General features: G+C 59.5%; 75 protein-coding genes (1 of these 75 running past the window's edge). 61 read left to right on the top strand and 14 right to left on the bottom strand.

The window, feature by feature from the left end; translation table 11 throughout:
* Positions 1 to 52 carry the beginning of a LacI family DNA-binding transcriptional regulator gene (locus ACFOTD_RS23455; RefSeq protein ID WP_378122363.1) on the bottom strand. 1,019 nt of this gene lie to the left of the window's left edge, so the window shows 52 of its 1,071 coding nt (coding positions 1-52); it begins with the start codon at positions 50 to 52; its stop codon lies off the left edge, out of view.
* A 372-nt stretch (positions 53 to 424) separates the two neighbouring features.
* Here ACFOTD_RS23455 and ACFOTD_RS23450 point away from each other — a divergent pair, with 372 nt between their 5' ends.
* From ACFOTD_RS23450 to ACFOTD_RS23425, 6 genes are all read left to right on the top strand, one after another.
* On the top strand, positions 425 to 2,053 hold the full coding sequence (locus ACFOTD_RS23450) for an ABC transporter substrate-binding protein (RefSeq protein WP_378122362.1): 1,629 nt from the start codon (positions 425 to 427) through the stop codon (positions 2,051 to 2,053).
* Positions 2,054 to 2,140: 87 nt separating this feature from the next.
* Positions 2,141 to 3,019, top strand: a complete 879-nt coding sequence (locus ACFOTD_RS23445; protein ID WP_378122361.1) for a carbohydrate ABC transporter permease — start codon at positions 2,141 to 2,143, stop codon at positions 3,017 to 3,019.
* 11 nt (positions 3,020 to 3,030) lie between these two features.
* Entirely contained in the window at positions 3,031 to 3,846 is an 816-nt protein-coding gene (locus ACFOTD_RS23440; RefSeq protein ID WP_378122359.1) for a carbohydrate ABC transporter permease, read from the top strand.
* 37 nt (positions 3,847 to 3,883) lie between these two features.
* Complete coding sequence (locus ACFOTD_RS23435; RefSeq protein WP_378122358.1) at positions 3,884 to 6,094, top strand: alpha-L-rhamnosidase C-terminal domain-containing protein; 2,211 nt, start codon at positions 3,884 to 3,886, stop codon at positions 6,092 to 6,094.
* Entirely contained in the window at positions 6,091 to 9,333 is a 3,243-nt protein-coding gene (locus ACFOTD_RS23430) for a glycosyl hydrolase (RefSeq protein WP_378122357.1), read from the top strand. Before ACFOTD_RS23435 ends, ACFOTD_RS23430 begins: the two co-directional genes overlap by 4 nt.
* 18 nt (positions 9,334 to 9,351) lie before the next feature.
* Positions 9,352 to 10,578 (top strand): MFS transporter, encoded by a 1,227-nt coding sequence (locus ACFOTD_RS23425; RefSeq protein ID WP_378122356.1) that lies wholly within the window; start codon positions 9,352 to 9,354, stop codon positions 10,576 to 10,578.
* 805 nt (positions 10,579 to 11,383) lie between these two features.
* On the opposite strand, the gene ACFOTD_RS23420 is transcribed toward ACFOTD_RS23425, so the two are convergent.
* Complete coding sequence (locus tag ACFOTD_RS23420) at positions 11,384 to 12,121, bottom strand: IclR family transcriptional regulator (RefSeq protein WP_378122375.1); 738 nt, start codon at positions 12,119 to 12,121, stop codon at positions 11,384 to 11,386.
* Between the two features lie 284 nt (positions 12,122 to 12,405).
* Here ACFOTD_RS23420 and pxpB point away from each other — a divergent pair, with 284 nt between their 5' ends.
* From pxpB to ACFOTD_RS23365, 11 genes are all read left to right on the top strand, one after another.
* Positions 12,406 to 13,194: a 5-oxoprolinase subunit PxpB gene (gene pxpB / locus ACFOTD_RS23415; protein ID WP_378122355.1), complete on the top strand. Its 789-nt coding sequence runs from the start codon at positions 12,406 to 12,408 to the stop codon at positions 13,192 to 13,194.
* On the top strand, positions 13,191 to 14,219 hold the full coding sequence (locus ACFOTD_RS23410; RefSeq protein ID WP_378122354.1) for a 5-oxoprolinase subunit C family protein: 1,029 nt from the start codon (positions 13,191 to 13,193) through the stop codon (positions 14,217 to 14,219). The genes pxpB and ACFOTD_RS23410 overlap by 4 nt, the downstream gene beginning before the upstream one ends.
* A 4-nt stretch (positions 14,220 to 14,223) precedes the next feature.
* Positions 14,224 to 15,015 (top strand): ABC transporter ATP-binding protein, encoded by a 792-nt coding sequence (locus tag ACFOTD_RS23405; protein ID WP_378122353.1) that lies wholly within the window; start codon positions 14,224 to 14,226, stop codon positions 15,013 to 15,015.
* Complete coding sequence (locus ACFOTD_RS23400) at positions 15,015 to 15,812, top strand: ABC transporter permease (RefSeq protein WP_378122352.1); 798 nt, start codon at positions 15,015 to 15,017, stop codon at positions 15,810 to 15,812. The genes ACFOTD_RS23405 and ACFOTD_RS23400 overlap by 1 nt, the downstream gene beginning before the upstream one ends.
* A gap of 119 nt (positions 15,813 to 15,931) precedes the next feature.
* Positions 15,932 to 16,972: an ABC transporter substrate-binding protein gene (locus ACFOTD_RS23395; protein ID WP_378122351.1), complete on the top strand. Its 1,041-nt coding sequence runs from the start codon at positions 15,932 to 15,934 to the stop codon at positions 16,970 to 16,972.
* 18 nt (positions 16,973 to 16,990) lie between these two features.
* Entirely contained in the window at positions 16,991 to 18,415 is a 1,425-nt protein-coding gene (locus tag ACFOTD_RS23390; RefSeq protein ID WP_378122350.1) for a UbiD family decarboxylase, read from the top strand.
* A 450-nt stretch (positions 18,416 to 18,865) separates the two neighbouring features.
* A complete protein-coding gene (locus tag ACFOTD_RS23385) occupies positions 18,866 to 19,636 on the top strand; it encodes a LamB/YcsF family protein (protein WP_378122349.1) in 771 nt (256 codons plus the stop codon).
* A gap of 49 nt (positions 19,637 to 19,685) precedes the next feature.
* Positions 19,686 to 21,395, top strand: coding sequence for an FAD-binding protein (locus tag ACFOTD_RS23380; RefSeq protein WP_378122348.1), 1,710 nt, complete (start codon positions 19,686 to 19,688; stop codon positions 21,393 to 21,395).
* A 35-nt stretch (positions 21,396 to 21,430) separates the two neighbouring features.
* Positions 21,431 to 21,742: a 2Fe-2S iron-sulfur cluster-binding protein gene (locus ACFOTD_RS23375; RefSeq protein ID WP_282910871.1), complete on the top strand. Its 312-nt coding sequence runs from the start codon at positions 21,431 to 21,433 to the stop codon at positions 21,740 to 21,742.
* 94 nt (positions 21,743 to 21,836) lie between these two features.
* Positions 21,837 to 22,796 carry a substrate-binding domain-containing protein gene (locus ACFOTD_RS23370; protein ID WP_378122347.1) on the top strand — a complete coding sequence of 320 codons (960 nt, stop codon included), beginning with the start codon at positions 21,837 to 21,839 and terminating at the stop codon, positions 22,794 to 22,796.
* Positions 22,797 to 22,832: 36 nt separating this feature from the next.
* A complete protein-coding gene (locus ACFOTD_RS23365) occupies positions 22,833 to 24,026 on the top strand; it encodes an LLM class flavin-dependent oxidoreductase (protein ID WP_378122345.1) in 1,194 nt (397 codons plus the stop codon).
* 431 nt (positions 24,027 to 24,457) lie between these two features.
* On the opposite strand, the gene ACFOTD_RS23360 is transcribed toward ACFOTD_RS23365, so the two are convergent.
* Both ACFOTD_RS23360 and ACFOTD_RS23355 read right to left on the bottom strand, forming a co-directional pair.
* Positions 24,458 to 25,222: an ABC transporter ATP-binding protein gene (locus ACFOTD_RS23360; protein WP_378122344.1), complete on the bottom strand. Its 765-nt coding sequence runs from the start codon at positions 25,220 to 25,222 to the stop codon at positions 24,458 to 24,460.
* A gap of 2 nt (positions 25,223 to 25,224) precedes the next feature.
* Positions 25,225 to 26,331 (bottom strand): FecCD family ABC transporter permease, encoded by a 1,107-nt coding sequence (locus ACFOTD_RS23355; RefSeq protein ID WP_378122343.1) that lies wholly within the window; start codon positions 26,329 to 26,331, stop codon positions 25,225 to 25,227.
* Between the two features lie 167 nt (positions 26,332 to 26,498).
* Here ACFOTD_RS23355 and ACFOTD_RS23350 point away from each other — a divergent pair, with 167 nt between their 5' ends.
* Complete coding sequence (locus tag ACFOTD_RS23350; RefSeq protein WP_378122342.1) at positions 26,499 to 27,602, top strand: ABC transporter substrate-binding protein; 1,104 nt, start codon at positions 26,499 to 26,501, stop codon at positions 27,600 to 27,602.
* Between the two features lie 363 nt (positions 27,603 to 27,965).
* A complete protein-coding gene (locus ACFOTD_RS23345; protein WP_378122341.1) occupies positions 27,966 to 28,106 on the top strand; it encodes a hypothetical protein in 141 nt (46 codons plus the stop codon).
* Here the strand turns inward: ACFOTD_RS23345 and lacZ are convergent.
* The gene (lacZ, locus tag ACFOTD_RS23340) at positions 28,093 to 31,239 is read right to left on the bottom strand and encodes a beta-galactosidase, LacZ type (RefSeq protein ID WP_378122340.1); all 3,147 of its coding nucleotides are present in this window, start codon (positions 31,237 to 31,239) and stop codon (positions 28,093 to 28,095) included. The genes ACFOTD_RS23345 and lacZ overlap by 14 nt on opposite strands.
* A 119-nt stretch (positions 31,240 to 31,358) precedes the next feature.
* Between lacZ and ACFOTD_RS23335 the strand changes: the two genes are divergently transcribed.
* Positions 31,359 to 32,183: an AraC family transcriptional regulator gene (locus tag ACFOTD_RS23335; RefSeq protein ID WP_378122339.1), complete on the top strand. Its 825-nt coding sequence runs from the start codon at positions 31,359 to 31,361 to the stop codon at positions 32,181 to 32,183.
* A gap of 60 nt (positions 32,184 to 32,243) precedes the next feature.
* Here the strand turns inward: ACFOTD_RS23335 and ACFOTD_RS23330 are convergent, their stop codons facing one another.
* Positions 32,244 to 32,879 (bottom strand): TetR/AcrR family transcriptional regulator, encoded by a 636-nt coding sequence (locus ACFOTD_RS23330; protein WP_378122338.1) that lies wholly within the window; start codon positions 32,877 to 32,879, stop codon positions 32,244 to 32,246.
* Between the two features lie 150 nt (positions 32,880 to 33,029).
* Here ACFOTD_RS23330 and ACFOTD_RS23325 point away from each other — a divergent pair, with 150 nt between their 5' ends.
* The 3 genes from ACFOTD_RS23325 (at position 33,030) to ACFOTD_RS23315 (ending at position 40,121) form a co-directional block, all read left to right on the top strand.
* A complete protein-coding gene (locus tag ACFOTD_RS23325; RefSeq protein ID WP_378122337.1) occupies positions 33,030 to 33,992 on the top strand; it encodes an NADP-dependent oxidoreductase in 963 nt (320 codons plus the stop codon).
* A gap of 130 nt (positions 33,993 to 34,122) precedes the next feature.
* Complete coding sequence (locus tag ACFOTD_RS23320; protein ID WP_378122336.1) at positions 34,123 to 35,445, top strand: M20 metallopeptidase family protein; 1,323 nt, start codon at positions 34,123 to 34,125, stop codon at positions 35,443 to 35,445.
* Positions 35,446 to 36,206: 761 nt separating this feature from the next.
* On the top strand, positions 36,207 to 40,121 hold the full coding sequence (locus ACFOTD_RS23315; RefSeq protein WP_378122335.1) for a glycoside hydrolase family 9 protein: 3,915 nt from the start codon (positions 36,207 to 36,209) through the stop codon (positions 40,119 to 40,121).
* Positions 40,122 to 40,606: 485 nt separating this feature from the next.
* Here the strand turns inward: ACFOTD_RS23315 and ACFOTD_RS23310 are convergent, their stop codons facing one another.
* Positions 40,607 to 41,446: an amidohydrolase family protein gene (locus tag ACFOTD_RS23310; protein WP_378122334.1), complete on the bottom strand. Its 840-nt coding sequence runs from the start codon at positions 41,444 to 41,446 to the stop codon at positions 40,607 to 40,609.
* 373 nt (positions 41,447 to 41,819) lie between these two features.
* Here ACFOTD_RS23310 and ACFOTD_RS23305 point away from each other — a divergent pair, with 373 nt between their 5' ends.
* Both ACFOTD_RS23305 and ACFOTD_RS23300 read left to right on the top strand, forming a co-directional pair.
* A complete protein-coding gene (locus tag ACFOTD_RS23305) occupies positions 41,820 to 42,881 on the top strand; it encodes an LLM class flavin-dependent oxidoreductase (RefSeq protein ID WP_378122333.1) in 1,062 nt (353 codons plus the stop codon).
* Positions 42,882 to 43,444: 563 nt separating this feature from the next.
* Complete coding sequence (locus ACFOTD_RS23300) at positions 43,445 to 43,879, top strand: hypothetical protein (protein WP_378122332.1); 435 nt, start codon at positions 43,445 to 43,447, stop codon at positions 43,877 to 43,879.
* A gap of 70 nt (positions 43,880 to 43,949) precedes the next feature.
* Here ACFOTD_RS23300 and ACFOTD_RS23295 read toward each other — a convergent pair whose 3' ends face one another.
* Entirely contained in the window at positions 43,950 to 45,194 is a 1,245-nt protein-coding gene (locus tag ACFOTD_RS23295; RefSeq protein WP_378122331.1) for a sialidase family protein, read from the bottom strand.
* Between the two features lie 176 nt (positions 45,195 to 45,370).
* Here ACFOTD_RS23295 and ACFOTD_RS23290 point away from each other — a divergent pair, with 176 nt between their 5' ends.
* From ACFOTD_RS23290 to ACFOTD_RS23260, 7 genes are all read left to right on the top strand, one after another.
* A complete protein-coding gene (locus ACFOTD_RS23290) occupies positions 45,371 to 45,748 on the top strand; it encodes a hypothetical protein (RefSeq protein ID WP_378122330.1) in 378 nt (125 codons plus the stop codon).
* 144 nt (positions 45,749 to 45,892) lie between these two features.
* Entirely contained in the window at positions 45,893 to 47,095 is a 1,203-nt protein-coding gene (locus tag ACFOTD_RS23285) for a glycosyltransferase family 2 protein (protein WP_378122329.1), read from the top strand.
* A 13-nt stretch (positions 47,096 to 47,108) separates the two neighbouring features.
* Positions 47,109 to 48,182 (top strand): glycosyltransferase family 4 protein, encoded by a 1,074-nt coding sequence (locus ACFOTD_RS23280; protein ID WP_378122328.1) that lies wholly within the window; start codon positions 47,109 to 47,111, stop codon positions 48,180 to 48,182.
* A gap of 341 nt (positions 48,183 to 48,523) precedes the next feature.
* Positions 48,524 to 49,138 carry a DUF47 domain-containing protein gene (locus ACFOTD_RS23275; protein ID WP_378122327.1) on the top strand — a complete coding sequence of 205 codons (615 nt, stop codon included), beginning with the start codon at positions 48,524 to 48,526 and terminating at the stop codon, positions 49,136 to 49,138.
* Positions 49,139 to 49,167: 29 nt separating this feature from the next.
* Complete coding sequence (locus ACFOTD_RS23270; protein WP_378122326.1) at positions 49,168 to 50,163, top strand: inorganic phosphate transporter; 996 nt, start codon at positions 49,168 to 49,170, stop codon at positions 50,161 to 50,163.
* 105 nt (positions 50,164 to 50,268) lie between these two features.
* Positions 50,269 to 51,213, top strand: a complete 945-nt coding sequence (locus ACFOTD_RS23265) for a DUF1861 family protein (RefSeq protein WP_378122374.1) — start codon at positions 50,269 to 50,271, stop codon at positions 51,211 to 51,213.
* A gap of 396 nt (positions 51,214 to 51,609) precedes the next feature.
* Positions 51,610 to 52,014: a VOC family protein gene (locus ACFOTD_RS23260; RefSeq protein WP_378122325.1), complete on the top strand. Its 405-nt coding sequence runs from the start codon at positions 51,610 to 51,612 to the stop codon at positions 52,012 to 52,014.
* 1,047 nt (positions 52,015 to 53,061) lie between these two features.
* On the opposite strand, the gene ACFOTD_RS23255 is transcribed toward ACFOTD_RS23260, so the two are convergent.
* Positions 53,062 to 53,643, bottom strand: coding sequence for an aminotransferase (locus tag ACFOTD_RS23255; RefSeq protein WP_378122324.1), 582 nt, complete (start codon positions 53,641 to 53,643; stop codon positions 53,062 to 53,064).
* 288 nt (positions 53,644 to 53,931) lie between these two features.
* On the opposite strand from ACFOTD_RS23255, the gene ACFOTD_RS23250 reads away from it, so the two are divergent.
* The 17 genes from ACFOTD_RS23250 (at position 53,932) to ACFOTD_RS23170 (ending at position 88,439) form a co-directional block, all read left to right on the top strand.
* Complete coding sequence (locus tag ACFOTD_RS23250; protein ID WP_282910846.1) at positions 53,932 to 54,273, top strand: YerC/YecD family TrpR-related protein; 342 nt, start codon at positions 53,932 to 53,934, stop codon at positions 54,271 to 54,273.
* A 250-nt stretch (positions 54,274 to 54,523) separates the two neighbouring features.
* The gene (locus ACFOTD_RS23245) at positions 54,524 to 56,344 is read left to right on the top strand and encodes a sensor histidine kinase (protein ID WP_378122323.1); all 1,821 of its coding nucleotides are present in this window, start codon (positions 54,524 to 54,526) and stop codon (positions 56,342 to 56,344) included.
* 65 nt (positions 56,345 to 56,409) lie between these two features.
* Positions 56,410 to 58,035, top strand: a complete 1,626-nt coding sequence (locus tag ACFOTD_RS23240; RefSeq protein ID WP_378122322.1) for a response regulator — start codon at positions 56,410 to 56,412, stop codon at positions 58,033 to 58,035.
* A gap of 149 nt (positions 58,036 to 58,184) precedes the next feature.
* Positions 58,185 to 62,393 carry an Ig-like domain-containing protein gene (locus ACFOTD_RS23235; RefSeq protein ID WP_378122321.1) on the top strand — a complete coding sequence of 1,403 codons (4,209 nt, stop codon included), beginning with the start codon at positions 58,185 to 58,187 and terminating at the stop codon, positions 62,391 to 62,393.
* A gap of 46 nt (positions 62,394 to 62,439) precedes the next feature.
* Positions 62,440 to 64,314, top strand: a complete 1,875-nt coding sequence (locus ACFOTD_RS23230) for an S-layer homology domain-containing protein (RefSeq protein ID WP_378122320.1) — start codon at positions 62,440 to 62,442, stop codon at positions 64,312 to 64,314.
* Between the two features lie 225 nt (positions 64,315 to 64,539).
* Positions 64,540 to 66,936 carry a dockerin type I domain-containing protein gene (locus tag ACFOTD_RS23225; RefSeq protein WP_378122319.1) on the top strand — a complete coding sequence of 799 codons (2,397 nt, stop codon included), beginning with the start codon at positions 64,540 to 64,542 and terminating at the stop codon, positions 66,934 to 66,936.
* A 5-nt stretch (positions 66,937 to 66,941) separates the two neighbouring features.
* Positions 66,942 to 69,581, top strand: coding sequence for an S-layer homology domain-containing protein (locus ACFOTD_RS23220; protein WP_378122318.1), 2,640 nt, complete (start codon positions 66,942 to 66,944; stop codon positions 69,579 to 69,581).
* 493 nt (positions 69,582 to 70,074) lie between these two features.
* The gene (locus ACFOTD_RS23215) at positions 70,075 to 71,067 is read left to right on the top strand and encodes an ABC transporter permease (protein ID WP_378122317.1); all 993 of its coding nucleotides are present in this window, start codon (positions 70,075 to 70,077) and stop codon (positions 71,065 to 71,067) included.
* Positions 71,068 to 71,106: 39 nt separating this feature from the next.
* Positions 71,107 to 72,036 (top strand): carbohydrate ABC transporter permease, encoded by a 930-nt coding sequence (locus ACFOTD_RS23210; protein WP_378122316.1) that lies wholly within the window; start codon positions 71,107 to 71,109, stop codon positions 72,034 to 72,036.
* Positions 72,037 to 72,154: 118 nt separating this feature from the next.
* Positions 72,155 to 73,762, top strand: a complete 1,608-nt coding sequence (locus ACFOTD_RS23205) for an ABC transporter substrate-binding protein (protein ID WP_378122315.1) — start codon at positions 72,155 to 72,157, stop codon at positions 73,760 to 73,762.
* 186 nt (positions 73,763 to 73,948) lie between these two features.
* Positions 73,949 to 75,736: a cache domain-containing sensor histidine kinase gene (locus ACFOTD_RS23200; RefSeq protein WP_378122314.1), complete on the top strand. Its 1,788-nt coding sequence runs from the start codon at positions 73,949 to 73,951 to the stop codon at positions 75,734 to 75,736.
* Between the two features lie 68 nt (positions 75,737 to 75,804).
* Positions 75,805 to 77,412, top strand: a complete 1,608-nt coding sequence (locus ACFOTD_RS23195; RefSeq protein ID WP_378122313.1) for a response regulator — start codon at positions 75,805 to 75,807, stop codon at positions 77,410 to 77,412.
* A gap of 507 nt (positions 77,413 to 77,919) precedes the next feature.
* On the top strand, positions 77,920 to 79,299 hold the full coding sequence (locus tag ACFOTD_RS23190; RefSeq protein ID WP_378122312.1) for an ABC transporter substrate-binding protein: 1,380 nt from the start codon (positions 77,920 to 77,922) through the stop codon (positions 79,297 to 79,299).
* 73 nt (positions 79,300 to 79,372) lie between these two features.
* Positions 79,373 to 80,257, top strand: coding sequence for a carbohydrate ABC transporter permease (locus tag ACFOTD_RS23185; protein ID WP_378122311.1), 885 nt, complete (start codon positions 79,373 to 79,375; stop codon positions 80,255 to 80,257).
* 92 nt (positions 80,258 to 80,349) lie between these two features.
* On the top strand, positions 80,350 to 81,087 hold the full coding sequence (locus ACFOTD_RS23180; protein ID WP_378122310.1) for a carbohydrate ABC transporter permease: 738 nt from the start codon (positions 80,350 to 80,352) through the stop codon (positions 81,085 to 81,087).
* Positions 81,088 to 81,544: 457 nt separating this feature from the next.
* Entirely contained in the window at positions 81,545 to 87,364 is a 5,820-nt protein-coding gene (locus ACFOTD_RS23175; protein ID WP_378122309.1) for a X2-like carbohydrate binding domain-containing protein, read from the top strand.
* Positions 87,365 to 87,437: 73 nt separating this feature from the next.
* Positions 87,438 to 88,439 (top strand): S-layer homology domain-containing protein, encoded by a 1,002-nt coding sequence (locus tag ACFOTD_RS23170; RefSeq protein ID WP_378122308.1) that lies wholly within the window; start codon positions 87,438 to 87,440, stop codon positions 88,437 to 88,439.
* A gap of 125 nt (positions 88,440 to 88,564) precedes the next feature.
* On the opposite strand, the gene ACFOTD_RS23165 is transcribed toward ACFOTD_RS23170, so the two are convergent.
* Together ACFOTD_RS23165 and ACFOTD_RS23160 are read right to left on the bottom strand one after the other, a co-directional pair.
* Positions 88,565 to 89,323, bottom strand: coding sequence for a response regulator transcription factor (locus ACFOTD_RS23165; RefSeq protein ID WP_378122307.1), 759 nt, complete (start codon positions 89,321 to 89,323; stop codon positions 88,565 to 88,567).
* A 14-nt stretch (positions 89,324 to 89,337) separates the two neighbouring features.
* Positions 89,338 to 91,185, bottom strand: a complete 1,848-nt coding sequence (locus ACFOTD_RS23160) for a sensor histidine kinase (protein ID WP_378122306.1) — start codon at positions 91,183 to 91,185, stop codon at positions 89,338 to 89,340.
* A gap of 215 nt (positions 91,186 to 91,400) precedes the next feature.
* On the opposite strand from ACFOTD_RS23160, the gene ACFOTD_RS23155 reads away from it, so the two are divergent.
* The 4 genes from ACFOTD_RS23155 (at position 91,401) to ACFOTD_RS23140 (ending at position 97,036) form a co-directional block, all read left to right on the top strand.
* Positions 91,401 to 92,768, top strand: a complete 1,368-nt coding sequence (locus ACFOTD_RS23155) for an ABC transporter substrate-binding protein (protein WP_378122305.1) — start codon at positions 91,401 to 91,403, stop codon at positions 92,766 to 92,768.
* Positions 92,769 to 92,861: 93 nt separating this feature from the next.
* The gene (locus ACFOTD_RS23150) at positions 92,862 to 93,731 is read left to right on the top strand and encodes a carbohydrate ABC transporter permease (RefSeq protein ID WP_378122304.1); all 870 of its coding nucleotides are present in this window, start codon (positions 92,862 to 92,864) and stop codon (positions 93,729 to 93,731) included.
* Between the two features lies 1 nt (position 93,732).
* On the top strand, positions 93,733 to 94,554 hold the full coding sequence (locus ACFOTD_RS23145) for a carbohydrate ABC transporter permease (RefSeq protein WP_378122303.1): 822 nt from the start codon (positions 93,733 to 93,735) through the stop codon (positions 94,552 to 94,554).
* Positions 94,555 to 94,597: 43 nt separating this feature from the next.
* Positions 94,598 to 97,036 carry a glycoside hydrolase family 31 protein gene (locus tag ACFOTD_RS23140; RefSeq protein ID WP_378122302.1) on the top strand — a complete coding sequence of 813 codons (2,439 nt, stop codon included), beginning with the start codon at positions 94,598 to 94,600 and terminating at the stop codon, positions 97,034 to 97,036.
* A 579-nt stretch (positions 97,037 to 97,615) separates the two neighbouring features.
* On the opposite strand, the gene ACFOTD_RS23135 is transcribed toward ACFOTD_RS23140, so the two are convergent.
* The gene (locus tag ACFOTD_RS23135; RefSeq protein ID WP_378122300.1) at positions 97,616 to 98,911 is read right to left on the bottom strand and encodes a glycoside hydrolase family 125 protein; all 1,296 of its coding nucleotides are present in this window, start codon (positions 98,909 to 98,911) and stop codon (positions 97,616 to 97,618) included.
* 458 nt (positions 98,912 to 99,369) lie between these two features.
* Between ACFOTD_RS23135 and ACFOTD_RS23130 the strand changes: the two genes are divergently transcribed.
* From ACFOTD_RS23130 to ACFOTD_RS23110, 5 genes are all read left to right on the top strand, one after another.
* A complete protein-coding gene (locus ACFOTD_RS23130) occupies positions 99,370 to 100,314 on the top strand; it encodes an ABC transporter permease (RefSeq protein WP_378122373.1) in 945 nt (314 codons plus the stop codon).
* 17 nt (positions 100,315 to 100,331) lie between these two features.
* Positions 100,332 to 101,252: a carbohydrate ABC transporter permease gene (locus ACFOTD_RS23125; RefSeq protein WP_378122299.1), complete on the top strand. Its 921-nt coding sequence runs from the start codon at positions 100,332 to 100,334 to the stop codon at positions 101,250 to 101,252.
* Positions 101,253 to 101,372: 120 nt separating this feature from the next.
* Positions 101,373 to 102,974, top strand: coding sequence for an extracellular solute-binding protein (locus ACFOTD_RS23120; RefSeq protein ID WP_378122298.1), 1,602 nt, complete (start codon positions 101,373 to 101,375; stop codon positions 102,972 to 102,974).
* Positions 102,975 to 102,994: 20 nt separating this feature from the next.
* Entirely contained in the window at positions 102,995 to 103,174 is a 180-nt protein-coding gene (locus ACFOTD_RS23115) for a hypothetical protein (RefSeq protein WP_378122297.1), read from the top strand.
* Positions 103,171 to 105,555, top strand: coding sequence for a glycoside hydrolase family 3 N-terminal domain-containing protein (locus tag ACFOTD_RS23110; RefSeq protein WP_378122296.1), 2,385 nt, complete (start codon positions 103,171 to 103,173; stop codon positions 105,553 to 105,555). The genes ACFOTD_RS23115 and ACFOTD_RS23110 overlap by 4 nt, the downstream gene beginning before the upstream one ends.
* A gap of 788 nt (positions 105,556 to 106,343) precedes the next feature.
* On the opposite strand, the gene ACFOTD_RS23105 is transcribed toward ACFOTD_RS23110, so the two are convergent.
* Positions 106,344 to 108,674 carry a helix-turn-helix domain-containing protein gene (locus tag ACFOTD_RS23105; protein WP_378122295.1) on the bottom strand — a complete coding sequence of 777 codons (2,331 nt, stop codon included), beginning with the start codon at positions 108,672 to 108,674 and terminating at the stop codon, positions 106,344 to 106,346.
* 131 nt (positions 108,675 to 108,805) lie between these two features.
* Between ACFOTD_RS23105 and ACFOTD_RS23100 the strand changes: the two genes are divergently transcribed.
* The 3 genes from ACFOTD_RS23100 (at position 108,806) to ACFOTD_RS23090 (ending at position 114,851) form a co-directional block, all read left to right on the top strand.
* On the top strand, positions 108,806 to 112,102 hold the full coding sequence (locus ACFOTD_RS23100) for a beta-galactosidase (protein WP_378122294.1): 3,297 nt from the start codon (positions 108,806 to 108,808) through the stop codon (positions 112,100 to 112,102).
* Between the two features lie 209 nt (positions 112,103 to 112,311).
* Positions 112,312 to 113,667: a hypothetical protein gene (locus ACFOTD_RS23095; RefSeq protein ID WP_378122293.1), complete on the top strand. Its 1,356-nt coding sequence runs from the start codon at positions 112,312 to 112,314 to the stop codon at positions 113,665 to 113,667.
* Positions 113,668 to 113,783: 116 nt separating this feature from the next.
* Positions 113,784 to 114,851 carry a sirohydrochlorin chelatase gene (locus tag ACFOTD_RS23090; protein WP_378122292.1) on the top strand — a complete coding sequence of 356 codons (1,068 nt, stop codon included), beginning with the start codon at positions 113,784 to 113,786 and terminating at the stop codon, positions 114,849 to 114,851.
* Between the two features lie 172 nt (positions 114,852 to 115,023).
* Here ACFOTD_RS23090 and ACFOTD_RS23085 read toward each other — a convergent pair.
* Positions 115,024 to 115,343: IS66 family transposase (locus ACFOTD_RS23085; protein ID WP_378121993.1), on the bottom strand; the 320-nt coding region annotated here is incomplete at its 5' end.

Here is a 115,343-nt window from a genome sequence, read left to right as displayed (position 1 = left end):
CGGTCGAGATGGAGACGCCGGCTTCCCGCGCAATATCTTTGATTGTGACCATCGGCTACAACCTCGCTAAAAACGTTTTTATCAATATAACATAAATCATGCGAATTAAGGCATCGAATTCATCCAAGCATGCCGATTTTGGCGGCGTTTTAATAGTCGTTTTACTCGAAAATCCTTATGCGACGCGGTTTTTTTAAATAATAAAAACGTTTTATTTTAATGTTGAGAACACGTTGCGGAAAATGATATGCTGAATGTGCAAGGAAAAAGAAAGGGCTTACAGCGCGGAAAACGAGCACGGGGGATATCGTCAACGGAGACGAATTCCGTAATCGCAGCATTTTTTCTCGAATTTTAGCGCTGTATGGCACCGGTGTATAAAAACGTTTTATTAAAAACTCATTTGGAAAGGGGAACTTCACAAATGAATGTTCGTCAAAAAACGGCTTTGCTGCTCGCTTCCTCGCTCGCCGTCGCATCACTCTCCGCCTGCTCGGGCTCGAAAGACAACGGCAACGCTTCGCCCTCGGCTTCGGACGCAGGAACGTCGCCATCCGTATCCGCCTCCGGATCGGCCTCCGCTACGGCCGGCGAGCCCAAAGCCAAGAAGACGATCGTGTTCTCCACGATCACCAACTACTATACGGCAGGCCTCCAGCTGGCGGCGGAAGATTACCAGAAGCTTCATCCGGAGACGACCGTCAAGATCGACATCGTGTCCGACAATACGACCTACCAGACTTCCTTCCAGGCCAAAATGGCGGCAGGCGGCGACGATGCGCCGGATATCGTGCACGCCAACCTGCTCGGCGATACGCCTGCCAACAACGTGAAGAAAGGCTACATCCTGAAGCTGAACGATTTCGTGAAGGCGCCCAATGCCTACAACAACGGCACGACGCTTTACGACGGCATCAACGGCGATTACTGGCCGTACGCGTACACTGCAGACGGCGACATCTTCATGCTGCCGTTCGATCTCGTCGGCACGGGCTTCTATTACAACAAAGATTTGTTCGCGAAGGCGGGCATTACCGAGGTGCCGGCAACCTGGGAGGACCTGTTCGCCGACCTGCAGAAGCTCAAGGATCAGAAGATCATTCCGCTCTCGATGTCGCAAGCGACCGGCTCCGACTACGAAGGCTGGATGGTGGGCGCGTTCGAGGACTGGGCGAACCGTTCGCTGATTCCCGACATCCTCGTGCAGCCGGGCGACGCCCGCAACACGCCGGAGGTCGAAGCGATCAACGGCAAAGTCAAATACGATCCGAACGATCCGTTCTTCGACATCGGCGCGGTCGTCGACGCAGAGCGCACGATGGCGCTGTGGAAGTCGGGCAAATACGATCCGGTGGGGCCGGCGGAGCAGAAAATTTGGTCCACGCTTAAGCAGTTGTCCACGTATTTGCAGCCTGGCTACGCGACGATGAAGGACGCCGACGCTTACCAGCTGTTCATCTCGGGCAAGGCGGCCGCTTACTGGAACGGCAGCTGGCAAGTCGGCCAGATCCTCAAGGATCAGCAGGCGCTGGGCGACAAGGGCTTCGAATGGGGCACCTTCAAGTTCCCGGGCTTCAAGGAAGCCGATCCGAACTTCCCGGGCGATCCGCGCGGCATCCTCGTCCCCGGACACCAGATCGCCGTCACCAACAAGAAGGACGCCGACACGGTCGCGCGCGCCGAAGACTTCCTGCAATTCCTGTACTCGCCGGAGGAAGCGCAAAAGGTGTTCACGACGACGATCGACGCCGGCCAGTTCGTGCAGGGACCGAGTCTCGTCAAGGGCGTCACGCTGCCCGATGTCGTCAATTCGTACCTGGACGGCTTTAAGGTCGCAGGCAACATGAACGGTTCGATCGGCCAGATCGCCAACGGCAACCCGGCAGCCGAGCCCAACGCCACGGCCGAAGGGAAGTCGCTCGAGCTGCAATACTACAACGACAAGATTACGCTCGAGCAGTTCCTGCAGAAGAAAGCGGAATACACGAAAAAGACCAACGAGAAGTACATCGCGGACAACAAATTCGACCTCGATCCCAAGACCAACCCCTAAACCCGCGCGCAAGCGGTCCGGCGGGCGCCCGATGGCGCTCCCGGCCGCTTTGGCCGGCGCGAGTCCCGTTTCAAAGGAGCTGATGCCATGAATACGGCGCGATGGAAACGATACGGGCTATCCTATTTATTTCTATTGCCCTCTTTTTTGTTTATCGTCGTCTTCCTTTACTATCCCGTCATCCTCGCGTTTTTCCATTCATTCACCGATTGGAATCTCGTGCAGTCCAAGTGGACCGGCCTGCATAACTTCCGGACCATGTTCAGCGATTCGAGCTTTCGGACAGGCGCCGTCAACCAGGTTATATACACGCTGACGGACGTCGTCAAAGCGATCGTGTTCCCGCTGCTCGCCGCGGAGCTGATCTTCTTGATCGGCGGGCCGAGGATCAAATATACGTTCCGAACCGGCTTCATTTTGCCCATGCTGCTTCCCGGCATCGTGACGATCCTGCTGTGGCAGAACATTTACGACCCGAACAACGGTCTGCTGAACCAGCTACTTACGCTGGCAGGCCTGGAGAGCTGGGTTCACGCATGGCTTGGCGAAGACAGCACCGCGCTATGGGCCATCGTCTTCTACAACTTTCCGTTTATCGCCGGCCTTCCGTTCCTGATCTTCTACGCGGCGATCGGCAACATGAGCCAGGAGCAGATCGAGGCGGCCCGGATCGACGGCGCGAACGGCTGGCAAGTGTTCACCCGGATTCATCTGCCGTTTCTTGTGCCTCAATTCAAGGTGGTGACCATTCTGACGATCATCGGCAGCCTTCAAGACTTCGTCAAGATCATGGTCATGACGGGCGGCGGCCCGGGCGTCGCGACGACCAACCCGGCGATGATCATGTACAACGCCGCGTTCGGCAGCTCGCAGTACGGCTACGGATCCGCGATCGGCGTCTCGTTGTTCCTCGTTATTCTCGCGCTGACGCTATTTAATATGAAGTTTCTCAAAACCGACTACTAGGAGGTCCTGCCATGACCGCGCGCTTGTCGAAATGGGCGGGCTCCGCCGTGCTTGTTGCGCTTCTCGTCGCCACGCTCGTGCCCTTTTTACTGCTGATCTACTTTTCCTTCAAGGACCAAATCGAGATTCTCGTCGATTTCTGGGGTCTGCCGTCCGCGCTCAAATGGGAAAATTATTCGGCCGCCTGGAACGCCGTCAAAGCCAGCATCGGCCATTCGCTATACGTCTGCTTCGTCACCGTACTGGGCGCCGTGCTGCTCGGTTCGCTGTCCGGCTTTGTTTTCGCCCGGCACCGCTTCCCGCTTCGCGGCTTGCTATACCTGATGCTGATCGGCGTCATGATGATTCCCTCGCTGCTCAACATCGTGCCGCTTTACTCGATTATCAATAACCTGGGCTTTACGAACAGCTACCTGGGCCTCATTCTGCCCTACATCGCGGGCACGCAGCTGCTCGGCATCATGCTGTGCCGCACCTTTTACGAGTCGCTGCCTCAGGAGCTGTTCGAGGCGGCACGGATCGACGGAGGCGGCGAGTTCTACGTCTATTCCCGAATCGCGCTGCCGCTTAGCCTGCCGATTCTCGTCACCGTCGCCATCGTCACTTTCCTTTCAGTATACAGCGATTACCTGTGGCCGTTTATCGTGCTGAGCCAGGAGCACCAGACGTTCACGATGGCCGCGGTCGGACTCAACCGGTCGGGACGGACGGACATCGGGCTGTCCTTCGCCGCCTATATCATCGGCAGCGTGCCGACGATCCTGCTCATTCTGTTCGGCATGAAGTACTACATCGAAGGCATGGTCACCGGCGCCGTGAAGGCGTGAGCGCGTACCGAATTGCCCGGAAAGAGGCTGACTGACCTTGGACATCGCAAACAATCGCGCACTTCCCAAGTGGATCTGGCACCCGGAACGCCATCAACAACGCAGCTTGACGCTGACCGCGCATCTGAATGCGGACGCGCCCATCGAGGGCGCCGTATTTCGCGTGGCGCTCACTGGCGAGGCCGTCGTCCGCTGGAACGGCGCCATCGTCGGCCGAGTCGCCGAATCGCCGGCCGCGGCAGCGGCGTTTGCGGGCGTCGCCGGGTTTCCCGCGTCAATCCCGGCGGGCAGGCATACGCTGAGCGTCGAGATCGAGGCGAATGACGTTTATCCGATCGCGGACGTTAACGCCTATCTGCACGCGCGCACGGTCGGTTTTATCGGATTCGTAGAAGGAGCGGGGCTGTGGCTGCCGAGCGGCGAGGACTGGCTCGCGGATGGCGAGCGCGCCGACGTCGTCGCGCTGCTCGGCGAGGAGCCGTTCGGTGACCTCGAATCGTCGCCGGATTGGTTCGTGCGCGGCGGCTACGGCGACATCGTCTCGCTGCCGCTGGAAGATCCGACCGTGCAGGAGCGCTCGGGCGTGGACGCTTCGCCGGCGGGCGATGGCGCATGGCGCTTCGGCGGCACGCTCGCCGGAACCGGCGGGGCGCCGCTCGAAGATCCGGTGCCGGAGCGCCTGGAATGGTTCTACCATCTCCGCAAGCAGAACGAATGGACGCTCCGCCGCGCGGCGCAGCGGCGGCTCGATCTCGCCGCTCTGCCGCAGGCGACCGTCGATCTCGGGCGCGAGCACAATGCGCGGATCCGGCTCGTTAACGAGGGCGCCTCGGCGTTGACCGTGCTCTGGAACGGCGCGGAATCGATGCAGGAGCTGGAGCGTTATGACGGCTGTATCACCGAATGGTTCGGCGCCGGACCGGGGGAGTCGCTTCATACGCTGCCGCAGGGCATGCGCTTCGTGCGCCTGTTTTTCCTCGGCGAGGCGGGAACGGCGTTCGCCGCATCCGTCCGGTTCGAGGCGGTGCAGGTCGCGCTGGAGCAGACCGGCTCGTTCGCGTCCGCCGAGACCCGTTTGCCGCTTATCTACGACGTATCCGCCCATACGAGCCGGATCTGCCATCAGATCGGGCTCTGGGACGGCATCAAGCGCGACCGGCTCAACTGGACGTTCGACCTGTACATGGCGGCGCGCTCGTGCTATTTCCTGTGGGACGACACAGCCGTCATCCGGCGCGCGCTCCGCGAGCTGGGCGAGGGTACGCCGCGGGGCAAATGGATGAACGGCATCTGCGAATACACGCTATGGTGGATTCAGGCCGTAGCCGAATATGTTTTTTATACGGGCGACCGCGAATTTGCGCTGGAGCTGGGCGAGCCGCTGCGGCGTCATGCGGGATGGGTGTTCGAAAACGCGGATGAAACGACGGGCCGTCTGTCGCCGGAGGGCAGCATCCTGATCGAATGGGTGCCGCTCACCGAGGAGGAACGGGCTTCGGGTCTGCAAGCGATTTACGGCATGACGCTCTCCGCGCTAGGCAGGCTGTCGGCGGATCTGCCGGCGCTCGGTCTTGGACGTCTGCCTCCGCAGCCGCTGACGCACGAGGACGAATTCATGCGCCCGGACAATCGGCTGGCGGTCAAGGTACTCGGCATCTCGGCCGGGATGGTGGGCGAGGAGCGTGCGCGGGCGTTTTTATCGAGCTACGAGCTGCGCGATCCGGTGACGCCGCTATCCGCGTACCAGTTTGCCGAATGCTGTTCGCGGTACGGCATGCACGATCGCGCTTACGGCATCATCGAGCGGATCTGGGGCGGCATGCTCGACCGGGGCGCCACGACTTTCTGGGAGACCTACACCGATTCATATGCCGGAGACGATTACCACGACGCGCTGACAACGTACGAATCTTATGGCTCGTATCGGATCAGCCTGTGCCATTCCTGGTCGAGCACGCCGGTCAAGTGGATCTCCGAGACGGTGCTGGGCGTGACGTGCCTGTCGCCCGGGTTCGCTGCGGTTCGCTTCGAGCCGACGGCGGTCGGCGGAATCTCGCGCTGCTCGGGCACGGTGCACACGCCGCGCGGTACGATCGCCGTCTCCTGGCGGCGCGAGACGGGAGGAGAATTGACGGGCGAGATTCATGTTCCGGAAGGCGTGGAGGTCGTCGTCGCAGGCGTCGCGGCGCTGGTCCGCCGGGGCGGAGAAGCGCTGGAGGCGCAGTCGGAGAGGAGCGGATCGAGATGAGCGACTTGCTGCAGCAACAGTTCGAACGTCCGCCTGTGGATTACCGCGGCAAGCCGTTCTGGTCCTGGAACGGCGAGCTGGGACAGGATGAGCTGATCCGGCAGATCGGCGTTCTCAAGGAGATGGGCTTCGGCGGCTTCTTCATGCATTCGCGTACGGGACTGGCGACCGAATATATGGGCGAGGATTGGATGGGGCTGATCAACGCGTGCGCGGACGAGGCCGAGCGGCTTGGCATGGAGGCGTGGCTGTACGACGAGGACCGCTGGCCGAGCGGGACCGCCGGCGGCCTCGTTACGCGGGAGCCCGCTTACCGCCGGAAGTTCATCCGGCTGCGCGTCTGCGGCGCGGAGGAATTCGTCGCGCCGCAAGAGCCGCCGCTGGCATTGTTCGAGTGCGCGCTGGACGGACTGGCAGCGAGCGAGGTGCGGCAGCTTGCGGACGGAGAGCGGCCCGCGCCAGGCCGGCGGGCGCTTTGTTTCACCGTCGAAGAGCAGGCGAGCGAGAGCTTCTATAACGGCTACACATACGTAGACACGATGAACCGCGAGGCCGTGGACCGCTTTATCGAGCTGACCCATGAAGCCTACAAGGGTGCGTGCGGCGACCGGCTGGGTCGCTCCATCAAAGGCATTTTCACCGACGAGCCTCATCGCGGCGCGCTGATGGACGGCTTCGGGCTCGCCAATTCCGACCCGGAATGGCTCGCTCCCTGGACGGCATCGTTGTTCGACCGCTTCCGGGAGCGATTCGGCTACGACTTGGCCCCGCGTCTGCCGGAGCTGTTCCTGCAGGTTGACGGCGCCGTCTCGCAGGTCAAGTGGCATTATGCAGAGCTGCTGACCGAGCTGTTCATGGAAAACTTCGCGAAGCCGATCGGCGACTGGTGCGAGGCGAACGGGATCGCATTGACTGGACACACGCTGCACGAGGACAGCCTGACGGCCCAGACCGCGATGGTCGGCTCGGTCATGCGCTTTTACGAGCATATGAGCCATCCGGGCGTGGACGTGCTGACCGAGGGCAACGTCAACTACTGGATCGTCAAGCAGCTCTCGTCCGCGGCGCGCCAGCTCGGCCGGCCATGGATGATGTCCGAGCTGTACGGCTGCACGGGCTGGCAGATGACGCTGCAAGGACACAAGGCGGTCGGCGACTGGCAGGCACTGCTTGGCATCAACCTCCGCTGCCATCACCTTTCCTGGTATACGATGGCTGGCGAGGCCAAGCGCGACTACCCGGCGAGCATTTTCTACCAGTCCGCCTGGTGGAGGCAGTACGAGACCGTCGAGACGTACTACGCACGGCTCGGATTCTTGCTGTCGCAGGGAGAGCCCGCCTGTGAGCTGCTCGTCGTCCATCCGGTCGAAAGCCTCTGGTGCCAGACATATCCCGGCTGGTCGCGCGGCCTTTTCGCGGTATCGCCGGCGGTCCAGGAGCTCGAGCGCAAGTTCGAGGCGCTGTACCATCTGCTGGCGGGCGAGAGAATCGACTTCGACTACGGCGACGAGGAAATGATGTCAAGGCTGGCATGCGTCGAAACGGGGGAAGACGGCACGCCGCGCCTTCGGGTCGGCCGCGCGGTCTATCGCGCGGTGCTCGTGTCCGGCATGACGACGATCCGGGGCGATACGCTGCGGCTGCTGGAGCAGTTCGCGGCGGCGGGCGGTCGGGTCGTGTTCGCGGGCGAGGCGCCCGTCTACGTGGACGCGCTGCCGAGCGAGAGTTGCGCCGCATTCGCCGCTGGCGGGCTGGCGGTTCGGTGCGAGACGGCGGAGCTGGCGGAGCTGCTTCGCGCAGGTACTGGCTTCGGCGCGATTGTGACCGCGCGGGGCGCGGGCGGCGAACCGCTGCCGGACATTCACGCGCAGGTTCGCCGGATAGACAGCCGGACGGTCGCGGTCTTGATGAACATGGACAGGGTGAATGAGCTGCACAATGTCACGATTCGTCTGCCGGCGCCGGTCGGCGGAGCGGGAGCGAACGACGCGGGCGTCGAGGAGTGGAGCTGCCTTACGGGCGAGCGCTTCGCCGTGGAGGCGGTTCGCGAGGGCGGCGAGCTTGTCGTGACGACGGATTTTACGCCGTCCGGCGAGCGCGTTTTTGTCGTGACCGGCAGGAAGGACGCCTCCGAGGGGGCGCTGCCTGCGGCTGTTCGGCTTGCCGACGCCGCGGAGGTGCCGCTTCAAGGGCCGTTCGCCTATGCGCTGGAGGAGCCTAACGTTTGCGTGCTGGACCGGGCCGAATGGCGCTTGGACGACGGCGAATGGCGTCCGGCCGACGAAGTGCTGCGGATCGACGTCGCAGCGCGCCGCGAGCTCGGACTGCCGCTGCGGGCCGGCGACATGATCCAGCCTTGGTATCGGCGCAAATATATGGCCGAATCCGCGGGGGGGAGCGCACGGCTGTCGCTGCGCTTTGCATTCGAAGTCGAGGTGCCGCCTCAGGGCGAGCTGTATCTGGCGGCGGAGCGGCCCGAGCTGCTTGAGATCAAGCTGAACGGCGTCAGGATCGATACATCGGCAGCGGAAGGATGGTGGATCGATCCTTGCTTCGTCAAGCTGCGCATCGCGCCTGAGCGGCTGCGGCAGGGCGGCAACCTGCTTGAGGTATCGACGGACTTGCACGCCGAGTTCGACCTGGAGAACCTGTACCTGCTCGGCGGCTTCGGCGTCGTCCTGAACGGCACGCAACCGACGCTGACGCGATTGCCGGAGCGGCTTGCAGCGGGAGAAATTGCCGGGCAAGGACTGCCTTTTTACGGCGGGGCAATCACGTACAGGATAGGCCGGGAAGAAGTGGCGAGCGCGACTGCGACGCTCGGAAAGGCGCATGCCGGCGGCGAACTGTACGCCGCGTTCGGCGAAGGCGCAGCCGCGATCGTCGTGCGGGAAGTTGAAGCGGAAACGGAAGCGGTAAGAGAAGCGGAAGCGGTACGAGAGGCGGGCGCTGGCGCGGGCGGCGAGACGGAAGCCGTGTCGCGCACCGTAGTCTGGCATCCGTACGAGGTGCCGGTCTCGGGCGAAAGCGAGCTTGAGGTGAAATGGGTGCTGACCCGGCGCAACACGTTCGGACCGCTCCATCAGCTGCCGATTCTAACGCCATATTATGCGCCTGGCAACTGGCTCACGGAGGGCGAGGCATACAGCGAGGCGTACGCGCTCGTGCCGGCGGGGCTGGCGGCGCCCCGCTTGCGATTGAAACTGCCCGCGCAAGCGCGGACCCCAAGCGGGGCATAGCGGGGAGGGGGAGTCGGCATGAGCGGAGCCGACGAACGAGCGTCCGGCGCGCTTGCGCCTGGCGCGGCGCACGCGCTGCTGCGCAGAAACTGGCGGATCGACATCGCGGCCGCGGTCGTGAACAGCCTTTGCATAGGCATGATTGTCCCTTATCTCGCGGTGATGGCGCTCCGCTTCGGCGGGGGCGCCTGGCATACGGCCGCGATCGCTTCCGCTGCCGCGGCAGCGAATTTGCTGGCGATATTTTGGGGGAAGCTTACGGCGGGATACGGCAAGGTGAGGCTCGTCTTCCTGTTCCACGGAGCGGCCCGGCTTGCGCTGCTGCCGATGGCTTTCGTAAGCGATCCGATGTCGCTGGCCTTGTTGACGCTGCTCTTTTTTTCGCTCCAGGGCGTGGCGACGCCCGCTTATGTGGGTCTCATGCGGTCCATCTACCCGGAAGGTAAGCGGGCGACGTACATGTCCATCGTCCGGGTGTCCGCGGGGCTGGCGACGCTTGCGGGGACCTATGTGTCGGGCAAATGGCTGGCGGACGACTTTCGCACGGCAGCGATCGTCGGATTCGCTCTCGGCGTCGTCGGCATTTGCATGTTCGCGCGCATTCGCGAACCGGAGACGACGCAAGAGGAGAAGGCCGCTTCCGGGGGGACGCGCTGGACGGAGACGCTCTCCGCCCTTCGCGCGGACCGCAGCTTCAAGCTGCTGCTCGCCGGCGTGTTTATATACGAGTTTTTCATGCTGCTGCCGGCATCCGTCTACCCGGTCTATCAGGTTGGGAAAATGAACCTCGACAACGGGCAGATTGGATTAATCAGCATGGCGACGACGGCCGCCGCGCTGTTGTTCAATCCAATCTGGGGGCATGCCATCGACAAGCGCACGGCGATACCAGTCCTGTCCTGGTGCGCGGCGGCGGGCACGCTGCTGCCCCTGGCCTATTGGCTGCTGCCGGGCTTCTGGCCTGCAGCAGCCGGCGCGTTCGCGGTTGGGATCGCTTCATCGGGCATGGACCTGGCGTGGATGAACTATCTGTCCCGCTCGTCGGGGCGCTATCTGTCTTCCTTCAGCGGCATTTATTTGTCGCTGGTCGGCTTCAGGGGCATCGCCGCGCCGCTCATCGGGGCCGCGCTGGCCGAGCAGGCGGGCCTTCCGGTCGTGTTCGCCCTATCTTTCTTTGCGGGCTGGGCGGCGCTTGTGCCGTTCCTGCTGCTGCTCCCGTCCGTACGCGGCAAGGTTGGGAAATAGCTCGAAGGCCAAGTAAAGAGAGCTGTCCTATCAGTCATGAACATGACTGAGGGGCGGCTCCTTTTCTATTTTTGCGGCGATTCGTAAGCGGGAAGATGGGGAGGCGGGAATGCGGGAATGGGGAAATGCTGGTAGGCGGGGAGGTGAGAATGTGGGAATGCGGGAATGCGGGAATGCGGGAATGGGGAAATGCGGGTATGTGGGGAGGTGAGAATGTGGGAATGCGGGAATGGGGAAATGCTGGTAGGCGGGGAGGTGAGAATATGGGAATGTGGAATGCGGTTAGGCGGGGGAGCGCGCACTCGGCATGACGGAGCTTTTCGGACGTGCTGCGGGTCGAAAAACCTGCATTTGTACAGGCATTTTCTTCGGATCAAAGACACGCGATGGAAAAGATGCAAATGTGCAGGTAAATTCAAGGCACAAGCCGGAAATGGGGCTGGGGAAGAAAAAAAGATGTACGTTCGCATGTATTTAGTCAAAAAGGGGCGAGATCGGCGAAAAAAGATGTAGATTTGCAGGCTTTGCGGTGAGACGGTGACGGCGGGGCATCCCGTCCACCGCGGACTGGCGAGGCAGACGGTGGCGGCGGGCATCCCGTCCACCGCGGACTGGCGAGGCAGACGGTGGCGGCGGGCATTCCATCAGCGGCGGACGGGCGAGAGGACCGGTGGCGCTGGGCATTCCATCGGCGGTGGACGGGCGTGCAGATGGCGGCGGGGCATCCCGCCCGCCGCGGACGGGATAGAGGACGATGGCGGCGCGTGCGGGTTTTTGAGCACGCCTCCGGCCGCGATCGCCTCCGCTACAGCGTGATCGGCGGCCCCGCGTAGCCGAGCTTGCGCGAGATGTCGTAGGCCGTCTGCTTGACGGTGCGGATCAGCTCGGGCAGGCGGTCTTCGCCGAACCGGACCTCCGGTCCGGCGATGCTGAGTCCGGCCGCCATCCGTCCTGCGTGATCGAAGATGGGGGCGCACAATTCCGCCGTGTAGTTCTCCAATTCCGAGCGGCTGAAGCTGTACCCCGTTTTTCTGGTCGATGCCAGCGTATCGCGCAGCTTGTCCATGCTGACGATCGTGCCGTCCCCGATTTTCTCGAGCTCGACCTCGCCCAGGTAACGTTCCCGCTCCGCATCCGGCATGAAGGCCAGCAATATTCTCGAGGAGGCGCCGGCGTAGAGCGGCGCCTTTCTGCCGATCTTGGTGAACAGCCGCACGGGATGGTCGGTGTCCAGCTTCTCGACATACATGGAAAAGTCGCCGTCGCGAACGGCGAGATGGACGGCTTCGTCGATGCCGTCCCGCAGCCGCAGCATGTCGGGGGCGGCGACATGGCGAATATCGAGCCGCTCCGCGACCAGGTTGCCGTATTGCAGAAACAGCAGGCCGAGCGAATATAGGCCGTCCTGATCCTTGGTCAGGAAGCCCATATCCGCGAGCGAGCCGATCATGCGGTGGGCGGAGGATTTGGGGACGCCGGACAAGCGAATGATGTCGTTCATGCTGAGTTTGGTATGATTTAAAAATAAATTCAATAGATCCATAGACTTGATAACCGTCTTGTTTTTGCTCTTGTTTTCCACGACTTCCTCCTGATTACCGCTCCGATTCGCGCCCGTCCCGCCGACATTCTTCGGTAAGTATAACCTGAACGGCCAACGCTTGGATATGCGATTGTTGTCGTCCGACGCCAAGATCGTAATTCCTGCTTGCTATTTTCTCATTACCTACTATAATGATCGTATTATATAGATTTGAAATTTGGGATTAACGTCCCGAAATTCGGGATTTTATAACATAGGCTTTATTATACAAGGTGATGATGAAATTGAAAGGGTTGGCCGAAAATTACGGCAAATACGGCGCGATCGAGGCGAAGCTGCTGCCGCTTGGCGATTCGGCGGTCACGGTGCAGCTCGGAGAGACGATCTGCAGGCAGACGCACGACCGGGTTAGGCAGCTAGCCGAGCATCTGGAGCGGCATCGTTTCCCCGGCATGATCGAATACGTGCCCGCCTTCTTGTCCGTGACGGTATACTTCGAGCCGTTCGAAGCGCTCGCGGGTCTCGGCATTCTGACCGATCCGACCGATTCTTCCGATCCATCCGGCAGCGCCGATCCGCTTGGCCTGGTCGCCGGGTGGCTCGGGGATCAGCTGGTCAAGCTGGAGGAAGCCGCGCAGACCACGCCCAGAGTGACGGAAATTCCGGTCTGCTACGGCGGAGAGCTGGGACCGGATCTGCCGGAGGTAGCGGCGGCTCACGGCTTGTCGGAGCAGGAGGTCGTCGAGATTCATGCCTCCGCCGACTATCTCGTCTACATGCTCGGCTTCGCGCCGGGCTTCGCCTACCTGGGCGGGCTGCCGCAGCGCATCGCCACGCCGCGCAGGCAGACGCCGCGACTCTCGATCCCCGCGGGCACCGTCGGCATCGCCGGCGACCAGACCGGCGTGTATCCGATCGCGACGCCGGGCGGCTGGCAGCTGATCGGCAAGACGCCGGAGCCGCTGTTCCTGCCGGACGCTACGCCGCCGACGCTGCTGCGGGCTGGGGATATCGTGCGGTTCAGACCGATCTCCCGAGAAGAATTCGATCGACGGGAGGCGGCGCGGGTATGAGCATGATCATGGTAAAGCCCGGGCTGTTGACGACGGTCCAGGACCTCGGCAGGCACGGCTCCCAGCAGTTCGGCGTGATCGTCGGCGGCGCGATGGACGCGTTCGCGATGCGGATCGCGAACCTGCTGGTCGGCAACGACGAGAACGCGGCGGGGCTGGAGATGACGATGCTCGGGCCGGAGATTTACTTTGCGGCGCCGGCGCTCATCTCCGTCTGCGGCGGCGACCTGTCTCCGCGGCTGAACGACAGGGATTTGCCGCTGTGGAAGACGGTCGTTGCGCCGGAAGGCAGCGTCCTGCGGTTCGGTCCCGCGAGGTTCGGCTGCCGCGCTTATCTGGCGATTGCGGGCGGCGTGGATGCGCCGACGAAGATGAACAGCCGCTCCACCTACCTGCGGGCGGGCATCGGCGGCTGGGAAGGAAGGGCGCTGCAAAAAGGCGACCGGCTTCCGGTCGGATCGCCCGCTCCGGCCAGCCGGGCGCTGGCGGCGCTGCTGGAGGACGAAGCGCTGGCGGACGGCGTCGCCTACAGCCGGTGGTCGGTCGCCCCGGATCTGCTGCCTGCGTATGCGGCGAACCCGGAGGTGCGGGCAGTTGCGGGACAAGAGCTGTCGCTGTTCGACGAGGACAGCGCGGAGCGGTTTTTCGCGGAGGCCTTCAAGGTCCGTACAGATTCGGACAGGATGGGCTACCGGCTGTCCGGCGAAGGAGAAGGCCTGCGGCTGCGGGAGCCGCGGGAGCTTGTCTCCTCGGCGGTGACGTTCGGGACGGTGCAGGTGCCGCCCGACGGCCAGCCGATCGTGCTCATGGCGGACCGGCAGACGACGGGCGGCTATCCGAAGATCGCGCAGGTCGCGTCCGTGGACTGGCCGCTGCTCGCCCAGACCAATCTGGGCGGCACGGTCCGGTTCCGGACCGTCTCCCTCGGCGAAGCGCAGCGACTTTATTTAACGCGGGAAAACGGAATTCGAACGCTGCGCAGCGGGTTGGAACGCATGCAAACCAGCGGGAACGGGAGGGTGTAAAGCCGTGGCAAAGGACAAGGAGCCTAAGCTCTCGATACGGGATCTGGCTGTTGAGTATCAATCGAAAGGGCAGCGGACCGTCGCGCTCCAGGGCGTCAACCTGGATGTGAAAGACGGCGAATTCGTCTCCGTCGTCGGACCGAGCGGCTGCGGGAAGTCGACGCTGCTCAAGGTGGCGGCCGGTCTGCTGCAGCCGGCGGCGGGAGCCGCCTATATCGACGGTCAGCCGATCGTCGACGTTCCCGACGGGGTCGGCATGGTGTTTCAGAACGACGCGTTGCTTCCCTGGAAGACGGTGCTCCACAATGTCCGGCTGCCGCTGGCGATCAAGGGGCTGCCCGACAAGGAGCAGGTCGCGGAAGCGAACCGGCTGCTGAAAATGGTCGGACTGGAGGGCTTCGCGAATTTCTATCCGAAGCAGTTGTCCGGCGGCATGCGCAAGCGGGTCGCGCTCGCGCGCACCTTTGCCTACGATCCGGACATCTACCTGATGGACGAGCCGTTCGGGCCGCTGGACGCCCAGACCCGCGTCAAGATCGGCGAGCAGTTCCTGCATATCTGGGAGTCGGTCGGCAAGAGCGTGCTGTTCATTACGCACGATATCGAGGAAGCGATCGCGCTGTCCGACCGCGTCATCGTCATGACGGACCGTCCCGGACGGATCAAGGCCGAGTTCGATATCCGGCTTGCGCGGCCCCGTCCTTTTTACGACATCCGGTTCGATCCGGTCTTCAAGGAACTGCAGAGGGAAATCTGGACGCAAATGTCCGGCGGCGGCACGGGAGGGATCGGCTGATGGCTGCAACATCGAAGCGCGCGAACCGCTCCGGGTTCCGCGAACGCGAATATTCGAAGACATCCGTATGGCTCGGCCGGATCGTCGTGTTTGTGCTGCTGATCGGCGCATGGGAGCTGCTGTCCGGCCGCGCGTTCAACGCGTTCTGGCTGAGCAAGCCTTCGCTCATCGGCCGCCGGATCGTCGAGATGCTCGGCGACGGGGATCTGTGGTATCACATGAGCGCGACGCTGCAAGAGGCGATCGCGGGGCTTGCGATCGGGATGGTCGGCGGCACGCTGCTCGGCATCGGCCTCGCGTTCAGCGGCATTTTCGAGCGATGGATTTATCCGTATATGATGGCGCTCTACAGCCTGCCTCGCGTATCGCTGGCGCCGCTGTTCATCGTATGGTTCGGTATCGGGCTTTCCTCCAAGATTCTGATGGTCGTGGCGATGGTCATCTTCGTGGCTTTCTACAATGCGTTCGAAGGGATGCGCAACATCGACAAAGACCTCATGGACATGATGAGCACGTACAAAGCCAAGTGGTCGCACAAGCTGCGCTGGGTCGTATTTCCGTCGATAACCGTCTGGATTCTGACCAGCATCCGGCTCAACATCGGCATGGCGCTGATCGGCTCGGTCATCGCGGAGCTGGTGGGCTCCAACCGGGGGCTCGGCTATTACATCACGTATTCCTCGAACATGCTCGATACGACGGGCATTTTCACAGGACTCGTGCTGATCATGCTGATCGCCGTCTTACTCGAGCAGTGCGTGCTGCTGCTGGAGCGCGTGCTGCTCAGGCACCGCTAAGCGGACTGCCGGGCAAGCTTCTCATTTTTACAAGACCCTACATCACGCTGGACCCGACAAACGGAGCGGCTTGATATACATTCCAAAGCAAGCTCTACAATCCAGAGGAGGTCTATTCTATGAAAAAGCAAAAAACATTCGCGCTGCTGCTCCTGTCGCTCATGCTCGTCGTGCTGTCCGCGTGCGGCAACTCCAATTCCAACTCGAACGCCGGCTCCGGCGCTACCGCTTCGGCTTCGCCATCCGCTTCGGGCAGCGGCGAAGCGTCTCCCGCGACGCCGGTCGGCGGCAAGATCCGCCTCGGCCTCGTCGGCGGCGGCATGACGCCGCTGGTCGCCCAGATCGGGATCAACGACGGCTCGTACGCGAATGCCGGCATCGAGATCGAAGAGAAGGACTTCACGGCCGGCTCCGACATGGTGCAGGCGCTCGTCGGCGGCAGCCTCGACGTCGTGCTCGGCTCCTACGAGCACGTGCTCCGTCAGATCCAGAACGGACTCGGCGTCAAGGCGTATGCCGAGATCTTTAACGGCGTCGGCTACTCGCTCGTCGTGAAGAAAGACGCCACGTACCAATCGCTGGCCGATCTGAAGGGCAAGACGCTGGCCGTCACCAAAGTCGGCAGCCTGTCCGATACCGGCTTGCGCGAAGGCTTGAAGGAAGCAGGACTCGATCCGGAAAAAGACGTGAAGCTCATCAACGGCGGCAGCGGCGCCACGATGCTGGCGGCGATCGAGAGCGGCCAGGCGGCCGGCGGCATGGTGTCGGAGCCTACGCTGTCCCAGATGGTCTCAACGGGCAACTACCGCGTCCTCTACGATCCGCCGTTTGAATTTGCGGGTATCGTCATCATGGCCAAGACGGATTGGGTCGCGAAAAACCAAGATCTCATGAAGCAATTCCTGAAAGTAAGCGGCGAGGTTAATGCGCGTGCGCAGCAGGATCCGGAAACCGCGGTCGCGGCCGTGCAGAAGCTGTTCGACAAGGTGCCGGCGGACGTGCTCAAGCAAGCCGTCGCCACCCAACTGACGAAGGTGCCCGAAGGGCTGAAGGTGACCGAGGCCGGCGCGGAATACGTGCAGAAGACGCAGCTTGACCAAGGCATTTTGAAAAAGGAAATTCCGTTCGCCGACGCGACGGATCTGTCTTTACTTCCCTAACGAACAGGAGATGGCAGCATGGCCCAGGATCTGAGGACGTACCTCCGCCAACTGGCGGAATTCGACAAGCGCAGCGTGCGGCTCGTGGACAAGGAGGTCGATCCCCGCTTCGGGATCACCGGCTACGCCGCGGCGCTCGCGGAGAAGGGCGAATATCCGGCGCTTCTCTTTAACCGGGTAAAGGGCGCGGACTTTGCCTGCGTCTCTAATCTGCTCACGGAATACGAGCGCATCGCGCTGTATCTGGGCTGCGAGGTGCAGGACATCCCCCGGGTGTACGGCGAAAAGCTGCAAAAGCCCATCGCGCCGGTCGTCGTCGAGCGGTCGCAGGCGAAGGTCAAGGAGAACGTCATTGCGGAGCAGGACGTCGACCTGGGCAAGCTGCCGATTCCGGTTCACAACGAGATGGACGGCGGCCCTTACCTGTCGGCAGGCGTGATGATCATCCGCGATCCCGACTCCGGTCTCATCAATGCGGGCATTTACCGCCATCAGATCTTTAACGCGACCGACATGGGCGTCTGGTTCCTCGGCGCGCATCACGGCGGCCTGATCTACAAGAAGTACAAAAAGATGGGCAAACCCGCGCCGATCGCGATCGCGCTCGGCCATCACCCGGGCTTCGTCATGGGCTCGGTCTCGCGGGTGCAGGGTATCGGCGGCGAATACGAGGCGGCCGGCGCGCTCATGGGCGAGGCGCTGGAGCTGGTCCAGGCGGAGACGTCCGACCTGCTCGTCCCCGCGCATGCGGAAATCATCCTCGAGGGCGAGATTTTGCCGGACGAGGACCATCCGGAAGGACCGTTCGGCGAGTGGCCGGGTCACTACCTGGGCGGCGGTTCGGTGCCGACGATCCGCATCAAGCGGATCACGCACCGCAACAACGCGATCTTCCAGGATATCGTCGCTTCGAGCCGGGAGCATCTGGTCGTCGGCGGCGTACCGCGCTCGGGCAGCATCTACCAGACCGTCAAGGAGGTCGTGCCGAGCCTCAAGACCGTGCACGTGCCGTTCTACGCACGGATGCATTGCTACATCTCGCTTCATAAGGAGCGGGAGGCCGACGTGAAGAAGGCGGCGTTCGCCGCGCTCAACACGGAGCAGGAGAATCTGCGTCACATCGTCGTGGTGGACGACGACATCGACGTCTTCAACGGCGAGGAAGTGGCGTGGGCGATCGGCACCCGCTTCGATGCGGAGCGGGATCTGCTGGTCATCCCCAAGTGGAACGGACCTGGCGGCCTGCTGCCGACCAACTGGGAATACAGCAAGGAAGGCAAAAACACGCCGCGCATGTCCGCGGCCGCGATCGTCGACGCGACCAAGCCGGCGCCGCCGATCGTGTTCCCGAAGCGCGCCGTCGTGCCGCGCGAGCATATTGATCTGGCCGATCTCGAGGTGCTGACCGAGCCGGGGACGGACGGGCTCGGCAAGTGGCTGTAAGAATAGTTTGAAGCAGTTAACAGTTAAAGCAGCTGACAATTAAAGCAGTTAAAGGTTTCTACTTAGGAACACCCAGTCGTTCCATGCGCAAGGCCGGCTGGATTTGTTCCTATTCAGGAACACAGAGGCGCCCCATACGCAAGGCTGGCCGGATCTGATCCTACTTAGGAACACCGAGGCGCTCCATGCACAAGGCTGGCCGGACTTGTTCCTAAGTAGGAACATTTATAGCATTAAAGCAATTTGAAGCAGCGCCGTCGGTGCCGCGCTCCGGCCTCCAAGGGCTTGGGGCGCGGCCGCCGTACGGCGGCTCTTCGTCTGCGCGCGACGGATTGGTATCGCGCGCGGACGAGGGGCCGCGGACGGGCGGCATTCCATATCCGTCCCGGACGTCCGGCATGCAAGAAAGCGCCGGCCGCGGGGACGCAGCGAAAGGAAGGAACGCGTGCGATGAAAACGGTGGATCTGAATTGCGATCTGGGAGAGAGCTTCGGCGCCTACAAGCTGGGGCGCGACGAAGAGATTCTGAAGTACGTGACCTCGGCCAACATCGCCTGCGGATTCCATGCCGGCGATCCGGCTACGATGCGCCGGACGGTCCGGCTGGCGCTGGACAACGACGTCGCGCTCGGCGCCCATCCGGGGCTGCAGGACCTGATCGGCTTCGGCCGCAGGGACATGGACATCAGCCCCGAGGAAGCCTACGACCTGGTCGTCTACCAGCTCGGCGCGCTGTGGGGCTTCGTGCAGGCGGAGGGAGCGAAGCTGCAGCATGTGAAGGCGCACGGCTCCCTCTACAATATGGCGGCGCGCAACGCCGGACTAGCAAATGCGATCGCCGAGGCGGTATACCGGGTCGATCCGTCGCTCATCCTGTTCGGCCTGGCCGGCAGCGAGCTGATCGAGGCGGGAGAGCGCGTCGGATTGCGTACGGCGAGCGAAGTGTTTTCCGACCGGACCTACCAATCCGACGGCTCGCTTACGTCCAGAAGGCTGCCTGACTCGGTCATCACGGACGAGGATCGCTCGCTCGCGCAGGTGGTCCGGATGGTCGCCGAGGGCAAGGTGCTGACGCAGCAGCAGGTCGACGTCGCCATTCGGGCGGATACGATCTGCGTGCACGGCGACGGCGTTCGCGCCGTCGAGTTCGCAAGCAGAATCAGAAGCAAGCTGTATGAGTCCGGCATCGAGGTGCGGGCGTTCGGCGGGAAGCGGGAATAGGAGAATTACAGGCGTCTAGATAAACGAACGACAGAGAGGAGCGGCGCGCGTGGATGCAATACAGCTGCAAACCGATGTACTGATCGTCGGCTCGGGCGCGGCGGGCATGATGGCCGCCAGAGCGGCGGCGGACGAAGGCGCCGACGTCATCTTGACCGATAAGAGCCTGATCGGCAGGGGCGGCGCCACGATCCTCGCCCAGATGACGGTCGCGGTGGCGCTCGGCGAAGCCGAGGCGGACGACGCGGACGTCCACTTCGAGGATACGATGAAGGGCAGCCGCGGGCTGGCCGACCCGGAGATCGTGCGCGCGATCGTCGATCGCGGCGCGGAGGTCATCCTGGAGGCCGAAGGCTACGGCGTGAAATGGGCGAGAACGCCGGACGGCAAGCGCTCGCAGGCGTTTGCGCCGGGCCACTCGCGGGCGCGCTGCGTCTACGTGGATATTTTGAACACGGGCGGGGCGACGTCGAACGGCCTGAAACGGGCGATCTGGAAGGACGAGAAGATCCGCCGGCTCAAAAACGTCATGATCACGAAAATCGTCGTCGAGAACGGCAAGGCAGTCGGCGCCGTCGGGTTCGAGATGGAAGGCATGCGTCCCGTCGGCATCGCCGCGGGTTCGGTCATCTTGGCGACCGGCGGTCTCACCGAAGTGTTCGAACGCAACAGCGCCTCGACGAATATGACCGGCGACGGCTACGTACTGGCCGCGGAGGCCGGCGCGGAGCTGCGGGACATGGAGATGGTGCAGTTTTTCCCGATCGCCCATCTGTTCCCGCCGCTTGTCGGCATCGACCCGATCATGTGGGATCCGTTCCGCTACAAGCTGGGCGGCCGCCTGCTGAACGGCAATCGCGAGGAGTTCATGAACAAGTACAACGGCGAAGTGGGCGGCAAGTACACCGCGGCGCGCGACCAGACGACGCTCGCCATCTTCCGCGAGGTCGAGGCAGGGCGGGGCACGCCGCACGGCGGCGCCTACCTGGACTTCACCATGGTGCCTGAGGACAAGCTGAAGGAAGCGTTCGGTCCGGTCATCGACATCCTGCGCAATCAGGGCGTAGACCTGACGAAGGACATGGTCGAGGTCGCGCCGATGGCGCACTTCATGCTGGGCGGCGTGCGGGTGGATGCGGACATGCGTACCCGCGTGCCGGGGCTGCTGGCCTCGGGCGAGCTGATCTACGGCATGCACGGCGCGAACCGGCTGTCCGGCAACGCGATCACCGAAGCGCTCGTGACCGGCCGGATCGCCGGGGAGACGGCGGCTCGCGCGCGCGAAGGCCGGGCGGCGGATGCCGAGGCGATCGTCGGCCGCGCGCTGGAAGCGGAGCGTGAGCGGCTTACGGCGTTCTGGCATCCTGCGGCGGTAGAGCGGGACAGCGCCTCGCTGCAAGTGTTCAAACGCAAGCTGCAGCGGATCATGTGGAAGGGCGCGGGACCGCTGCGCACGGAGGAAGGGCTGTCGGCCGCACTGGCCGAAGTCCGGGCGCTGCGGCCGGAGCTGGACGCGATCGCGCTGGCGCAGCCGGGCAAGCTCGCGCTGCCGCCGGTCGAGAAGCTGGAAGCCGACCACATGCTGAAGGTTGCGGAGGCGATCGTCATCGGCGCGCTGCAGCGGAAGGAATCGCGCGGCGCGCACGTGCGGCTCGATTATGAGGAGACGCTGCCCGTCGCGGAGAGCTACAGCCTGTCGCTTGAGGGCGACACGTGCGGCTGGACACTGGCGGAAGCGCAGCCACCGGCGAGCGTCTGATGCGAATGTCCGAAACGGAAGGAGTGGAAGCGAACATGTCCGACATCAAGCTGCAGGTGACGCGCGGAGAAGCGGGCTCGGAGCCGGCCGTCGTCTCGTACGACGTGCCCTACCGGGAAGGGATGAGCCTGCTCGACGCGATCTTCTGGATTCGCGAGCACCGGGATCCGTCCCTGACCGTGCGCTATTCCTGCCGCTCGGCCAACGCCTGCAAGGAATGCTCGGCGCTCGTGGACGGCAAAGCCGGCTTCCTGTGCAGCATTCGCGCCAAGGCCGGCAGCGAAGTCCGCGTCGAGCCGCTCAAGGGGCGCCCGTGGATCAGGGATCTGGCGACGGATCTGGATTAGAGGGATCTGGAATAGAGGAAGCTGGATTAGGCGGATCCGGATTAATAGTAAAGTTGGCAAACTAGAAGCGGAACAAGGAAGGAGCGGACGTACGATGACCCAACCCAAGCTAAGCGTAGCGATGTCGGAGAGCGACCGTACGCTGAAGCTGCTGTCCGGGGCCCGCCGCCCCGCGGGCTTCGAGATCGAAGCCAAGCGGGAAACGGTGGAACAGATTTTTATCAACCAGATATCCGAGGCGACATACGACGTTGCGGAGCTGTCGCTCGCTTCGTATCTGATCGCCAAGGGCGGCGGGGATACTCGCCTGACGGCCATCCCCGTCTTTCTGTCGCGCTCGTTTCGCCATAATGCGCTCTATGTTCGCGCCGACAGCCCGTGGCGCCATCCTTCGGAGCTGAAGGGCAAGCGCTTCGGATTTCCGGAATATCAGATGACGGCGGCCGTGTGGGTGAGAGGCATGTTCCGGGAGGAATGGGCGATCCGCGGCGACGAGATGGCGTGGTTCACGTTCCGTCCGGAGCGGGTGCCCGTAGACATCCCGGCTACGCTCACGGAGGGCGACATCTTCGAAGCGCTGGCCGAAGGACGCGTCGATGCGGTCATGTCGGCGCGCCGTCCGCCGGCCCATCTGTTCCCGGCTTCGGGCGAGGGCGGCGTCATCCGCCGGCTCATCCCGGACGTATGGGACGAAGAGCGCGCTTATTACGGACGCACCGGCATTTTTCCGATCATGCACCTGGTATCGGTGAAGGCGGAGACGGCCGAGCGCTATCCGGAGCTGCCGCGGCAGCTGTTCGATCTGTTGCTCGACATTAAGAACGAGGGTATCGCCGCGCAGCTCGAGACGATCAAGAACAACAGCTCCGACCCTTGGGGCTGGGAGTCGGTCGAGCGTTCGTCGAAGCTGATGAACGACGACATCTGGCCGTACGGCACGGCCGCGAACTGGGAGCAGATCGTCAAGTTCATGGGTTACCTGCGCGAGGACGGCTTGCTGAAGCGCGAGCTGTCGCCGGAGGAGGTCTTCCACCCGTCGGTCTGGAACGTCTGATTTTAACATTATGAAGTGGAATAGGAGAGGGATGCGATGAGCGCCTCCAATCAACTCGATCCGCAGCTCTGGACGCCGGAGGAACCGCAGAATCTGCCGGACAGCCCGCTGTCGCGGGCGTTCTCCCAGCCGCTGATGCTCGGCCTGTTTTTGCCGCTGCAGACGGGAGGCTGGTCCCAATCGACGCTGCCGAGAGGCACGGACTGGTCGTTCGAGTACAATAAGCGGCTGACGCAGCAAGCGGAAAACCTGGGCTTCGACATCGCCTTCGGCCTGTCGCAATGGCTGCCCAAGGGCGGCTTCGGCGGGGAGACCGGCTACCGGGAAAACTTCCTCGACCCGTTCGTGTCCGCGGTCGCGCTCGCGTCCGCGACGCGCCGAATTTTGCTGATGGGCACCATTCATATCCTGTACGGGCCTTGGCATCCGATGCACCTGGCGAAGTTTCTGGCGACCGCCGACCACATCTCGCAGGGCCGCTTCGGCGCGAACATCGTCACTGGCTATGCGGAGAACGAGCCCAAGATGTTCGGCGTAACCCGGGGCGATCACGACCGGCGCTACGCCCAGTCCGCCGAGTTCACGCGCATTTGCAACGCGCTGTGGGCCGGCGTCGACAACCTGACTTACAAAGGCGAGTTCTATAACCTGGAGGAGGCGTACGTTTCTCCGCGTCCGTTGTACGGGCGACCCGTGCTGGCGACGGCTTCGGGCTCTCCCGCGGGCTTCGATTACGCGTCCAAGTATTCCGACGTCGTCTTCGTCTCGAGCCCCGCAGGCGAAAAGCTTGCGGATGCACTGCCCAAGCTGCCGGCGCACGTGGCGACGGTCAAGAACGCCGCTGCCGCGCTCGGGCGCAAGGTGCGGGTGATCATTAATCCGACGATCATCGTGCGTCCGACCCGCGAGGAGGCGTTCGCCTATTACCAGGCGATCATGGATCATGCCGACCTTGGCGCGATCGGCAGCTTCTCGGCGCGCCACAAAGCCGGCGACAGCCAGTCCTGGCTCGAGCATACGGCCAGGGGGCGTGCCGTGGGCGGCCATCTGCACGTCGTCGGCTCGCCCGAGGACGTCGCCGAGCAGCTGGGCCAGCTCCACGCGGCCGGTATCGACGGCATTCAGATTACGTTCTACGACTACGAGCCGGAGCTCGCTTACTTTGGCGAGAGCGTTATTCCGCTGCTCGAGCGGGCCGGTCTGCGGCATGCGGTGCAGCCGGAGGCTTGACTTGGTTGAGGAAATGCGAAAAGGGACGAGCAGGAACAATCCTGTCTCGTCCTTTTGTGCCTTTACTCCCTGCTTGCCGGCGTACAAATTGCGAAGAGGCAGCGCCTGAAGGGCGAGTTTGTTCTCGGTTAGGAACAAACGGCGAGAAGCCTTTGCGTGTCGCGCCAGTTTGTTCTCGGTTAGGAACAATTTGCGAAGAGGCTGTGCGAGCAGTGCGAGTTTGTTCTCGGTTGGGAACAAACTGCGAAGAGTCTGTGCGTGCAGTGCGATTTTGTTCTCGTTTGGGAACAAACTGCGAAGAGTCTGTGCGCGCAGTGCGAGCTTGTTCCCGGTCAGGAACGAGACGCAAATAGCCAGCGCTTGAAGTGCAAGTTTGTTCCTAGTTAGGAACAATTTTGCGAAAATCCGCACACGCCGTACCGACATGCTCGCTAAGACGTCAAATACGCAATCCCCAGCTCCCCGGTCACCGGATTCGTATACGTTTCGCATTCCACCTCGAACACGTCCGCGATGATCCGCCTCGTAATCACCTCTTGCGGCGTGCCTTCCGCCGCGATTCGTCCTTGTTTCACGACATACAAGTAGTCGCAATACTTGGCCGCGAGCGAGAGGTCGTGCAGTGCCGCCAGGACGCCGATGTCGAGCCGCTTAACGATGTTCAGAATCTGCAGCTGATACTTGATGTCCAGATGGTTGGTCGGTTCGTCAAGAACGAGGAACTTGGGCTCCTGGGCGAGCGCCCGCGCCAGGATGACGCGCTGCTTTTCGCCGCCGGACAAGGACAGATAGCTGCGATCCGCGTAGTGCTCCATGCCGACCTGCCGCAGCGCCTGGTCCACGAGCGCCAGATCCGAGGCATTGTCCGCGTCGAGCATGCGTTTGTGCGGCGTTCGGCCCATCAGCACCATCTCGCGAACGGCGAAGTCGAAGCTAAGGTCGTTGAACTGTCCGACGACGCCCATCATTTGCGCGATTTTTTTGGGCGACGACTTGATCAGATCCGTGTCCGCGAGCGTCACCTCGCCTTTATTAGGCTTGATGACCTTGTAAATGCTCTTAAGCAGCGTCGACTTGCCGCAGCCGTTCGGGCCGATGAGACCGACGAACTGCTTGCCGTGCACCTTGAGCGAGAGGTCTCTCACGATGTCGGCGCGTCCGAGCGATACGGACAGGCGCTTCACGTCCAGGTTCATCTCTACTTCCCTCCGAACTCGTAGCCTTTTTTCACAAGCATGTACATAAACAGCGGCGCCCCGATCATGGCGGTGATAATACCGATAGGCAGCTCTGCCTTCGGAATCGCGGTGCGGGCGATGACGTCCGTCCAGACGAGGAAGATGCCGCCGATCAGGATCGAAGTCGGCATCAGACGCCGATGATCGGAGCCGACGAGCCCCCGGACCAGATGCGGGATAATAAGTCCGACAAAGCCGATCGTGCCGCAGCTCGCGACGAGGACGCCGGTGACGACGGCGGTGAGCACCAGATAGATCCGGCGGTAAAAGTAAAGGTTGACGCCGAGCGTTACCGCGGCTTCTTCGCCGAGGAGCATCGTGTTAAGGATGCGGAATTGCAGCAGGAATAGCAGGACGGCGCAGCCCACGACGATGGCGACGAGGGGGAGGCGATCCCAAGAGGCGGGGGCCAGGCTGCCCATCGACCAGAAGGTGACGGAGCGGATGCCCTCCGCGTTGTTAGCGAAGTAGATGATGAAGTCGGTAAAAGCGGTGCACAAGGCGTTGATGACCATCCCGGACAGCACGAGCTTGACCGAGGACATCTTGCCGCCGATGCCGGCCAGCGTCAGGACGAGCATCGAGGCGCCGAACGCGCCGGTGAACGCCCAGAAGGCGAGGCCCGTCTGTCCGAGCAGGCTCGATGCGCCGAAGCCGACCAGGATGGAGAAGGTCGCGCCGAGTGATGCGCCCGACGAGATGCCGAGGATGTAGGGATCGGCGAGCGGGTTTTGCACCGTGGCCTGCATGACCGTGCCGCACATGCTGAGGCCGGCGCCGACGAGCAGCGCTAGCAGCACTCTGGGAAAGCGAATGTTCCAGATAATGCTGACGTTCGACCCCGACGTCAGTTCATGGACGTTGCCGATCCGGATGCCTGTAATGTGGTACAGCAAGATGCGATACGAATCCGCGACCGGAATGTCCACCTGACCAAGCGCCACGGCGACGATGACGGAAATGACGGCGACGATGACGAGACCGAGCTGGAGGAGCAGAAATCCGGTACGGGAGGAAATGGCCGATTGTTGGACGGGGGCATGGGCCGCCGTTTGCGTGCGCGACATAGGAAAACGATCCTTTCGGTGTCTTAAGATCGGATGAAGTCAGCCTAAGAATAGATGAGAGTGATAATCGTTGTCAATTATTTTTACATTATCTGTTGACAAAAACATTTATTTTAATGAATAATGATAATCATTATCAATCGAAACGAAGAGAAAAGGGGTTCATTATGCGCAAGCGTCTACAACCGATTTCCATCCTCGCGCTCGTTCTCGTCACGGCTTTGATGCTGCTGGCGGCAGGCTGCGGGAGCAAAAACAATGAAGGAGGCGCGGTCTCCTCGTCGGCGGCTCCGGCATCTGCAGAAGCATCGCCGTCCGCATCCGCGTCGTCCAGCCCGCAAAGCTCGTCCGCAGCTGCTGGGGCTACCGTTTACCCGCTCGTCGTCGACAACTACACGCTGTCGAACGAAGGCGAGGAACAGAAGGCCAAGCCGCAAACCTTCGACAAGGCCCCCGAGCGTGTCGTCGCGAACACGCAGCCGGTCGCCGAGCTGCTGATTAAGCTGGGACTTGGCGACAAGCTGGTGGGCGTCGCCGCGCTGAACGGCGCCTCCGATCCCGAAGTATCGGCGGAAGAGTTCAAGAAGGTGCCGGTGCTCGCGCAAGGTTACGTTAGCAAGGAGCCGGTCGTCGGCACGAATCCGGATCTGGTCATCGGCCGCGCGGGACTGTTCGCGGATGCGGACTGGGGCAACGGGTCGGTAGACAGCCTGAACGGTTTGGGCATTCATACTTACGTGAACAATGCCAGCCTGCAGGGCGCGACGCTGGACAGCTTGTACCGCGATATCGAAGAGATCGGCAAGATCTTCGATATTCAGGACAAAGCTGCGGCGCATATCGCCAAGCTGAAGGAGCGCGCGGATGCGTTGAAGGCGAAGTACGAGGGCGAGACCGCGCAGAAGTTTGCCATCGTCAACGACACCGGAGACGGCACGCTCAGCGTGGACAGCGGCTCGCACGACTCGTTTCAGCACGACGCCTTGTCCCTGATCAAGCTGAACAACGCGTTCCACGACGTCGACGGGTACGAGGTCAGCATCGAGCAGTTGGTCGCAGAAAAGCCGGACGTACTGCTGCTGTCCTACTACACCGGCGCGCAGGACCCCGAGTCCACGCTCAAAGCGGCGTATGCCAACCCGGCGCTGCAAGACATTCCCGCAATCAAGAACAAGCGGATCTACGTGATCGACTTCAACGCCTTCTGGGGCTACGGCGATCAGATCATGGCAGCCGCCGAGAAGCTGGGGCAGGAAGTATACGGAAAGTAAATCTTGAAGAGGCGCCGCGGGATGTTTGTCCTGACGGTGCCTTTTTTGCATGTGCGTGTGCGGTGCGTGAGCGTTAGTTGTTAAAAGGCAGTTAATTCCGTGCACGGAAGGTAAAGGGGAGCGATAGTTGTTAGAAGGCAGTTAATTGAGCCGATGGGGGGCAATTTAGGTGTTGGGGGCGAAAATAGCTGCCTTTTAATCGTTATTTTTGATTAAAGCGGGATATTGGATGAAATAAACGCCTTTTGACCACTATCTAGCTAGCAGGCAGGGGGAACGTCGGCGTGGATACAGATGCTGAGTAGCGGATAAGGCACGGATGGCAGATAGGGCGGGGCTGGCGAGCGGAGGAGGACCCTATCGGTGGACGAAGCTCTAGCCGGCGTAGGCGCTAATCTTAACGGACGCGGCCTGTCTCCGACGCAGAAAGGCCCGGCGCTCGCGCATGTGCGCATCGCCGGGCCTTATTCGACAGCGGTGAAGCCTTCAATCACACCGGCTTAAACGTAAACCGGAACGCGTACGGCCGGTTCGCCGGGAGCGTGTAGGCTTCGTGCGTGGGCGCGCCCCAGCTGTCGTCGCCGCCGACGCCCATCTGCTTGAAGTTCACGCGCACGATGCTGCCGCGGCTCGGCGGCAGCTTGTAAGCATGGTCGCTCGCCTCGATCTCGGCAGGCGTCCACGGGAGCGCGCTCAGCTCGAACGGCAGCGCACTCTCGAAGCGCAGACCGCGTCCGTCGCCGCCGGTGAGCTCGGCGAAGCGCACGTCCGTTTTGTTGCCGCACTCCTGCGGCTTCAGGTACGGCACGAATTGCTCCGCGACCGTGCCGGCGTACCGGCCGAGGCGTGCGCTCGTGCGGCGGTCCCAGTGATTCTCGTGCGGGCCGCGGCCGTACCAGGACACTGTGTCGAGCGCGCCGTCCAGCTCGAACATCAGGCCGAACGCCGGCAGCTCCGGCAGCGCGTCGCTGCCAGGGCTAAGCTCCTGCGTTGTCTCGACGGCGCCGTCCGGACCGATCTCGTAGCGCAGCGTGACCACGCTCGACGGATCGTCCGCAAGCCGGTAGGCGGCGGTCACGACATGCGACGAGCCTACGGCACGCGAATCCAGTCCGGCGAGTTGCAGCGTGCTGCCCGCGTCGCGCCAGATCGCGCAGCGCGTGCCCATCTTGTTGCCGCGGTCGTTGTCGGTCTCGGGGCGCCAGAAGTTAGGGCGCAGCGGCGCGATGAGCAGCTCGCGGCCGTCAAATGCATAGGAGACCAGCGCGCCGTTCTTGCGGTCGAATCGCAGCGCGAATCGCTCGCCCGTCACCGTCAGCGCATCGCCGGACTCGGCGGCAACGATCGAAGCAGCCGCGCCTTCGCCGGCCGCCGCCAGCGCGCCGGCAGCAGCGCCGGATCCCGTGCAGACAGCCGTTTGCGTCTTCAGCACGAACTGATCCCACGCGACTTCATGGCCCGCCTCAGCCCAAGTCGTATCGGCCTTCAAGGCGAGCGACAGCAGCAGAGTCGCTTCTCCGTCGCCAGGCAGCGCATCCCACGCATAAGGCACGACGATCTCGGCAGCCTCGCCCGGCGCCAGCGCCAGCTCGAGCGCGCCGCTCTCGCGCGTCACGCCGTCGATCGCGATCTCCCAGCGCAGCGCGTACGCCGACAGATCCGTGAACAGGTGCTTGTTGCGGACGCTGAAGCGCCCTTCGCGCAGATCGACTGCAGTCCAAGCAGCGTTCTGATAGCACTTTTTGACCTCGAGCAGCTTGGGAGTGACTGTGCGGTCCGCGAAGAGCAGGCCGTTGCCGCTGAAGTTGCCGTCGTGCGGAGACTCGCCGAAGTCGCCGCCGTAGGCGAGGTACTCGACGCCGTCCGGCGTGCGCGTCCGGATCGCCTGGTCGACCCAGTCCCAGATGAATGCGCCCTGCAGGATGTCGTACTTGTCGAACAGCTCCCAGTACAGGTGCAGTCCGCCGCACGAATTGCCCATCGCGTGGCTGTATTCGCACAGAATATAAGGCTTCTTGGGTTTGTTCAGCGCATAGTGTTCGACGTCCGCCGGCTTGGCGTACATCGTCGACTCGATGTCGGACGCGGCATCGTACGCTCTGTGATGGAACGTGCCCTCGTAGTGCACGAGGCGCGACGGATCGGCTTGCTTCAGGAAATCGTGCATCGCGATAAAGTTCTCGCCGCCGAACGACTCGTTGCCGAGCGACCAGATGACGATGGACGGATGGTTTTTGTCCCGCTGCATCATCGAGTTGGCGCGATCGAGCACGTTGTCCCGCCATTCCGGCTTGCTGCCCGGCACGTTAAATTCCTTTTCTTCCTCCTGCCCGTACTCCCAGCTGCCGTGCGTCTCGAGATTGGTCTCGTCGATGACGTACAGGCCGTATTCGTCGCAAAGGTCGTACCAGACCGGCTGATTCGGATAGTGCGACGTGCGGACGGCATTGACGTTGTGGGTTTTCATGAGCAGGATGTCGCGGACCATGTCCGCCTTGCCTAGCGCGCGTCCGGTATCGCAGGAAAACTCGTGACGGTTGACGCCCTTGAACAGGATACGCTCCCCGTTGATCTTCATGAGCCCGTCCTTGAGCTCGAACGCGCGGAAGCCGACGCGGCAGCCGGTCGCATGCAGCAGCGCGCCTTCGTCGCCATAGAGCGACAGGACCAGCGTGTATAAATGAGGCGTTTCGGCGCTCCACTTGAGCGGTGCCGTCACCGGGGCGGATAGCGTCAGGCCGAGCACTTCCTCGGAAGAGGAGGCGACGGCCAGCGAATGAGGGGCATCCCAGACGGCGCTGCCGGAAGCGTCGTAAAGCTGCAAGTCCAGGCGGCTCGCGTCATAACTGTTGCCGAAGTAATTTTCCAGCTTGACGTCCACGGCCAGCACCGCGTCGCGATAGTCCGCGTCCAGCGTCGGCTTCGCGAAGAAGTCCGACACCCGCAGGGCGGGAGCGGAGTACAGGTATACGTCGCGGAAAATGCCGGACAGCCGCCAGAAGTCCTGGTCCTCCAGCCAGCTCGCGTCGCACCAGCGGTACACTTCGACCGCCAGCTTGTTTTCCCCTTCGACCAGGTAGGCCGTAATGTCGAACTCCGCAGGCGTGAACGTGTCCTCGCTATAACCTGCCAACTCGCCGTTGACCCAGACGTAGAAGGCGGACTCGACGCCTTGGAAGCTTAAAAACACCGGTTGTCCGGCCCACGAAGCGGGCACCTCGAACGAGCGCACGTAGGCGCCGACCGGGTTGTAGGTCGTAGGCGCGAACGGCGCCTTCAGCTCGGGCTCGCGCTCGGACCAAGGGTAGCGGATATTCGTATATTGCGGGTAGTCGTAGCCTTGGAACTGCCAATGCGAGGGGACCGGCATGTCCGCCCAGCCGCTCAGGTCGTAATCCGTCCGGTAAAAATCGGCGGCGCGCTGATCGGGCGTGTCCGCGAGGGAGAATTTCCAAGTGCCGTTCAGGGAAAGAAAGTAAGGCGATGCGGTCGGATCGCCTGCGAGTACGCCTTCGGCGGAAGGAAATGCCATCATATGGGAATGCGCTTCCATCCGGTTCAGCTGGAAGACGTCGGGATTGTTGTTCCATTCGGGATAGCCGTTGGCCGGCGGGGTATATTGCAGTTTCTGACGCACTGGCAGCGCTCCTCTTCTGATGATGTCGTTAATATATTCACATTATAGTCTCTATGATAGAGTGGTTAAATAAAAGGATTTTATTCCGAACTATAAATATATGAAACGAGCGATGCCAGTTGAAAAGCAAGATGCTGTTCAGCCGGACGGACCGGACGTCGCTGCTGCCGGTGTACGTGACTTCGATCGGTTATTGGGAGCATCAGCCCGAGACCGAGCGCGAGGAAGGCTTTCCGGATTATCAGCTGCACCAGACGATTCGGGGGGCCGGCGAGTATACCGTGGAGGGACGGACCGTCCGCGTCGGTCCCGGAGAAGCGTTCGTCCTGTACCCCGGCGTCGTGCATTCGTACCGCCCCGTCTCGAAGCCGTGGGAGATGGCGTGGGTCGCGTTCAACGGGCGGGAGGCGGGAGCGATGCTGCGTTACGCCGGTTGGCGCGCTTCGGGAGGGGCCAGGCTGGCGGAGGGCGGGCTGCTGGGACCGTTCGCGGCGATGCTCGAGGGCGACTCGCTCTCGTACGAGGCGAACCTGGAGCGGTCGCACGGCATATACGCGCTGCTGCTGGAGCTTGGACGCATGCAGACGGCGGGCAACCGGGAGCAGGATATGAACCGGATGAAGCCGATCGTTGCGTACATCGAGGACAACCTGCACCGGGCGCTCTCGCTTGGGGAGCTGGCGGAGGCTGCGGGGGTGTCGCCGCAGTACTTGTGCCGGCTGTTTCAGAAGACCGTCCAGATGCGGCCGCTGCAATACGTCAACCTGCAGCGCGTCGGACGGGCCAAGCAGCTTATGTTCGGCGCGCCGGGCCGGCGGATGCACGAGGTCGCGCGTGACGTCGGGTTCGACAACGCCAGCTACTTCGGCGCGGTGTTCAAGAAGGCGACGGGGTACAGTCCGGAGCAATTCAGGCGGCTGTACGGGCTGCCGGGAAACGATTGAACGAGTCCAATAGACTAGAGAAGCCGTCGTGCACGAGGCGAAAATGGCTGCCGATCTCGATTAATCCGGCAGCCCGCCGGGCGTCAGCGCCGCGGCACCGCCAAACACGACGGCGAGCAAGCGATCGGACATGTCTTCGGCCGACACGGTTTGGTTTTCGCGGGCCCATTCGTTGGCCGCCCCGAAGATCGCCCAGCTGGTCGCGGACGCGACGGTAGCGGCAGGGACTGGCCAAGTTTCGGGAGGCGCGGGCACGGCAGCGAGCCACCGTCCGAACAGGGCGGCCAACTCCTGTTGGACCGCCTGCTCGAACAGCGGATGGAGCGATTCGCGCCGCCGGCAGCCGCCGTACACGTCCGCGAAGTGGTCGAGCGCGGCCACGATTGCGAGCCGCAGGTCGCTGCGGCGCCAGCCCGCGTCCGGCCCGAGCCGGGCACTGAACAGCACCTGCAGCTTTTCGCGGATGACCAGATCAAGCAGGCCGTATTTGTCGGGGAAGTGGGCATAAAAGGTCCCACGATTGACGTCCGCACGCTCGGCGATATCCCGCACCGTCACGGCCTCGAATCCTTTTTCCTCGACCAGCTCGCGGAACGATTGCTTTAACAGCCTGACCGTTCTTCTGGAACGTCTGTCCAGTTGATTCGCAGCTGCGTTATCGCTCGTACCTATGCCCGCATCCATGTCCGTCCTCATGCCCGCGACCTCCGTTTCCCGACAATATCGGGGTAGTGTTCGTTAAAGGCCGAATCGCCGTTATTGTCGATTGAACGCGATGCGTTCGGCACGCTACATTATAAGCGAGCGCGCAGTTGGCGCACAATGGAGCGGAAAGAGGGGAACGAGATGGACGAGTGCAGAACGGCATTGATGAACGCAGTGCGTTTCCATGAATACGGCCCGCCGGATACGCTGCGCTTGGAGCAGGTGACTCGGCCGGTAGCGGGGCCGGGCGAAGTGCTCGTGCGCGTGCGCGCGGCGGGGGTCAATCCCGGAGACTGGCAGATGCGCTCGGGTTGGGCCGCGGTAAAGTTCGGCTTGGCGTTAACGTGGCCGTTCACGCCGGGCTACGATCTGGCTGGCGTCGTCGAAGCGGCAGGGCCGGGAGCTGAGCGATACCGCGCCGGAGACCGCGTCTATGGAATGACGGCGACGGCAGGCGCTTACGCGGAATATGCGGCCGTTCCCGAGTCACGGCTTGCGCCGCTGCCGGGGACGCTCGACGACGAACAAGCCGCGGGCTTGCCGATGTCCGCATTCACCGCATGGACCGCCGTGCATGAGCAGGCGCTGCTCGCACCTGGCCGGACGGCGCTTATTAACGGCGCGTCCGGCGGCGTCGGTCACTTCGCCGTGCAGTTCGCAAAGCTCGCAGGCGCTCGCGTCATCGCCGTGACGTCGGGCCGCAACAACGCATTCGCGGAGTCGCTCGGCGCCGACAGCGTCTTTGACTATACGGCGGACGATTGGAGAGAGCTCGAAGGAGCGGCGGACGCTGTCATTGATACGGTCGGCGGGGAGCGGACGGACGACCTTGTACGGGCCGTTCGCAAGGACGGCACGCTCGTGCCAATCGGTTGGGGGCGGTACTCGCCGGAGCTAGCTGAGAACGTCGGGGTTTGCGTGCAGGCGCTGCGCATGGCGCCATTCGACGTTGACAGGCTCAAGTGGATCGGAGAGCTGATCGTCACAGGAGATCTAAGGGTCGAGATCGGCGCATCGATGCCGCTCGCGGAAGCGGCGAGCGCGCATGCGCTGAGCGAAAGCCGACGGGCGCGCGGCAAAATCGTGCTTCGAACCGACACTTAGGGGGGCGGAGCTGCTTCGATATAGAGGAAGCGCGAACCGATAGAAAATTCCGATAAGCCCGCAGATTGACGCCGGGACGCCGCGGTGGTACAGTCGTGACCATACAAAACATAGTAAGCGGGTGGGAAAAATGGCTTTATCGGCGAGTCTAGTGTCATCGACAGCTTCGTGCAGTCCCGAGGCGACGGGGTGGGAGCAGACGCTTCACGTGGCGCAGGGTAGTCCTGGCTTGGACATCGAAGCCGTCTGCCGCGCGATCGAAGAGCGGGAGGCGGACTGGATCTCGCTCCGGCGGGAGTTTCACCGTTTCCCCGAGCTGCTGTTCGACGTCGGCAGGACGGCCGCACGTGTCGCGCAGCTGCTGCGCGAGTACGGGCTGGAGGTGCAGGAGGGCGTCGGCGACCACTTCGGCAAAGGCGTCGTCGGCGTGCTGCGCGGCGGCAAGCCGGGACGGACCGTACTGCTGCGCGCGGACATGGATGCGCTCCCGATTCGGGAGATCGAGGGCCGCGAATACGGGTCCGAGATCGAGGGATCGATGCATGCCTGCGGCCATGACGCGCATACGGCGATGCTGCTCGCGGCCGCTTACGGTCTAAGCCGGGAGCGCGAACGGCTGGCGGGGACGGTACGGTTCGTATTTCAGCCCGCCGAAGAGGGAGCCGCGCCGAGTCCGGTGGACGGCGAGCTGCGCAGCGGCGGACGCGACCTCGTCGAGAGCGGGGCGGCGGACGGCATAGACGCGGCTTTTGCGCTGCATGTGTGGCCGGGATTGGAAACAGGCGGCTTGGCGATCCACCGGCGAGAGGCGATGGCGGCATCCTCGCATTTCCGCTTCACGTTTCGCGGGCGGTCCGGCCATCACGGGGCCCCGCATCTGGCGGCGGACGCGCTGCTCATGGCCGCCCACTTCGCCGTCGAGGCGAATAGCGCCGTCGCGGTCGCGTCCGACCCGCTCGAGCCGGTGTCCTTCGCATTCGGCAAGCTGCAAGCGGGCACCGCAGGCAATGTCATCGCGGACACGGCGGAGGTGTTCGGCACCTACCGCGCTTTCAGCGATGCGACGGTGAAGCGGATCCGGTTCGTGCTTGAGCGCTGCGCAGCCGCCTGCGCCGACCGCTTCGGCGGCACTGTCGAGCCGAGCTTCCGCATGGGCAAAGCGCTGATCAATGACGCCGCCGCTGTCAGGCTTGCCGAGCGGGCGGGCGCCGACGTGTTCGGCGCGGAGCAGGTGCGCGTGCTCGACCAGCCCAGCCTTGCCGGCGAAGACTTCGCCTACTATCTCGACAAGGCGCCCGGCGCCATGCTGCTCATCGGCGTGCGCGACGAGGCGCGGGGCATCGTCCATCCGCTCCACCATCCGTCGTTCGATCTGGACGAACGCGCGATCGCGCTCGGGGCCAAGCTGCACGCGCGGGCAGCCGTTACGTTTTTGGAGCGGGGCTGGGAATAAGCGAGTCACGCAGGCGTATAAGTAGTGAAGCCGACGCAGGGGAGAACCTGGGTCGGTTTTTTTATTATTTCGAAAGGTATCCCCCTCGCACAGGAACGCTCGTCTTTCCCCCGTTTGAACGCTATCCCCTTTGCACAGGAACGCACGCATCTCCGCCGTTTGAACGCTATCCCCCTCGCACAGGAACGCACGCATCTCCGCCGTTTGAACGCTATCCCCTTTGCACAGGAACGCACGTTTCTCCGCCGTTTGAACGCTATCCCCCTCGCACAGGAACGCACGCTTCTCCGACGTTTGAACGTTTTCCCCTCGCACAGGCAGCCAGGCAGGCTGACAGACAGTCGGGCGTTGCGATCGCCATCGCTCGTCTCCCCGTGCGCAGGTCTGTTCCCGGCGACATGACGCGGCAGGCTTGTCCGATTCTGGGAAACGATGACGAATCCGATGACCTGCGTAACTGTCTGAATGACAGGCAGTGGAGCTAGAATGGTCCAATCAAGGCAGGGAATGCGGGGGTTGAGGCCGTTCCTGAGTGAAGGGGATATCGTTAAAAAGGCAAAATCCGGTACGCGATGCAGACGGAAAATAGCGGTACTATGCGCGACGAGGAGGAGGGGGAGGGTATGCCGACCGTCTAAGCGGATGAACGGCTTGATAGGTCGACGAACGAGTGTGCGGGACCGACTGCACCAGGGGATGGGAAAGACTGCCAACGATTTAGGCAAGATTTTCGCGAAACAAGCACGTATGGAGGAGATCCGATGAAGATACGCAAACGCAATCAAAAAAGCTTGTTGCTGGGCTTGTTGAGCCTCAGCCTGTTCGCGGGCAGCTGGCCTGCGCCAAGCGCGAAGGCTGATGCTGCCGTGCCCGGGGTGACCGTGCAAAAGTATATCATGATCGACCAGTTCGGCTACCTGCCGGACGGGGACAAGACGGCCGTGCTCGTCGATCCGCAGGTCGGCTACAATGCCGCGGACGCATACACGCCGGGAGGGACGCTGGAGGTGCGTCGCACGTCCGACGATTCGGTCGTGTTCAGCGACGCGCCGAAGGTTTGGAACGGCGGCAAAACGCAGGAGAAGTCGGGCGACCGCGGCTGGTGGTTCGACTTTTCCGAAGTTACGGCTGCCGGGGACTACTATATTTACGATCCTGCGAACAACTTCAAATCCTATGACTTCACGATCTCGCCCGACGTCTACAAGGATGTGCTCAAGGCGGCGATCAAGACTTATTACTATCAACGGATCGGCACGCCTCACCTGGCGCAGCACGCCGGCGCGGCTTTTGCGGACGATGCGTCGTTCGTGGGACCCTATCAGGATACGCAGGCGCGCAGCGTGCTCGATCGCAACAACGCCGCCACCGAACGCGATCTGTCGGGCGGCTGGATGGATGCGGGCGACTTCAACAAGTACGTGACGTACACGGCGCAGCCGATCAACGAGCTGCTGACGGCGTATGAGCAGAAGCCGGACATTTTCACCGATGACTACAACATCCCCGAATCCGGCAACGGCATTCCCGACGTCATCGACGAGGTGAAGTGGGAGCTGGATTGGCTGAAAAAGATGCAGGAGAGCGACGGCGGCGTGCTCATGAAGGTGGGCGTGCCTTCGTCCGGCAAGATCGGCGAATTCAGTAACCCGCCGAGCAAGATTACCGTTCGCCGCTACTATCTGCCTAAGACGTCGGCGTCGACGGTCGTCACGGCGCTCAACTTCGCGCATGCCGCTGTCACGCTCGGCCAATTCCCGACGCTGCGCGGCTATGCCGACGATCTGAAGGCCCGCGCGATCAAGGCGTGGAGCTGGTATCAAAATAATCCGAAAACGGCCAACGCCGACCACGGCGAGATCGAGGCCGGCGACGCCGACATGGCGCTCGCGCAGCAGGCGCAGGTGGCGACGGTCGCGGCAGCGTATCTGTTTGCGCTGACGGGAGACCAGACTTACCATACGTATTTTAAAAACAACTATACGACGACCTGGCCGATGTCCGACGCTTATTGGGGACTGTACTACGGCGAGCAGGCGGACGGCGTCATGTACTACACGACGCTTCCCAACGCCGATCCGGCCGTCAAAGCGCATATCCTGGAACGCCGCGATCTGCATGACTTCACGCAGGCGTTCGTAGACAACGAAGACCTCTACCGCTCCTATGTGCCGGATTTCTCGTACCACTGGGGAAGCTTGCAGGTGAGAGCGCGCGCGGGCGCTTCTTCCTACGATTTCGTCCAGTACGATATTAATCCGCAGAAGCGGGACAACTTCAATAAAAAGGCGCAAAACGTGCTGCACTACTTCCACGGCGTCAATCCGCAAGCCTACACGTACCTGACGAACATGGGCGCGTACGGCGCGGAAAACTCAATTAAGGAAATCTACCACAGCTGGTTCGCCGACGGATCGCCGTGGGACAGCGCGCCTCCCGGATTCGTGCCGGGCGGGCCGAGCGAGCAGTATTCGGGCAATCAATCGCCGCCGCAAGGGCAGCCTGCGCAGAAGATGTACAAGGACTGGAACGGCATCGTCATGGAATGGCCGGGCCATATGGACAACTCCTGGGAGATTACCGAGAACGGCATCTATTATCAATCGGGTTATATCAAGCTGCTCGCCAAATTCGTCAGCGCGCCTGCCGCGCCGACCGAGCCGCCGGCAGCGCCGGCGGCCGTTTCCGCCGCAGCTGCGGGCACGACGGCCATGCAAGTGAGCTGGAGCCGTGCGCCGGGCGCGACGGGCTACGACATCGAGGTGGACGGCACGGCGCGGGACAACGGGCCGGCGCTCTCCTTCACGCATGAGGGACTGCAATCGGGCACCGAGCATGCGTATCGCGTCAGAGCGAGAAACGCGCTCGGCACAAGCGAGTGGACCGCCTTGGCGACCGGGAAGACGGACGTTCCGCCGCTGCCTCCGGCAGCGCCATCCGGTCTTAAAGCCGAGCCGACGGGCGCGTTCGCCATCGCCGTCAGCTGGGGCGAGGCCGAGCGTACGACCAAGTACGAGCTCGAGGTGGACGGCACGATCGTGAATGCGGCCATGCAGACGGCATACGCGCACAAAGGGCTGGCGGCAGTCTCCACGCATACGTACAGGGTGCGCGCTTCCAACAGCGGGGGCACGAGCGCATGGAGCGCGCCGGTGACGGTGAAAACGCCGGTCGCGCCGCCGACGAGCGTCATCGACCTCTCGCATGCGGGTACGGACGGCTACACGTTCGGCCAATCTTCCGACCAGGTAAGACGCTATCAGACGTTTGTCGCCGATTCTTATCCGGTGCTGACCGGTATTGAGGTCATGCTCCGCAAGTTCGGCAATGCGGGCAACGTGACGGTATCGCTGTACGCAACGAACGAAGGCAAGCCGACGGGCAATCCGCTGGCGACCGCGACGATCGCGGCCGGCTCGGCGAACGAAGACTATAAGGTATTGCCGGCGGTGCTGAAGTACAGCGGTCTGCAGAGCGGCAAAAAGTACGCGATCGTGCTTGGCCAGAGCGGCTCTGGCAACGATGGCATCTACGAATGGCTCGCAGGCGCTGATGTGAGCGGCGACTATGACTTCGGCAAGTTTACGGGCTCGGAATACGTGGACGAATCCCAGATCGGGGACGGCTGGACGAAGCTGTACGTCGCGCAGAGCGCCGATCCGCAGCCGCAGCCGCCGGCGGTGCCGACAGGCCTGAACGCTGCGGCTGCCGGCAGCACGTCGATCACGCTCGGCTGGACGGCCGTGGCAGGCGCGACCGGCTATCAGATCGAGATCGACGGGGCGTCGGCCTACGTGCAGGCGACGGGCGCGTCCTACACGCATGGCGGCCTTGCGGCCGGCACGACGCATACGTACAGGGTGCGCGCGGTGAATGCAGCAGGCGCAGGCGGCTGGAGCGCGGTCGTGAGCGCGAAGACCGGTCAGAATCAGCCGCAGCCGCAGCCGCCGGCGGTGCCGGCGGGCCTGACCGCAGCAGCGGCCAGCGGCACGTCGATCGCGCTCGGCTGGACGGCCGTGAGCGGCGCGACCGGTTACCAGATCGAGATTGATGGGGCATCGACCTATGTCCAGGCGACGGGCGTGTCGTACACGCATAGTGGCGTAGTTGCGGGGTCGACGCATTCTTACCGGGTACGCGCGGCGAACGCAGCAGGCACGAGCGGCTGGAGCGCTGTGGCGACCGCGACGACGCCGGGACAGTCTTCCGCGTCCGTCATCGATATTTCGCATAACGGTACGGACGGCTTCACGTTCGGCGAGACGAGCGATCAGGTCAAGCGCTATCAGACGTTCGCGGCCAACGCCAACAAGAAGATGACGAAGGTCGAGGTCAAAGTTAAAAAGTACAACGGCCCGGCCGACCTCACCGTGAGCCTGTACGCGACAAAGGACAACAAGCCGACAGGAAGCGCGCTTGCTACCGCGACCGTCAAGGCGTCCGCGATCGGCGAAGACTTCGCCGTCGTCGGCGTGCCGCTGGCATACAGCGGTCTCGCGAACGGCACGACGTACGCGATCGTGCTCGGCCAATCCAAAAACTCGGATTACGCCAACTATGAGTGGAGCACGTCAGAGGTGAGCGCCGGCCTGAAGTACGGCAAGTACAGCGGCGGCAAGTGGATCGACGAGTCCGGCATCGGCGACGGGTGGCTGAAGGTTTACGTCGGACAATAATTTTATCCGGCAGGTCTATGTTTAAAGTGCGCGAAAAAGCCGCCGCAGGGGTGACCCTGCAGCGGCTCTTTTCGCCTCTTCGTGATAAGTAAACGCACTTTCGGTGTGCCGGCGCTATTCGATGTTTTGCTGGTCGAAAACCTGCATTTGTACATGTATTTTCTGCCACCCCGCGACTCTTGATGAAATACCTGCAAATGTGCAGGTAAATGCAAAGCGCAAGCCGAAAATCCGGCTGATGAGGGAAATTAACTGCACTTTGGCATCTATTCTGAACAAAAGGGCCGACGTCGGCGGAAATAGATGTAGATTTGCAGGCATTACGGGAAAAGAACAACGCGGGCAATGATAACCCGACCTATAGCAGGAACGGCTGCGGATCAGCCGTCGACAGGCGTTCCGCAAAAAGCGAGTTTCGGATACCCGCCAACCTAAAAGAGACCGACAGGGCGATTTTCCCTGACGGTGTTTGTTATCTTCTCAAATCAGAGGGGGATTCCGAGCAATTCGGCGCCGTTCCGGTACAAAATGCGGTCGAGCACGCCTTCCTTCCATTCCTGGTCCCGGAAATGGGACAAGGCGAAGTCGTAGGGCACGTTAGGATAGCAGGTGCCGAACAGAATCCGGTCGCGCAGTTGGAAATTGGCGGCCTCTACGTACAGCTTGCTGCCGGGGAAGCCGAGGTACAGGTCAGGGGACAGGTAGACGTTAGGGCAGAAAATCGCGAGCGCGATCGCATCGGAGACGAAAGGCCAGGCGCCGTGCGAGATAATGATTTTCAGATCGGGATAAGCCCGCGCCGCCCGCGCGAGACCGCCGGGTCTGGCATAGTCGAAGTCGACCTGCGGGCCGACAAGGCCGAGAAAGCCGCTTAGCGTGACGGATAGCGGGAGCCCATGCTTGAGGCATGCTTCAAAGATCGGATCCCAAGAGGCGTCTCCGATCGGGAAGCGCGGCTGCAGTACGGCCGGATTAATGGATACGCCGCGAAACAGCCCTGTCGTCGCATACTGCTCGATGGCTGCAACGGCACCGGCCACATCCGGGCTGTCCGCGCCGATGAAGCCGATGAACCGATCGTCCGTACGGCTCGCCAGGAAGGCGGCCAACTCCTCGTTCGACGATCCCGGCTCGTTGCCGCGTCCCATGATAACCGTATGCGCGATGCCCAGCGCTTCGCCTTCGCGAATGACCTCGTCCAGCGTTTCCGAGCGCACGGGCTCGAGTCCCTGCAAATTCAATAAGCGGCTCAGCGCGTCCTTGCCTTCCGCAAACAACGATTCCCATGCGGGGATCGGCGGCTTCATGCGAAAATCGATGATCACGTCGCGGTTCCTCCTTGGTTAAATGCTCGTTTACTACAGAATCTACCATCCGGTTTCCGACGGGGTCTAATCGATTAATCGAATCGAAGGATTAACAAATCCAATCGTTGCAAAACGGCGGAGATGGCGGCGTGGCAGGCGGGGGGTGTGGAAGGCGGAATGTATGGAAGGCGTGGATAGGGTGGCGGGAGTTCGGGCGGAGAGCGATCCCCGGAGGATCGCTTCTTTTTATTAATATCGATCGATGCATTCAAAAACTCTATTAGACGCTGCGTCGAGGCAGGGCGTATAGTAGGTTCATCTGCAATTCTGACTAATTTACCTGGAATAGTGTGCAGGCTTGCGTTGGTTCCTATTACCGAGGAGGTTCACCATGAAATTTGCCTTATTCAGCCTGCTGATGAACATACCGAATGCGGTGACCGGGGAGACGCTGACCGACCAGGAGAAGTTTCAAAATGTGTTGAAGCAGGCGGCGCTGGCCGAGGAATTGGGCTTTGACGCCTATGGCGTAGGGGAGCGGCACGGCGAGCCGTTCCTGTCCTCGTCGCCGGCCGTCGTGCTGACCGCCGTCGCCGCGCGCACGTCGCGAATCCGGCTTCTGACGACGGTGACGGTGCTGAGCGTGCTCGATCCGGTGCGCGTCGCCGAAGATTACGCCACGCTCGACCATCTCTCCGGCGGGCGGCTGGAGCTCATTATCGGCAAGGGCAACGATCCCCGCCACTATCCGCTGTTCGGCATCCGGGAGGAGGAGCAGTGGGAATCGCTCGCGGAGCGATACGCGCTGCTGAAGCGTCTTTGGACGGAGGATAAGGTAACCTGGGAAGGGAAATACCGTCCGCCGCTGAGCGAGGTGACGATCTATCCGAAGCCCTTTCAAAAGCGGATTCCCGTCTGGCACGGCAGCGCTTCGAGCCCCCTCTCGACGGAGCTGGCGGCGAAATACGGCGAGCCGATTTTTTCGTCCAACACGTTCCATCCGATGGCCAAGTATCAAGCGCTGATCGACCATTATCGCGAGCGTTGGGCGTATTATGGCCACGATCCGAAGGATGCGCTCGTAGGCGCGGGCGCAGGCCAGCTGTACCTGGCCGATACGAAGGAGGAGGCGATCCGGCGATATCGGCCTTACTACGACGCGTTCGCGGCGACGGCCTCGTCGCAGCACAACCAGTCGCCGTTTACGGATCTCGAGGATACGATCGAACGCGGGTCGACGCTCGTCGGCAGCGCGGACAGCGTCATCGAGAAAATATTGCGCTACTACGAGGGCTTCGGCAACCAAGTGCTGGCAATCAGCGTCGACGGGCTGACCGAGTCCGAGCAGCGCGAGCAGGTAGAGCGCTTCGCCGCGGACGTCATGCCGGTGCTGCGGCGGGAGATCCCGAGCACGGTATGGAGCGATCGGCCGCTGACGCTGCAGCGGGTTTGACGCGAGCGGCATGACCAATAGTATAGAGTCGAGTCGAGGCACCTAGGGCTAAAGTGGACACAGAAGCCGCTATTTTGCCAAAAACTCACCCGATCCCTACCGCAGCGGACCGTGGTTCCGTTATGCGCACATTTTCGTGGGCCTGCCCGCACTTTGCGTCACATTAGCGTACCCTATGTCCGCAGCGTCGCCAGAATCGGTGCGTCGGAAGGAAATAAGGGATTGTATGTCCGCGCCAAGGCTTTAGGAGAGGCGAAGCGCCCCGCGCACCGGCAATCCGGCCCATCGCCTTCCCTAGGAGAGGCGATGCGCCCCGCGCACCACACAGCCGCACCCAGTCGCACCGCCCCAACTTTGCACCACGACAAACGAGCCCCTTACGCAGCGCCCCTGTCTCCGATGTGCCTTCGATGTGCCTTCGACTTGCCTTTACCCGGTCTCCGCTCGGTCTCGCCCAGTCCCCATACCCCGCCGTGGCGCCAAAGGGGCGAATACCGATGCGGTCAACGCACAGACCGGCTGTCCTTCTTGGTCATAACATATGACGAAGGAGGGGATTTCCAATGGCAGCTAGATTTTTGGATTCCAAAACCTCGCAAAATGCGAGCTATGCCAACTCGATCGCGATCCCGATTACCGTAATCGGCACGCCTCAGTTGGTGGCCCAGCAGACGCTCGACTTGTCGGCAGGCACCGCGGGCTTGACCCGGGTCGAATTCACGGGGATCATCGCGCTCCAGCTTCCGCTGCTTCCTGCGGTAACGAACATCACGTTGGATGTTTATCGGGGGCTCACGACAGGCGGGGTTCTCGTATTCTCGGCGGCGGAGAACCTCAACATCAACCTCCTCGGCCCGCAGCTGATTACGATTGCCGGCTCGGACTTCAACGCGCCCAATACGGCCGGCGTCGCCTACTCGGTTTTCGTAACCGCGTCCGTGCTCGGAACGGTCCGGGTCGGTCCGGAAAGCTACAATTTTACGGGCGTCTCCGACTAATCGCTCGTCGGTTCCAACGCAAAAAAGAAGAGCCTTCGCGGCTCTTCTTTTTTTGCGACGGACGCGGTGGTCAAGGGATGACGATATCCGAATACCCCGCGAAAATCGTCTGCGAGCCCGGGCTCGTGTCCATCCATACGCCGATGTAGCCGCCGGGCGGAACGCTGATGATGTCGATGTAGTCCCCGATGAGCGGCACCGGCGTCGGGCTGCTGCCGTTCGGATTGAACGAGGTGTTCGTAATGCGCGTGTTCGTGAACGTCGCGCCGCCGTTGATCGAACGCGCGACGAATACGTCCAGGTCAAAGCCGTCCACCTGGTTGCTGTAATAAATGATATTGACGACGCCGGTGAGCGGGTCGACGTCGACAGACGGAAAAAAGTTCTGGCTGCCGGCGGGCGCGCCGGTAATGGGGACCGGGACGGACCAGTGCTGGCCTTGATCCGTGGATTTGGACATGAAGATGTCGGCATAGCCCTGACGGTTATCCTGCCAGACCGCATAGACGTCTTCGGTGAACGGCCCGATGGACCGGTCCGTAGAGATGCTGGCGAACGTAAGCACGCGAAAGTTGTAATTCGGAACGGGCAAGGGGTTCGGCACAGGAACGACATTGGCCACGAGCACGGGGGCCTCGAACGTCGCGCCGCCGTCCAACGATCTGCGAATGATATAGTTGTAGCTCGGATTGACGGTGACCCAAGCCGCGTATACGATGCCTGTCAGACTTACCGCCACTTCGGGCCGCTCGACCTGGTTCGATTCGCTGGAGAGGAGGATCGTCGTATTCCAAGTCGCGCCGTTGTCGATCGAACGTTGGAGAAACGCCGTCGAATTCCCTCCGTTCGCGACATTGAATTGATGGTTGTAAGTAACATATATATTGCCGAGATAGGGACTGGACTGGCCGACGTCCACGGTAACATTCGTCTCGTCGTTATTGATGTAGGTGCCGAAGCCCGGCGCTACAATCTTTGGAGGGCTGAATGTCACGCCATTGTCGGTAGAGATGTAGAAGATGGTCGTGCCGTCGGAAGCGCCGGGAAAGGCATGGGCCGCGACGACGAACGTGTTCGGGAATCCGTAAGCGACCGTCGGCGCTTCCGCGCCGGTAAATCCTGCGGGCAGCGGAAGCGTGGCGTTGCTCCAGCTGTTCCCGCCGTCCAGCGAGCGATACAAGCCCGTCATAGGCGAGCCGCTGCTGGTATCGACGGATACGGCAACCATGATGCCTGGGATCAGCAGATTCACGGCGACGCTCGGCTCGAACTTGGGAAAGCCCGCCGGCGTGACCTGAAAGTTAAAATTGGTCATTCTGCGCGCTCACTCTCCTTTCGTTTTTTCGGATAAATTAGTTTACTGCCGCCTGTGCCTTGCGAACTATGCGCATGCCTGCCGAAGCAATAAAATACGCCTTTTTCGGGGCCAAGTTGTCCAGTTGCGTCCGGCGCGTTCCGAATAAAGTAGAGGAGGGAAGGAGGGAATCCAATATGGCTACTTTTACGACGGGTTTGATTACGAATACGCGGGCGACCGGATCGGCGGCTTCCAATATCGTCGTCAGCGCGCGCAACCTCAGCAACGCGAGCGCTACGGTCGTCGTAGAGGTGTTCGGCGTTCCGAGCACTACGCTTGTGCTGACGCCGCTGTATGTGACGGGCTATATCCTGCCTGCTTTTTCGTCCGACATCCGCACCTTTTTTATCGCCGGCAACGTGTCTTACGAAGTGCAATACAGCGTCACAGCGACGCTGACCCAGGTCGCCATGTCCACTTACGGCATCGACGAGTTCGGCAATCTCGTGACCGAGCAGCGCGTGCTGCAATCCGAGCTGACGCCTACCGCCGGACTGACGATACAAGTTTAAGAGATGCATATCGAATGAAGCCGGCGTGCGAACGCCGGTTTTTTTGCGTGGAGAAAACGAAGGCAGGCCTGGGTTAGTCGCACAAGCAAACCCGCGACAGCCCCATACACTAACATCATCTATGCACGGAAGAGGTGACGCTTCATGGTCGACCTGGGCGTAGTCATGCCCGTCTACAAGCAAAAGCCGGCCTTTCTGAAGGCCGCGCTGGAGTCCGTGCTTCGGCAATCTTACAAGGACTTTAAGCTGATCGTCGTGATCGACGGCGCGCCCGAGATGGAGCCGCTCGTGAAGCAGTACGCCGACGGCGACGCGCGGGTCGAAATGATGCCGCTCGAACATAACCAAGGCGTGGCGAACGCGCTGAATGCCGGGTTCAAGAAGCTGTATAAAATGAAGCAAATCCGGTATTTGTCCTGGGTATCCAGCGACAACGTGTACTATCCGGCTTTTTTCGCGACGCTGCGGAAGGCGCTGTCCAAGGGACCCGACGAGCTCGGTCTTGTCTACAGCTCTTTTCAATCCATAGACAACGACGACAGGCGGCTGAACGACGAGCTCAAGCTCGCGGCCCTGCGCCAATATCAATCCAAACCCAAAGATAAGCTGCTCGACTCCTCGATCATCGGGGTCTCTTTTATGTATAAGGCGAAATACGCCAAAATGATCGACGGCTACGGGCTGCAGCCGGTAGAAGATTACGACTATTGGCTGCGGTTGACGGAAAACTGCGATATCAAATACATCCCCGTCGAGCTGATGGACTACCGGGTGAACTCGACCTTCAGCATCTCGGCGACGCTTCAGACGGACGCGCAGCACCGGTATTGGCGCTACCGTTATCATCTGGCCAGACATATGGCAAGACGGCGCCGAAACATCGAGCCGCTCGTCACCGTGATCTATCCGGTTAGCGCAGCGGACGGCGCTTCGATCGGGCGGCTTGAAAACTTATACGAGCAAGCGTTCAGCAATTACTACTGCTACGTGCTGGATCTGACGCCGGGCGGGCAAGCGACAGCGCTGCTGTCCACGATCTCGCATCCGACGACGGACTTCAAGACGTTCGCGAACGAAACCGAGCTCAAAGCGCTGCTGTACGCCGTGCAGATGCTTCGCACGCCATACACGATGGTGCTTGGACCCGCGCATTTCCCGGACCCGATGGATATGGAGTTCCTGATCGCGCAGCTGTCCAAGTCGGACACGGCTTTGTTGTCCAGCTACTATGCCGACGATCGTACGGACATTCTCTACCGGCTGCCCTATGGCGCACCGCCCAAGCCGAGCCTCTACAACGAGCTGTTTCGCACGGAAGCCCTTCTTGCGATTTTAAAATCTAAGTGAATGAGTGATGAGGATGAAAATTCTATTCACCTTTTATAATCCGAGCGGCGGCATGGAAACGCTGAACCGGGTTCGCAGCCGGGCGCTGATACACGCCGGGCACGAGTGCCATCTGCTGTACACGCACGATGGCCAGGGTCGCAAGAACATCAGCGGCATCAAGACGTTTATCACGGGGAACGACTATTTGATCGAGCGCCTGATCGAGCGGGAGAATTACGACGTGATCGTCGTATGTACGGACATCTTTTTGCTGCAGAAAATCCGGAATTGGGATTACGAAGGAACGGTAATCTTCGAGATCCAGGGTCTCGGCACTTACGAGACTGCACGCGCCATTCTCCAGGACTTCGCGGCCAGAGTGCGAGTCTACGCAGACGCGCTGCTCTACCCGAAGACGGATCACCTGATCGAGCTGATGGGCGAGCTTTTTCCCCAACTGCCGCAATTCTGCTTCGACGATCCCCTCGACGCCGAGCAGTTCAGCTACGAATCCTATCCCAAGAAGCCTTTTCCGATCGTCGGGTGGGTAGGACGGCTTGAGAAAAATAAAAATTGGCAGGAGTACCTGCTGATCGGAAACAATCTGAAGGGCTATTATCCGGACTTGCAGCTGTGGATGTTCGACGACGATACGCTGTCGGAGCCGCCGGAGAAGGCCGTTTTCTACCAGACCTTGCAGTACCTCCAGCTGTCGGACCGGCTCGTGCGCCATTCGAACATTCCGCACGAGCAGATGGCGGACTACATGTCGATTATCGGGGATTCGGGCGGATTTCTGTGCTCGACCTCCATCATGGAGGGCTTCGGCTATGCGGTGGCGGAGGCGATGCTCTGCAGATGCCCGGTGCTCTCCACGGATTCCGACGGGGTTCGAAGGTTCATTCGGCACGATAAAACGGGGAAGTTCTACCGTAGGGGCGACATTGCGCACGCGACGATGGAGGCCCTGTCCCTGATGCGCGATCAAGCGCTCCGCGCTTCTATCCTGGAAAACGCGAATGAGCATATCCGCACACAGTTTTCCCCGCAGCTCTACACGAAGCAGTTCATGAAAATGATGCGCCAGCTCGGCTGCAACGATTAGCATAAGCCGCCATCGTTGCGGCTTTTTTGCGCGCGAAGGATGGCAGCGGGTTTAGAATGAGACTTTCCTTAAGCGGGCGATCGGCAAATTTTCAATTTATTTTCAGCCGGCGCTTTTACAATGGACGTTAAGTATAGGAATCGGGCCGCGGGCCTGGGCGGATTAGAAGATCGGTGGAAGGCAAAACTAATCGTAATCCTCGTTTTGAAGACCCTATACCATGTTTGTCCGCTGTGATAAAATATGTAAGGCAATTTGTGTCATCGCTGTGTAAAATCGTGACGATTCGTGACGAAGAATGTAAAATCAAGGCATCCATTGGTGAAAGAAGGGGCTTAAACGTGTTCCGGAAAAAAGACATCTTTTTTAAAACGCTCGAGGATATGGCCGATCTGATCTTGGAAACGACCGAGCGGTTTCTGGCCGCCGTCAACAGCGATATTCCCGACCCCAGCGCGTTTTCCAAGGAAATGAAGGATTACGAGCATCGCGGAGACCAGTTCGCGCATCTGATCATCACCGAACTGAACAAGACGTTCATCACGCCGATCGAGCGCGAAGACATCCTGGATCTGACCAAGCTGCTTGACGACGTGCTGGACGGCATCGAAGCCGTTGCATCCCGCTTTGATATGTACCATGTTAAAAAGCCCGACGGAAACATCCGCAAATTCGCGGATTGCCTGAACCGTTCGGCCGTCGAGATCAAGTCCGCGATCTATCTGCTCGGCCAGAAGAAGCTGCTCGCCATCCAGACGCACTGCGTGAAGCTGAACGAGCTGGAGAACGAAGGCGACGATCTGCTGCGGGAGAGCGTGAAGACGTTGTTCCTGAACGTTAAAGATCCGATCGAGCTGATCAAGCTCAAGGAAATTTACGAACGTCTCGAGCAGACGACCGATTCCTGCGAGGATGTCGCCAACACGCTGCAATCCATTATTATGCGCAATTCTTAATGCGCCCGGGACAGGACTGAATACATCGCATGGATATCACCATTTTAGTCGTCATCATCGTCATCCTGGCGCTGGGGTTCGACTTTATCAACGGCTTCCACGACACGGCGAACGCGATCGCCACCTCCGTATCCACCCGGGCGCTCAAGCCCCGCGTGGCGATTCTGCTCGCGGCGGTCATGAACCTCGTCGGCGCGCTGCTGTACACCGGGGTCGCCAAGACGATCGGCGGCAAGGTGACGGACCCGTTCAAGCTGGAGCACGGCCTGACGGTCGTCATCGCTACGTTGATCGCGGCCATCATCTGGAACCTGATCACCTGGTGGAAGGGCATTCCGTCATCGTCCTCGCATGCGCTGATCGGCGCGCTGGCCGGCGCGGCGGTCACCTCCGAGGGCTGGTCGGGCATTAATGTTGGCGGATTTTCGACAATTGTTCTCGGATTGCTTATTTCGCCAATCATTGCGTTTGTTTTGGGGTATATAATTATGTTCTTGCTGAAGCATCTCTTCGCGAGGACGAGCCCGCATCAGGTGAACAAGGGATTCCGGACCGGACAGATCCTGACAGCCGCGCTTCAATCGTTCACGCACGGGACGAACGACGCGCAGAAGGCGATGGGCATCATCACGCTCGCGCTCGTATCGGCCGGATGGCAGGATCACCTTGAGGTGCCGCTCTGGGTCAAGATCTCCGCAGCGCTCGCGATGGCGCTCGGCACGTCGGTCGGCGGCTGGAAGATCATCAAGACGATGGGCACGAAAATTTTCAAGATCGAGCCGATCAACGGATTTTCGGCGGACGCGGCATCCGCGGCGGTTATCTTCACCGCGACGCTCACCCATCTGCCCGTGAGCACGACCCACGCGATCACTTCCTCGATCCTCGGGGTCGGCGCGGCCAAGCGCTTCTCGAGCGTTCGCTGGGACATGGCAGGCCGGATCATTATGACGTGGATCATCACAATCCCGATCTCGGCGCTGATCGCGGCGGCGATCTATGCGGTATTAAGCCTGTTTCACTAAAAAAATGGGCACAGATGCACGCGCCAACGCAGCCGTTACCACATTACAATATAGAGAAACATGGTGTTCTCCACGGGACGGAGTCTGGAGGAATTCACGCCTATGATCCAAGCATCCGCACAGCAAGCCAAATCATGCGTCGAACTGCTCAAGGAGTTCCGCCTCAAAGGTACGGACGCCAGGGGCGAGAAGCTTTTTTTCGCCGGAGTCGGCAGACGCGACGTGTACAACGTGACCGCGCCATTCCTCGACGAAGGGGAGTGGGTCATCGCCGGCCGCGTTGAAGACCGCGCGAGCGAGCGCTCTTCCATTATGTTTTTTGTGGAGAAAAACGGAAAGTGGACGCCCCGCGAAGGCGCGCCTGTCTTTGAATTGCAGGATCCTTTCTTCACCTTCGTACGCGGCGAGCTCGTGCTCGGCGGCGTTCAGGTGTTCTTCGATCCTGACGATCCCCACTACGTGACGACGTGGCGCACGGTGTTCTACCGGGGCTACCGCGTTCGCGAGCTGCGGGAGTTCGCGCAGGGACCGCTGACGATGAAGGACGTGCGCCTCGTCGATCAGCAGAACGGCAGAATCGGCGTCTTCACGCGGCCGATGCCGGTCGGGGACGCGCGGGCGATGATCGGCTACGCCGAGATCTCCGATCTTGACGATCTGACCGAGGACCTGATGGCGAATGCCGAGGTGCTGAAGGGCCAGTTCCTCAAGGTCGAGTGGGGCGGCGCCAACGAGATCCATCTGCTGAACAACGGCAAGCTCGGCGTGCTCGGGCATGTCGCCTGGATGGACTACGGCAACATCCGCCATTACTACCCGATGGTGTTCGCGCTCGACCCGGCGACCCGCGCGCACACGCCGCTCAAGCTGATCGCCACGCGCAACCTGTTTCCCGAAGGCCCGGCCAAGCGGCCCGACCTCGAGGACGTGCTGTTCAGCGGCGGCCTGCGCCGCAACGGCGACGGCACCGCGACGCTGTACACCGGCGTCAGCGACGCCGAGGCGGCGCGGATCGTGATCGAGGATCCGTTTGTCGAGTACGAGGCTTAGAGGGTTGGGGCGTGCAGGGCTGAAGAGGGCTAGTGCGTTCATGGCTTAGAGCTAGTGAGCACAATGCTTAGTGGCTTAGCGGCTTAGTGAGTACATGGCATTAGAGGCAGGAAGTGCAAGACACGAGAGATAAAATGCTAGACGTAAGAGGTAAAGTGCAAGGGCCGCTCCGGTTGGGGCGGTCTTTGTTGTTGGATGCGGCTTCTGCCGATGCGGGCGCTGGAAGTGGAGGATGAGCGGCGGGAGGTTGGGGAGTAACGTTGTGTGGAGTAACATTGGTGTCGTGGCAGGGGAGAGCGCCGGGAGTGGCGTTGCGTGGAGTAACGTTTGTTTTGTGGCGGGGAGAGCGTCGGGAGTAGCGTTTTGGGATTACTTGCGAATAGGAGGAAAGACGATTTGAGACCGACAACTGGAATCGTAGTGGATCGGCTTGATCATCTTGTGCTGACCGTAGCAAATATCGAGGCGACGGCCGCGTTCTACCAAAGCGTACTCGGCATGCAAGTGACGCGCTTCGGGGGAGGCCGCTACGCGTTGAAGTTCGGTCGCCAGAAGATCAATCTGCATGAGCGGAACAAGGAGTTTGAGCCGAAGGCATTGGCGCCAACCCCGGGTTCCGCGGATTTATGCTTCATCGTGGAGACTTCGATCGAGGATGCGCTCGCCCACCTGAAGGCGTGCGAAGTTGAGATCGAGGAGGGGCCCGTAGCGCGTACAGGTGCGAACGGACCGCTGGTTTCGATTTATATCAGGGATCCCGATATGAACCTGATCGAGATCTCGAATGAAGCGAACGAGTAGGCGGGAGCACTAACGTAGGCCTTTGAGTTTATCATTCAGGGGCCTACTATTGTCATACACGCGACGAGTAATCGCTTGGATGGACTGGAGAGCCGCTTTTTTGCGCGGACACCAGACAATCGGCTGCCCATCGGACCCAAGATCCGTTATTGGGCGTTTCGGTGGCGGAATAGCGGATCCTCGGTCCGAAACCGAGCAGAATGGGCCCGATGATGGAAAATAGCGGCTCCTGAGTCCGTTCGAAGCGGCGCAAGCAGCGCGCGCGAATCGAACGGACACCAGGGCCGCTATTTTGCTTAAACGCCGTACAATCAGCAGCCCATCGGACCCAGGATCCGCTATTCGGCGTATCGGCGGCGGAAAAGCGGCTTCGGTGGCGGAATAGCGGATCCTCGGTCCGAAACCGAGCAAAATGGGCCCGATGACGGAAAATAGCGGCTCCTGAGTCCGTTCGAAGCGGCGCAGCAGCGCGCGCGAACCGAACGGACACCAGGGCCGCTATTTTGCTTAAACGCCGTACAATCGGCAGCCCATCGGACCCAGGATCCGTTATTGGGCGTTTCGGCGGCGGAAAAGTGGCTTCGGCGGCGGAATAGCGTATCCTCGGTCCGAAACCGAGCAGAATGGGCCCGATGACGGAAAATAGCGGCTCCTGAGTCCGTTCGAAGCGGCTCAAGTTGCGCGCGCGAATCGAACGGACACCAGGGCCGCTATTTTGCTTAAACGCCGTACAATCGGCAGCCCATCGGACCCAGGATCCGCTATTCGGCGTATCGGCGGCGGAAAAGCGGCTTCGGTGGCGGAATAGCGGATCCTCGGTCCGAAACCGAGCAAAATGGGCCCGATGACGGAAAATAGCGGCTCCTGAGTCCACAAACGATAGAGCCGCCCACCGCGCCGCACCTCATATCGTCGGCCGCTTCAGCGCCACACATCGTCTCCCGCCTCGCGCCTCACGCCGTCGCCCTCAGCGCCACACATCGCTGCCCGCCGCATATTACACCTCACATCGCCGTCCGCCTCAGCGCTGCCTGATCACTGCCTGCCTCAGCGCCGCCGGCTGCCCGCCCGCCGCCGCGCGCCGCTGGCTGCGCGCCGCCTGCGGCTGCTGCTGCCGGTGCGCCGGCGCGAACGTCTGCGCCTGCGGCGACGCGGGCGCGGGGCATAATCCTCGTCGTCGGTGTCCGCGGACTTTTTGCCTTTGGACGTGAAAATCTTGATGAGCGGCGCGATCTGCTGGACGGAGGACATGATCTTCTGAATCTTGCCGATATTGCTGATCAGGCCCTCGATGCCGCCCATTTTGTCGATAAAACCCTTGACGCTCTCCAGGTTGCCCGCGTTCAGCAGCGCGCTGAGCCCGCCGCCCTTCGCGGCCGGCGCGGCTGCCTGCGCCGCGGCCTGAACGGGCGCGCCGCCGAAGAGCGCCGGCGGTCCGGAGACGGGGGCGCCGCCTCCGAGCCCGGGAAAGCCGCCGCCGGCAGCACCCGCGCCGAGTCCGCCGCCGGCAGCTCCGCCAAACCCGCCGAGCCCGCTAAAGGAGTCGAGGCCGGCTCCGCCGCCTTGCACGGGGAAGCCGCCAGGACCGCCGGTCCAGTTGCGATTGTACGAAGACGGTATGCGGTTCATGCCATCACTTCCTTCTCTGCTCTGAATCGCCGCGCCCGCCCATGCCGCAGGGCAGGATCAACCTATGGCGGCGTCCGATGATACACCATATGTGCGATGGCCCGGCGCCGAATGGACGAATGCCCGCCCAGATTCGGAATTTTGCGGCTCCTGCCCGATTTTAGCTCTGTAAAGCGCGAATACGTTGCAGGTTGAACTGCTTACCCAAACGCAGTACAATAGAGTGAACCGCTATTCATGTTCCGTTCATATAACGGAGCTACTCGTTAGAAACTGAGGTGTGCCCGAATGCAGCTGAAGAAGCTGAATGACAAGTCGATCGACCAATTGTTCGAAGCGATTCTGACACTGAAGTCCGTGGAGGAATGCTACGTTTTCTTCGACGATCTGTGTACGGTCAACGAGATTCAGTCGCTGTCCCAGCGACTCGAGGTCGCGCGGATGCTCGGCAAGGGTCAGACGTACAACCAGATCGAAGCGGAGACCGGAGCCAGCACGGCAACCATCTCCCGCGTGAAGCGGTGTCTGAACTACGGCAACGACGGCTACAAGTTGACGCTGGACCGTCTGGGCCGCTTCGGCAAGACAGCCGACGATGCGGAGCAAGCGACGGAGATTGAGCAAGTCTAGCTTGTCCGGAGAGCGCCCGTTAACGGGATGCTTTGCGGAGCACGTATAGGATTACCGATCGAATGAGAGCAGGGGTGTTCGCACAGCGCCGGAAGGCGGCTGACGGACAGCCCTTTCTTTAATTGGCGGCAATTTTGCCGCTTGGAGCGGCGACGACGTCGGCTGCCCATCATTTACATATTTGGGATTGCCGGACCGACGGACGGCGGTTATGCTAGTAACAAACGCGTCGCTCCGGGGAGAGACATCCATGCGCATCTGGCATTCCGTACGGTTCAAGATCGTCTTCGGCTTTTTTGTTGTAATCGCTCCCATGGTCGTCTTCCTGATCTATAACAACCTTTACGCCATGAAGGTCGTCCGCCAGCAAATCTCCGCCCACTACGACAATCTGCTCCAGACCAACATCAAGCAGAACGACAATATCCTCCACGAATACATGGTGTATCTCAACCGGCTCGAGAGCAATCCCGACGTACCGCTCATACAGGCGCTGACCGCCGCCGACAGCGACTTCATGCTTGCAAAGATCCGGCTGCTGAACCAGTTCGTGCGCGACTCGAGCGGCATCTACTACGGCATGATGGACACGCTTTTCATTTTCGACCGGAAGGCCGACGATCTTTATTACGTGACGCAGGACAATAGCACCTACACCGACAAAAAGGACGTCTTGCTCGGCTGGTCGCGCAATTATCTGCGAGGCACGGGCCGCCTGCAGCCGGACGCCGGCGAATGGACGCCGATGATCATCGGCACCGCTCCGGATTCGCAATATTTGATGTGGACGTACGATCTCGGGCTCGATGTCTACGCGGGCGTGCTTGTGCGGGACCGCAGCCTGCTGCGGGTGCTCGAGGGATTTGACGTCGGTCCGGACGGCGGGACGTTTCTGCTGAACAAGAAGGGCGAGCTGCTCGCGGACAGCGATTCGACGCTGATGAATGATAACGTTTTCCGTCAGGCAATCGTGTCGCGCGCAGGCGATTACGGGGTCATGAAGCAGGGGGGGGAATCATACCTCGTCCTGTCCCAGGCCTCCGACCAGGTCGACGTCGTCTACGCGATCGTGATGCGCGAGGACTTCATTTTGCAGAACCTCCCCTTTTTCCAAAAGGTGCTCTACTACTGGATCCCGCTGTTGGTGGCGCTGCTGCTCATGATCTATCTCGTCTTCCTGCAGCGCATCATGTTCAAGCCGCTGGTCGATCTCATACGGGGGATGCGCAAGCTAGGCCAAGGGCGCTTCGACATCCGCCTGCCGACCGACCAGAGCAGCGAGTTCGCGTTCATGTCGGGCACGTTCAACAATATGGCCGGACAGATCGAGAAGCTGAAGATCGACGTCTACGAGGAGCAGCTGCGCGTGCAGAAGGCGGAGTACAAGCATTTGCAGGTGCAGATCAACCCGCATTTTTACATGAACAGCCTGAATATCGTCTACAATCTGGCCGCGCTCAAGGACTTCAAGTCGGTGCAAAAGCTGTCGCTGCATCTGGCGGATTATTTCCGTTTCCTCATGCAGAGCCACCGGCAGACGGTGCGGCTCGAGGATGAGCTGCGTCATATCGGTCACTATCTGGAGATTCAGAAAATCCGCTACGCGGGCAAGCTTGACTATGACGTGCGCGTACAGCCGGAGCACCTTCGCTGCGAGCTGTCGCCGCTCATGGTGCAGCCTTTCGTCGAGAATTCGATCATCCACGGGTTTGGAAAAAAGGTGCCGGACGGCACGATGTTTCGCATCGAGATCGAGACGGAAGCGGATGCCGCAGACCCGGAAGCGTTCATGCTGCTGCTGATTCGCGACAACGGCATCGGGTTTCCCGCGGATATGCTCGCCGATCTGGCGGCAGGCACTTACGCGGAGGGAACGGGCGAGGAGCATCTCGGGATCTGGAACATCTTGCGGCGCTATCGGATGCTGTACGGGGACGAGCGGGGAATCGCATTTGCCAACGCGCCGGAAGGCGGTGCGGTCGTGACGATTCGGCTGCCGTGCAAGGGAGCGGCGGCATCGGCCGCAGATGGCATGAACGATGCTGGCATCGATGAGGAAGGAACGGGCTAGGACTTGGGCGGAAAAGGAAAGACGCGCGGTCGACGCCGGAATCGAGAAACGAAGGGGGAAGCGCAATGGTAACGATGCTGGTGGTGGACGACGAGATCTATGCGCTCAAAGGAATCACGCAGGGGATCGAGTGGGGCGATCTTCCGATCGCCCGCATTCTGGAGGCCGACAGCGTGCCCGAAGCGCGGCGGCAGCTCGAGGAGAATCAGGTGGACCTGGTCATCTCGGACATCGAGATGCCCGGCGCGAGCGGCATGGAGCTGCTGCGGTATATCAAAGAGGCGTGCCCCGCTACGCTGACGATTTTCCTGACCGGACACGCCCGGTTTGAGTATGCGCAGGAAGCGATGCGCCACGGCTGCTTCGAATACGTGCTTAAGCCGGTCGACCATGACGTGCTGAAGGAGATCGTGCGGCGGGCCGTCGCGGAGATTGAGGAGCGACGGGCGCAGCTGGCGTTCGAGGAGACGCTTGAGACCTATCGCCGCCAATGGACGAATCAGCTCCCGATCCTGGTGGAGCGGTTCTGGCAGGAGGCGCTGGCGGGCGGGTTGCCGGCATCGCCGGAACGGCTGGCGCGGGAATACGCGACGTACGACATTCCGCTCTCCGCCGGCGATGCCGTGCTGCCGGTGCTGCTGAGCGTCGAACAGTGGGACGTGGCGCTCGACGGTCGCGACGAGCGCATCATGGAGTACGCGCTTCGTAAAGCGGCAGCCGAGATCATCGTCGGCGCCGAAGGGGCGGGTGCGGCTTTGCAGGATCGCGCCCAGCAGAGCCTTGTGCTGCTGTATGAGGCGAACGAAACGCGCGGAGAGGTGCTCAGGCGATGCCGGGATTACATACGGGCATGCCGCGAATATTTCCACTGCGCGGTGTCCTGCTACGTGGGTGAACCGGCGGCGCCGCAAGCGCTGGCCGCGGAGCTGGAGCGGCTCGCCAGGGTGGAGCGCGCCAACGTTGCGCAGCCGGCATCGGTCATAGACGCATCGAACGGCGCGGAACACGGGGGAAACGGCGCCGCGGCGGGTAGTTCGGGCGGCGGACAGACGCTGCCGCCTTTCATGGAGTGGGGCATCCTGCTGGAAGGGGGAAGCGCAGCCGAGCTGGAAACGGCAATCTCGGAAGCGCTGCGACGGATGAAGGAAGAGGGAGCGGGCCGCGAGAGCTTGGAACTTTTCTACTACGGCTTTGTCCATATGCTCTATCAGTCCGCGCTGCGGCGCGGCGTACCGGCCGGAGAATTATTTGCGCAGCAGGAGCTCGCCGACGGTCTCGCGTCGCGGACGACGGATAGCATGGCGGCATGGGCGCTCAGGCTGCTCGCCAAGACGAATGCGGCGCTGCTCGACCGGCAGCGGGACGCCTCCGCCGTCATCGCCAAGATCCAGAGCTATGTCCAGGAGCACCTGAACGAGGAGCTCGGCCGCGACGACATCGCGAGAGCCGTCTACCGCAATCCGGCTTATCTATCGCGGCTGTTCCGCAAAGAGACGGGCATGTCGCTCACCGACTACATCGCCCAGGCGAAGATCGAGCGCGCCAAGCGGCTGCTCACCGAGACGAACGACAAGATCAGCAACATAGCCGAAGGCCTCGGTTATATGCACTTCTCGTATTTCGCCAAGCTGTTCCGCAAGATTGCGGGCGTGACGCCGCAGGATTATAGGAAGAGGCATCAGTCAATTTAGATGCTGAAATGAAATTGAGGTAAATATAGGTAAAAAGAATCATTTGTCGCGAATAAATACCTAACAAGCTCTAAACTTTTTGTCGGATAATGACGATTACTGTCTACGATACCATCGCGAGATGGCTCCGACGAGAAGGGAAGAGGATCATGGACAACAAGATTACCGGCAAGTCCTTTGCTTGGCACCGAAGAAGCCAGATGCTAACGTTATCCGTCCTGTTGGCCGCAGCGCCGATCGCGGGCGCGGTCCCGGCGCATGCCGCGGACAGCGCGATTATAGCCGCGCCAGTCAAGAACCTGGACGTTAATTGGATCGCCGGTTATGCAGGGAATAACGCAGTGGGTGCTCCGATCGTCGTCAACGGTTCTACGGTGACGATTGACTTGGCCGGCCACACAACGTGGCAGCCGGAACCGGGCATGCGGCTCTCGGCAACATCGGACAACACATCTGTAACCGCTTCCGTCAGTGCGGGCAAGCTCTCGGTCACGGTGCTCGGTGCCGGAACGGCGAATATCGAGCTCAAGGCGGAGAAGGACGGGGCGCCTCCCATTATCGATCGGATTCAATTTCTGATTACGAAAATCGGCGATACGACCGGGGACGGGCTGGTTACCTCGGCGGACGCCTTATATATCACCAAGGTCGTCAACAGCAAAGTTCCTCTCTCCGACGAGGAGATCAACCGCCTGGATATCAACCGGGACGGAAAGGTGACGACAGCGGACGCGACGGCGCTGCTCGCCAACTATGTCGGCAAGACCGGGCCGCAGTCGGTCACCTATATCGTAAGTATCAAGGAAGACAACGATGCGCCGTTTACGACGGGGACCTCGATTGCGGGCACGCTCAAGACGGGCGGCACGTTGACGGCGAACTACGCTTACGCCGACGTCGAAGGGGATGCCGAGGGCGCCTCCGCGTTCAGATGGTACAAGGGACTCGTTGCGGACGGCTCCGACAAATCGCTTATCGCAGGCGCCGAGGAGCGAACATACGTCGTTAAGGACGCGGACGTCGGTTATTTTCTGTTTGCGGAGATTACGCCGGTCGCTGCCGAAGGAACGGCGCGCGGCGCGGCTGCTACAGTATCCACGGATCGGGCAGTGCCCGATACGACGCCGCCGGCGCTGGCGGCGGTTAACGCTTTGACGCCTGCGGGAACGATCGCGAAAGGCGACATGGCGAAGGACTTCGTCATGACGTTTACGGAAAAAGTGAAGGCCGGTACGGGCAGCATCAAGCTGTGCAAGGTATCGGACGGCAGCGTGGCCGTCTCTTACGAGGCGGGCGACACGGCGCATGTGACGTTCGCGGACAACAAGGTGACGATTAAAAATCCGGGTCTGGCCGACGTAACCGCGTATTACGTAGAGGTCGAACCAACGGCGGTCGCAGATCTGGCGGGCAATGCTTATGCGGGTACGAACGGCAGCGCGACGTGGACGTTTACGACGCCGGACACGACGCCGCCCGTCGTGTCGACGCAGTCGCCGGCAGCCGGCGCGCCGAACGTGCTGAGAGGCGCGGACTTTGTGCTGACCTTCAACGAGCCGGTGAAGGCGGTATCGGGCAAGAAGGTTTATATCTATAAGCAAGGCGGCGCGACGCCGCTGTATACCTATGACGCTGCGGACGGGACGAAGATCGACGTGACCGGCGCGACGGTATCGGTCACGCATCCGGATCTGGACGAAGCGGTGAATTACGAAGTGCGGGTCGAAGCGGGGGCGTTTGCCGATCTGTCGGACAACGCGTTCGCTGGCGTGAATGCTGGCTGGACGTTTACCGTGCCGGATATAACGCCGCCGTCCATGAGCACGTTTGCACCGGCGAACCAAGCCAAACGCGTCGATGCCTCGTCGAATCTTACGCTTACCTACAACGAGGATATGGTCGCCGTAGCGGGACATGCCATTAAAATCTATGACGCGTCCGCTCCTTCCGCGCCGTTGGCGGTCATCCAGGCCGACGATACGGCGCGCGTATCGATCTCGGGCGGCACGGTCACGATTCAAAATCCGGGTTTGAGCGACAATGCGGCGTATTACGTAGACGTTCCGGCAGGTGCCTTCGCCGACGCGGCCGGCAATGCGGCTCCGGCCATTGCGGGCGCTTCGGCCTGGTCCTTCACGACGCCGGATACGATCGCACCTACGCTAACCTCGAAGTCGCCGGTCGACGGCGCCGTGACGGGCAGCAAGGATTTCGAAGCGACGCTGACCTTCAGCGAACCGGTCAAGGCCGCGGCAGGCAAGCACATCACGGTCTACAATGCCGCGGACGACACGGAGGCGCTCCAGTTCGAGACGACGGACACCGCGAATGTAGTCATAAACGGAAATGTCGTAAAGATGCTCGATATGCATATGGCGGAGAACGCCGCCTATTACGCCGTGATCGACGAGGGGGCCTTCACGGATGCGGAGGGCAACGAATACACAGGCATCGCCGGCAAAACGAATTGGAGATTCGCGACGCCGGACACGATCGCGCCGACGGCTGCGACGCTGAACCCGGTGCAAGGGGCGACGGGCGTCAGCTTGAGCGCGGACTTTGTCATCGGCTTCAGCGAGCCGGTCGTTGCAGGCAGCGGTACGATCGCGATCAAGCGGGCGTCGGATAATGGTACGGTCGCTTCCTACTCGGCCGCGGATACGACCAAGGTAACGTCGAGCGGCGCTCAAGTCACGATCCATAATCCTGGACTCGCCGACGAGACGGAATATTATATCGAGATCTCAAGCTCCGCCTTCGCGGACGCAGCAGGCAATGCCTTCTCCGGCTTCGCCGGCGACGCCGGCGTATGGAGATTCACCACCCCGGATACGGCGGCGCCGGTAGCCGGTACGTTGACGCCCGCCGATCAAGCGACGGGGGTCAGTCTGACCGACGACATCAAGATCGATTTTAACGAAAATATCAAAACAGTAAGCGGCAAAAAGATTGCGATCCGCAACGCGGCCGACGACAGCTTGTTCGCCGAGTACGATGCGTCCGATACGGCAAATGTGACCGTCAGCGGCAAGACGCTCGCGATTGCACATGCGAAACTGGCTGATGCGACCGATTATTATGTAAATATTGAGGCCGGCGCGATTACCGACATGACGGGCAACGCCTTCGCAGGAATGAACGGCAAGACCGCATGGCGGTTCGCTTCGGCGGATTCGCGCGTCTTCGGCGCGGAGAATATCGCGGAATTTTCCGAGAAGCAGATGAATGAGGACGGCGGCGCGATTCTGCTGCTTACGATCGCGGGCGATCAGTTCCATTTCGACCTGGATCAGGATGACAATGAAGTGTTCGATCAAGCAAATATTCAGCTGAATCATGCGCCGGCGGGCCTCACGGTCCTTAGCGTGGACAAATTCGACGACGAGACGCTGATGCTCAGCCTCGATTACGACGGCACGCCAATGAACGCTGACGTGACCGACTTTAGCGTTACGGTGCTGTCTTCGGGTCTTGCGAGCGGCAAAACGGTCACTTCGAACGCGTCAACGATTACGGCCATGCCGCGTTCGTTATCGATTGCAAGCCGCTCGCCGGCCGCAGGAGAGGCGGACACGGACAAGCGGGGCGCGCTCAGCATTACGTTCGACAAGGCCGTTACGGCCGTTGCAGGGAAGACGGTATCGATCCGCAAAAAGTCGGACGACAGCCTCGTGCAGAGCATCTCGGCGAACGACACTTCCAAAGTGACGATCAGCGGAGCGACGGTCACGATCCAGCCGAACATGCTGAGCAACCTGACGGAGTATTACGTGCAGATGGATGCGGGCGCGTTCAAGAGCGCGGACGCTTCCGCGAGCCCGGCGATGAGCGCCAACACCGATTGGTCGTTTAAGACGATCGAAGAGATCCCGGGGCCTTACTTCTCGCAATACCTGGATGCCGGGGACGGACGAATCGCGCTTGAACTCTACAATACGTCCACGCAGGATGCGACCGGCTACAGTGTCGTCGTGTACAAGTATATGAAATCGACGCACCAGATGTCGGTGACGACGGTGCCGATGCTAAAAGTTGTTCCGAGCATGCCGTTTATCTTTATTGATTCCATCTTTTACGATGCCATGGATGTCATGAACATTTGGTACTATAACGACGAGCTGGACCTGTACAATCCGAACAGCTTCTCCGTTACGGCATTGGTTCTGAAGAACGGCAGCGGCAAGGTTATCGACGTGCTTGGCGATCCGACCGTGACGACGGATATCAAATTTATGCCGAACGGCGGGACGATCATCCGCAAGCCGCAGACGTACGGCGGTGCGCCGAAGTTCCAGCTCGGTCAATGGACGAGCTTCCCGAAGGGCACGCTTCAGTATTTTGGCACGCACACGAATTAACCTCGCATAAGGCATCTTATGATTATCAATATAACGGAGGTTCAACATGAGCATACGCAATCGTACATCCGCTGCGCGCAGAGCTGCGCTGTTCGTTATCATCCTGCTGCTCGGCATGCCGGTCGCCGCTTTTCGCACCGCCTCGGCCGAGCCGGCAGCGCCCGACGTGAAGCTCGTCATCGGCCAAGCATCCGCGACGACCGGGAGCGCCGCCACGATCCCCGTCTCGGTCAAGACCGAAAAGGCGATCGCTTCCTACAACGTTCAGATCGATTACGACCCCAAGGCGGTCGAGATCGTCTCGGTCGCGCCCAAGTACGGCAGCACCGACGAAACTCAATGCCTGACCGACGAAAAAGGATGTATCCGCACAAATTTCGACAATGAAGCTGGATGGCTGCGCGCCGCCTGGATCGATCCGAGCGCGGGCAGCGCGGCGGAGCATCCGATCGCTTCCGATCAGACGCTGTTCGAGATTCAGGTACAGGCGAAAAACCAGACCGGCAACCAGGCGTTGTCGATAAACGCTTCGAGCGCGGAGAACTTGTCGTTCACAGGCGGCACGTTTTCCGGCGCAAAGGCCAATGCGCTTACGGTCAGCGTCGAAGCCGGGCAATTGAGCGTGAGCAGTCCGAGCTCGACCAAGACGAGTTCGGAGCTGAAGGTCTACATTGACGGACAGGTGCAGCCGAAGTCTGCGATCGTAACCATAGATAAGGTCGGCGGTCGTACCGTGGCGAACATCGCCGTAGACAATGACGCCGTGGAAGCGCGCATTGCCGGCAATGAGACAAAAAAGCTGCTTCTTGACGCGAGAGGCGACGCCTCCGGCGCCATCGTCTCCAAGCTGAACGGCAAACTCGTGAAGACGATGGAGAGCAAGGAAGCCGTGCTGGAGATTGAGACGGACAAGGGCGGCTATACGCTGCCTGCCTCGCAAATCCGCATCGACGACATCTCCGCGCAGATCGGCAAGGATGTCGCGCTGCAGGATATCGAGATCAGCGTTCGCATCGCCGATCCCGAAGACGCCGATCTTGCGAAGATTGAGCAAGCGGCGCAAAGCGCAGGCGCCTTGCAGGTCGCGAAGCCCGTCAGCTTTGAAGTCGAGGCTTCCTATGGCGGTAAAGTCATTAACGTCAGCCGGTTCGGCAGCTACGTCGAACGGAGCGTGGCGTTGCCCGAGGGCATCGATCCGTCCCGCATCACGACGGGCGTCGTGCTGAACGCAGACGGCACTGTCTCGCATGTGCCGACGGTCGTCACGGAGAAGGACGGTAAGTATTATGCCACGATCCGCAGCCTGACCAACAGCGTATACACGGTGATCTGGCACCCGAAAACCTTCGCGGACGTGGCCTCCCACTGGAGCCGGGACGACGTGAACGATCTGGCCTCCAGGCTGGTCTTGAACGGCGCGACGGCAACGGCCTTCGAGCCGAATCGCGGCGTTACGCGCGCCGAGTTCGTCTCGATTCTGGCGCGGGGCTTGGGCCTGCACGTCGAGCAGGGTGCCGGAGCGGCGGCGGCTTACACGGACGTGCCGGCCGGAAGCTGGTATGCGGATGCGGTGCGCATCGCGGCTTCCTACGGTATTGCGGGTGGATATAGCGACGGGACCTTTAAACCGGGCGCATCGATCACCAGGCAAGAAGCAATGGCGATGCTGGCCCGCGCGATGAAGCTGACCGGGTTGTCGGCCGGCAGCGTAAGCTCGTCCGGCGATGTATTGGGCGCGTTCGCCGACGCCTCGGGCATCGGCGCCTGGGCCAAGGACGCAGTTGCGTCTGTCGTGGAAGCCGGGCTGGCGCAAGGCGCGGGCGGCAAGCTGAATCCCGGCGCCGGGATCACCCGCGCGGAGACGGCGGCCATGGCGCATAGGCTGCTGGTGAAGGCGGGTTATATTGACGGTACGTTGTGACGTAGATCGGCATTAAGCCGAACCATAAGGCATCGACAGCAGAGCGCCCCGGCGCTCTGTTGTTGCGTCTGAAGCCAATAAGCGGCGCGGGGTGCGAGACGCCGGATTCGCAGAACGTGGACTGTTTTGCGTTAAGCGATTGTTCAGAAGAGTCAAGTAGAATGGAAAAAGTTGTCGAATTGTGTCTGATAGACATGGAACAGCATCGAGGGGAGATTAACGGATTTGAAAAAATCGTTCGCATGGAAAAAATCCGCGGCAGCAGCCATGCTTGCCCTGCTCGTCGCGCTGACAGCATGGTACGTGACGCCGGCGCAGGCTGCGCAGTGGAGTTTCGCCGAGGGAAGCAGCATTACCGGCCTTAACGTGAACGCGTCGAGCACGGCCATGTATCCGTCGATGATCGATTTTAACGGTAAGCTGTACGCAGGATGGTCGGAGCTTACGGGATCGTCTTATCAACTGCGCGTCAAAAAATATGACGATGCTTCAGGCGGTTGGATATCCGGAGACGATGGCTCTCCGATTAACGTCAAGTCGAGCGACCACGCGCTGAGACCTTCCTTTGCCGTCTACGGCGGGGCGCTGTATGTGGCTTGGGATGAGGGCCAGCCTTCCATCCAGAACATTCGCGTCAAAAAGCTGGTAGACGGCATTTGGAAGTCCGTCGACGGCGGCGGGGCAAACGGCCTGAACATCGATGTCACAAAAAGCGCGACAAATGCGCGATTGGTCGTTTATAAGGACGTCCTCTACCTGTTCTGGGAGGAGGACAACGCGCAGGGGCGCTCGCAGATTCGGGCCAAGAAGTACGCCGGAACCGGCTCGACGTGGACCGCTGCAGACGGCGGCGCGTCGTTGAACGTAAGCAGCTCGGATCTCGGCAGAGACGCGAGTTTGGCCGTTCAGGACGGAAAGCTCTATATGGCGTTTACTGAACTGGACAATAAGGGCGAATTCGCCGTGGTTCATGTCAAGGCATTTGACGGAACGAACTGGACGTTGACCGACAATCCTGTCTCCGGCATTAATGTGAATGCGTCGCAATCCGCGAGCACGCCTTCGCTAGCCGTATACGGCGAGGGAGCGGGACAGCTCTATGTAGCCTGGAACGAGTATGTGGAAAACGCACAGAACCCAGATATGCCTGCAGCCCAGACCCGAGTCAAGAAATGGAACGGCTCGGCCTGGGTGTCGGCTGAAGGCGGATCCTTGAATTACGATCAGGGATACAGCGCTTATAAGGTAAATCTGAGGGCTTACGCAGGCAAGCTTTACGCTGCTTGGTCGGAGGAACCGTCCTACCAGATCCGCGTCAAAGCATACGACGGACAAGCATGGTCCTGGGCGGACGGCGGCTCGGATCAAGGGATCAACAGCAGTCTTGCGAGCCAAGGCATGATGCCGTATCTCGAGGTTCATGCGCGCCCGTCGGGGGATGAACTGTTCGCCGTTTTCATAGAAAACAGCCAGGTTCGCGTCACTCGCATGGCACCGCCCAACGCGGCGCCGACGGCAAGCGCGGTGAACTTCACAGGTACGTTGAAGGAAGGCCATACGCTGACTGGCACGTACGACTATGCGGACAATGAGAATGACGAGCAAGGCACAACGAAATTCAAGTGGTACACGGCAAGTGACAGTGCCGGCACTGCGAAGGTCGAGATCGCTGGCGCAACGTCGGAGCAGCTTCAGTTGACGAACGCGCAGGTCGGCAAGTATATCGTCTTCGAGGTGACGCCGGTCGCGAAGGTCGGCACGATTACTGGTACACCTGCAACGTATGCGAGCGCCGCGCCTGTCGCTGCAAACGCGGCACCGACGGCGAGCGCTGTGAGTTTCACAGGCACGCTGAAGGAAGGCAGTACATTGGAAGGTTCGTACACGTACGGCGATGTCGAAAACGATGAACAAGGCGAGACAACGTTCAAATGGTATACGGCGACCGATGCCGCAGGAACGGCGAAAACCGTGATTGCGGACGCGACTACGAGCTCGCTGCAGCTGACGACCGCGCAGGTCGGCAAGCACATCGTCTTCGAAGTGACGCCGATCTCGCTGGCCGGCACGACGACAGGCACGCCGGTTACCTATACGAGCGCAACGCCTGTCGCAGCGAACGCTGCGCCGACGGCGACCGGCGTACACGCGACCGGCGGCTTGAAGCTGCTGCAGACGCTGACGGGCAGTTACGCGTATGCAGACGCGGAAAATGACGCAGAAGCAGAAGGCGCATCTATCTATCAGTGGTATGTCTCCGACGATGCCGACGGCACGAACAAGACGGCGATCGCGGGCGCTACGGGCAAGACGCTCGTTCTGAAGGCGGCGCAGTACGGCAAGTTCGTAAGCTTCGAAGTAACGCCTGTCGCATCTACGGGAACGGCGACGGGCGCATCCGTCGAGAGTGCCCCGCTCGGACCGGTCGGCGTGCTGAAGGGCGACGTCAACGGCGACGGTTATGTCTCGCCTGCTGACGCGCTGATTGCCAATAAGTACATCACAGGCAAGACGACGTTGACCGACGAGCAGAAGGTCATCCTCGATATGGACGACGACGGCGACGTCGATACGGACGACGCCAAGATCATCCTGGCGATCTATAACGGGGAGAGGAAGTGAGCGGCATGCAGGTTATTCAACGAATGATTAATGGCGGCGGAATCGGCCGTCGTCTGACCGCCGCGCTGCTGACGCTGTGCCTGGCCCTCGGGCTGCTGCCGGCAGCGGCGCAAGCGGCGCCGTACCAACAGTTTAAGGCATCGGCGGCGAATGCAACGGGCCGGGGCGGGGAGACGGTGGACGTCACCGTCTCGCTGCAGCCGAACAGGGTACCGACCATCACCGTATACGAGGGTTTTCGGGCGTACACGCTGCGCGTGCAGTACGATCCGCAGGTGCTGAAGCTGAAGAGCGACGGCATCAAGGACAAGACGGACGCGGCGCACTTCGAATCGGACACGTCGGTGGCGGGCACCGTCTATGTCGCCGCCGATACGTTCGGCATCGGAACTGATGGATTGATCACGGGAACGTCGGACGTCTTCACGCTGACGTTCGAAGTCAGCAAGGACGCGGCGCCTGGGACGACAAACGTCGTACTCGACGAAGGCACTTATACGTATAGCGTGGAGCCTCTTGAAATCCAGAGCTATGCAGATGCGCAAGTGACGATCGAAAACGATGCGCCGATGGCCGGCAGCGTCGCGATCGACGGCACGCCGTCGGTCGGCCAGACGCTGACGGGCAAATACGCCTATGCGGATCGGGAAGGCAATGCTGCAGGCGTCTCGATGTACCAATGGTACGCGGCGTCCGATGCATCGGGCGCGGACAAGACCGCGATCGAAGGCGCGACGGCGATGACGCTGGAGCCGACGGATGCGCTGCTCGGCAAGTACCTGTTCTTTGCGGTGACGCCGGTGGCGGCGGGCGGCGCGACGACGGGCACGGCTGTGCTGAGCGCGGCGGTCGGACCGGTCGACATGGCCCGCGGGACAACGACGGTCGGGATCGGCCGGGTATCGGGTCTGCAGGGAGCGACCGTCGACGTGCCGGTGACGCTGACGGCAGCTTCGGCGAATGTCGGCTCGTACGGGATGAAGGTGGCGTTCGACCCGGCAGCGCTTGAGGTGACGGGCATTGCCGGACCTGGCGGCGAGCTGTTCGACAGCGGCTACGATAATGAAGACGGCTGGCTGAGAGCGGCCTGGGCCGACCTTACAGGCGGCGACAAGGCGCTCAAGGTTGGAGACAAGCTGTTTACGGTGACGTTTAAAATCAAGACGGATGCAGCGTACGGCAACTATGCGCTGAAGGTCGCCGACGAGGCGGATCTGCGGCAGTTCACGGTGACGGACGCTTCGGCATACGAGACGGTGAAGACGCTGACGGCGGGCGGGGTCGAGGTGTACGCGCCGTCGACGGCGCAGCCGGACAAGGAAATCATCTACGTTGACGTGAAGGATGCCGGCGCTGCGAGCGGCGGCGCGGTCGCCAAGGCGCAGATCGAGCGCACGAAAAAAGCGGACGGCACGAAGAGCGACAAGGTCGTGCTGACGGCGGACCAGGCGAAGCAGACGGTGGCAAGCATCATCGCCGCGGGTTCGAAGATGGCGAACATCATCATTCCGGATACGAAGGACGAAGTGTCCGAAGTGAACGTGACCGTGCCGAAGGATGCGGGCCAACTGATCCGGGACGCTAAAATCGGACTCGGCATCGTGACGGACAACGTGAAGGTACAGATCCCGGCGGCGTCGCTGCAGGACTTCACGGACGAGCTGTACTTCCGGTTCGTGCCGATCAAGAGCGAGGCCGGCAAGCAAGAAGCCAAGGCGCGCGCTGAAAAGGATGCGGCCGTGAAGGCGGCGGCAGGCGAGCTTGGCGTCACGGTCGTCGGCCGTCCGATGACGATCGAAACGAACCTGCAGGGCCGCGAAGTCACGTTGGTCATGCCGCTGAAGGGTGTAACGCTGAGCCAGGCGGAGCTTGCGAACCTGGGGATCTACGTCGAGCATAGCGATGGCACGAAGGAGTTGCTGCATGGCAAGCTCGTCACGTACAATAGCGGCGTGCAGGGCATTGAATTCAAAGTGAACAAGTTCAGCACGTTCACGCTCGTGAAGACGGCGGGCGAGGCACATGAAGCATATGTTCAAGGCTATGCCGACGGCACGTTCCGTCCGGAGCGGACGATTACGCGCGCCGAGATCGCGGCGATCCTGGCGCGGACCGTGACGCTGCCTGCTACGACGGCCGACATCGCATACGGCGACGTGGCGAGTGGCTACTGGGCTAAGAACGTAATTTCGTCGGTAACGACGATGGGACTGATGAAGGGCTACGCGGACGGCACGTTCGGCGCGGAGAAGCCGATCACGCGCGCCGAGCTGGCGAGCCTGGCGGCGAAGCTGATGGACGGCACGATTGCCGGTGGCGATGCAGGAAAGGGATTCACGGACACCGCGGGCACGTGGGCGGAATCGGCGATCAAGCAAGTCCAAAGCGCCGGCATCATCAAGGGTTATGAGGACGGCAGCTTCCGTCCGGGCAAGCCCGTGACCCGTGCAGAGGCGGTCGCGATCGTGAACAAGCTGCTCGGACGCAGCGCGGCGGCAGCCTTAGCTGCCGAAGCCGCGGCCGTATCGCCGTGGCAGGATGTGCCGGCCACGCACTGGGCTTACGGCGATATCCTCGAAGCATCGATTGCGCACGGCTATACGACAAGCGCCGAGGGCGCTGAGCAGTGGATTTCCGGCAACTGATCATAACACGTTAAAGAGTGGACCGAGCGTCGTTTTTACGGCGTTCGGTTTTTTTATCGCAGCTTGTACTAATTCGGCACAAATGGCGAAGAAGTCCCGGATAGAACTACATTCGTGCGGCGGACAGGCAGGGTGGGCGAAGAGGTCCCGGATAGAACTACATTCGTGCGGCGGACAGGTAGGATTGGTCGAAGAGGTCCCGGATAGAACTACATTCGTGCGGTGAGCAGGCAGGAGGGTCAAAGAAGTCCCGGATAGAACTACATTTGTGGGGCGGACAGGCAGGATGATCGAAGATGTCCCGGAGAACTACATCGACGCGGCAGATACAAAATGGGCAAGAGGCTGCAGGATGGCCCGATGCAGCTCCGAGCTCACGCATACGCTCGCACGAGTCACAATAATGCTATCTCGGTCACCGTTGTAGATAGATGGCGTACCGGGGCGGACTGTACAATGACATCACAGACCAAACGTAAGGAACGTGATGGAGATGGAGCAGGCCACGCCAACCGTGCCGGCCGCGATCAAGAAGCGCAAAGCGGTTAAGGCCAAGACGCTGAATCAGGGCTATTGGAAAAGGTACGGCGTGTTTTACCTGATGATGGCGCCGGCGTTGATCGTATTGATCGTCAATAACTATATTCCGATGGCAGGCGCGCTGATCGCGTTCAAGCAGATGACGTACCAGTCTCCAAGCTTCATCGAGAATTTTATGGACAGTCCGTGGGTCGGCTGGGGCAACTTCAAGTATTTGTTCGCGAGCAGCGACGCCTGGGTCATCACGCGCAACACGATGGCGTACAACGCGGCGTTCATCGCCCTCAACACGATCATCGGCGTCGGGATCGCGATCGCGCTGAACGTCATGCGCAACCGGACGCTGTCCAAGCTGCATCAGACGGTCCTCTTCCTGCCCTACTTCATGTCGTGGATCATTCTCTCGTATCTCGTGTACGCGTTCCTCAATCCGGACATCGGCATCCTGAACAAGTTTGTCCTGCCGTGGTTCGGCGCCCAGCCGATCGACTGGTACTCGGATTCGAAATGGTGGCCCGTCATCCTGCCGCTCGTCAACACGTGGAAGGGCATCGGCTACTACGCGGTCATCTTCCTCGCGGCGATCGTCGGCATCGACAACGAATATTACGAAGCCGCCCATATGGACGGCGCGACCAAGTGGAGGCAGATCTGGACGATCACGATTCCGCTCATCCGCCCGGTCATCATCACGATGACGCTGCTGCAGATCGGCCGCATTTTCTACGCGGACTTCGGCTTGTTCTTCCAGGTGACGCGCAATGCCGGTGCGCTGTACGACAAGACGCTGGTCATCGACACATACGTGTATCAGGGCTTCCTCGTCTCGGGCGATATCGGGATGTCCTCGGCGGCCGGCCTCTATCAGGCGGTCATCGGCTTCATCCTCGTGCTGACCGCGAATCTGGTCGTCAGACGCATCAGCAAGGACGACGCCTTGTTCTAGGCGCCCGCCGCCCGCGATTACAGAAGGAGGAACCTATCCATGGCAACCAGCGTCATCCGAAAACGCAAGTTCAACGCGAACGAAATCTCCGCCGGCACCAACGCCGTGATTAATACGGTCTTCTGGATTTATAGCGCGCTCTGCGTCATCCCGCTGCTTATCGTCGTGGCCGTCTCGCTGTCCGACGAACGCACGGTAACGGTCGAAGGCTATAACATCTGGCCGAAAAAATTCAGCCTGGGCGCCTACGATTTTCTGCTGAACGACTGGAAGCCGATCGTCCATTCGTACGGCGTGTCGATCTTCGTCACCGTCGTGGGCACGCTCGTCGCGCTCTCCATCATGACGCTGTACGCGTACCCGATCTCGCGGCGGGACTTTAAGCACCGCGGCATCTTTTCCTTCATCGTGTTCTTCACGATTCTGTTCAACAGCGGACTCGTGCCGTTCTACCTGACTTACAAGCAAGGGCTCCATCTGCAAAATACGCTGCTCGTCCTCATGCTGCCGATGTTCGTCCAGGGGTTTTTCGTCATCCTGATCCGCACGTTTTTCTCGGGCTCGATCCCGCCGGCGCTTATCGAATCGGCCAAGATCGATGGAGCTGGGGAGCTTCGCACCTTCGCCCGGATCGTGCTGCCGCTGTCGCTGCCCGTGCTCGCCTCGGTCGGACTGCTGTGCACGCTGAATTATTGGAACGACTGGTTTCTGAGCCTGCTTTTCATCAACCAGGACGGACCGATGAGCATCCAATTTCGCATGTACAAGACGCTGCTCGATATCGCATACTTAAGCTCTAACTCCCAGGCGTACTCGGCGATCATGCAGGCGAATCCGAACTTCCGGATGCCGAGCGAGACCGCCCGGATGGCGATGGCCGTCGTCGGGATCGGGCCGATCATCTTCATCTATCCGTTTTTCCAGCGCTACTTTGTCCAAGGGCTCACCGTCGGCGCCGTCAAGGGCTGACCCGATCCGGCCGTCGCCCCGCGCGGCGGCTGCCGGGCCCATCGTGCAGGCTGAACCCGGTTACCGGCCGGTTCACGCATATACAGCTTTACTCACTATGAAAAGGGAGGCAATACCCATGTTCGTACAAACCAAGCTCGGCAAGTCCGCGCTCGCCCTCGCGGCGCTCTCCGTCGTGCTCGCAGGCTGCGGCGGCAACAACGACAACAATAAAGGCGCCGACGCGTCTTCGTCGTCCTCGGCCTCAGCTTCGCCTAAGGCGTCCGCCAGCGAATCCGCATCGGCGAGCGCTTCCGCCTCCGCGTCTCCGTCCGCCGCGGCATCGGACCTCAAGGAATACAAGCTGACGCTGTATCTCCCCGGCACGCCGCCCAAGGACGAAGCGAAGGTCGAAGCCGAGATCAACAAATACCTCAAGGAAAAAATCAACGCGACGCTCGATATCAATCTGGTCGACTGGGGCCAATGGGATAACAAGATGAATCTTGCAATCGCTTCCCGCGATCCGATGGACATCATCTTCACCGCCAGCTGGAACGGCCACGCGACCAACGTCGCCAAAGGCGCCTTCCTGCCGCTGAACGATCCGAACGGCAAATACGGCAACCTGCTCGAAAAGTACGGCCAGGACATTCTGTCCACGCTGCCCGATGCGTTCCTGACGGGCGCCAAGATTAACGGGTTCAACTACGGCATCCCGACGAACAAGGAGCTCGCCGAGCAGGGCGGCATCATCTTCCGCAAGGATATCGCCGACGAGCTGGGCGTCACCGACCAGCTGATGGCGGCCAAGACGATTGCGGACCTCGAGCCCGTCCTCGCCAAGGTCAAGGCCGAGAAGCCCGAGATGACGCCGGTGTTCCTGCGCGACGGGGATAACTTCAACGCGCACTACTTTGCCAAGTACGACTTCCTGGGCGACAATACGATCGAAGGCGCGATCATGAAGGACGGCGACGAGACGACGGTCAAGCCGCGCAACGAGCTGCCGCGCTACAAGGAGACGCTGGAGATTACCCGCGATTTCTTTAAAAAGGGATATATCAACAAAGACGCGGCCACGACGCAGCTGAGCGGCAACGACGCGATGAAGAAGGGCAACGTGTTCATGATGACCTCGGCGCTCAAGCCGGGCAAGGACGCCGAGACGGCGAACGCGACCGGTCTCGCAGGCAAGCTGGCGCAGGTCGCCATGACGGAACGCACCGTCGCGACGAGCGACACGGCCGGCTCGATGCTCGGGATCTCCACCACGTCCGGCGATCCGGAGCGCGCGATGATGTTCATCGACCTGCTGCACACCGACAAGTACCTGAACAATCTGCTCAACTTCGGTATCGAGGGAGATCACTATACCAAGAACGGCGAGATCATCACGCCGACCGACAATACGGGTAACTACGCGATCGGCGCGACCTGGATGCTGGGCAGCCAATTCCTGAACTACGTCTGGAACACGGAAGCGCCGGACAAGTGGGAGCAGTTCAAGAAGTTCAACGAAGGCGCTCACAACTCGCCGGGCCTCGGCTTCACGTTTAACGCGGAGCCGGTCAAGTCGCAAGTATCCGTCGAGTCCAACATCCGCAAGCAGTACGACCCGGGCCTCGACACCGGCTCGATCGATCCGGCTAAGGCCGACGAGTATTACAAAAAGCTCAAGGCGAACGGCCTTGACGCCATTATCGCCGAGAAGCAGAAGCAACTGAATGCGTTTCTGGGCAAGTAAATCGTAGATTGGCAAAGGAAAGCCGCCGGCGCGGAAGCGCTCGGCGGTTTTGCTGCGGAGCGCGGAAAATGTCGCTTCCGGGAGAACGCTCGTTCTGGAAAATTCAAGTTGACAGGCCGCGCCGATCTGCTGATACTTTAGAATATACCGCTTGCTTATCTTTCGAAGAAAGGAAGCTATTCAAAAGTGAAAGGGCTTACAAAATATGTGGGCGGCATATCCATCCATAATAAGATTTTTATTGCGAACCTGCTGATCATCGTGTTTTTTATATCGAGCCAATCGATCGTCACCAACAACATCTCGCAGAAAGCCATCATCGAGAAGGCTGTCAACGATTCCTCGCGGGAACTTGTGCTGATCAGGAATAACCTGCAAACGCTATTATCGACGATCGAAGACTATTCCAAAATTTTGGCCAGCGATTATCGCTTGCAAAACGTGCTTTATAACGACTTGCTGTTGAATAACGATTCCTATGCGCACAAGCCAGTGGCAGGACTCAGCAACCTTTCCATGAATAAAATTCTCTCCGAAACGATCAGCAACATCGTGGAGCCGAACACGAAAATCAAAGCAGTAAGCATTCTGACCGCCAATCGTCAATGGGTGGACGTGGGCTTTGCCGATAATGAATACGCCTCCCGCCTGTTCGGCGACGGGGACGAGCGCGCGGATCGTTTCTACTTGCCCGTCTGGACCGGTCTGATCCGCTTCAAATTCAGGTACGAGGGAGAAGACAACGTATTTGCGGTATCCAAGACGGTCGTTCACAAAGATACGGGAAAAACGATCGGACGCGTTTTTTTGTACGTCAAAGAAGACGTCATCACTTCGATCTATGAGGAGGGAAAAAACCATAAGGGCGGACAGTTTTACATCCTAGACGCAGAGGGCAGCATCATTTCCGCCAAAAACAAAGATTTGCTGTACCGTAAATTCGACGAAGCGTTCTCCATCTCCATTCCCGACTTCGGACAAAAAGACGTCAGCTTTACGCAAACCAGCGGCAGCAAGCGGATGCTCGTATCCACGCAGCGCTTCACACCGCTCCAATGGACGATCGTAAGCACGATTCCGATCGACGAGATCACGCTGGAACGCAAGAAAATCAACCAGTTGATCATTGGGATCGGCGCCGTATGTTTGCTGCTCGCATTGATCGTTTCCTTTTTGCTGTCCCGTTCGATTACGCGTCCCATTTTTCGCCTTGCCAAGACGATGCGAGAGATTCGGACGGGCAAGATGCAGGTCAGAAGCGCGTACCAATCCAGAGACGAGATCGGGTATTTAAGCGACGGGTTCAACAATTTAATGGATCGCATTGAAGCGCTGATGGCCGAGAACACGGAGAAGCAGAAAACGAAGGCCGAGATCGAATTTAAATTGCTGCAATCCCAGATCAAGCCGCATTTTTTTTACAATACGGTCGAAACCATCATCTCGCTCATCAAGCTGAACATGGGGAGAGAAGCGATAACGGCAGCGCAATACATGGCGGAATTTTATAAAGTTTCGCTAAGCAACGGGAACGATATTATTTCGATCAAAGACGAGATGCGTTTAACGGCAAGCTACCTGGAAATTCAGCAGCTGCGTTACGTGGAATATATGGCGTATACGATGGAGATCGACGACGAGATCATGACCTATTCCATTCCGAAGCTGACCTTGCAACCTCTCGTGGAAAATGCGATCTATCACGGACTGAAGATGAAAAGCGAAAAAGGATTTGTGCGTATCGGGGGGCGGCGAGTGGGCGAAGACGTGCACATCGAAATTTTCGACAACGGGGTCGGCATGCGCGAAGATCAAATCCAGGCGATGATGACCAAGGAAAGAAGCGGATTCGGATTCAGGAGCGTAGCCGACCGGATCCGCATGCTGTACGGAGACCGATACGGGCCGAAAGTGGAAAGCGAGTATGGCGCCTTCACGAAGATAACGATCGTATTGCCTCTGAGACGTCTATAGCGCGTTGCGCGAACCGTTAAGCTAACGTTACGACTACCCGCTCCGGGCGGGGAACAGGAGGATCGGTCATGTATAAGGTGCTTATCGTAGACGACGAGTATTACTTCAGGCAAGCCTTGAAAATATCGCTTCCATGGACGGACCTGGGCTTTCAGATTGCCGGGGAAGCGAAAAACGGGGCGGAAGCGCTGGCACTCCTGCCCGAGTTACAGCCCGATGTCGTGCTGGTCGATATGAATATGCCGATCATGGACGGCATCGAATTTATCCAAAAAGCGAAGCAGCGGGATCAGGATACGAAATTTATGGTGCTGTCGGGACACAGCGAATTTGTCTATGCCAGGCAAGCCGTACATCTGGGCGTGTTCGATTACGCGCTGAAGCCGATTAACGAGGGTGAGCTCAGGGGCTCCCTGCTGGGCATGAAGGAACAGATTCGAACGGAGCGCATGGGCCGGATGGAGCTTGAGGATCTGAGGAAGCAAGCGAGAGACAGCTTGCCTGTCTTAAAAGAGCAGGTGCTGAACGGTTTGCTCCAGGGGAACGGCCAGGCGGCAGCGGCGGCGTCCGGTCAGGAGCGGTTGGCATCCCTCGGAATCGAGCTGAAGGGGCCCTATTATGCGGCGGTCGCGATCGATCTGGACCCTTGCGACGATTGGAATCGCGAAGAGGACCCGCTGGCGCGCAAGGCTGCCGTTCAGGCGATCGCGCAGCGCGAGATGGAGAGCGCATACCCGTGTGCCGTCTGCCGCGATTATGAGGACCGTCTCGTCCTCGTCGTCGGATCGCCGGACGGCTCGTCCGACGCACTGGAAGCCATGTGCAGAACGATTCGCGACAAGGTTCGCGAGCTGCCGTGCTCGGCCACGATCGGGATCGGGGGCGCCTGCCGATCGTTGGCTGCGATCTCGGGTTCTTACAAGGAAGCGCTGCTTGCCTTGAAGCGCAGGTTTGTAATGGGGGGCGACGAAGTATTCGCGTATGCCGCAGCGCCGGAGACCGGCATGAACGTCAGTTTGTTACCGGTGGAAAAAAGGAGCGGTTTGCTGATGGGCATGCGCGTCGGCAACCCGTCCGAGACGGAAGCGTGGCTTGTGGATTTTTTCGGGCATGTCCGCGCCAAGCAGGCCTCGATCGAAATGCTGCTGCTCGCCGGCATGGAGATCGTATCGACTTGCGCGGAGTTTCTGGCCGAAGCGTCGCAAAGTTTCGAGGACGTGTTCGGGCAGGAATCGCAGCCCGATATGCTTCAGCGCGTGCAGCAGATGAAAACCTTGAACGAGCTGGAAGGCTGGATTCGTGCCTTGATATTAAAAGTAATGAACCATGTGCATCGCCGCAAACCGAATCGTTCCGCCAAAGTCATCGAGGAAGTTAAAGCGTACATTGCGAGTCACTATGGGAATGAAGAGCTGAGAATCGAAGATATCGCCAAAAGCGTACATATGAATTACAACCATCTCTGCTTTGTGTTCAAAAAGGAAACGACGGTCACCATTAACGACTATCTGACCGAAACGCGGATCATGAAAGCAAAGGAACTGTTCGACCGGGGGGATACGGTCATCCAGGTCGTAGCCGCGCGGGTGGGATACGCGGATGCCAATTATTTCGGGAAGTGTTTCAAAAAGTATATGGGAATTCCCCCGAGCAAGTATATCAACAAGATGGGTTAAAGCTCGTTCGAACGAAACGGGATGAAGCAGGCCGACGCCGCGCTTCATCCCGTTTTCGTTTTGGCAGTAGGCACCCCACTGGTCGCCGATTGTTGCGCTGGTTCGCGGCACTGGGGGTTGGGCGAAGAGGCGCTGTACGACGCCACATGGCGGGATAGTGGCGCCGGTCGGGCGAAGAGGCGCTGTACGACGTCACATGGCGGGATAGTGGCGCCGGCCGGGGCGAAGAGGCGCTGTACGACGCCACATGGCGGGACAGTGGCGCCGGTCGGGGCGAAGAGGCGCTGTACGACGCCACATGGCGGGACAGTGGCGCCGGCCGGGGCGAACCGTGGCGATCAGGCTGAAGGTTGCGACAGTTTCATTTTTTGCCGTTAATTTTACTTCCGGGCCGAGAATAATCTCTGTACTAAAATTGGGAAGATTCGTAAGATGAATTCAAGGTTGATATCGCTTTCAAAGACGCGTCAACTTTAAGAAGAGGTCGATACGCAGGGGAGGCAAACGATGAAAAACAATTCAATGGCAAAGGCTGCGATCCTTATGGCGGGCGCTTTGCTGGTACTGTCGGCATGCAGCGGCAAAAATGAAAACAACAACAGCAAGCCGTCCGACAGCCCGTCGGTCGCGGCGGGGAGTTCGGAAGCAGCCACGGAAACCGCCAAGGAAAGCGCGGGGACGGACGGCAAAAAGATCAAAATGAGGGTCATTACCATTACGACCGACGAGAATCGCAACAACATCATGGATAAGTATATTAAGCCGAAGATTGCGGAAGCGCTGCCGAATCTGGAGGTCGAATTCGAGCCCGGCGGCGGCGGCGAGGATATGGCGAACAAATTAAAAACGCTAAACGCGTCGGAGGATATGCCGGACGTTTTCTGGAACGACGCAGGCTACTTCACGCCGCTGAAGAGCACGGGCAGCATTATGGACCTCACCTCCTACATCTCCAATGACGGCTTCCTGAGCAAGTATGCGGTGCCGGATGCGCTGAAGCATGTCGATGGCAAGATTTACAGCCTTTCTTCGGGGGCGGACACGTACTTTACGCCGGTGATCTTCTACCATAAAGATATGTTCGAGCAAGCCGGGGTCAAGGCGCCCGCTACGTTCGACGAGTTCCTCCAAATCTCGAAGACGCTCAAGGGCAAAGGCATGGTGCCGGCGGTTACGCCCGGCAAGGACGGATGGGGAGTGAAGCTCTTCATGCTGCAGCAGATGATCCAGATCGGCGATCCGCAGGCGATGGCGGACCTCGTGAGCAACAAAACGAACTTCGACAACCCATCCGTCCAGGAGGGAGCGGCCCGAATCGAGAAGATGGTCAAGGAAGGCGTGTTCCCGGACGGCATCGCCAACCTGGATTACGGACCGGCGATGGAGATGTTCACTTCCAAGAAGGCGGCGATGCTCATGATGTTCACTTGGGAGCTGCCGAACCTCGCCAAGGACGAGACGGTCGACTTCTTCCCGTTCCCGGCCGCGAGCGACAAATACGACCCGACGAAGAACGTGCAGTTCTGGGGCTCCCCGCTTAACGGCTACGCGGTCAGCGGTAAGACGAAGCATCCGGAAGAAGCGGTCAAGCTGGCCGAATTCCTCGCCATGGCGGACGCGCTTTACTTCGAGACGACCGGAGCGCCGATCGCCCTGCAGACGGGCAACACGCCCGCGGACAAGAGCCCGCTGATGCAGAAGTTCGTGGACTGGTACAATCCGATCCCGAACAAGATCGCTTCGATGGCCCTGAATTCGCTGGATGCGCGTACTTCGGCAGAGATATCCACGGAAGGCGCTAACCTGCTGACGGGCGAATATGCCGCCCCGGATTTCAACAAAGCGATGAACAAGATCTGGAGCGAGAACACGTGGTTTGACAATTAACGGACCGGCAACAGCTAATCCCCCTCGGCGAGCCCGCGGGGGGTTAGACATAAATTAAACGGTGGAGAGCGCTATGAACAAGTATTTCAGCACCAAGTTATCCATATTCGTGTTTACCGCGCCGGCCTTGCTGTTGTTTACTGTATTCTGCGTATACCCGCTGCTTCCGGAGATTTGGATGAGTTTGCACAACCATGACGGCTTTCGCAATCTGGGTTTTGTCGGATTGGATAACTACAGGGAAGTGCTGTCGACGCCTTCCTTTTGGACCGCTCACAAAAACACATATCTTATCGTAGCCATATCGTTGCTGCTGGGGCTGCCCCTTTCCATGATGCTCTCGCTTTTTATGGACGTGCAAACGCCAAGGCTTCGCCGCTTTTTTAAGACGGCGGCCATGTTTCCCGCGATCCTGTCGGTTACGGTCGTGGCCCAGATTTGGCTTGCGTTCTATGAGCCGAACTGGGGACTGTTCAATAGCATCCTTCATTCCATCGGACTAAGCGACTGGACGCACTCGTGGCTGACGGAAAAGAAAACGGTCATGCCGAGCATCGGGCTGTCGTTCCTGTGGCAATATATCGGACTGAATGCCATCCTGTTCTATACGGGAATCAAGACGATTCCCAAAGACTATTACGAAGCGGCCTTGCTCGACGGCGCCAGCTTTGCGCAGGTGTGCCTGAAGATCACGATCCCCCTGCTGCAAAACGTCATCAAGTACGTATTGATCCTTTCAACGCTAGGCTCGATGGCCTTCTACTCGCATGTGCGCGTCATGACGGCCGGAGGACCCGGGGATACCTCGAGAACCGTCATCTACCAGATGTACTATACGGCGTTCGACACTTCCCAGTTCGGCAAAGGGACCGCCATTGCCGTGCTCTTCATTATTCAATGTCTCGTGATCTCGTTCGTCATCCAGCGGTTTGTGGCGAGAGGGAAGCTGGAGTTCTAAGCTAGGGAGTGATTTTTCTGAAAGTGTTGAGTCGCGTATTTTGGGTGGTCGTCGGCTGCACGTTTTTGTTTCCCCTGTATTGGATGGTAACGATGGCCTTAAAGTCGAAGAACGAAGCTTACGCCAATCCCTTCGGCATTCCGACCTCTTGGGACTGGCTGAACTTTGGCGAAGCCTTGTCCAAATATCATTTTTATACTTACTTCCAGAACAGCCTAATCTATACCGCAGGGACGATCTTGCTCACGCTGACGACCGGCAGCATGCTGGCCTATTGCCTCAGCCGGATGCAGTGGAGATTCAACTCGGCGGCGCTGTTCTATGTATCGTTAGGGCTGATCGTGCCGATCGAAGTCGTCGTCATCCCTTTGTTTCAGCTGATCAAGACGCTTCATATTAAAAATAGCTATCTCGGTCTCATCCTGCCGTATTCGGGATTCGCGATCGCGTCCTGCGTACTCATGCTGTATGCGTTCCTGCGCTCGTTGCCGAAGGAGCTGGAGGAAGCGTCATGCATCGACGGAGCCAACGTGTACCAGACCTTTTTCAAAATTATATTTCCGATCGTCATGCCGGCGCTCATGACCCAATGCGTGCTCATCTTCATCCGCATATGGAACGAGTTTCCGCTCGCATTCATCATTGCTTCCAAGGACCAGTTCCGTCCGCTCACCGTCGGCTTGCTTAGTTACTTCGTTAACGTAGGGGTTGCGGATTGGGGACTGATCGGCGCCAGCATGCTGCTGTCCAGCCTGCCGATGATCATCGTATATCTGATCGGCAACGAAAAGATCGAAAACGCTTTGACGGCGGGGGCTATACTTAAGTAATGAAGCCATGAGAGGTACAAGAGACACCGCCCAGGTGTCTTTTTTTGCGTCCGAACCGTATCCCGTCCATCATCCCGAAAATATTCCTTATGCACGAACAATCGTCTCTGGGATTATGAGCGGATGCTAAGTATCATTGTTGGTGGCGCTTCCAATGGTGGTGAGGCGCGGATCGCTCAAACGCTGTATAGCAGCGCACAACTAGATAACATCAAGCTGAACGATAGAAGGACGGAGGGGAGACGGTTGTAGGGATTCTAAATTTATACGGTCTAATTCCTGTCGCGTCAATTGAAAAACGCACGGTTCCCGAATGCATCCACGACGAAATAGATGTCTGCCCTCGGAAAAATACTGCAAGTAAACGCACAAGCATCTGCATGGAGATCAAAGTAGGGTTCAACTATAATAAGTGAGAAATTTGAAAGCGCTTTTATTCATCATTTCCAAGGAGGTTATGAAAGTGAGAAAAAGAGTATTAATTTGGAGCATGACTTTGGCGATGCTATTTTCCATGCTTCCATTTTCAGGGAAGGTGGTCGCTGCTGGTGGCAATTCACCCGGTGCCACTATCTATGTTGCTACAACCGGCAACGATAACACAGGGGACGGAACACAATTAAAGCCGTACAAAACGATTGCCAAAGCAAAAGCAGTCGTAAGGACGCTGCCCAAGACCGGCGGCGATATCGTCGTTCAAATCGCAGATGGATTTTATTCGCTTGATGACACCCTGGTTTTTAACAAGGACGATTCTGGAAGCGCAGCCAGTACGATTCGCTATGAGGCGGCGCCAGGTGCGAAGCCGGTAATCAGCGGCGGCGATATGCTGGAAAAAGGCGTATGGACAGAAGCTGTCGGCCTTACTCAGACTGGCGGCTTGAAAGCGTATAAAACGACGCTGAACCGTAGCGACAAGCTGCGAGCAATCTATGTCAACGATAAGCGCGCCAACATGACGGTGAGCCCGCAGGTCGCTTCGGGAAACAGAACCGTCACCGGCACGCCCACGGTCAGCTTTAACGGTACCGATAATCCTTGGGCGTGGCAGAACGGGAGCAACATCCGGGCGGCTATCGTATTCGATGCCAGCGTAGGTCTGACGACGGAAACGAAAAATCCGCAAAACATCGAAGCCGAAAGCGTTGGCGGCTCCACCGCCAGATGGGCGCGGCCTTTTGTTACCTTCGCTTCGATCGAACAAGCTCCGGCAGCCAGCAACAAGCCGGGCGGCGTCATGCTTCGTTTTCAGATGCCGTATGCGGCGATTTCACAGTCTTTGAGCAATAACACGCAATACAATCCAGGCAACAATCAAGTCATCCGCAATGCGTTCGAATTTTTAAACAAACGCGGAGATTTCTATTTCGATCAAGCGGAAAGCACGCTTTATTACATCCCGCTAGAGGGCGAGGATATCAATACCGCCGACGTAATCATTCCAAGGCTTGAGACGGTCGTCGATATCAAGGGGACCCCTGTAGGAGATCGGTTGAACCCTGTTGCAGGCTCGGATAACGGGCGTGTCAAGAACATCACCTTCGACGGGCTGACGTTTGCCCATACCGACTACAAACTGACTGAATTGACGGGCACCTATACTTATAGCGACGGATCGGGTCCGGTAACGACCAGTTCCCGCGGCTTCGCGTCCGTTCAGGGCGCGATCGTGAACACCGCTTACTTCCCGAGCAGCATTAACTGGCATGAGACATTCTACCGGAGTTATGACATACCGCCGGCTGCTGTAAGGATCAACGCGGCAAGGAATATCAAAGTGCTGAACGGCGAGATCGGACTTGCCGGATTTATCGGCATCCATGTGGAAAACGATGCCAAGGATATCGAAATTACCGGCAACTATATCGTAGATACGCTCGCTTCCGGTATTGTCATCGGACATCCGCAGCATATCTATGAAAACGATCAGGCGGGCTTGCATGAATCCAGCGCCTCAGCCTCCGGCACGCCAATCAAGAATTGGGCTGGCGTCGACAAGGAAAAATTCGCGGCGGGTACGGAAGCCGTGCCGGAAAATATTTATATTACAAATAACTTTTTGTACCACACTTGCTATGGATTCCCGGGCGCCAACGCACTGGCTTCTTTTTACACCACGAACATGCAGGTGCTGCACAACTACATTTACGACACCACCTACGGCGCTATGAGCATCGGCTGGGGCTGGGACGAGTATGACGGGTTCGGCTTTACCGCCCAGGGCACCAACAAGACCGGCGGCCCTTACCACGGTACGAGTGAAACGAGTCTGGCAAGGTCCAAAGATATCTCTACGACCTCAAGAAACAACAAAATCAACTACAACCGGATAGAGGAAATTTGCACGGTCGTTAATGACTCCGGCGCGATTTACTCTCTGGGACGTCAGGGCGATCCGGGTACTTTGCCGGGCGGAGGAACATGGGATACCGTCAACAACTTGACAAATGCCGCTGTCACCGACCCTGCGAATAACTGGAATCCTGACAACTGGACGAATTTCACGGAGATGAACTACAACTTCCTTAATCCGAATCCGACGGATAAACCGACGTCCTCCAACAACTGGACGAACGGGTTCCATCCCGACGAAGGCAGCACGTTCATCAAGTTTATTGGCAACGTCGTGCAGTCCAAGCTCTCCTATGCTCCGGGACAAAGCCGTCTGTATGAGTTCAACAACTGGAAGCGTAAAAGCGATATGTATTCTGTCGGCGGTTATGTGGACGGGGATAACAACCAGAACGGCGCTCCCCGGATTACGCTTGACAATTACAAAAGCGTAGACCGCATCTGGCCGGTTGAAGGCAATGATATCGTTTTGAATTCGGGTCTTGCAAACGAATACACGGATATGATTCCGAACAGCCTCATTGCCGATACCGAGTTTGAACTGGCCTCCAACGTTATTCTGGGCAAAGGCGATAGGCTGAACCGCAGAGGTCTGCTGAAAGCTGAAGATACGGTTTGGCTCGCGCCTGCGAACACGACTGTCTTCAATGAAAGCGCTGCGCAGAAAAAAGCTGCCGGCAACGCGAAGACAATCAACGCTCCGACTGCTGCGGGAGCATACAAACTATATATCGTGTATGGAGACGGCACCCCGACGGCCACTTCCAAGTATACGGTATACGTCGACGCAAGCGCGTCAACGGCCAATGTCGACGAGGGGCAAAATTACGAAGTTTCGGCGGTACAGCCTCTTAAACTGACGTTGAATGGCAGCGGCAACACCTTTACGCTTAACGGCAACCCCGTGACGAGCGGGTACCAAATCGCCACCGAAGGAAGCTGGACTTTGGTAGTCAGCACGCCGACGGTGCCGAATTCCCAAACCATCAACTTTACGACCACCGTATCGGAGGCCAACAGACTGCTCCCGGCCGAGGTGTCGGTAGCTCCAGGCGGGAAAGTCAGGTTTGCGTACGATTTGGACGACGCCTCAAAACAGATCTGGATATCCTCGTCGAGTGACGGAAACTTTGTTGAAAGCAACAAAGAAACAAAGGCCTCCGGCAACATGATCGAGATGACAGCGCCTCTGCTGCCCGGTCCATACATTATTTATGTACGGTCAAGTGAAGGCGATGTACTCAGCCAGTCGCATGCTCGTATTGTGGTGCGCGATCTGACGCCTGTCGATATTCCTCGAAACGGTCTTGACTTATGGCTCAAAGCCGATGAAGGCGTGGAAAAAGACAGCAACGGAAACGTGACCGGATGGTCAAATATGGGAAGCGTCCCGGCGAAGCTTGCCCCGGCAAACGTCCCCGGCAGCGGCGGCGATAATCTTGGAATACCAACCGGTAATCCCACGCTGAAGAACGATGTATACGACTATGTAGATTTCGGCGCGATGTCAAGGCCGCTTAAAGCTGCCGGCTTTAAAGATTATAACGGCAAAACGCAGATGACGATCTACGCGCTGGCTAAACCGACAGCCACGGCCAACAACTCCAGCGATCAAAGCGGCCTTGTGTATTTCGGTTTGAACGAGGCTTACCAAACCTGGGCTGCCAACAGCGGCTGGAGCGGTATCAATCTGGGTCTGGGAACAGACAGAGTTAACATCCGCTTTGGTAATACGGACGGTAGCGTATCGGGCGGCGGGCAGCAAATTGCAACCTCTGCCACTAACGGTCTGGTCAGCGTTCGGGCACAGCTGAACGGAAACAATCGATCCGTTTTTGTTAACAACAGCGTCATAGGCACCCCTGGAACCAATGCTAAGGGCCTTTTGGGGAACAGCTCGGATCTGGGCGTAGGCTACACGATGTCGGCTGCAACTCCCTACCGCTTCCAGGGCCGAGTCTTGCAGATTCTCATCTACGACAGAGTGCTGACTGCAGACGAAGTCACGAAAATAGAAACCTATTTTAACGAGGTCAAAGCCGGCCGCGGCGGACCTGCGAATCCAGTTGTCGCATCGGTCGACAAAACGCTCCTGACCGGGTTGATTGCGGACGTCGATGGCTTGGACAGCACGATTTACACAAGCGATTCATGGAACACTTTCGCAACCGCATTAAGCGAAGCCAATAGTGCCGTCTCCAATAGCGGGATCGAGCAGCAAGCGGCGGACAATTCGTATTACGCGCTGCGCAACGCATTCAAAGCGCTTGTGGCGACCGGCACGATTGAGCCGACCGCGGCTAGCTTTGACAAGAATGTCGCCAATCAGGCGAACGTGACGACCGTTATGACACTGAACGGGAACAGCCTGAGCAGCATCGCGAGCGGCAGCACGACCTTACAGCTTGGCGTCGACTACGCCGTTTCGGGCAATACGGTTACGATTAACAAGTCGTATCTGGGTACGCTGGCGGTGGGAACCGCTACGCTGAAGTTCAATTTCAGCGGGGGGGCAACGAAGGAACTCGTCATCACGATCGCCGATACGACGGTTAATGTGCCGTCGACGCTGAAAGCGGCCTTGACGGGACCGTCGTCCGTGCGGGTATCCCAATCCTTTGAAGCGAAGATTGCGCTTGAAGGGGTCCAAGAGAACTACAATTCCGCGAGCCTCGTCGTTCATTACGATCCAGCGAAGCTGGAATTTGCGACAGTGCTCAATTCGGACAACGAACTTATTCTCGACGAAGGCGCGGCGGAATCTCTCGCACCGGGAGTTTCCATCATCGGAACCGGCGTTATCCCGGAACAAGGCTTGATTATGATTATGCTGACCAGTACTTCGGGACATGTGCCGACAGGCACGGCCGACTTGCTGAAATTGAATGCCAAAGCGAAGGTGAACGCATCCTTCGGCGCGACAACCGTTACTTTATCGGAATTTGTCGTAGCCAATGCCGATGGTTCCGCAAATGTAGACGCTGCTGATGCGATTCTGTCGATCCAGGTCAAGCTGGCTGATACGACCGCGCTCCTGGCAGCGATCCAATCGGCGCAAGATCTGCACGATTTGGCCGTCGAAGGCGATGCTCAAGGACAATATCCTGCAGGCTCGAAAGCCGTCCTCAACACGGCGATCAATGCGGCGAGAGCGATTGCGAACCAGGACGCTTCGACGCAAACGGATGTCGATAACGCGCTGGCGGGCTTGAATACCGCCGTTCAGACCTTCGTCCAAGGTGTTGTCGGCATTAACAAATCGGTACTCAATACCGCTATTACGAGCGCAGAACAACTGTACAACGGAGCCTCGATCGGTACGTCTCCGGGACAATATCCGATCAATGCGGCGTCGGCGCTAAGCGGCGCGATCGCAGCGGCTAACGCGGTCCGCAACAGTACGTCCGTTACGCAAAATCAAGTTGACGAGGCAGTTGCGGCATTGAATGCTGCGGTCAGCACATTCCAAAACAGTGTCATTTCTCAGCCTCCGTTAGTTAACAAGTCGGCGCTGAGCGAAGCGATCATTGCAGCGGAAAGCAAGCTGGGCCGCGCTGTGGAAGGCCAAAAGATCGGACAATATCCGAATAGTGCGATCAGCGCGTTCAATATGGCCGTACAAACGGCTAAGACGGTATTTGGCCAATCAGCGGCGACGCAATCCCAGGTAGATGCCGCGGTAACGGCTCTCGCGAGCGCTCAGACGACCTTCGCAGGGCAGGTGGTTACGCTTGTCCCCGGACAATCCGCAGTTACCATTCGCGACTTGTCGATTATCGCCAAATACTTCAATGTGGATCATACGGATCCGAACTGGAGTCAGGTCGAGAAAGCCGACTTGTTCAACAATGGCAAGATCACCATCGTAGAGCTGGCAGCTGTAGCCCGGATGATTATAGGCGATTGGCTGAAGGAACATCACTAATCAGATATAGTCCACATGCCCAATTCACAATTGGGCATGTGGACTTGCTAAAGAAAGGTAGGTCATCTTGCAAATGATGCGGAAATGGTGTTTTAGCGCGCTGATCTTGACAATCCTGTTGGTCGCCTGGAGCATTCCTGCTTCAGCAGAAAGCAACCCTACGTTTGGATTAAAAAGGATCGATGTCGACGGAAACGTTCAAGTGACCGTTCAAGCCGACGGTCTGAAGGACATGTACGCTTTTGACATGATAGTGACGTATAATTCGGACCGATTGTCTTTCGTTTCCGGTTCCACGAAGCTCGATGGCTTCACCGTTCAACCGATCGTCAAAGGGAGTACAATTGAATTCGCATATACGAAGGTAGGCAGCGTGCCGGGCTTTGACGGCAAGGCAGATCTGGTCACGTTTGAATTCAAGCGCGTGAAAAGCGGCGCTGCCGCACTGTCGCTAAGCGAGATCAAACTTGTGGATTCTGAATTGACGCTTCACAAATTGCAAGCTGTCGCAAGCGTCAACCTTTCGGACGAAAAGGTGAATTTTGCGGATATCAAAGGACACTGGGCCGAAGCTTCTATTCTTCAAGCTACGGAGCTTGGCATTGTAAACGGCTATGAAGACGGTACTTTTCGACCGAACCGTACCGTGACCAGAGAAGAATTTGCCGTTCTGCTTGCCAAAGCGCTCAAGCTGGCGGGCGAAGGCGAAGATCTTGTATTCGCGGACTTAAATGCATTGAGCGTATGGGCCAAACCATCGGTCTCGCTCGCTGTAAAAGCGGGAATTATTAACGGCTATTCAGACGGGACTTTCCGTCCAAAAGCCGAAATCACCCGAACGGAAATGGCGAAGATGATCGCCAAGGCGCTCAAGTTGTCAGATGCGGCGGATACGAATGCCGTCTTTGCGGATGACTCTATGATTCCGGCATGGGGCAAAGGGGCGGTATACGCTCTCAAAAATCTGGGAATCATCGGCGGCAAAGGCGCCAACCGATTCGACGCGAACGGGAAAACGACCCGGGCTGAAGCGGTAACGATCCTGCTGCGGATGCTGGAACAGCAGGGGCAATAACCTTGGGCCGACCTGGGAGCGTTATCGATCGCACTTTGTAATTGAAGCTATTGAACATAAGCAGCCCTGGTCCGGAGAAACATCGGACCAGGGCTGCTTATCGCTGTTGCAAGCAGATATGCCGGTCATGGCAATCGGCTTTTGTATTCGGTCGGCGTCATGCCGGTAGACTGCTTGAAAATTCGGCTGAAGTAGTACGGATCCGGATATCCGACTGCTTCGCCAATTTCTTTAATAGAAAGCCCCTTTTTCAATGACAGCAGTTGTTTGGCTTCGTTCATCCTTAACGACATGATGTATTTGGAGGGGGCTTCGCCGGTATACTTCAAAAAGATTTTGCTTAAGTGGGATGCATTTACGTTGAACTGACGGGCGATGTCCTCTAAGCTAAGCTCGAGCGAATAGTTGTTTTTAATAAAATCCGCCACGGTCTTAACGATCTCTTCGGCGGTATACTGACGTCCCGTGAGCAGGCTTGGCGACTTCAGAGCAGCCCTTTCGCTCTCGATCGTCATTTTCAACATGGACAGCAAATTCTCTAGTTCCCGTATCTTCACCGGTTTGAGCAAGTAATCGATGACGTTCATTTTCAAGGCCTGTTGAGCATATTCGAATTCGCTGTAGCCGCTGATGACGATCTTCTTCACTGCAGGATAATCCCGCTCTACTGCCCGAATCAAGCCGATGCCGTCCAGTACAGGCATGTGAATATCCGTGAACAGTAGATCGGGTACTCGCTCGCTCTTCATAAAGCGAAGGACGCTCTCGCCGTCGCTGGCGGACAGAACGACCTGAAATAAATCGTCCGTTCTTTGAATTTGATTGACGAGCGTGCGAAGCAGCAAAGGCTCGTCTTCCGCTACGATGACATAAATCGGGTTCAAAGGTTTCTCCACCTTTACTTCGAGTGTAAAGGACCGCCAATCGTAACGACAGCCCCTCGGTCCGGCAAGTTGCGAATTTGGAAATACATTTGGTTTCCATATTGCAGGTTCAATCGGATGTAAATATTGAGCAGTCCCATGCCGTGCAACTTCAGCGCGGGGAGCACCTGACTCCGCTCCATTTCCTCCACCTGCGCATAAAACCTCGTTAATTCTTGATCGTTGAAGCCGGGGCCGTTATCCGTGACTTCGATCAGCCAGCGCCGATCGGCAACGGTGCCGCGAATCGATATTTCCCAAGGCGGGCTCGTTTTGGTGCCGTACTTGATCGCATTCTCGACCAACGGTTGAATGATGATCTTGGGAATCTGGATCGATTGAATCGAAGTGGGCAGTACGATCGAGCAAGCCAGCATGTCTCCGTAGCGAAGCTTCATGCAATTTAAGTACATTTCGGTGTAGTTAATCTCGGTCTGTATATCGACCAAGGAGGATTCATCGGCTGAGATATATCTCATCATGTCGGATAGATTGTCGCACAGGGCGATGATTTGTTCATTCAATTGCTCGTAGGCCATGGCGCTAATCGTGGCCAGTGAATTATACAGAAAATGCGGGTTCATTTGCGATTGCAGCGCTGTCATTTTAGCTTGCATCTCATGTGTTCGAGAAAGGAGCAGTTGATCAAAAGATTCTTTGAGCCTGCCGTTCATTTTGACGAACGATGCATTCAATCGGTCCCATTCGTTCAGTCCGCTGTTGAGTTCGGCCGTGGTACCGGTTACGAGGGATTCCAGACTGATGGATTTGATCGTCTTGTTGAGCGAGCTTAAAGGACGAGTGATTCTCTTGGAGGCGACGAACGATAATACGATGAGAAAAATCAAGAGAATGAGCGTAGCCAAAATGGCGATTTTAGTAAATCTATTGAGAGGCGAAAGCAAGTTTTTGTTCGAGATCATGACTGCGATATTCCAGTTCGTCAGATCGGAATGCTTAATGGTGAGCAGGTCTTTATCGCTGGTTAGAGAGTTTGAAATGAATGTAGGCTGGCCTGCAATCAAGCTGTCGGGCGGCAGGCGTAGAATCTGATCGACGATCTGCTTGTCTTGTTCCGTGTATTCGTATGGATAGACGATTTCGCCTTCATTCGTATAGATAAGAACTTGTTCAAGCGAAGGATTTTCCTTGGTTTGCCTGATGACGCCGCTGAACACTTTGCTGTAGCTCTGCCTCACCTCTACGATGCCCTTCGGCGCATTAAATTTGTCGGAAAAATGACGAAGCAGGGAAACGGATACATTATTTTTCAAGCCAAGGACACCGTCGCCAGTCTTGGACAGGGTGATGACTTTCGTTCGTTTGTCTCTCTCCACGGCCGTGTACCAAGGCTGGTTTGCGACATCGGACTTTTTCTGGCTGTTGTCAAAGCCGACCCCGATCGAGATGCCGGAGAATAAATGCAAATATACTTGCTGGACCGGATAAGAAGGGCCGACAAGGGCCACAAGAATATCGTAAAGGGCGGTGTCCGTTTTATTGTAACGGCTGCCGCTTTGCTCCGAAGAGAGCGGATTCAAATTATCGGTGCCGGGCGTCTCATAGGCCGAGATTCGGTCTGTAATGAGGTTGGAGTACAAGATGCTCACCGAGACGGAGTCCAGCTTCTGGATCTCCAGGTCCAACTGCGTCTGAAGCGTCGACGATAACTCGGATATGGAATTAAAAGCTTGGGTTTTCAGTAAGCCGGAGGACCAGGCATAAAAAAGCGCAAACAGGATCGCGATGCCGATGACGATGATCGACGAGTAGGTAAGAAATAAGATCGAACGAATAGAACGAGGCTTGCGGATCAGCTTCATCAGATCTCCCATTCCTGTCGAATTCGTTGATTTTCCCATTCCCGTCGAATTCGTTTTTTTCATTCTCATCTGTATCCGGTGGCTTGTCAACCCTCGGAAAAAATGTACAAACAAACGCACAAACTTCTGCATGGAGAGGGTGGGAGCGCTTCATTTATAATGAGAAAGCAATCGATTGAATGCGTTTACAAATCAGATTCAAAAGGGGAATAGGCATGAAAAAAACAATGAGTCTTTTTCTGTTGACTGGACTGGCAGGAGGGCTGCTGAGCGGCTGCGGCAATTCTGGCGGAAATGCTTCGCCGCAAGCGTCAGGTTCGTCCGCGAGCGCCACGAGCCAGGCGAGCGAGGCGGCCAGCACCACGCCAGCGAAGAAAAACATAACGTTGTCATACCTGGCGAGCCAGGATTGGATCAAGGACCCGGAAATGAAGCTGGCCGAAAAGTTCGAGGAGCAGACAGGTATCCATATCGATTACCAGATCGTACCGTCGGATCAATACAGCAACGTGCTCAAGGCGAAGCTGGCCTCGGGCGAAGCGCCCGACATTTTCGGCGGGCAGAGCGGCAAGTTCGATCTGGGTCCGCTATACGACGTAGAGAACAACGCGGTCGACCTGTCGAACGAGGAATGGGTTAAAAGGGAAGACCCGCTCTTTATCGAGCAATCGTCCTGGAAATCCAAGGTCTATGCGCTCACCGTCTGGGACCCCAGCTCGAGCTGGATTATGGTGTACAACAAACCGATATTCGCTGAGCTCGGTCTGAGCGTTCCGAAAAGCTACGAGGAGTTCCTCAAAGCGTGCGAAGCGATCAAAGCTTCCGGCGTAACGCCGATTTACGAGCCCGTATCGGACGGCTGGCATCACACGCTCTGGTTTCCCGAGATCGGCGTACGATACGAGGAGCTCGACGCGGGACTAGCCGACAAGCTGATCAGCAACAGCGAGAAATTCGAAAATGCTGCCGTACTCGAGCAGTCGCTCACTCAATTTAGCGAATTGGTACAAAAGGGGTATTTCGGCGAATACGCATTCTCCAATACGTACGCTGACACGGAAAAGAACATGGCCGGCGGCAAATACGCCATGACGCTCTACAATATCGGACTTCCCGCTCAGATCGAGCAAGCGGTTCCGGGCAGCAAGGCTTCCGATTACGGCTTCTTCCCGATTCCGCTCATGGACAATCAGGATCTGAACGTCAATCCCGCCGCTCCAAGCAAGTTCATCTCCACCAGCTCCAAGCATGTTGAAGAAGCCAAGCAATACTTTGCATTTCTGACGGAGCAAGAAAATCTGCAGTACCTGCTCGATAACGAACCCAAGTTCACGACACTGAACTTCAAGGATATCACCCCCAAGTTCAACGATGAGCAAAAAGCGTTCTTCGATACGTACGGCAAGACGACCGGAACGGTCTATCAAACCGCAATCAATTATGTAAATCCGCAATGGATGGATATCGGCAAGGATATGGCGGCTATGATGAACAAACAAATGACGCCGAAGGATATCCTGAAAAACATCGACAAGCGGAGAGATCAGCAGGCGAAGACGGCCGGCGATTCGAACTGGAAGTAAGAACGAAGCGGCACGAAACAGGCGGGGGCTCGACGGCGGAAGCCGGGATCGGCCCCTTTCTGCTTAAGGCCGCTCAAGAACGGGGACTGACTCATGACCAGACGAATGTATCCATTTTATTTTATTGCGATCGCCTTGGCGTTCTACGTCGTGTTTACCGTCGTTCCCAGCTTGATGGGCATTTATTTGTCGTTTACGGATTGGAACAGCTACGTCAAAACGATCCACTTCATAGGACTGGATAATTACAGCACGATCTTCTCATCCGACGAGAACTACATGCATGGCATTCGGAATACGGTGGTCTTCACGGTGGCCACGATCGTCCTCAAGACGATCATCGGATTGCTGCTTGCCCTGATGGTGAACAAAGGAATCCGGCTAAAGAGCTTTCATCGCGTCATCCTTTTTATGCCCTCTGTGATTCCGATGCTCGTAGTCGGCATCATTTTCAAATCGATCTATGATCCGCAATACGGACTGATTAACGAGACACTGAGGGCGGTAGGATTGTCGTCATGGACGCAGCATTGGCTGACGGACATTCAATGGGCGTTCAAATCCGTTATCGCGGTCGACGTCTGGAAAGGCGCGGGCTATATCATGGTCATCCTGCTGGCCGGCCTGCAGGCGATCTCCCACTCTTATTACGAAGCAGCGGATATCGACGGAGCCGGTGTCTGGAAAAAACTCCGTTATATTACCCTTCCTTTGCTGATGCCTTCCTTGACCGTGACGACAGTGCTCAATCTGTTGTACGGCCTGAAAATATTCGATACGGTGTACGTCCTCACAAACGGAGGTCCCGGTTATGCGACCGACGTAGTCTATACGCAGGTATTCAGTCAGTTTTCTCTCGGAAGCTATGGCGTCGGCACGGCATTAATCACCGTTCTGTTTGTCATTATGACGATACTGGGCTTCTTTGCCATCAAGCTTATGTCAAGAGAGGAACAAGGCTGATATGAAAAACAAAAAGCTGCAAGCTGTGATCGCGAATACCGCGATAGGCGTGGTTAGCTTGATTGCGATCATTCCTATCTTGCTCATAGTCATCAATGCGTTCAAAACGGGGGCCGAATCCAGTTCCATGGGCTTTGCGCTTCCCAAAACGTTTCACTTCGACAATTTCTCGACGGTTATCGAAAAGGGCAAGCTGGGCCACTCGTTTCTGAACAGCTTCGCTTATTCGGGTATCTCTGCCCTCTTCTGTATCCTCTTTTCGTCGATGGCTGCCTTCGCACTCTCTCGGAACAGATCGCGTCTCAATCGGCTGCTTTACTTCTTCCTGATTTTAGGTATCGCGTTGCCGCTCAATTACTTTACCTTGATTGACGTTATGAAATGGACGGAATTGATGAATACCAGGGCCGGAATCATCGTTCTGTACATGGTTACGCAGATTCCGTTCAGCGTTTTTATCCTGTTCGGATTTATCGGGGGCGTGCCGAAGGAGCTGGACGAAGCGGGCGTGATCGACGGATGCGGACCGATTCGGCTCTATTTCTCCGTTATTTTCCCGGTGCTTCAGCCTGCTGCGGTTACGGTGTTCATTCTCGCGTTTCTCAACACTTGGAACGAATTTCTTCTCCCGCTTTATTATTTGAACAGTGCCCAAAAATGGCCGATGACGCTCGCAGTCTATAATTTCTTCGGACAGTTCCAGCAATCATGGAACCTGGTCAGCGCGGACATCATATTGACCATCCTGCCGGTTCTAATCGTGTACTTGTTAGGCCAACGGTTTATTATCGCGGGGATGACGAGCGGATCGGTCAAAGGCTAGAATAGCGCAGCCAAAAAGAGGGTCGCGAGCACAGGAGGATACGATGAAGATACTAAAATATGAAGCGCAGCCAGGCGGACTGGTTCTGGAGACGTCGGAAGGCAGGATGAAACTCACGCCATATTCGAGCCGGACCATCCGCATTCAATATACAATGGAGACGGCATTCGGCGGCCAAGAGAGCATCATGATTATTCGTGGTCCGGATCCAGACCTATCATATACGACCAAGGAAGAAAGCTATCATCTGATCTTCAGTACCGCGGACATCACGATTCGAATCGACAAGCAGACCGGCGCCTTCGCCTACTTTGACGCGAATGGAATCTTGTTCGTGCAAGAACCGTCCCGCGGAGGCAAGACGCTCGTTCCGATCGAAGTTGTCAAAGCCGTATTCGACGACAATGTCAAACTTGAAACCGGACAGGGTGCCGACGGATTGAGAGTCCGCGCGGATCATATCCGGAGAGAAGTCGACCGCAAAGCCTATCAAACGAGGCTTGAGTTCGACTGGGCGGACGGGGAAGCATTGTACGGACTGGGCTCGCATGAAGAAGGCATGTTCAACCTGCGCGGGCAGCACCAATATCTGTATCAGCAAAATATGAAAGCCGTCGTTCCCGTGCTGGTGTCGACAGGCGGCTATGGCATCGTCGTGGACAGTTATTCCTTGATGAAGTTCCACGACGACGCGTTCGGTTCTTATCTATCCACCGATGTGGACGCGGAGATGGACTACTACTTCGTCTCCGGATCCGAGTTGGACGACGTCGTTCAAGGCATCCGTCATCTCACGGGCAAGGCGCCGATGCTTCCGAAGTGGGCTTACGGATACGTGCAATCCAAGGAGCGTTATACGTCCCAGGACGAGTTGATCGAGACGGTACGCGAGTATCGTGCGCGCGGGCTGCCGCTCGATTGCATCGTCCTGGACTGGAAGTCTTGGACCGGCGAGCTGTGGGGGCAGAAGACGCTGGATCCGGAGCGCTTCCCCGATCCGACGAAAATGATGGACGAGCTGCACCGGATGAACGTTCGCCTGATGGTGTCCATCTGGCCGATCATGAACCCGGACAGCGACAATCATAAGGAAATGGCCCGGCAGAATGGATTATTGGCCAATCAGGCGACATACGACGCGTTTCAGGAAAAGGCGCGGGAATTGTACTGGAATCAGGCGAACGAGGGATTATTCGTCCACGGTATCGACGCCTGGTGGTGCGATTGTACGGAGCCGTTCGAAGCGGACTGGAAGGGAGCGGTCAAGCCCGAGCCGGAGGAACGGATGCTCATTAATACGGCCGAGGCCAAGTTGTATATCGATCCGCAATGGATCAACGCCTACTCCTTGCTCCACTCCCGCGGCATCTACGAAGGGCAGCGCAGGACAAGCGAGCGCAAGCGGGTTGTTAATTTGACCCGGTCCGCTTTTGCTGGCCAGCACCGGTACGGGACGATCACCTGGTCGGGCGATATTTCCGCCAACTGGGACACCTTGCGCAAGCAAATCCCGGACGGACTCAATTTCTGCGCTACGGGCTCTCCATACTGGACATTGGACATCGGCGGGTTTTTCGTCCGCAACAAGCCTGACCAATGGTTCTGGAGCGGAGACTACGATGAAGGCATTGACGATCTGGGTTACCGCGAATTGTACGTACGGTGGTTCCAGTATGGCACGTTCCTGCCCATGTTCCGTTCGCACGGCACGGATACACCGCGCGAGATCTGGCGATTTGGTGAGCCGGGGGAGCCATTCTACGAAGCGCTGGCTTCGTTCCTGTCTCTTCGTTACCGCTTGTTGCCGTATATTTATTCTCTTGCCTTCCGTATCTATAAGGATGATTATACTTTGATGCGTGCACTGCCGTTCGATTTCAGGCACGATCCTCGTACCTACGATATCGGCGACCAGTACATGTTCGGTCCGGCTTTGCTGGTCAATCCTGTCACGGAGCCGATGTATTACGGCAGCGGATCGAAGCCGATCGATGGCCGGAGCAAAGCGAGAAGTGTCTACCTGCCGAATGGCAGTCTGTGGTACGACTTCTGGGATGGTCGGGCATACGAGGGAGGCCAGGTCATCGAAGCCGAGGCGCCGCTGGCACGGATCCCGCTGTATGTCCGAGCCGGTTCTATTCTGCCTATGGGGGGCGAGATACGGCATACCGAAGACGTATCGTCCGACAGCCGGTTAATTGTTCGCATCTACGCCGGACAGAGCGGTTCATTCGAACTCTACGAGGACGATGGCGACAGCTACGACTATGAAAAGGGTCACTATGCAAATACCCTTCTTCAGTGGGACGAAGCGCGCCGGACGTTTACCATAGGAGAGAGAAGGGGCACGCATTGCGGTCCAATAACCGACCGCGAAATTGTCGTCCAGTTGTTCGAGCCGTCTGTTCGGTCAGGGTCTCCTTCTGAGCCCGTCGTTCAATCGATCCGATATACGGGTATCGCAGCAGAAGTGGTTTTTTGAGCGTAACCGGTGTTCCGTCGTCCAGTTTTCTAGATGCTGCACTTGTTCAAGAAACGACCTTTCGGGGTCGTTTTTTCGATTGTGGCAAGCCCAGTTTGGTCGTCATCTTTAAGGTGAATGTCCCGAACGTGGGGCTGGCGACCGCTGGCCGAAGCCAATCGCAAGGGTCTGCCGAAACGCAGATTCCGAAGGACGGGGGCTAGCGGTTCCACCAACTTCGATCGTGACGGGCCGGGGCTGGAAAGTCTCAAGCAGAAACAACCGAGCCGTCTCGAAGCACCGCATCGCCCCGAAAGTCTCAAGCAGAAACAACCGAGCCGCCTCGCAGCGCCGCCTCGCTCCGAAATTCTCAAGCAGAAACAACCGAGCCGTCTCGAAGCGCCGCATCGCCCCGAAAGTCTCAAGCAGAAACAACCGAGCCGTCTCGAAACACCGCATCGCCCCGAAAGTCTCAAGCAGAAACAACCGAGCTGCCTCGCTCCGAAAGTCTCAAGCAAACATTCCTGCGATTTCGAATGGTCTTTCAGAACAATTCGTGTCCGCCAGGAACAACCTTATGTGCCACGAAGCTTCCGCGCCCTACACCCAACCCTTATCCATCGCCTTGCAGATCACCTGCGCGAAGAGCGAGTTGGACCAGGCGAACCAGGGGCGGGTGAAGATCGCGGGATCGTTGCAATCAAAGCCTTCGTGCATGAAGCCCGTGTCGGCGTCCGTGGCGATCAGCACCTCGATGAGGTCCTTGACCTCCTGCTCGTCCGTGCTAGTCAGCGCCTGCATGGACAAGGCCATATGCCACACATAGCCATCCTTGGTATGAGGGCTGCCGATGCCCTTGGCGTACTTACCCTCGAAGTAGTACGGGTTGTCAAAGCTGAGCGCGAACCGTCGCGTGTTCTGATAGACGGGATCGTCCGCCGAGGCGTAGCCGAAGTACGGAATGGACATGAGGCCCGGCGTGCCGGCGTCGTCCATCAGGCAGTAGTTGCCGTAGCCGTCGGTCTCGTACGCGTAGATGCGGCCGAAGCGCGGATGGTTGACGATGCCGTAGGCGCGGATGCCGAAGTCGATCTGCTCGCGCAGTTTCTGCGCGCGCTCGGCGAGGCCGGCGTCCTTGTAGATCGTGCTCGCGATCTCACGGATATGGCCGAGGATGACGACGGCGAACATATTGCCCGGCACGTTGTAGCCGAACAGGGACGCATCGTCGCTCGGCCGGAAGCCGGACCACGTCATGCCGGTGTAGTTGACCGGCAGGCCGAGGCCGTCGTTTTGCATCGTCTCTGTCTCTTTGAAGCCGGGACGCAGGAAACGATAGGGCGACTTTTCCATATGGCGCTGCTCGGTGCGGATGACGTCCACGATCGAGACGAGCGCCTGGTAGCAGGCGTCGTCGAATACGTCCGTTTTGCCGGAGGCCTGCCAATAGTCGTACAGCAGCTGCACGGGGAAGCAGAGGGAATCCAGCTCGTACTTGCGCTCCCACATCCAGGGGGTCATGTCGGACAGGTCGCCGTCGTTGTAATGCTTGCCGCTAGCCGTCTCGTTGAACGCATTCGTATAAGGGTCCTGGTTAATGTAAAAAAGCTGGCGGCGAATGAGCCCACCGATAATCCGCTGGAGCTCTTCGTCCTCGCGGACGAACGGCAGATAGTGGCGCACCTGCTCCACCGAGTCGCGCAGCCACATGGCCGGAATGTCGCCGGTGAAGACGAAGGTCGTGCCGTCGTCCAGCAGCTTGGTCGTCGTCTCTAATGTATTGGGGAAGCAGTTGCGGAACATCCGCTGCAGCTTGGGTCGATGGGCAAGACGCCGATCGGCTTGATCGAGAAAATCGCGGATCGAAGCGGGCAGGGCGGATACAGTCTGCGTCATATTCTTTTCCTCCTTGGCGTGGCTGGCTGATTGGAACGGGAAGGGCCGTCAGGCTCGTTACGAATCAACAAACAGGTTGTCACACCTCGCGCAAGCGCGCAATATGTAACGTTTGCAGCCCTGAAAACGGTTAAAACTTTACACATTCCGCCCCTCGTCCAAATGAGAGCGCCTACATCCCAAACCCTTGCGCCGCAAGGGTTTCGCGCCTTTTACAATGACAATGCACATCTCACATATTTACGGTGCGCGCCTGTCTTCCCTACAATTCGAATTGTAATCGCTGCCACGCCGCTGCCTGCCGAGGGATGAATGCGCTCACAGGATAAGAGGTCGTGACGGAAGCTTACGCGAAGGGCGGAAGAGCACGATCGTTTCCCTAAGCCGCGAAGTTCCGCCTGGCGGTTCAGCAAGAAGGGAGGAGCAACGTGAAAGCAGAAACGCAGCAAGTTCAAACGATGGACGGCGGCCTGCCGCTGCCGACGAAGCTTGCCGAACGCGCGTCGCTCGGCAAACGGATCTGGCGCAACTGGGAGCTGTACCTGTTCGTCGCGCCGGCGCTGGTCTACTTTATTTTATTTCATTACCTGCCCATGTACGGGATCCAGATCGCGTTCAAAAACTTTATGCCGGCCAGAGGCGTCATGGACAGTCCCTGGGTCGGATTCGATCATTTTGAACGGTTTTTCCACTCGTATTATTTCTGGGATCTGATCTGGAACACGTTCGGTATCAGCTTGTATGCGCTTGCGGTCGGATTTCCGCTGCCGATCATCCTGGCGCTCGCCTTCAACGAAGCGAAGAACGGGCTGTTCAAAAAATCGGTCCAGACCGTGACGTACGCGCCGCACTTCATCTCCGTCGTCGTCATGGCCGGGATGATCATTACGTTCCTGTCGCCGTCGTCGGGCATCATCATCAAAATCCTGGAGTGGGTGGGCATCGACGCGCCGCAGTTCCTGACGGATCCGCGGTGGTTCAAAACGGTGTACGTCCTGTCCGAGGTGTGGCAAAGCGCGGGCTGGGGCACGATCATCTATCTGGCGGCACTGGCGGGCGTCGACCCGCAGCTGCACGAGGCCGCCATCGTCGACGGCGCGAGCCGGTTTAAACGCGTCCTGCATATCAACCTGCCGACGATCGTCCCGACGATCACGATCATGCTCATTCTGAACATGGGCAATATCCTCGGCGTGGGCTTCGAGAAGATCCTGCTGCTGCAAAACTCGCTTAACATGGAATCTTCCGACGTCATTTCCACCTTTGTCTATCGAACCGGCCTGGTCGACGCGCAGTACAGCTTCTCGACCGCCGTAGGGCTGTTCAACTCGGTCATCAACGCCATCCTGCTGATTCTCGTCAACCGTATCGCCAAGCGGACCAGCGAGACCAGTCTGTGGTAGAAGGGAGAAATGCGCATATGAACCAAGCCAACGCTGCGATAAAGGCGTCCAAGGGCGACAAGGTCTTCATGTTCATCGTCTATCTGTTCCTCGCCATCGCGCTAATCGTCGTGCTGTATCCGCTCATTTATATCCTCAGCGCGTCGATCAGCTCGCCGAAGCTCGTGAACGCCGGAGAGATGTGGCTGCTGCCCAAAGGCATCACCTGGGACGGCTATACGCTCGTGTTCCAAAACTCCAAAATCTGGAGCGGTTATCTCAATACGATCATCTACACCGTACTCGGGACGGCCCTTAACCTGGCTATAACGCTGCCCGCCGCGTACGCGCTTAGCCGTTCCGATTTTGTAGGACGCACGTTCTTCGTTATTATTATCCTGGTCACGATGTTCTTCAACGGCGGACTGGTGCCGACGTACCTCGTGGTCAAGGACCTTCATCTGATCAACACGATGGGCGCGCTCATCCTGCCGGTGGCCGTCTCGGTCTGGAATCTGATCGTCGCCAGGACGTTCTTCCAGACGACGATTCCGAGAGAGCTGCAGGAAGCCGCGCAGATCGACGGCTGTACGAACCTGAGGCTGTTCACCCGCATCGTGCTGCCGCTGTCTTTTCCCATCATCGCGGTTATGGCGTTGTTCTACGGGGTCGCTCACTGGAACAGCTACCTGCCGTCCTTGCTCTATCTGAACGACGCAGCGAAGTATCCGCTCCAGATGGTGCTCAGGCAGATCCTCGTCCTTCAGGAGATGACGGCGGAGACGACCGGCGCCGCGATCAGCGGGGATATCGCCAAGGCGATGAACTCGAAGGCGGAGACGGCCTCCCTGCTCAAATATGCGGTTATCGTCGTATCTACGCTGCCGATTATCGCGGTCTATCCGTTTTTGCAGCGTTACTTCGTTCAAGGCGTCATGATCGGCTCGGTCAAGGGCTGACGGCACGCGGGCTCTATTAATAACTGGCTTCGGCCGCTTATTATATAAGCCCCGCCGTCGCTTGCGGCGAACGGGGCGACCCATTACGCGATTCATCATTATAAACGGGAGGGTTCATCCATGGGATCGTACGCAAAAACAGGCAAGCTGCTGCTCGCGGCGTCAATCGGAGTCGGCCTGCTGGCCGGCTGCGCCTCGAACGAGAAAAAAGAATCGGCAAGCGCCACCGTAAACAAAGAAGGCTTTCCGATCGTAAGCGAGCCGATGACGCTGACGCTGATGGCGCCTGATACGGGCGACCAGGACTGGAAAAAGATGAAGGTTCTCGACATCATGGCCGAGCAGAGCAACATCAAGCTCGACTTCCGCAACGCGCCCAAGGACAGCTTCGATACGAAGAAAAACCTCGTGTTCGCGAGCGGCGACTATCCGGACATGTTCTATGCCTCCGGGCTGACGACGGCCGAGCAGATCAACTACGGCGAGCAGGGCATCCTGATTCCGCTGGAGAATCTGATCGACGAGTATGCGCCGAACTTCAAGAAGGTACTGGAGGAGAATCCGGAAGTGCGCAAATCGATCACCGCGCCGGACGGCCATATCTACGCGCTGCCGGTCATCGAGATGAGCCAGCACTGGTATCGCAACCCGATCTGGTACAACGGCGATTTCCTGAAGGCGCTGAACATCACGAAGCTGCCGACCACGACGGAAGAGCTGTATACCTATCTGAAGCGCGTCAAAACCGAGGATCCGAACGGCAACGGCAAGGCCGACGAAATCCCGCTGACGGCGAGCAACGCCAGAGATGTCAACCTGCGCGACATCCGCACCTGGATCCTGGGCTCGTTCGGGGTGTATGAGGACACGATCTACGTCGACGACAGCAAGAAAGTGCATTACACGCCGCTGGAAGAGGGCTTCAAGCAGTATGTGACGTTCATGAACCGCCTGTGGAACGAGGAGCTGCTGGATCACGAGAGCTTCTCGCAGACGGACGAACAGAAGAAGGCGAAGGTACAGAACAACCAGGTCGGCATGTTCGCCAACTGGAACGCTTATATGTCCCTGGGCGGCGACCCTTCGACGAACGATCCGATGTACGCGCCGGTGAAAAGCGACATGGTCGACAAGCCGGCAATCGCGGCGAATGCCGGCATCACGCCGGGCGCGTTCGCGATCTCGAGCACGAACCCGTCCCCCGAAGCGTCGATGCGCTGGGTCGATTACCTGTATTCGTATGAAGGCGCGCTGCTGTTCAACAAGGGGCCGGAAGGCATCCTGTGGAAGTACACGGACGAAGCGACCCGCACGAAGGAATACCTGCCGATCCCGGACGGCGGCACCGACCGCGAGAAGTACCGCTCGACGCTGACGCCGAACTACGGCATCCCGGCGCCGACGATCAACACGGACGATATCGAAAAAGGATTGAAGGGCGACTTCGAGATCTGGGTCGCCAAGGAAACGCAGACGAAGCTGCTCGATCAAGGCGCGCGTCCGCCGTTCCCGACGCTGTTCCTCACGTCCGACGAGCAGACGCAGGTCAACAGCCTGACGTCCGACCTCAATACGTACGTCAACCAGATGGAAGCCAAGTTCATCACCGGCGCCGAGCCGCTGAGCAACTGGGACAAATACGTAGACACGCTGAAGAAGATGGGCGCCGAGAAGATGGCGAAGATCTATCAGGGCGCGTACGACCGTTGGGCTTCTAACTAAGAGGCTGGGGAAGATGGCGGATGGAAGGGCAGGCTGCCGCTAGCCCGGCGGACGGCTTTCCGTCTGCCCTCTGTCTTCCGTCTGTCTCCCGGCCTGACAGCTTCAACGATTCTCCGTCGTCGCTCGCCGATGCGGAGAATTTTTTTTACAAGGAAAATCAGCGCGGCATTATGGATGCGAACGAGGTGCGATTAACGTGAGGTATAAAGAGGCCGGCCTGCCGGTGAAAGAGCGAGTCGAAGACCTGCTGGCGCGCATGACGACGGCGGAGAAAATAGGCCAGCTGCTGCAGCCCTTCGGCTGGCACAGCTACAGTAAGCGGGCGGACGGCGGCATCGAGCTGACCGAGACGTTCAAGTCGCAGCTGGCGGAAGGCGGCGTCGGGTCCCTGTACGGGACGCTGCGCGCCGATCCGTGGACGGGCGTCACGCTCGCGACGGGCTTGTCTCCCGAGGAGGGCGCAGCCGCGGTGAACGAGATTCAGCGCTATGCGATCGAGGAGACCAGGCTTGGCATTCCGATCCTGTTCGGCGAGGAGTGCTCGCACGGCCATATGGCGATCGGCGCGACGGTATTCCCGGTTCCGCTCAGCATCGGCAGCACGTGGAACCTGGACCTGTACGAGGAGATGTGCCGCGCCGTCGCGCTGGAGACGCGCAGTCAAGGCGGGGCGGCAACGTATTCGCCGGTGCTTGACGTGGTGCGCGATCCGAGATGGGGACGCACGGAGGAATGCTTCAGCGAGGACCCGTACCTCGTATCCGAGTTCGGCGTGCGGGCGGTACGCGGACTTCAGGGCGACCGGCTCGACGCGGCGGACAGCATCTTGGCGACGCTTAAGCATTTTGCCGCCTACGGCAGCTCGGAGGGAGGCCGCAACTCGGCCGCCGTGCATATGGGGCCGCGCGAGCTGCATGAGGTCGACCTGCTGCCGTTCCGCAAGGCGGTGGAGGCGGGCGCCCGCTCGGTGATGACGGCCTACAACGAGATCGACGGTGTGCCCTGCACGACCAGCAGCCACCTGCTGCAGGACATATTGCGCGATCAGTGGGGGTTCGACGGCTTCGTCATTACCGACTGCGGCGCGCTCGGGATGCTGGTCAAGGGTCACAACACGGCGGCAAACGGAGAAGAAGCAGTGGCGCAGGCGCTCGGGGCGGGCATCGACATGGAGATGTCGGGCGAAATGTTCCGCTCGTACCTGGAGGCGGCGCTGGAGCAGGGCATGGTAGGTACGGAGGAGCTCGACCTGGCCGTGTCGCGGGTGCTTGCGCTTAAGTTCGAGCTGGGCCTGTTCGAGCGGCCTTACGTGGATCCGGTGCTTGCCAAGCAGGCGATCGGATCCGAGCCGCACCGTGAGCTGGCGCGCCGGTTGGCTAGCGAGGGCATCGTGCTGCTCAAAAACGAAGGCGGCATCCTGCCGCTGGACAAGCGGGGCAAAAGCAAGCTCGGGGTCATCGGGCCGAACGCGAACGCGCCGTACAACCAGCTCGGCGACTATACGTCGCCGCAGCCGCCGGGACGGATCGTGACGGTGCTGGACGGGATTCGGAAGGCGCTGGGGGAAGACGGCGAAGGTTGGGGGCTTGGCGTTGAGGGCGAAAACGGAGTGCTGAGGGATGACGGCGAAAATCAGGTGCGGGAGGATGGCGGCGAAGATCGGGTGCTGTACGCACCGGGCTGTCGCATCCGTAGCGACGAGCGCGAAGGCTTCGCGCACGCGCTGTCCGTTGCGGAGCAGGCCGATGTGGTGGTGATGGTCGTCGGCGGCTCAAGCGCGCGCGACTTCGGCGAGGGGAGCATCGATCTGGCGACCGGCGCCTCGGTCGTCACGGACCATGCCTGGAGCGACATGGAATGCGGCGAGGGCATCGACCGGTCTACGCTAAACCTGCAAGGCGTACAGCTGGAGCTGATGCAGGAGGTGCACAAGCTGGGCAAACCGGTCATCGTCGTGTACATCAACGGCCGGCCGATCGCGGAGCCCTGGATCGAGGAACATGCCGCCGCGATCGTGGAGGCGTGGTATCCCGGCCAGGAGGGCGGACATGCCGTCGCCGACATTTTGTTCGGCGACGTGAATCCGTCCGGGCGGCTGACGATCAGCCTGCCCAAGCATGTCGGCCAGCTGCCGGCGTACTACTACAAGCGTCGTACGCGGGGCAAGCGCTATCTGGAGGACGACTTTAAAGCCCGGTATCCGTTCGGGTACGGGCTGAGCTATACGTCGTTCAAGTACGAGGACTTGCGGATCTCGCCAGCCGTGATCGGACCGGACGACACCGCCGAGGTGAGCGTGACCGTTCGTAATGCTGGCGGGCGTGCGGGAGCGGAGGTGGCGCAGCTGTACGTCACGGATGTCGCCTGCTCCGTCACGCGGCCGGAGATCGCGCTGAAGGCGTTCCGCAAGCTATGGCTCGAACCGGGCGAGAGCCGGACCGTGACGTTCGCCGTCGGTCGCGAACAGCTCGAGATGGTCGGCCCGAGCCTGACGCGCGTCGTCGAAGACGGCGAGTTCCTCATCCGCGTCGGTCCGAGCTCGGAGGCGTATCAGACCGGGTCGCTGACGGTGAAGAGTTAGCCGGAAAGAACCGGTTAACGGGGCAGAAGCTAGTTTGCTTAGGGCCGAGATAGCCGGAAAAACCGGCTATCGGAGCCGAAGTTAGTATGTTGGAGCCGAGATAGCTGGAAAGACCGGGTAACGAAGCCCGGAGTGGAATCTAGTAGGTGGAATACCTCGCTGTGGTGGGATAGCGGAACTTATTTCCTTTAAGGTAACTTTGGCACGCATACTGCGGAGGCATAGCGGAACTCATTTCCGCTAAGGTGTCTCTTGCACGCTCGCTGTGGCGGGATAGCGGAACTTATTTTCTTTAAGGTAACTTTGGCACGCATACTGCGGAGGCATAGCGGAACTCATTTCCGCTAAGCTACCTTATAACCCTCACTGTGGCGGGATAGCGGAACCTATTTCCTTTAAAGTAACTTTGGCACGTATGCTGCGGAAGAATAGCGGAACTCATTGCCGCAAAGGTACCATTTTCATGCTCGCAGCGGGGGAGATAGCGGCACGGATTGTCACTAACGGGCCTACTCGCGCTTGCAACGGGGGAATAGCGGCACGGGCTGCCGCTAATGCGCCTTCCCGCGCTCGCAACGGGGAGATAGCGGCACGGGCTGCCGCTAATGCGCCTTCCCGCGCTCGCAACGGGGGAGATAGCGGCATGGATTGCCGCTATGCGCCTTCCCGCGCTCGCAACGGTGAGATAGCGGCACGTGCTGCCGCTAATGCGCCTTCCCGCGCTCGCAACGGGGGAGATAGCGGCATGGCCTGCCGCTATGCGCCGGAAGCTGCTATCCGGCACATGCTTACTCGGCGGGAACGTTCACCTGCGCGTACAGCTTGCGGTACTGGCCGGGGGTGTAGCCGGTCTCGTTTTTGAACTTGCGGATGAAGTTCGGCGCGTCGAGGTAGCCGACCCGCTCGATGATCTCCTTGAGCGGTGCGCTCGTGGTGACCAGCTGGCGCATCACCTCGTCCGTGCGAAGCCGCCAGATGTACTGGGAGAAGGTCATGCCGATCTTTTCTTTGAAGCTGCGGCTCAGGTACGAGGTCGATATGGAGTACTTGAGCGCGATATGCTCGAGGCTGAGCGTGTAGTCGGCGTACTGGCTGTCCACGTACTCGACGATGTTCTCGATGAGCGACTGCTGCTCGGTCTCGGTATTGCGCTCGACCTGGCGGCAGATTAACGCCGACAGCTCGATTAGCTGGCTCTCGAGCTCCTCGAGCGTCTCGAACGACGTGAAGCCGGGAATGTTGTTCATCACGCCCGTCATGCCGTACTCCGACGCGGTGCGCAGCAAGGCGTTGAGCAGATCGAAGCAGACGCAGCGGAGCAGGGAAACGGACAGCTTCACGCCGCGGATCTCTTCCACGAGGCCTTGAATCGTCTGCGCGGCGACCGCCTCGTTGCCCTGCTTGAGGCTCTGCTCGAGCTTCAGCATCGACTTCTTGGGCAGCCAGAACGCGTCGCCCGAAGCGTGCTCCTGCTGAGCCAGCCGCTCGAAGTAGGTGACGCGGCCCTGCTCGCCCATCAGGCGGAATTGCAGTGCCGTCGCCGCCTCGATAAATGACTGGTTCAGCTCGCCCAGGCTGCCGTACGGCGTGCCGACGCCAAGCGAGAGCTGCTGCCGCAGCGCGTCGCCGATATGCGACAGCACGGCGCCGACAACCTGCTCGACGCGTTCCTGCACCGGCTGATCGCCTTCGGCGCTCAGGCTGACCATCAACGCGAACCGCTCCGACGGCGATAGGTCTACGCCGTAGGCGCTCGCCCCCAGCTCCGGGAACTTTGCCTCGCGGAACCGCTCGGCCAGCTGCGCCACAATCGCGCGCGAAGACGCAGGATCGGGCAGCTCCTCCCAGGTGAGGATGACGGAGAAGCATAAGCTTTTACCCGGCGCCAGCTCCAGGCCCGCGCTTTGCACGAGCCGCTCGATCTCCGGATCCTCGGGCTTGCCGTGCTTCAGGAGCAAGAGCAAGCATTGATTGCGTACGTATGGCTGCTGCATATCGGCCCGCGCGCTGTACTCGTGAATCGTGTGGCGGATCCAGTCCCACTCGTTGCGGCTGTCCGTCGCCTCGGCGGTGCCGGTGCTTCTGAGTTTGACGAATTCCATCAGGTTCTTGATCGGGTGATACTGCCTTCTGGCCAGCACCATAGCCGCCGCGATGCCGATGAGACCGACAAGGCAGAAGACGATCAGGATCAGCGACTTGATATGCGCGACCCGGCTGAAAAACTGGTGGCTCGGCATCGTCGTCACGTAGGTCCAGCCGTTGGTCTCGGACTTCACCGCCACGACGGATTGCTGCTTGCCGTCCAACGTCAAGCTGTGAATGCCGGTCGACAGCGACGCGATCCGGTTCAGTCCGACCCGGTCCATCGTTTCCCCGCTGCTGGTGCCCGTCAGCTTGTTGCCCTGCGCGTCGAAAATGTAGCTGCTGCCGGAAAAGTCGTTCAAGATCGAAGACATCATGCCCGTCAGATTGGATTCCTTCATCAGATAGACGACCGTGCCGTACGGAAACGGGTTGTTCGGCTTGATCGGCACGAGCAGCGTCAGCATCGTCTCCTGGCGGGCGTTGATCGTAACCTGCTCGGCAGGACGCATGATCGGCTGGATCGCGGTGTTCATCTCGCGCGTCAGCTCCTGCCTGCTCGTCTGGCTGAACTGGTAGGTGCTCCCGAATGCCACGTCGAGATTCATCAGCCCGCGATAGGAGTAGACGACGGAATCGTCGCGGAAGTACAGAAAGAGATCCTGCAAAATGCTGCTGCTCGCCTTATAGTTCGCCAGCGTCTGAATCGCTTCCATCCCGTAGTAGTCGTGATGCACCATGTAAGAGGTCAGATGCTCGTCGTAGGTAATCCGTCCGGCAATGTCCTGCAGCTCTGCGATGCGGCCGTCCAAGGTCCGCTTGACTTGACCCAGCTGATTGAGGTTGGATTGCTCGATCTCGGTACGGAGGCTGCGAACGGCGCTCTCATATACGGAAGCCGTCACGCCGGTCAGCGGGATCAGGAAGATGAGGATGTAAGAGAGCGTGTATTTTAAGAGCAGCTTGGATTTAAAATGACTCCAGTTCAGGCGCATGCGAGAAACGAAAGCTCGCTTGTCCGTAAAGTTCAACATCGGCATCGCTCCCTGCATCAATCTCGTTCAACGAACGCGGGTTCAAACATTATAACGATATTCAATCATTATAACGATAACATGGGCGTCAAGGGAAGGAAAACGATTTCAAGTTTAAAGGAGCGTGCCACATGGCAACGATTATCTTTTACGACGCGCAGTTCCCCTATGAGGGAGCGGCGCCGGACGAAGCGGTACTGAGCGAGCTTCGGCGCGACTGCAAGATCGTCGATGCGGCGGGATTGGCCGGGGCATTGGAAGCGGAGGATGCGGGGACGTTTGTACATCTGCACGGGCCGTATTTTCCGAGGGATGCCTGGCCGGCGATCTCCCGACATCTCCGAATGGGCAAAGGCTGGGTGCATGCGGGCGGAGCGCCGTTCAAGCGGCCGGTCGGCCTGACGGCGGACGGCTGGGTCGCCGAGCCCGAGATGACGGCCTACCATCAGGAGATCCATATCCACGAGGCGCTGGTCGCGGACGGGACACGCTCAGTCTCGCTGCGGCACAATCCGGAGCGCCCGCTGCTGGCGGGCAGCGAAGGGTTGTTCGGTATCGGCGAAACGTACGGCCTCGTGCTGCATGTGACGCATGAGCGCGATCAGTTGAACCAGGCGACCGGCTCCTCCGGGCCGATGAACGCCCGCATCCAGCCGCTGCTCGTCGGCGTCAGCGCCGAAGGCCGCGAGGTGACCGCGCCGGTCGTGCTGCTCGAGCACTTCCGCGGCGACTTCGCCGGCGGCAGGTGGCTGCTGGCGAACCAGCGGCTGACGGCGCGCTTCTGGTCCGGCGGCGGCGCTGCCGCGCTGATCCGCTGGGCGGCCTACTGCGAAGCCGGCGTGACCGAGCTGTGGCTCAAGCCGAGCTACGCGGCGTATCACGCGGGCGAAACGCCGCACCTCACCGTGCAGGCGCAGCGGATCACGCCGGCGAGCGGCACGGTGCGCGAGCCGGAGGACTGGCGCCTGCGGATCTCGCTGCGCAAGCGGGCGGAGCCGGCGTCGGAGCGGGAGGTTGCGGCGCATGAGCGGGAAGCTGCGGGAGCTGTGGATGCAGCCGGGCAGAATGAATCCGGTGCGCACGATACGGCGACCGCGGCGAGTTCGGACGCATCGGCTGCGATGTCCGCCGTTGATGCGCTCTGGCTCGAGGAGCTGGACCTGACGGCGGGGAGCGAGATCGCATACGTGAACTTCGTCGCGCCGATGTTGCTCGAACCGGGCAGCTACGCGATCGCCTGCGAAGCCGTGTCCGCCTCGGGCGAGCGGCGCCTGCTGCACCAGGGCTTCTGGTGCTACGACCGGGAGCTGCTGCGGCGCGGGTCTCCGCTGGCAGCCGGCCGGGATTATTTCATCAAGGACGGCAAGCCTTTTCCCGTAGTCGGGATGACTTATATGGCGTCGGATACGGGCCGCAAGTTCATTAACCTGCCGAACCCCGCGATCTGGGATCGCGAGATGGCGACGATGAAGCGGGCCGGCATCAACTGGATCCGCACCGGCATGTGGAGCGCCTGGCGGCACCTGATGTTCGAGGACGGGCATGCCTCCGAGGAGCAGCTGCGCGCGATCGACGCGTTTATATTGACGGCGGCGCGGCATGGTCTGGAAGTGACCTTCACGTTTTTTGCGTTCGCGCCGGAGGCATGGGAGGGACGCAATCCGTACCTGGATCCGCGCAGCGTTCAGGCGCAGAAACGCTTCATTGCAGCCATCGTCTCCCGGCACAAAGACACGTCGAACGTGCAGTGGGACCTGATCAACGAGCCCTCGCTTTTCGACCCGACGCGGATCTTCACGGGTCCCCGCGCGGTGCACGACAAGTTCGAGCGGCAGGCGTTCGGCCAGTGGCTGCAAGAGCGGCACGGTACGATCGACCGGCTGCAGGCGCGCTGGAACATGACGCAGGCCGAGCTGCCCGACTTCGCATCCGCGGAGCCGCCGGAGCAGATCGATATTGCTTTTGACATTCACGACATCAAGCGCCTCAAGAAAAACGGACGCTGGCTCGACTATACGCTGTTCACGATGGACATGCACAACCGCTGGGTCGAGGCGCTGAGCGCGACGATCCGGACGCTCGTCCCGGGACATCTAGTCACCGTCGGACAAGACGAGGCGCTCGGCAGAGGACCGCGGCCGTCGCCGTTCATGTATGCGCAGAGCGTCGATTACACCAACGTGCATACGTGGTGGCTCAACGATCAGCTGCTGTGGGACGGCCTGTTCGGCAAAGATCCGGGCAAGCCGACGCTCATCCAGGAAACGGGCATCATGTACGTGGAAATGCCCGACAATCGCGCCAAGCGGACGGAGGAGGAGCTGCGGAACCTTTTGGAGCGCAAGTACGCTTATGCCTTCGCGGGCGGCAGCGCCGGCGCCGTGCATTGGCTGTGGAACACGAATTATTACATGGATAACGTGTGCGAATCCAACATCGGCGCGCTGCGGGCGGACGGCACCGAGAAGCCGGAGGCGGACGTATCGTACGACTTCGGCCGTTTCATCGGAAGCATCGCGGACCTGTTCGAGGATCGCGAGCTAGCGGACATCGCCGTCGTTTTCCCGTATACGAACGACTTCTCGAGCCGCAGGTTCGCCTGCGAAGCGACGCAAAGCCTCACGCACGTGCTGGCTTACGATATGAAGGTGCCGTTCTACGGCATCAGCGAGCTGCATCTCGATTCGCTGTCCGCCGACAAGCCTCGGCTCATCATCGTGCCGAGCGCGCACAGCTTCAGCGACGAAGCGCTGACGCAGCTGCTCGGGCATGTCGAGATGCACGGCGGCACCCTGCTGTTCACCGGTCCGATCGGTCTCGACGCCTATTGGAAGCCGACTTCGAGGGCCGCCGAGGCGGTAGGCGCAGCCTATCGGCTGACCAACCTGTCGCGCGAGGAACAAGTGCGGATCGCAGGCCGCACGTACCGCGCTTCCTTCGGCGACCGCAAGATCGGCCAGCTGAACAAAGAGGTCGTGCCTGACGCGGACGGCAACGGCTGGAGTCAGACCAATGAGCTGCTCGTACGACCGCTCGGCGCTGGCAAGCTGCTCTGGTGTCCGCTGCCGCTCGAGCTGAACGAACGCACGGATACGCTGCAAGCTTTGTACGCGGCCGCGCTGCAAGAGGCGCAGGCGGGAATCGGCGCAATGGCGTGGGAAGAAGGCGGCGACCACCCGGGCGTTTATGGCACGAAACTGACTTTTAAACACGGAAGCTTGTATATCTTCATCTCGGAATCCGGCGCCGACTGCGAAGTCGCGATCAGGGACGGGGAGACAAGCTACCGCTTCACCGTGCCGAGCGAACGGTCTGTGCTGTTCGCAACGGACGCGCAGGGCGGGCTGATCGCCACGTACCGGGATACGGTCGTGAGCCAGTCCGGCCGGGTTGCTGGCGCAGATGAGAAAAGTGCTGCTGTGCGCTAAGTTAGGCTCTGCGAGCGAGTTGTCCGACATTGATACGAAGCGCTTGCCCCTGGGGCGGGCGCTTTCTTTTTGATAAAAATCTCAGATTTAAGCCGGAGAAATCGGTTTAATACATTTGTCAAAGACGGTATTCTGCCAGCATCAAGACAGGTTGCAAGCCGGAGTTACAGACTATTATCTATCTCAGACTATTATCTAGGGGGAAGCACATGTATCGGAAATTTCGAGCCATCGGCATCGCTCTCTTGGGGTTCATGATCACTGGGTCGGTCGGGCTGTCCGCCGGATCCGCGCAGGCTGCGTCAGCGGGGAAGACGGAGGCTGCGCAGGCGACGCCGGTCGCGACGGCTTCCTTCCAGGACAAGGACGAGCAGGCGGGAGCGATCGGCGGCATTTTATATTTGAACGAGGGCGGACAATCGGCGGCGAGCTACGAGGCCTATCTGCTGGACGATAAAGGCAAGCGCTACGGAAAGGCGATCGGCAAATACGCGCCTGAGCGGCATGCGTTCATCATTCCGGACGGTACGAAGGTGACGGGCAAAGCGGCGGCGCTGGGCGTGTTTAACGCCTCGGACAACGGCAAGTCCGCAGCCGTGCCGGTCGCGAAGGCGTCTCTGCGGGATTATCCGGCGTACCTGGTAGGAGAACTGACTTACATAGACGCGAATCCCTACACAAGCGCGTGGCCGGCGATCACCTGGAAGGATCCGGAGGACGGCACGGACTACGACGGCTACCAGATCGAATATCCGGGCGGTACGGAGAAAGTGGTCAAATCGTCGTCCGGCCGCTACAAGCTCCCGCTGAACAATCTCAACATTCTCGGCGAAGTGAAGGTCGTGCCTTACCGGGACGGCGGCGTTTTCGAATACAGCGCCAGCGCGACCGCGCAAACGTACGACGATATCCGGAACGAAGCGGCGAGCTGGGTCAATCCAGGCGATGTAAATTCTACCATTTCGCCTGTGTCTGATATTCACTTCAAGCCGGTCCTCTCCGGCGGCAAGACGCGCGTATCCGGCGAGCTCAGCTGGTACGACGCAGACAGCGCACATGCAGTGAACTACGTCGTGTACAGCGCCGACGCGAACGGCGTGCCGCTTCAACCGATCGCCGACGTGACCAACGACTATCCGTTCGACGGCAAGGCATATCGCGTGACGCTGCCGGAATTTCCGCTTAAGGACGTGAGCAGCGTTGCGATCTATGCGGTACGCGACAGCGGCAAGTCTGCGGCGTCCTGGGTGCCGGTCGGCGGCGATCCGGATCCGCTGTTCGTCGACACGGATGCGGAGGCAGGCAAGCTTGGCGGCACGGTGCTCGTGAAGCCGCGGTTCCCGGATTACGGCGCAGCGCTCTTCTTCGTGGACGAATGGCGGCAGCCGATGGGCTCGGCGGTCGACGTAGTAGAGGGCGAGAGCCGTTACTTCGAGATTCCGGCGGGCACGGCGGTGCCGGAGGGCGCCTGGAAGCTCGGGATCTACGACAACGGCGGGCTCGAGGGAAGCGAGTTCGAGAAGCTGCCGCAGTATATCGGGTTTGAGGATGTGGGAGGGGAATGAACGCTGTTGAAGCGTTCTTCTGCCCCAGCCAGCTCGCAGGATCCCACCGTTGACACCGCCTGCGGCGTTGGATAGCATGGAAGGAACAGCGTCGGGGGCGGGAGGCACGGAACGGGATGCAGGATCGGGCGAACGGTGTGCAAGAGCAGTCGGAGAACGGAATGCAGGTTCGGGCGAACGGGATGCAAGAGCAGGTGGATAACGGGATGCATGATTGGGCGAGCGGGATGCAAGAGCAGGTGCAGGATCGGGCAAGCGGGATGCAAGAGCAGGTGCAGGATCGGGCAAGCGGCGTTGAAGAGCAGTCGGCGAACGGGATGCAGGATCAGGTTTTTGGAAAATGTAGAGCGCCGTCGGAGGCGGGAAACAGAGCGGACAGCGGGGCGAGCGCGGAGGTTCGGCCAGGCGTGCTGGTCATCAGCCACGGCTCCCGCGAGCCGGGCTGGGTGGCGCAGGTGGAAGCAGCCGTCGCCGAGGCGAGGTCGAAGCTGCCGGCGGACCTGCCGGTCGCGGCTTCGTACCTGGAGCTGGTCGAAGGCCGGCTGATGCAGGACGGCGTGCGCGCGCTGGAGGCGCAGGGCGTGACCGACATTTACGCGCTGCCGCTGTTCGTCTCGTCGGGCAGCACGCATGTCGACGAGATCGGCTGGGCGCTCGGCGCTTATGCACAGCCGCGGCGCGAAACGGATCTGGAGCCGGTCGAGGTGACGGCGCGGCTCACGTACGGCCAGCCGATCGGCAGCGATCCGGAGATCGCCCGCGTGCTGGCGGACACGCTCGGCGCGCGGTCGCGCGAGCCCGCGGCGGAGTGCGTGCTGCTCATCGGGCACGGCAGCGACGAGCCCTGGTTTTACGAGGCATGGCGCCGGGAGCTGGAGGGGCTGGCGGCGGAGCTCGCGCGCATCGGCGGCTTTGCGGGCGCGGACGCCGCGCTGCTGCGGCCGGAAGAGACGGCGGCGCGGATCGCGGGTTTGCGGGCGAAGCATCCGGAGGCGCGGCTGCTCGCGGTGCCCGTTTTCCTGAGCGAAGGGTACTTCACCTCTTCGGCCGTGCCTAACCGACTCGCGGGGCAGGACATCGACTATGCCGAGAGCGCCCTGCTGCCCCATCCGCAGATCAGCGAATGGATCGTACACCGGGCGCGTGCCTGGCTCGAAACGCGCGAAGCTGTCTCCCCTTTTTAACCATATAAGAAAGTATAATTTGACGGCGAGTGATGGGCAGCTGAGCGCACACTCGGAATGCCGGAGCTTCTCGGTGGCTTGCAGGCCCCAAAACCTGCAATTATACATGCTTTTTCTGCCGACCGACGGTACCGGATGAAATACCTGCAAATGTGGTTACTACTTAGGTGAGCTAGAACTGAAACTGCCCGTGAATGGCGAGTGAGAGGGATTTGAGGACGGAAAGGTTTTGTTTGAGGAGCGTGGAGACGACGGATCGAATGCGTGCAAACTGCGTTGCTCCCAGCATGGTACGAAAAGTGCCGGATACTTTGGTTTTCACCTTGACCATTCGAATATCACGTTCTGCCTGATTATTGTCAAATGGAATTTGGACATCACGAAGAAAGGCCAGAATGGCGGTTTTGTATTGCTGAAACCGTTCGGCCAAATTCCCTGCCTTCCCTTTGGCATGTCTGCCGCGTGTGCCTTTTTCCTTGGGGATAAATCCTT

Source organism: Cohnella sp. GCM10012308 (genome assembly GCF_042649185.1).
In the GTDB taxonomy this organism is placed as follows: domain Bacteria; phylum Bacillota; class Bacilli; order Paenibacillales; family Paenibacillaceae; genus Cohnella.
This window is presented reverse-complemented; position numbering and strand designations above follow the sequence as displayed.

Bases quoted from the DNA above. Each gene is read 5' to 3' on its own strand.
- ACFOTD_RS23450 (WP_378122362.1), top strand. From the start codon at position 425: ATGAATGTTCGTCAAAAAACGGCTTTGCTGCTCGCTTCCTCGCTCGCC.
- ACFOTD_RS23445 (WP_378122361.1), top strand. From the start codon at position 2,141: ATGAATACGGCGCGATGGAAACGATACGGGCTATCCTATTTATTTCTA.
- ACFOTD_RS23440 (WP_378122359.1), top strand. From the start codon at position 3,031: ATGACCGCGCGCTTGTCGAAATGGGCGGGCTCCGCCGTGCTTGTTGCG.
- ACFOTD_RS23430 (WP_378122357.1), top strand. From the start codon at position 6,091: ATGAGCGACTTGCTGCAGCAACAGTTCGAACGTCCGCCTGTGGATTAC.
- ACFOTD_RS23425 (WP_378122356.1), top strand. From the start codon at position 9,352: ATGAGCGGAGCCGACGAACGAGCGTCCGGCGCGCTTGCGCCTGGCGCG.
- ACFOTD_RS23420 (WP_378122375.1), bottom strand. From the start codon at position 12,121: ATGGATCTATTGAATTTATTTTTAAATCATACCAAACTCAGCATGAAC.
- ACFOTD_RS23410 (WP_378122354.1), top strand. From the start codon at position 13,191: ATGAGCATGATCATGGTAAAGCCCGGGCTGTTGACGACGGTCCAGGAC.
- ACFOTD_RS23400 (WP_378122352.1), top strand. From the start codon at position 15,015: ATGGCTGCAACATCGAAGCGCGCGAACCGCTCCGGGTTCCGCGAACGC.
- ACFOTD_RS23395 (WP_378122351.1), top strand. From the start codon at position 15,932: ATGAAAAAGCAAAAAACATTCGCGCTGCTGCTCCTGTCGCTCATGCTC.
- ACFOTD_RS23390 (WP_378122350.1), top strand. From the start codon at position 16,991: ATGGCCCAGGATCTGAGGACGTACCTCCGCCAACTGGCGGAATTCGAC.
- ACFOTD_RS23385 (WP_378122349.1), top strand. From the start codon at position 18,866: ATGAAAACGGTGGATCTGAATTGCGATCTGGGAGAGAGCTTCGGCGCC.
- ACFOTD_RS23375 (WP_282910871.1), top strand. From the start codon at position 21,431: ATGTCCGACATCAAGCTGCAGGTGACGCGCGGAGAAGCGGGCTCGGAG.
- ACFOTD_RS23370 (WP_378122347.1), top strand. From the start codon at position 21,837: ATGACCCAACCCAAGCTAAGCGTAGCGATGTCGGAGAGCGACCGTACG.
- ACFOTD_RS23365 (WP_378122345.1), top strand. From the start codon at position 22,833: ATGAGCGCCTCCAATCAACTCGATCCGCAGCTCTGGACGCCGGAGGAA.
- ACFOTD_RS23360 (WP_378122344.1), bottom strand. From the start codon at position 25,222: ATGAACCTGGACGTGAAGCGCCTGTCCGTATCGCTCGGACGCGCCGAC.
- ACFOTD_RS23355 (WP_378122343.1), bottom strand. From the start codon at position 26,331: ATGTCGCGCACGCAAACGGCGGCCCATGCCCCCGTCCAACAATCGGCC.
- ACFOTD_RS23350 (WP_378122342.1), top strand. From the start codon at position 26,499: ATGCGCAAGCGTCTACAACCGATTTCCATCCTCGCGCTCGTTCTCGTC.
- ACFOTD_RS23330 (WP_378122338.1), bottom strand. From the start codon at position 32,879: ATGAGGACGGACATGGATGCGGGCATAGGTACGAGCGATAACGCAGCT.
- ACFOTD_RS23325 (WP_378122337.1), top strand. From the start codon at position 33,030: ATGGACGAGTGCAGAACGGCATTGATGAACGCAGTGCGTTTCCATGAA.
- ACFOTD_RS23320 (WP_378122336.1), top strand. From the start codon at position 34,123: ATGGCTTTATCGGCGAGTCTAGTGTCATCGACAGCTTCGTGCAGTCCC.
- ACFOTD_RS23315 (WP_378122335.1), top strand. From the start codon at position 36,207: ATGAAGATACGCAAACGCAATCAAAAAAGCTTGTTGCTGGGCTTGTTG.
- ACFOTD_RS23305 (WP_378122333.1), top strand. From the start codon at position 41,820: ATGAAATTTGCCTTATTCAGCCTGCTGATGAACATACCGAATGCGGTG.
- ACFOTD_RS23300 (WP_378122332.1), top strand. From the start codon at position 43,445: ATGGCAGCTAGATTTTTGGATTCCAAAACCTCGCAAAATGCGAGCTAT.
- ACFOTD_RS23295 (WP_378122331.1), bottom strand. From the start codon at position 45,194: ATGACCAATTTTAACTTTCAGGTCACGCCGGCGGGCTTTCCCAAGTTC.
- ACFOTD_RS23290 (WP_378122330.1), top strand. From the start codon at position 45,371: ATGGCTACTTTTACGACGGGTTTGATTACGAATACGCGGGCGACCGGA.
- ACFOTD_RS23285 (WP_378122329.1), top strand. From the start codon at position 45,893: ATGGTCGACCTGGGCGTAGTCATGCCCGTCTACAAGCAAAAGCCGGCC.
- ACFOTD_RS23280 (WP_378122328.1), top strand. From the start codon at position 47,109: ATGAAAATTCTATTCACCTTTTATAATCCGAGCGGCGGCATGGAAACG.
- ACFOTD_RS23270 (WP_378122326.1), top strand. From the start codon at position 49,168: ATGGATATCACCATTTTAGTCGTCATCATCGTCATCCTGGCGCTGGGG.
- ACFOTD_RS23255 (WP_378122324.1), bottom strand. From the start codon at position 53,643: ATGAACCGCATACCGTCTTCGTACAATCGCAACTGGACCGGCGGTCCT.
- ACFOTD_RS23250 (WP_282910846.1), top strand. From the start codon at position 53,932: ATGCAGCTGAAGAAGCTGAATGACAAGTCGATCGACCAATTGTTCGAA.
- ACFOTD_RS23245 (WP_378122323.1), top strand. From the start codon at position 54,524: ATGCGCATCTGGCATTCCGTACGGTTCAAGATCGTCTTCGGCTTTTTT.
- ACFOTD_RS23240 (WP_378122322.1), top strand. From the start codon at position 56,410: ATGGTAACGATGCTGGTGGTGGACGACGAGATCTATGCGCTCAAAGGA.
- ACFOTD_RS23235 (WP_378122321.1), top strand. From the start codon at position 58,185: ATGGACAACAAGATTACCGGCAAGTCCTTTGCTTGGCACCGAAGAAGC.
- ACFOTD_RS23230 (WP_378122320.1), top strand. From the start codon at position 62,440: ATGAGCATACGCAATCGTACATCCGCTGCGCGCAGAGCTGCGCTGTTC.
- ACFOTD_RS23220 (WP_378122318.1), top strand. From the start codon at position 66,942: ATGCAGGTTATTCAACGAATGATTAATGGCGGCGGAATCGGCCGTCGT.
- ACFOTD_RS23215 (WP_378122317.1), top strand. From the start codon at position 70,075: ATGGAGCAGGCCACGCCAACCGTGCCGGCCGCGATCAAGAAGCGCAAA.
- ACFOTD_RS23210 (WP_378122316.1), top strand. From the start codon at position 71,107: ATGGCAACCAGCGTCATCCGAAAACGCAAGTTCAACGCGAACGAAATC.
- ACFOTD_RS23205 (WP_378122315.1), top strand. From the start codon at position 72,155: ATGTTCGTACAAACCAAGCTCGGCAAGTCCGCGCTCGCCCTCGCGGCG.
- ACFOTD_RS23195 (WP_378122313.1), top strand. From the start codon at position 75,805: ATGTATAAGGTGCTTATCGTAGACGACGAGTATTACTTCAGGCAAGCC.
- ACFOTD_RS23190 (WP_378122312.1), top strand. From the start codon at position 77,920: ATGAAAAACAATTCAATGGCAAAGGCTGCGATCCTTATGGCGGGCGCT.
- ACFOTD_RS23185 (WP_378122311.1), top strand. From the start codon at position 79,373: ATGAACAAGTATTTCAGCACCAAGTTATCCATATTCGTGTTTACCGCG.
- ACFOTD_RS23180 (WP_378122310.1), top strand. From the start codon at position 80,350: ATGGCCTTAAAGTCGAAGAACGAAGCTTACGCCAATCCCTTCGGCATT.
- ACFOTD_RS23175 (WP_378122309.1), top strand. From the start codon at position 81,545: ATGAAAGTGAGAAAAAGAGTATTAATTTGGAGCATGACTTTGGCGATG.
- ACFOTD_RS23170 (WP_378122308.1), top strand. From the start codon at position 87,438: ATGATGCGGAAATGGTGTTTTAGCGCGCTGATCTTGACAATCCTGTTG.
- ACFOTD_RS23160 (WP_378122306.1), bottom strand. From the start codon at position 91,185: ATGAAGCTGATCCGCAAGCCTCGTTCTATTCGTTCGATCTTATTTCTT.
- ACFOTD_RS23155 (WP_378122305.1), top strand. From the start codon at position 91,401: ATGAAAAAAACAATGAGTCTTTTTCTGTTGACTGGACTGGCAGGAGGG.
- ACFOTD_RS23150 (WP_378122304.1), top strand. From the start codon at position 92,862: ATGACCAGACGAATGTATCCATTTTATTTTATTGCGATCGCCTTGGCG.
- ACFOTD_RS23145 (WP_378122303.1), top strand. From the start codon at position 93,733: ATGAAAAACAAAAAGCTGCAAGCTGTGATCGCGAATACCGCGATAGGC.
- ACFOTD_RS23140 (WP_378122302.1), top strand. From the start codon at position 94,598: ATGAAGATACTAAAATATGAAGCGCAGCCAGGCGGACTGGTTCTGGAG.
- ACFOTD_RS23135 (WP_378122300.1), bottom strand. From the start codon at position 98,911: ATGACGCAGACTGTATCCGCCCTGCCCGCTTCGATCCGCGATTTTCTC.
- ACFOTD_RS23130 (WP_378122373.1), top strand. From the start codon at position 99,370: ATGGACGGCGGCCTGCCGCTGCCGACGAAGCTTGCCGAACGCGCGTCG.
- ACFOTD_RS23125 (WP_378122299.1), top strand. From the start codon at position 100,332: ATGAACCAAGCCAACGCTGCGATAAAGGCGTCCAAGGGCGACAAGGTC.
- ACFOTD_RS23120 (WP_378122298.1), top strand. From the start codon at position 101,373: ATGGGATCGTACGCAAAAACAGGCAAGCTGCTGCTCGCGGCGTCAATC.
- ACFOTD_RS23115 (WP_378122297.1), top strand. From the start codon at position 102,995: ATGGAAGGGCAGGCTGCCGCTAGCCCGGCGGACGGCTTTCCGTCTGCC.
- ACFOTD_RS23105 (WP_378122295.1), bottom strand. From the start codon at position 108,674: ATGTTGAACTTTACGGACAAGCGAGCTTTCGTTTCTCGCATGCGCCTG.
- ACFOTD_RS23100 (WP_378122294.1), top strand. From the start codon at position 108,806: ATGGCAACGATTATCTTTTACGACGCGCAGTTCCCCTATGAGGGAGCG.
- ACFOTD_RS23095 (WP_378122293.1), top strand. From the start codon at position 112,312: ATGTATCGGAAATTTCGAGCCATCGGCATCGCTCTCTTGGGGTTCATG.
- ACFOTD_RS23090 (WP_378122292.1), top strand. From the start codon at position 113,784: ATGCAGGATCGGGCGAACGGTGTGCAAGAGCAGTCGGAGAACGGAATG.